Raw genomic sequence first — 110,501 nt, 5'->3', positions numbered from 1 at the left:
CGTCCGCGAGCTCGACCCCGAGGGGGTCAGCGTCGGCGCGGCCGAGGCCCTCGCGCTCACCGAGCAGATCTCCGCGCTCGGCCACGGCACGTTCGTCACGGTGACGGGGCAGCTCAAGCACGACGAGCGCGTGAAGCTCGGCGGCCTCGAGGTGAAGATCGCGACGCTCGACGTCGTCGCGGCGGCCGAGGAGACGCCCATCGCGGCCGACTCGAGCCTCGACAAGCGCATGGACTGGCGCTTCCTCGACCTCCGCCACCCGAAGCAGAACCTCATCTTCCGCATCCAGACGACGCTCCTGCACGCGATGCGCAGCTACTGGGTCGAGCGCGACTGGGTCGAGATCCAGACCCCGAAGCTCATGGCGTCGGCCTCCGAGTCGCGCGCCGAGCTGTTCGAGCTCGGCTACTTCGAGGGCAAGGCCTACCTCGCGCAGAGCCCGCAGTTCTACAAGCAGATGGCCCAGCCGGCGGGCCTCGGTCGCGTGTTCGAGGTCGGCCCGGCGTTCCGCGCCGACCCGTCGTTCACCTCGCGCCACGCGACCGAGTTCACCTCGATCGACGCCGAGATGAGCTGGGTCGACTCGCACGAGGACGTCATGCGCATGCACGAGGAGCTCCTCGTGACCGCGTTCACCGCGGTGAAGGAGAAGCACGGCGCCGAGATCCAGGAGCTGTTCGGCATCGAGCTGGCCGTGCCGTCGACGCCGTTCCCCCGCATCCCGCTCGCGGAGGCCAAGGAGATCGTCGCCTCGCGCGGGTACGTCGTGCCCCGCCAGGACGCCGACATGGACCCGGAGGGCGAGCGCCAGATCTCGGCGTACGTGAAGGAGGAGTTCGGCCACGACTTCGTGTTCCTCACCGACTACGCCTCCAGCATCCGGCCGTTCTACCACATGCGCCACGAGGGCGACGCGGGCCTCACGAACTCGTACGACCTGATCTACAACGGCGTCGAGATCTCCACCGGCGCGCAGCGCGAGCACCGCGTCGACGTCCTCGTCGAGCAGGCGAAGGAGAAGGGCCTCGAGCCCGAGGAGCTGGAGTTCTACCTCGACTTCTTCCGCTACGGCGTGCCCCCGCACGGCGGCTTCGGCATGGGCCTCGCGCGGCTGCTGATGCTCATGCTCGACGAGCACTCGATCCGCGAGACGACCTACCTCTTCCGCGGCCCGACGCGCCTGCAGCCGTAACCGCGGAGGCCGCCACGGCCGCCACTGCCTGCGCCGAGATGACGCGAAACGCTGCCCGGGGCCACCCCGAGCGCGATTCGCGTCACTTCGCCGACGCACGCGACGCCTCGATTCCATCCCAGCCCGCCGCGAGAAGCGCAGCGCGGACCCGGGCGATCCGCTCGACCCGCCGCTGCCCGACGTGCGTGGCGTTGAACCGGATGACGCGCCACCCCGCGTGCGCGAGGTCGTCGAGCCGATCGACGTCGCGCGCGTACTGCGACCGATCCGTCCGATGGTGCTCGCCGTCGTACTCGACCAGGACGCACCAGCGCGCGTAGACGAGGTCTCCGATCGCGATCTGCGATCCGGTCGCATCGTGGATCGGCAGGTTGACGTGGGGCTCTGGAAGGCCGGCGTCGACGAGGTCGAGGCGGATGCCGGTCTCGGCCGGCGAGTCGGCACGTCGCCGATCACCACGAGCTCGCGCTCGGTCAGCTCGGGAGCCAGCTCGCACCATGCGTCGACCGCCGACACCACGGGAAGCCCGCGGACGGCGCCGACACGGACGAGGTCCGCGCGCAGCCGGTGACCGCGGACGCCCCGGGAGCGCGGGAGGCCGTGCGGCGCGGCGGCGGCGACGTCGATCGCGCCATCCGGCCGTCGGCCCGCGACGGGAAGGCCGTGGAGCGCAGCCGCGGTGCGGTGGCTGAACACCTCGCATCCACGCATCCGCTCGCGATAGGCGCGGCAGGTGGCGAGCAGGTCGACGTCGACGGTCGCGGGCAGGCGCACGCCGTGGAACGGGCGGATCAGGTCGGGACTCCGCAGTCGCCCGTCACCGAGGCCGGCCCGTCGCGCCCTCGCGACCGAGAACGCGACGTCGGCGAGTTCGCCGGGCAATCCGATTCGCGCGCCCACTCCGCCACCCTCCACCGCCCGCCGCCCACTCCGCTCGAACTCGCCGGACCTTCGCCCGTGCCGTCCCCGCGCCCGGCTGTCGAGGACGAGTCCCCCCACCGCCACGCCCGAAGTGACGCGGACCGCGGTTCCCGACGGCGGCGACAGCGGTTCCCGTCATCTCGGCTGGCCCCGCGGCGGCGGGGTGGATGACACGAGCCGGGCGGGCCGGGCAGACTCGCGTGTGTGGATGCCCTGCTGCTGTCGTTCGCGCTCGTCCTGCTGGCCGCGATCCTGATCTCCGGGATCGCGCACCGCACGGTGCTCTCGACGACCGTGCTCTTCCTGGTCGCGGGCTTCGTGCTCGGCAGCGGCGTGCTCGACGTGATCGTCCTCGAGCCGACGGACCCGACCGTCACCACGGTCTCGTCGCTCGCCCTGTTCGTCGTGCTCTTCACCGACGGGCAGGAGGTGGCGCTGCAGCAGCTGCGCGCCGCGTGGCGGCTGCCCGGCCGGGCGCTGCTGCTCGGCATGCCGATCACCTTCGTCATCACGACGCTGCTCGGGGTGTGGCTGCTCGGGTTCGACTGGCTCGAGGCGATGCTCGTCGCGGCCGTGCTCGCACCGACGGACCCCGTGTTCGCCTCGGCGATCGTCGGGCGCGCCGAGATCCCGCACCGCGTCCGGCACCTCCTCGGCGTCGAGTCCGGGTTGAACGACGGACTGGCGCTGCCGGTCGTGCTCGTGCTCATCGCGACCGTCGGCGGTCCCGACGTGGAGCCGCTCGTGCTCGCCGAGGAGCTCGGCCTCGGCATCCTGATCGGCATCGCGGTGCCGCTCGTCGTCGCGTGGCTCGTGCGCCGGAAGGTCTTCTCGCAGACGCCGCTGTACGCCTCGCTGACCCCGGTGGCGGTCGCCCTGATCGTGCTCGGCCTGTGCACCGTGACGCATGGCAACCTCTACCTCGCGGCGTACTCGGCGGGCATCACGATCGCCACGGCCTCGCCCGAGATGAAGGAGGCGTTCCGCGAGTTCGGCGGGCAGTTCTCCGAACTGCTGAAGCTGCTCGCCATCCTCATGTTCGGCGCGCTCATCTCGCCGGCGTTCCTCGGCGACGTGCCCTGGACGGGCTACCTGTTCGGCATCCTGCTGATGATCGTCGCCCGGCCCGCCGCGGTCGAGCTCTCGCTCGTCGGCAGCGGGCTGCCGTGGGAGGAGCGGGCGACCGCCGCGTGGTTCGGCCCGAAGGGGTTCGCCTCGGTGCTCTACGGCCTGCTCGTGCTGCAGAGCGGGGCGGCGAACGCCGACTTCATGTTCCACGTGATCGTCGTGGCCATCGTGCTCTCGATCGTCGCGCACTCCTCCACCGACGTGCCGATCGCCGGATGGTTCGCCCGTCGCGAGGCCGCGGAACGGCAGGCGCACGCCACCTGGCTCGACACGCCCGACACCGGCCGGCGCGGCGGCATCCACCGGCCCGGGTCCACCGAGTCGACGGAATGACCCCGTCGCGCGGTCAGTCGAGCGCCCGCAGCGCGGTCTTCAGGCGGACGGGGTCGATGCGCCAGTAGCCGTGCACCTCGCCGTCGATGAGGAGCACCGGGATCTCCTCCGCGTACCGCTCGCGCAGCGCCTCGTCGTCGAGGATCGAGCGCTCCTCGAGCGTGGTCGGCCTGGCGCCGGGCGTCGCCGCGAGCTCCTCGCGGACGCACTCGACCACCTCCCGCGCGTCGTCGCACAGGTGGCACCCGGGCTTGCCGATGAGGGTGAGGCGGATGTCGCGGCGGGTCACCCGCTCAGGATACGTCGGCGCCGACGGGCGCCCTCCGCCGCCCCCGGTCGCACCGGCCGCGCGCCCCGCCCGCCGGAGACAGCGAAAAGCGCCAGGCCGGGTGGCCTGACGCTCATGCCGTGGTCGCGGAGCGACTACTTCTTGTTGCGACGCTGGTGGCGCGTCTTGCGAAGCAGCTTGCGGTGCTTCTTCTTCGCCATGCGCTTGCGACGCTTCTTGATGACGGAACCCACGAATACCTCACAAAGATCCGGGTCGGCCGCGCGTGCCGCAGCCGCGGAGCGGAAACGCCCCGCGATAGTCTATCCCATTCGGCGCGCGAGCGCGGATCGACGTGGTGAGCGGGCGGCCCGGAGCGGCTAGCGTCGAGGGATGACCCGACCCGACCTCGTCATCCGCAGCATCCGCGAGGCCGACTGGCGCGAGGTGCGCGCGCTCCGCCTCGAGATGCTCCGCGACACCCCGATCGCGTTCGGCGACACGTACGAGCGGGCGTCGCGCTTCGGCGAGGCCGAGTGGCGCGCACGCGCGAGGCGCGGGCAGTCGCCGGTGCAGGCCGCGCTCGTCGCGATCGAGGGCGACCGGTGGGTGGGGACGATGGGCTGCTACGTGCCGGACGCCGCCACGGGCCCGATGCTCGTCGGCGTGTACGTCGCGCCCGATCGCCGCGGCGACGCGGCGGGGGTCACGAGCGCCCTGCTCGCCGGCATCGAGCGCTGGGCGGCCGATCGCGCCGGCACGCTCACCCTCGAGGTGCACGAGGACAACGCCCGCGCCCGCCGCTTCTACGAGCGCATGGGCTTCGAGTACACCGGCCACCGTCGCCCCTACGAGCTCGAGCCCGGCGGGCTCGAGCTCGAGATGCGGAAGCACCTGCGCTGACGCTCCGCGTCGGCCAGACTGTCGGTGATGGATCTCATCGTGGTGGGCGCGATCGCCGCGGCCGTGGGCGCGGGACTCGCCGCCGGCGCGTTCTTCGCCTTCTCCGCGTTCGTGATGCCCGCGCTCGACGACCTGCCCGAGGCGGATGCCGCGCGCGCCATGCGCGCGATCAACGTCGCCGCACTGCGCTGGCCGCTCATGGTCGAGCTGTTCGGCACCGCGCTGCTGCTCGCAGTGCTCGCCGTGGCGGACTTCCTCCGGCCGCCGGACGACCTGACGTGGTGGGTCGTCTCCGCCGCGGCGCTCTACCTGCTCACCGTGGTCCTCGTGACCGGTCGCGGCAACGTGCCGCGCAACACGGCGCTCGCCGCCGCGCCGGACGATCGGAGCGCGCTCGAGGACGCCTGGCGATCGTTCCGTCCCGCCTGGGGGCGGTGGAACCACGTCCGGACGGTCGGCGCGAGCGCCACCTGCGTGCTGCTCGTGGTCGGGCTCGTGGTCGCGGCCTGAGCGGCAGCGCGAACGGCAGCGCGAACGGCAATGCGGTGCCGGCCTAGGGTCGGCGTCGCTTCGGCGTCACGACCGCCGTGACCTGGTGCGCCGTCTCGGCGAAGGCCTTCCCGATGGCCGACGCGAGCGCGCGCTGGTCGTCGTTGAGGTCGGTCTCCTCGGCGTCGGCGCCGGCGAGCGTGGCCGCGTCCGCCGCGGCATCCGTCGTGACGAAGGGGATCAGCCAGTCCTCGAGGCGTTCGAGGGGTTCGCGGTCGAGCCGGTAGTACCGGTGCTGCCCCTCCTCGCGCACCGCGACGAGGCCGGCCTCCCGGAGGACCTTGAGGTGCTTCGAGACGGTGGGCTGGCTCACGCCCAGGGCGGTCACGATCTCGCCGACGCTGATCTCGCCGCCGGAGTCCGGCTGCGACGTCTCACGATCGAGGAGCACGCCGAGGATGTCGCGCCGGGTCGGATCCGCCACCACGTCGAAGATGTCCGCCATGGTGCAAGGGTAGTCAGTCGCGCGCGGAGCGGGGAGTACCATGACTCACGCGTCGAGCGGAGGAGGGCGGATGGCCGCGCAATCCGTGGGTCGTCGGGCGTCGTCCCCGCGCTCATGGCTCGCCGGAGTGCGCGACGCGCTCGACGGGCTCGTCCGCAGCTCTCCCGCGCGGTTCGCGATCCTGGTCTTCTTCACGCTCATCCTGATCACGACCCTGCTGCTGTCGGTGCCGCTCGCGCGCGCCGGCGAGGGCCGCGGCACCCCGCTCTACGACGCGCTGTTCACCGCCGTCTCGACGATCTGCGTCACGGGCCTCACGACCGTCGACATGGCCACCCACTGGTCGCCGTTCGGCAACGCGATCATCTTCATCGGCATGAACATCGGCGGCGTCGGCGTGCTCACGCTCGCGTCGATCCTCGGCCTCGTGATCTCGCGCCGCCTCGGCCTCAAGGCCCGCCTGATGGCCGCGAGCGACACGAACCCGTCGCGCGTGCACGCCGGCCCGGTGTCCGAACGGCAGGCGGTGCGCCTGGGCGAGGTCGGCGGGCTCCTCGTGACCGTCGCCGTCAGCACCCTCTCGATCGAGGCCGTGATCATGCTCGGGATGCTGCCGAGCGTGCTCGCGAAGGGCTACGACTTCGGCACGAGCCTCTGGTACTCGGCCTACTACGCGGTGAGCGCGTTCACGAACACCGGGTTCAACCCGAACCCGATGGGTCCGGTCGAGTTCTTCGACGACTACTGGTTCCAGTCGCTCATGATGCTCGCGGTCTTCCTCGGCAGCCTCGGCTTCCCCGTGATCTTCGCGCTGCTGCGCACCTGGCGCTCGCCCCGCCGCTGGAGCGTGCACGTGAAGCTCACGCTCACGACCACCATCATCCTGTGGGTCGCCGGCGCCGTCACCTTCCTCGTCCTGGAGTACAACAACCCGAAGACGTACGGCTCGCTGAGCTTCGTGAAGACGTTCTACGAGGCCTTCTACATGTCGACCATGACGAGGTCGGGCGGCTTCTCGACGATCGACATGGCCGACCTCTACGGTTCGAGCCTGCTCGTGACCGACATGCTCATGTTCGTCGGCGGCGGCTCCGCCTCGACCGCGGGCGGCATCAAGGTCACGACCCTGGCCGTGCTGTTCCTCGCCGCCTACGCCGAGGCGCGCGGGGCCCCCGCCATGGAGGCGTTCGGGCGCCGCATCCCGCGCGACATCCTGCGCCTCGCGGTGAGCGTCGTGCTGTGGGGCGCGACCATCGTGGCCGTCTCGACCGTGGCCATCACCCAGATCACGAAGTCCGCGCTCGACTTCGTGCTCTTCGACGTGATCTCGGCGTTCGCGACCTGCGGGCTCTCGACCGGTCTCACCGAGTCGCTGCCGCCCGAGGGCAAGTACGTCATGGCTGCGACGATGTTCATGGGACGCGTGGGCACGGTCACCCTCGCGGCCGCACTCGCCGCCGCGCAGAAGCGGCAGCTGTTCAGACGACCGGAAGAGAGGCCCATCGTTGGTTGATCGCATCAAGCACGACGCCCCGGTGCTCGTCATCGGGCTCGGACGGTTCGGGGCGGCCACCGCCGGCCAGCTCGACCGCCTCGGCCGCGAGGTCCTTGCGGTCGACGAGGACGAGAACCTCGTGCAGAAGTGGGCCGAGCGCGTCACCCACGCCGTCGTGGCCGACGCCAAGTCGCTCGACGCGCTGAAGCAGATCGGCGCGCAGGAGTTCTCGATCGCGGTGTGCGCGGTCGGGTCGTCGGTCGAGGCGTCGGTGCTCATCACCGCGAACCTCGTCGACCTGAAGATCCCGCAGATCTGGGCGAAGGCGATCTCGACCTCGCACGGCAAGATCCTCGAGCGCATCGGCGCGAACCACGTCATCTACCCGGAGCGCGAGGCGGGAGAGCGCACGGCGCACCTCGTCTCGGGCCGCATGCTCGACTTCATCGAGTTCGACGACGACTTCGCGCTCGTGAAGATGTACCCGCCGAAGCCGATCCGCGGCAAGACGCTCACGGAGTCGGGCGTGCGATCGCGGCACAACGTCACGGTGGTCGGCGTGAAGAGCCCCGGGAAGCCGTTCACCTACGCGACGGAGCGGACCGTGGTGACCACCCACGACCTCATCATCGTGTCGGGCACCGAGACCGACATCGAGAAGTTCGCCGCACTCGAGTAGCGGTCGGTCCCGGGCCGGGCCGAGACCTCCGCGACCGTCGACGTCACCGACGCGGCGACGCCGATGACGAGGAGGATCGCCGCGAGCGTGCCGAGCGCCTTGGGCAGTCTCGGGGTCGCGGTGAAGCGGAGCCGATCGGGAGTGCGCCGGCGGACCCATCCGACCAGTTCTCCCTCCTCGCCGTGCCGTGGGTGCTCGTCGGGGTCGATCTCCCGCTCGTGGAAGTCGCCGTCGGCGAACCAGCGGACGACGGCCCCGTCCTGGCGCTCGACGACCGCCACCTCGGTCGGATCCCACGTGCCGTCCAGCAGGCGCGCGAGTCCCGAGCCGAGCAGGAGCAGGATGCCCGCGACGAACGCGATCCAGCTCACCGTCTCGCCGGTGACCGCGAGCACGTCGAGGCCGGTCATGGCCAGAGCGTACCCGGCTGCGGCGCCCGCGGTCCCTCCGGCGGTGGCGCCGTCGCCTCGCCGCTCGCTAGCATCGCGGCCATGAGCCCCGTCATCGACATCCGCGGCCTCGACAAGCGCTTCGGCAGCACCGTCGCCCTCGACGGCCTCGACCTCGAGGTCGGCGCCGGGGAGGTCCACGGTTTCCTCGGTCCCAACGGCGCCGGCAAGTCGACGACGATCCGGATCCTGCTCGGCCTCGCGCGGCCGAGCGGCGGCGAGGCCCGGCTGTTCGACCGCGACCCGTGGCGCGACTCCGCCGAGCTGCACCGACGCGTCGCGTACGTGCCGGGCGACGTGAGCCTCTGGCCGAACCTCTCCGGCGGAGAGGCGATCGACCTGCTCTCGCGCCTGCGCGGCGGCACGACCGACCGACGGGCATACGAAGAGCGCCGCGATCGGCTCGTCGAGGCGTTCCAGCTCGACCCGCGCAAGAAGGGCCGGGCCTACTCCAAGGGGAACCGGCAGAAGGTGGCGCTCGTCGCGGCGTTCGCGACGCCCGCCGACCTGTACGTGCTCGACGAGCCCACGAGCGGCCTCGATCCGCTCATGGGCGAGGTGTTCAACCGCGAGATCGCCCGCGTGGCGGCGGAGGGGGCCACGGTCCTCCTCTCGAGCCACATCCTCTCGGAGGTCGAGCTGCTGTGCGACCGCGTGAGCATCATCCGCGCGGGCCGGCGGATCGAGTCCGGCACCCTCGCGGACCTCCGCCACCTCACGCGCTCATCGATCGCGTTCGCCCACCAGCCGGGGCGGGAGGCCGAGGTGGAAGCGCTCGACGGCGCGCACGACGTGGTCGTGAACTCCGGTCGCGTGCAGTTCACGGTCGACAGCGACCGGGTCGCGGCGCTCCTGCCCCAGCTCGGCCGCCTCGGCGTGCAGGGGCTGACGGTCGCGCCGCCGTCGCTCGAGGAGCTCTTCCTCAGGCACTACGGCGACGCCGAGGTCGTCGAGGGCGCCGAGGCGACGCGGTGAGCCCGTTGGCGCTGCTCGGCCCGCTGGTCGCGCACCGTGCGCGGCGCGATCGGCTGCAGCTCACGCTCTGGATCCTCGGCACGGCCGCGCTCGCGCTCATGGCCGCGGCGGCCGTCGGCACGACCTTCGGCGACGAGGCCGAGCGCGAGTCCGTGCTCCGGCTGACCCTCCTGGCGCCCGCGATCCTCGTGTTCCGCGGCACGCCGAACGGTGCGGGCGAGGGCGAGTTCGCGATCTTCCTCATCCTGTCCTTCCTCGGCCTGATGGCTGGCCTGATGAACACGTTCCTGGCGGTGCGGCACACCCGCGCCGACGAGGAGCAGGGTCGCGCCGAGCTCGTGGGCTCGACCCCCGCGGGCCGGACCATGCCGACCGCCGCCACGGTCGTGTACGGCCTGCTCGCCGACGTGGTGCTGGCGCTCGCTGTGGCCGCCGCCTTCGTGGCCAGCGGGTTGGACGTCGCCGGCTCGGCCGTCGCCGGAGCCGCGGTCGGCGCCACGGGGCTGGCCTTCCTCGGCGTCGGACTCGTCGCGGCGCAGCTCTTCCGCACCTCTCGCGGGGCGAACGGGCTCTCGGTCGCGCTCGTGCTGGCCGCGTACGTGGTCCGGGGCATCGGCGACGCGCTCGGCGAGGCGTCGGACGACGGCCTGACCCGCACCGCCGCCTGGCCGAGCTGGCTCTCGCCGATCGGCTGGGCGCAGCGCACCGAGCCCTTCGTCGCGAACGACCTCACTCCGCTGCTGCTGTCGCTCGGCCTCGCCGCCGTGCTGGTGGCGCTCGTCTTCCGCTTCCAGTCCGTGCGCGACAGCGGGGCGAGCCTGCTCCCGGGTCGCGCGGGGCGGCCGTCGGCCGGCCCGCTCCTGGCCGGGCCGCTCGGCCTCGCGTGGCGACTGAACGCGGGCGCGGTCGCCTCCTGGGCCGTGGGCGCCGCCGCGGCCGGCGCGCTGGCCGCATCGCTCGCACCCCTGGTCGACGAGATCGGTGCCGACGCGCCCGCGATCGCCGACTCGCTCCGCCAGATCGCGGGGGCCGAGGCGTCGCTCGAGGAGGCGTTCACCGTCGCCTTCTTCACCATGGTCGGGATCCTCGCCGCCGCCGCCGGGCTGCAGGCCGTGATCCGCGCCCGGCAGGAGGAGGCGCACGGCACGGCCGAGCCGGTGCTCGCGACGCCGGTGCCCCGTCGGCGCTGGCTGGCCTCGCACGGCGCGACCGGCCTCATCGCCGTCGCCGTCGTCCTGGTCACGTCCTCGATCGGCGCGCTGCTCGGCGCGCTCGCGTCGGACGACCCGGCCGCGACCTCGGAGGATGCGCTCCGGTCGGCGCTCGCGCAGGCGCCCGCCGCGCTCGTGTACCTCGGCGTCGGGCTGCTCGTGTTCGTCCTCGCACCTCGGTTCACGATCGCCGTCGTGTGGGCGCTGCTCGCGTTCGGCGCCTTCTTCGGGCTCTTCGGCGAGTTCCTCGGCCTGCCCGAGTGGCTGACCGACCTGTCGCCGTTCTCGCACGCCCCGGTGCCGGTGGGCGGCGAGGTCGACTGGACCGGCGGATTCTGGATGCTCGGCATCGGCGTCGCGGCGATCGCCCTGTCGATCGCCGCGATGGGCCGTCGCGAGCTCGCCTCCGAGAGCTGAGCCGCCCCGGACGCCGGCACGCCCGCGCGGGTGGCCGCGGCACGGTCGGAGCGGCCCGCCGCCGGCGTCCGCGTAGCCTTGTCGCGTGGACTGCGCCTACTTCGACGCGGGGCGCTGCCGGTCGTGCGCGCTCATGGGCCGGCCGTACCCGGCGCAGCTCGCCGACAAGCAGCGCCATGCCGAGGAGCTGCTCGCACCCTTCGACGTGCCGACCTGGCTCGCCCCCGTCGCCGGCGGCGAGCGCAACTACCGGAACAAGGCGAAGATGGTCGTCGGCGGCACCGTGGACGCACCGACGATCGGCATCCTCGATGCCGACGGGCACGGCGTCGACCTGCAGGCGTGCGGCATCTGCTCGCCCGGTCACCGAGCCGCGTTCCCCGTCCTCGCGCGGTTCATCACCCTCGCCCGCCTCACGCCCTACGACCTCGGCACGCGACGCGGCGAGCTGAAGCACCTCATCGTCACCGAGTCGCCGGACGGCGAGCTGATCGTGCGCTTCGTACTGCGCTCGAGCGAACCGCTCCCCCGCCTGCGCAAGCACCTGCCGTCGCTGCTCGCCGAGCTGCCGCAGGCGCGCGTGGTCTCGGCGAACCTGCTGCCGGAGCACAAGGCCGTCCTCGAGGGCGACGAGGAGGTCGTGCTGACCGAACGCGACACGCTGCCGATGCGGTTGAACGACGTCACGATGCACCTGCGACCGCAGAGCTTCTTCCAGACGAACACGGCGATCGCCGAGGCGCTCTACGGCGAGGCGCGGGAGTGGATCCGGGGCCTCGCGCCCGAGCAGGCGTGGGACCTGTACTCCGGCGTCGGCGGCTTCGCGCTCCACCTCGCGGGCGGCGAGACCGAGGTGACGGGCATCGAGACGAGCGTCGAGGCGGTCGCGAGCGCGGAGCTGAGCCGCACCGACGCCGCCCTGTCGCGCGTGCGCTTCGCCGCGGGCGATGCGACCGAGTTCGCGCTCTCCGAGGCATCCGCCCCCGACCTCGTGGTGGTGAACCCGCCGCGGCGCGGGATCGGCCGGGAGCTGGCCGACTGGCTCGATCGCTCGGACGCCGCGCACGTGCTGTACTCCAGCTGCAACGTCGCCTCGCTCGCCAAGGACCTCGCGGCGATGCCGTCGCTGCGCCCCGTGAAGGCGCGCGTGTTCGACATGTTCCCCCAGACCACGCACTTCGAGGTGATGGTCCTCCTCGAGCGCCGCTGAGGGCCGGGCGCCGGCGTCAGGCGCCGGCGGCGAGTTCGCGGGCGCGGGCGAGCGCCGCGTCGGTCGCCCTGGTGAACAGGTCGGCCAGGCCCGCCTCCTGCAGCACGGCGACGGCGCGCTCGGTCGTGCCCTTAGGGCTGGTCACGCGGCGGCGCAGCTCGGCCGGGTCGTCATCCGACGACGCCAGCAGCTCGCTCGCGCCCCGGAACGTGCCCTGCACCATCGTCGCCGCCTGCTCGGGCGTGAAGCCCTTCGCGATCGCCGCGCGCTCGAGCTCCTCGATGAGGAGGAACACGTAGGCGGGGCCGGACCCGGAGATCGTTGAGAGCGCATCGAGCTGCGACTCCGGCACGACGAGCACCTCGCCGACGGTCTCGAACAGCGCGACGACGAGGGCCAGGTCGTCGTCGCCCGACCTGCTGCCCGGCGAGACGCCCGTCACGGCCCGACCGACGACGGCCGGGGTGTTGGGCATCGTGCGAACGACCGAGACGTGCTCGGGCAGGTGGGCCTCGAACGTGGCGACCGTGACGCCCGCGGCGACGCTCACCACGACCGTGCCGGGCTCGAGCGCATCGGCGATCTCGTCGAGCAGGTCCGGCACCATGGCGGGCTTGACCGCGACGACCACGAGCTTCGCGCCGGCGACCGCCCGGCGGTTCGCCTCGGCGTCGTGCTCGGTCGCGTACCCGGTCACGCGGGGCTCGTCCGCGAGCTCCGCCAGGCGGGCCGCGCTGCGGTTGGTGGTCCGGATGCCGCCGGCCACCTCCACGTGCGGCGCGAGCAGCCCGGCGAGGATGGCGCGGGCCATCGATCCGGCGCCGAGGAAGGCGATCGCGGGCAGGTCAACGGGTTGCGAGGGGGCCATGGGAGCCATCCTAGGATTGGCGCATGAGCGCATCCGGCGGCAGTAAGGCGATCCTGGCGGCATTCCTCGCGAACCTGGGGATCGCCATCACGAAGTTCATCGCCTGGGCCGTCTCGGGATCGGCCTCGATGCTCGCCGAGGGCGTGCACTCGGTGGCCGACGCAGGCAACCAGCTGCTGCTCATGCTCGGCGGGCGGCAGGCGAAGAAGGCGGCCGACCGGGAGCACCCGTTCGGCTACGGTCGCGAGCGGTACGTGTACGCCTTCGTGGTCTCGATCATCCTGTTCTCGGTCGGCGGCGTGTTCTCGATCTACGAGGGCATCGACAAGCTCACCCACCCGCACGCCCTCGAGAACGCCTGGCTGCCGATCCTCGTGCTCGTCATCGCGATCGTGCTCGAGTCGTTCTCGCTCCGCACCGCGGTCACGGAGTCGAACCAGGTGCGCGGGAAGCTCTCCTGGCCGCAGTTCATCCGGCGCGCGAAGGCCCCGGAGCTGCCGGTGGTCCTGCTCGAGGACGTCGCGGCGCTCACCGGCCTCGCCTTCGCCCTGCTCGGCGTCGGCCTCACGGTCATCACGGGCGACTCGGTGTTCGATGCGATCGGCACGCTCATGATCGGCACGCTGCTGATCATCGTGGCGATCATCCTCGGGGTCGAGACGAAGAGCCTGCTCGTCGGCGAGGGGGCCAACGAGACCGACGTGAAGAAGATCCAGCAGGCGATCCTCGACGGCCCCGAGGCCGAGCGGATCATCCACATGAAGACCCTGTACCTCGGCCCCGACGAGCTGCTCGTCGCAGCGAAGCTCGGGTTCCACGCCGACCAGCGCCTGCAGGAGGTCGCCGCGGCGACGAACGTGATCGAGCGGCGGATCCGCGCCGCCGTGCCCGCGGCCCGGGTCATCTACGTCGAGCCCGACGTCTACGTCGACCCCGAACTCGCCGCGCCGCCCACCGACGCCATCGTCATCAAGGGCCTCGAGTGAGCGCGACCGCGCCGGTCGCGCTGGTCCTGCGTCACGACTCCGCGATCGGGCTCGGCAACCTGGGCCCCACGCTCGAGGCGCACGGCTACGAGGTGCGGGTGTTCGATGCGCCGACCGGCGACGTGACGGCGCTCGACCCGCTCGCCGCCGACGTGGTGGTCGTCCTCGGGGGCGACGAGGGCGTGTACCAGGCGGCGGAATACCCGTACCTCGCGCACGAACTCGACCTGCTCCGCGCCCGCATCGAGGCGGAGGCGCCGGTCTTCGGCGTGTGCCTCGGCGCGCAGATGCTCGCGGCGGCGCTCGGCGCCGACGTGTACCGCGGCCCGCGCAAGGAGGTGGGGTGGCTCGGCGTCGAGCTGACCGACGCGGGCGAGCGCTCGCCGGTGCGGCACGCGCGCGACGCGCGATTCGTCCAGTGGCACGGCGACACGTTCGACCTGCCGGAGGGCGTCGACCTCCTCGCCGGATCGCCGCAGTACGCGAACCAGGCGTTCCGCCGCGGCGACTGGCTGCTCGCCATCCAGTTCCACCCCGAGGTGACCCGCGAGATCCACGACGACTGGCTCGCCGCGTGGGGCGACGAGCTGCCGGAGTACGGCCTCACCGTCGACGGCATGCGCGAGCTGCAGGCGACGTGCGGACCGGCGGCCGCGGAGGCGTCGGCGGCGATCCTCGGCGAGTTCCTCGAGGGCCTCGGCGCCCATCGGGCGCTGCCGAAGGCGAGCTGACCGGGTCGGCCCTGGCTCAGCGCGCGCGGGGGCGGCGCTCGGGCGCCTCGAAGAAGTCCCTGAGCAGGCGCGACGCGTCGTCCGCCTCCACGCCCGCGTAGACCTCGACGCGGTGGTTCAGGCGCCGGTCGCGCAGCACGTCGTAGACCGACCCGGCGGCCCCGGCCTTCTCGTCCCAGGCCCCGTAGACGACGACCGGGAGCCGGGCGGCGAGGATGGCGCCCGCGCACATCACGCACGGCTCGAGCGTGACCACGAGCGTGCAGTCGGTGAGGTGCCGGTCACCGGTCACGCGCGCGGCCTCACGGATGGCGAGGAGCTCGGCGTGCGCGGTCGGGTCCTCCCGCAGCTCGCGCTCATTGCGCCCCGTCGCGACGACCTCGCCGCCGCGCACCACGACCGCGCCGACCGGCACGTCGCCGGTATCGAGGGCCGCGGATGCCTCGGCGAGGGCGAGCCGCATCCACTCGGCGTGCTCAGGGCGCTGCACCGGCATCCGTTCGGCCCCTTCTCGTCGGCGGAACCCCCGCAACTAGACTCGAGCCTATGCGAGTCCACGTCGCCGACCACCCGCTCATCACGCACAAGCTCACCGTCCTGCGCGACCAGACCACGCCGTCGCCGGTCTTCCGCGCACTCGTCGGCGAGCTCATGACGCTCCTGGCCTACGAGGGCACGCGCGACGTGCGGGTCGAGCCGGTCGACATCACGACCCCGGTGTCCCCCACGACGGGCGTGCGGATCGCCGATCCGAAGCCGCTCATCGTGCCGATCCTGCGCGCGGGTCTCGGCATGCTCGAGGGCATGACCACGATGATCCCGTCGGCAGAGGTCGGCTTCCTCGGGATGGCGCGCAACGAGGAGACCCTCGAGCCGACCACGTACGCCGAGCGGCTGCCGGACGACCTCTCGGGGCGGCAGTGCTTCGTGCTCGACCCGATGCTCGCCACCGGCGGCTCCCTGATCGCCGCGATCGAGTTCCTGCTGAAGCGCGGGGCGACGGACGTCACGGCGATCTGCATCCTCGCGGCGCCCGAGGGACTCGAGGCGGTCGAGCAGGCGATGACCGGCCGCAACGTGTCGGTGGTGCTGGGCGCCGTCGACGACCACCTCAACGAGCACGGCTACATCGTGCCCGGGCTCGGCGACGCCGGCGATCGCCTGTACGGCACCGTCTGAGCCACGCCGGGCGCCCGTTCCGGGTCGCTCGGCATCCCGATCGCGCTCCGTCACACGGCCGCAGCGCACGCCTTCCCGTGCTATCCGGCGGATGCGTTCGCAGGATCTTCGCACCGAGACACGCCGTGCGGGATGTGCTCCGGCAAGATTCGATGAAATCCATCTGAGTCGAAGGATCTTCTGCCACGCCTGAGCCATGGCCCGGACCTCCTCCGTCGGCGACGGGCTGGGCGCACCGCGTTCGACGTCACGAGCCGCCACGGCGGGTCACCGTTTGACACATCGGCGACGCTGCCGCTTGACTTCCACCCATGACGAACACCGCACGCCCCCTGATCGCCCTCGAGGCTCAGTGGACCGCCGGCGCGATGATGCCGGCCCGTGCGCCCATGTGTTGTCGAATGTGCCGCTGACCAAGCGAACCCCCCGCCGAGCACCGCGACCGGTCCGATCCCGACCGGCAGGGCTCTCGTCGAACCCGATTCCGTGATCCGGGTTCTCCCGGCCCCTCTGGGCCATCGCTTCCGACCCCCGACGACGGGGGCCGTCGACGCATCTTCAGCACAAGGATCCGCCATGTCGATCGCACTCGCACCCGCACGTCCCGCCCACCCCGCCGCCACCGCACCGGCACCCGCCGCGGCCGCGGCGCCCCGCATCCGCGCCGTCCCCGACGGCACCGAAGCCCGCGGCTTCGTGCTGTACGTGGGCATCGACGAGGCCAAGGCCGCCGCCGACGGCACGAGCCTGCACCGCATCGTCCAGGCCCTGCGCACCCTCACCGGCGATCTCTCGCCGTCGGCCGAGACCTACGCAGCCGTGGCCCTGGCGCCCGAGGGCGCCGGCGGCCGCGACGTCGACGTGGTGCGGCTCGCACTCCAGGACCCCGCCGCGCTCGCCCGGCAGCGCGAGTCCGACGGACTCGACGCGGACGCCGATCGCCACCCGGACGGGGTCGTGATCGACATCTCGCGCAAGCGCGTGCTCCTCGACGGCGAGCCCGCGGGCCTGACGTACAAGGAGTTCGAACTCCTGCAGTTCCTCGTGCTGCGCGAGGGCCGCACGATCGAGCGGCACGAACTGATCGAGGGACTGTGGGCCGACGAGGACGAGGTGCCCAACGAGCGCACCATCGACGTCCACGTGCGCCGGCTCCGCTCGAAGCTCGCCCACTACCAGGACATCGTCCGCACCGTGCGCGGCGTCGGCTACCGATTCGACCGCCACGCCGACGTGTCGATCCGCCAGGCATCGACGCCGAGCCCGGACGTCTTCTGAGCGCGGAGCGGGGCGGGGTGGGGCGAGTCGCCCCACCCCGCCCCGTCGTGTGCGAGACTCGGGGAATCTCGTCCCGCATCCGGGGCACATCCCCCTAGCGCCCGTTACCGATCCGTTATATATTCGTAGCGCACCGGCTGTTTGCTGTGGCGGCCGGTGCGGAATGTGATTGCAGGACACTCTTGGTGCAAGGGCGAGGGCCGGTCGTCAGCCTCTACGACCGGCCCTCAACCGTTCCCACCCCCAATGCGGGGGAAGTCCCCCGGTCCTCGCCGCCATCCACGCCTCGCCGCCGACCACTCGTGCATATGGTGGTCATGACGTCGGCGAACGGGTCGCCGCGATCGGCGAAGGGAGCCCGCGGGTGGCGGATCGGACGACGGCCGTGGCGGCGTGGGAGGCGCTCTTCCGAGCGCAGGTGTCGATCATGCGCGGCCTCGCGGCGGAGTTCCCGACCGGGATCATGTCGCTGAACGAGTACGACGTGCTCTTCAACATCACGCGCGTGCCCGGACGGCGCCTCCGCCTGAAGGACCTGAACCGGCACGTGCTGATCTCCCAGCCGAGCGTCAGCCGCCTGGTCGACCGACTCGCCGCCCGGGGATGGGTCGAGAAGGTCGACGACCCGCTCGACGGCCGCGGCACGATCGTGCAACTCACCGCGGACGGCTACGAGGCCTTCCGGCGCGCCGCGGTCCACCACGTCGAGGCCATCACCGACCGCGTCGGCGGTGCGCTCGACGAGGCGGAGCTGAACGAGCTCATCGACCTCTGCGACCGCCTGCGCCAAGCCCAGGCACCCGTGACCGCCCGGCGACGCGCGGGTGCCGTGCCGTCGGATGCCGACGCTGCGGACGCGGGCGCCTGATCGGAACGCGGACCGCCGCGCACCCGCCGAGGGCGTGACGGTGGGACGGGAACCCTACCTCCCGCCCCACCGCGGCCTCACAGGGAGGCCCTCCCCGCCGAGCGACCCGAACTGAGCTCGGCGAGCCAACCTCCCGATGGATCGTGCTGGGTTGATCCATTCGCCGCGGTGCAACGAAGTCGGGTCGGGCCCCGACTCGGGTTTTGAGGAATCGTAGCCTTTCCGCGGCGGGGGCCGCAGTGCCCCAGAGCGGGGGGTACGGAGCGGAGGCCGGAATCCGGATGCGGCTGCGGGTCCGCTCAGGAGACCGGGCTCGGCTGCGGCCAGTCGATCCACTCCTCGTAGCCCGGGTGCTTGCGCAACCAGGCGGCGATGAACGGACACGTCGGCACGATGCGCTCTCCCCGGGCGATCGCATCTTCGACCACCGTCTTCGCCAGGCGAGTCCCGAGCCCGCGACCCTCGAACGCCGGATCGACGACCGTGTGGAAGAACATGATCCGGTCCGGCTTCGCGCGGAACTCGGCGAAACCCACCTGCTCGCCGGCGAGCCGGAGCCGGTACCGGCGGGCCTCATCGTCGCGGACGACCTCGACCTCGTCGTCATCGGTCACGGTCGACTCCTCTCCTCGCGCCGGGCGCTCCGGCGCGCATCAGGTGGAACGCAGGGCGGGCCCCGGCATTCCCATGGCTCCCGCGAGCACCGGTGCCGTGATGGCGCCGGTCCGCGGGCCGAACTCGATCTCCGCCGCCGGTCCGGCGGCGGCCCGGGTGGCCCCGGCGTCCCCGCGCTCCGGATGCGTCGTCACGACGAGGGTGATCAGCCAGACGAAGACGAGCGCGAACGCGACGACCTCGAACACCGTGAGCGAGGCCCAGCCGAGTCGGTCGTACGCGACCCAGGCCAGGACCTCGACCGCGAGGGCGGCGATCGACGTGGCGATCAGGCGCCGCGGAAGGCCCCGGACCATCCACGGCGTCAGCGTCGCGAGGCCGAAGAAGGCCGCACCCGCGGCGCTCGCGAGGACGTTGTGCACGAGCTCGTTCGCATCGATCGGCACGAGCCCGATGCCGGTCAGGGCGAGCCCGATCACCGCGATCAGGCTGCGGACGACCGCGCCGGCCGCTGGGCGGGCGCGGTACTCGGGCCGGGCGAGCCCGCGCGCGAGCGGCTCGGACATGACGGCCATGGCGGCTCCGGACGCGACGAGGCCGGCGTTGAACCAGGCCGCGGCCAGGTCGTCGGACGTCCCGAGCGTGCTGAAGTTCCTGGCCCACCACTCGCCGGTCTGGGTGAGGCTCATGCTCGCGAGCGCCCCGCCGCGAGCACCATCGCCACGAGGTTGAACGAGCGATAGACGCGCTGCCGGTGGGCGCGGAGGTGCACGGAGCCGGTCGTGAGGCCCATGACCCCGGCGGTGACGACACCGGCTCCGAGATCCCCGCCGGGGAGCGCGCCGAACGCGTCCGCAGCGCTCGCGACGGCCAGCGCCGCGATGACCGACCAGACCGAGGCGTTCGCGAGCGCGCCGAGCCGCGGCGAGGCCCAGGGCACGCGACAGCGCGCGCCGGACGGTCGCACCCCTGCGACCGACGCCATCGTCAGGGCCGCGAGCGAGAGCAGCGCCGCGACGACCGCGACCGAGACCGAGACGAGGTCGACGAGCGCCCCGGCCCCGTCGACCGGTCCGGGGGTGGGCGGACGCACCAGCACGGCGGTCGCGGCGACCGACACGGCGATCGCGATCACGGCCATCGCCGTGATCGTGGCAGCATGACGGAGGGCGGAGAGCTGAGCTCCCTCGACGCGTCGTCCACCGCTCATCGTCGACCCCTCGATCGGCGCACCCGAACGTGACCGAGCCTAATCGGAGGCTTCCGTCCCCGCCGCAACAGTGCGGCCGAGCGCCCGTCGATCCATGGGGGATTCACAGGCTGTGGGCGCCGTCCGCGGCCTCCCCTCCCGGACGGCGGCGAACTGCGGCAGGCTGGTGGACATGGCACGACTGGCCGTCGACGCCGACGTCGACCTGGAGGGGATCCGATCGGACCCCCGCGCATCGCGGGCGCTGGAGGACCCGGTGCTCGCCCGCCGCCTCGAGGCGCACTTCCCGACCCTCCACGGACTGTTCCGCCGCCTGTACGGCGAGCACGACGACGCCGTCGACGCGCTCACGGGCGTCATCGTCGATCTCGCGGATTCATGGGCGCGCCGGCCGGAGGACCTCCGTGCCCTCGACGCCCGCCGCGAGGGCGATTCGACGTGGTACCGGTCGAACCGGATGCTCGGCGGCGTCTGCTACGTCGACCGCTACGCGGGCGACCTCGCCGGCCTCCGCGAGCGGATCCCCGGCTTCGTCGAACTCGGACTCAGCTACCTCCACCTCATGCCGCTGTTCGCGGTCCCCGAGGGGAATTCGGACGGCGGGTACGCCGTGACGAGCTATCGCGAGGTCCAACCCCGTCTCGGGACCATCGACGAACTGCGCGACCTGGCGACCGACCTGCGCGCGAACGGCGTCTCGCTCGTGCTCGACTTCATCTTCAACCACACGGCGTCCGACCACGAGTGGGCCCGTCGCGCACTGGCCGGCGACCCGGAGTACGAGGACTTCTACCTGATCTTCCCCGACCGCACGATGCCCGACGCGTACGAGCGCACGGTGCGGGAGATCTTCCCCGACGACCATCCCGGCTCCTTCGTGCCGCTGCCCGACGGCCGGTGGATCTGGGCGACGTTCCACTCCTTCCAATGGGACCTCAACTACGCGAACCCGGCCGTCTTCCGCGCGATGGCGGGCGAGATGCTGTTCCTCGCGAACCTCGGCGTCGAGGTGCTGCGCATGGACGCGGTCGCCTTCATCTGGAAGCGCCTCGGCACCGCGTGCGAGTCGCTTCCCGAGGCGCACCTGCTGCTCCGCGCGTTCAACGCGGTGCTGCGCATCGCGGCGCCGAGCCTCCTGTTCAAGTCTGAGGCGATCGTGCACCCCGACGAGGTCGTGGAGTACCTCTCGCTCGAGGAGTGCCAGCTCTCGTACAACCCGCTGCAGATGGCCCTGACCTGGGAGGCGCTCGCGACGCGGGACCCGCGGATGCTCCAGCAGGCCCTCGATCGCCGCCACGCGCTGCCCGAGGGCTGCGCCTGGGTGAACTACGTCCGGGGCCACGACGACATCGGGTGGACCTTCGCCGACGAGGATGCCGCGGAGTTCGGCATCGACGGCGGCGACCACCGCCGCTTCCTCAACGCCTTCTACGTCGGACGGTTCCCCGGCAGCTTCGCGCGCGGCGAGCCGTTCCAGGAGAACCCGCGGACCGGCGACGCCCGCGTCGCCGGCACGACGGCCTCGCTCGCGGGCATCGAGGCCGGCGACCCGCACGGCGTCGACCGGGTGCTGCTCGCCCACTCGATCGCGCTCTCGACGGGCGGCATCCCGCTGATCTACCTCGGCGACGAGGTCGCGCAGCTGAACGACCGTTCCTACCTCGACGACGCGGCCCTCGCCGGCGACGCACGGTGGGTGAACCGGCCCCGGTACCCCGAGGCCGCGTACGCCGACCGGCACGACCCGACGACCGCGAGCGGTGCGGTGCACGCCGGGCTCGCGAGGATGGTCGCCGTGCGCCGCAGCACTCCGGAGTTCGCCGGCGGACGGCTCGTCACCTTCGATGCGAGGCACCCGCACGTGCTGGCGTACCAGCGACCGGCGGCCGGCGCCCCGACCGCCGGTGTCGACGCGGATGGCGCGCCCGGCGCGCCCGACGAGTCGGTCGTGCTGTGCCTGGCGAACCTCGGCGACGAACCGGCGTGCATCGCGCCCGCCACGTTCTCCGGGTTCGCCCCCGACGCGCACGAGCTCATCTCGGATCGCCGGGTGACCCTGGAACGCGGTCTCGTGCTCGATCCCTGCCACGTGGCGTGGCTGCGGGTGGGCCCGGCCCCCGCGCCGCCGCGGTTCTGACCGGCGCTCGCTCCCTCCGGCGTCAGGCCGAATGCCCGGGGCGACGCACGACCGGGGCGACGTAGCCCGAGCCGTGGTCGAGCTGGAAGTCCAGGTTCACCGCGGCGTTGATGAGGGCGAGGTGACTGAACGCCTGCGGGAAGTTGCCGAGCTGCTCGCCCGTGAGGCCGATCTCCTCGGCGTACAACCCGAGGTGGTTGGCGTAGGTCAGCATCTTCTCGAACACGAGCCGCGCCTCGTCGAGGCGCCCCGAGCGCGCCAGCGCGTCGACGTACCAGAACGAGCACAGCGTGAACGTGCCCTCGGTGCCCTCGAGGCCGTCCGGCGAGGAGCGCGGGTCGTACCGGTAGACCAGGCTGTCCGAGACGAGCACCTCGTCGATGGCCTCGAGGGTCGACATCCACAGCGGGTCGCGCGGGATCACGAAGCCCATGAGCGGCATCCGCAGCAGTGACGCATCGAGGACGGACCCGCCCTCGAACTGCACGAAGGCGCGACGCTCCGCGTCGTAGCCCGTCGCCATGATCGCCTCGTAGATCCGATCCCGCTCGTGCGTCCAGCGCGTCATCGACGCGGGTCGGCCGTGCGCCTGGGCGAGGCGGATGCCGCGGTCGAGCGCGACCCACGACATGAACCGGCCGTAGGTGAAGTGCTGTGGGCCGCCGCGGGTCTCCCAGATGCCCTCCTCGGCCTCGGACCAGTGGTCGCACAGCCAGTCGAGCACCTCGCGGGTCTTGGTCCAGCCGGCATGGGGCAGGGCGAGCCCGTTCGTGTCGGCGAGGTGGATCGAGTCGAGGGCCTCGCCGTAGATGTCGAGCTGGAGCTGGTCCGCCGCACCGTTGCCGATCCGGACCGGCCGCGACTTCCGGTAGCCCGAGAAGTGGTCGAGGCTCTCCTCCTCGAGGTCGCTCGATCCGTCGACGCGGTACATGACCTTGAGCGGCCCGGACTCCGAGCCGACGCTCTCGTGGATGCGCTGGAGCAGCCACCCGACGAACGCCTCGGCCTCGTCGGTGTACCCGAGGCACAGCAACGCGGACACGGAGAACGACGCGTCGCGGATCCACGTGTACCGGTAGTCCCAGTTCCGCTCGCCGCCGACCTGCTCGGGGAGCGCCGTGGTGGGAGCGGCGACGAGCGCACCCGTCGGCGCGTACGTCATGAGCTTGAGGGTCATGGCGGATCGCGCGACCATCTCGCGCCAGCGACCCCGGTAGGTGGAGCGGTCGTTCCAGCGTCGCCAGTACCGGCGGGTCTCGTCGAACATCCGGTCGAGCTCGTCGACGTCGACCTGACGCGCGTCGACGTCGCCGGTCTCGAGCATGACCCCGGTGCGCTCGCCGGCGCGCAGCGTGATGGTGACCTTAATGCCGTCGCCGACGACCTCGACCCGGCCCGCCTTCCGTCCGCCGTGCAGCACCGGGTCGCCCACACGGTGCAGTGTCATGACGAGGTCGTCCGAGACGAACTTCGCGCCGACGCCCGCCGGCTCGAGCCGGTGCGACGCGCGACCGTAGTCGAAGCGCGGCTGCACCTCGCCCTCGAACGTCATCTCGCCGCGGACGACCCGGATCATGCGGACGATGACGTGGCGGTCGGTGACCGTGCCGTCCGCGACGGGCATGAAGTCGACGACCTCGCCGACGCCGCCGTCGGTCAGGAACCTGGTGACGAGGATGGCGGTGTCGGGGAGGTAGAGCTGCCGTGTCGTGTACTCGGTGCCCACCGGCCGGACCCGGAAGAAGCCGCCGCGCTCGTGGTCGAGCAGCGATCCGAACACGCTCGGCGAGTCGAACCGCGGGGCGCAGAACCAGTCGATCGTGCCATCGGTGGAGACCAGCGCCGCGGTCTGCAGGTCCCCGATGAGGCCGTGGTCGCTGATGTCCGGGTACTTCTTCGCCATGCGCCGCCGCCTTCCCCCACCGGAAGCGTGGCACGCCCGCAACGGGCCCGGCAAGCGATCCCGGGTCGCGCCGTCGCTCGCCGCGGGATCGAACCCGGAGACGACGAAAGCGGCCCGCGATGCGGACCGCTTCCTGCTGCGCGCCCGGAGGGACTCGAACCCCCAACCTTCTGATCCGTAGTCAGATGCTCTATCCATTGAGCTACGGGCGCATGGGATGTCGCCCGCGACCTCTCGGCTCATCAGGCAACCCCGTTACTTTATCCCACCGTGCGCCCGTTCGCCAATCGAGCGCGGAGGCCGGGCGCGTCGGCCGGATCGGTGCGCGCGCGAGCAGCCCCGTCGCCCGCGTGTTCGGGGCCCGCGGTGCGAAAGTACGCCGAAGTGGGAGCGCGCTCCCACTAGAGTTCGACCATGGGCAAGCTCATCTACAACTCCTCGAATCGAGAGATCGAGATCGAGGACCGGACGCTCGCGCACCTGCGCGTCGCGATCATCAACAAGCTCCGTCGCTCGGAGAGCTTCGCCATGACCTGGGAGCACGGCATCGAGCACGGCAGCGGTCGTACGACGCTCTGGCTGCACGAGTCGATCCCGCTCCAGTTCGTCTTCAGCGGCAACCGTCCGCCCAAGCTCAACCGGCTCTGGATCGAGCAGCTCCTGCTCTCCGCGAACAGCACCGGCGGGCTGCAGAACGTGCCCGAGCCCGACGAGAACGAGCCCTTCGACGTCGAGTGACGAGGTCGGTCGCCGCGGCGACCGACCCGCCCCGTTCCTCTCGTCCCGCGCCCGCGGGTAGCGACACCCGGACCGTCCGGCAAGCCCCTGCGCGCGGCCACCGCGCCTGCCTACCGTGACCGTGGCGCCCCGTCCGGTGCGCCGGAACGGAGGAATGCAGATGAGCACGACCCTGACCGCCGACATCGAGGTGGACGTCCCCGTCCGCACGGCGTACGACCAGTGGACGCAGTTCGAGACCTTCCCGGAGTTCATGTCCGGCGTCGACTCGGTGGAGCAGGTGGACCCCACGACGACGCACTGGGTGGTGTCGATCGGCGGCGTCACCCGGGAGTTCGATGCCGACGTCTCGGACCAGGTGCCGGACGAGCGCGTCGCCTGGCACAGCACGACGGCCGGCACGTCGCACCGCGGCCGCGTCGAGTTCCGGCCGATCGGGGCCGACCGCTCGCGGGTCGAGGTGACCATGGAGTGGGAGCCCGAGGGCTTCGTCGAGCGCGCCGGAGCTGCGCTGGGACTCGACGACCGGCAGGTCGAGCACGACCTGCGCAGGTTCAAGGAGTTCGTGGAGTCGCGGCCGGGCGCCACGGGCGCCTGGCGCGGCGAGGTGCACGACCCCGCGGGCGCGGGCACCGGCGCGGCGTCCGACGACGTTCGCGGGGCCGACCCCGACCTGAACGCCTAGACCGTCGACGGAGCGCCCGAGGCTGCGGCCTCGGGCGCTCCCTCGCCCTCGGCGTCCAGCTGCTCCGGGATGAGCTGGATGCCGCCGGTCGAGTTGGCGCTGCGCATCAGGTCCTCGAGGTACGTGCGGCTGAGCTCGGGCGGGTCCGGCTCGTCGAACATGAAGCGCAGGGGGATGTTCGGGTGCAGCCACAGCGTGGTGCGCCCGGGAGGGTCCTCCTCGGCGTGGCTCCACGACACCGTGAACGACTCCCCGCGGCGGAGCTTCGTCACGATCGCGACCTGGAGGTGCGCGAGCGCCCGGTCCTCGATGCCGATCGGGGTCGCGTCGTTCCCGTAGTAGAGGGTGCCCATGCGACCGAGGCTACCCCGCCCCGGCGCAGGGTTCGAGGCCCGCGCGGGCGGGCGGACGCATCCGACCCGCAGATCGTCAACCCCCTCCGGGCCGCCGCCGGGGGAACGTAGCGTGGGCCGTGGACTGACAGGCTCCCCCCCGGGGGGAGCCCCACCGGAACGACGAGGAGGGCTCGAAATGCATGACCCGCTGGTCGATCCGACCACGAAGCACACCACCATCCCGTTCCCGCGCCAGGAGCAGGACCCGCCGGGCCTGACGCCCAGGATGGTGCCGCAACCCGACCACGGCGAGTACAGCTATCGCGGGTCGGGCCGGCTCAGCGGCCGCAGGGCGCTGATCACCGGCGGCGACTCCGGCATCGGCCGCGCGATCGCGATCGCCTTCGCCCGCGAGGGAGCCGACGTGGCCATCGCGCACCTGCCGGACGAACAGGAGGACGCCGAGGAGACGGCCTACTGGGTGCGCGACGCCGAGCGGCGAGCCGAGCTGCTGCCCGGCGACCTGCGCGATGAGGCGCACTGCCAGGCGCTCGTCGAACGCACCTGCGACGCCTTCGGCGGGCTCGACATCCTCGTGCTGAACGCCGCCCGCCAGCGCGACCGCGCCGGCATCGACGAGATGCCGACCGGCGACTTCGACTCGGTGATGCGGGTGAACCTGTACGCGAGCGTCTTCCTGGCGCGCGCGGCCGTGCCGCGGATGGATGCGGGCTCGTCGATCATCACGACCTCGTCCATCCAGGGATTCGCTCCGTCGCCGCGGATCATGGACTACGCCATGACGAAGTCGGCGATCGTCGCGTTCACCCAGGCGCTCGCGGAGGAGCTCGGGCCGCGCGGCATCCGGGTGAACTCGGTCGCCCCGGGTCCGATCTGGACGCCGCTGATCCCCGCCACCGGGTGGCCCGATGCGCTGCCCGACTTCGGCCGCGACACGCCCCTCGGTCGCGCCGGCCAGCCCTCCGAGGTCGCGGGGGCCTACGTCTACCTGGCGTCCGAGGCGGCGTCGTACACGACGGGAGCGGTGCTGCCCGTCACCGGGGGGAAGCCGCTCTGAACCCGGCCCGGCGTCGAGGCCGGGCGGGGTCGTGCGCACGGGGGAAGGAACGCACATGCCGGGGAAGCGGAACAGGCCGTCCTCGCTGAAGGATCCGGAGCTCTACGAGGAGCTCCGCGACGAGGGCGCGTCGAAGGAGAAGGCGGCGCGCATCTCCAACGCCGCGGCGGCGCGCGGACGCGACGCCGTCGGCCGGAAGGGCGGGGAGGCCGGCAGCTACGAGGACTGGACCGTCCCCGAGTTGAAGCGGCGCGCCAAGGAGCTCGGGCTGACGGGCTACAGCGACCTGCGCAAGGGCGAGCTCATCGACGCCCTGCGCTCGCACTGAGGGCCGACGCATGCCGCGGCTGCGGCGGGTCGAGCCGTACGCGTCACCCGGGCTCACCCGGCTCCGCAGCGGCCGGGGCTTCACCTACCGGTTCGCCGACGGGAGCCGCGCTGACCGCGCGGAGCGGAACCGGATCGCCGAGCTGGCGATCCCGCCGGCGTGGAGCGACGTCTGGATCGCCGAGGTGCCGAACGCCCACATCCTCGCCGTCGGGGTGGATGCCGCCGGGAGGCGCCAGTACCTCTACCACCCGGTCTGGCGGGAGCGGCAGGACGAGCGCAAGTTCGACCGGATGACCGAGCTCGCCGGAGTGCTCCCCGCGGCGCGGCGCGGCGTGGGACGCGACCTCGCGCTCGCCGACGTGCTGCGCGAGCGCGTGCTCGCCGCGGCGTTCCGCACGCTCGACCTCGGCGCCATCCGGATCGGCTCGGAGGAGTCGCTGGCCCAGGCGCGCAGCCGCGGCCTGACGACCCTGCTGGTGCGCAACGCCCGGCTGGAGGGTGACGACGCGGTCCGGCTGCGCTTCCGCGCGAAGGGCGGGATCGCCCAGGAGCTCGTGCTCGAGGACGCAGCCCTGGCCGCCTTCGTCGAGGGGATGGCCGGCCGCTCGCCCGCAGCGAGGCTGTACGCGTTCGCGGACGGGCGTCGGATGCGTCCCATCGGCCCGGCCGACGTCAACGACGACATCCGCGAACGCACGGGCGGCGACTTCACGGCCAAGGACTTCCGGACCCTGCGTGGAACGATCGCCGCGGCCGACCGCCTCGCCCGGCTCGGCACGGCGACGACGCAGCGCGCCCGGGCGGCGGCCGTGCGGGAGGCGATCGTGCACGCGAGCGAGATTCTGGGCAACACGCCCGCCATCGCGAAGGCGAGCTACGTCGACCCGCGCGTCGTGGACGCATACGAGCACGGTCGGCTCATCGCCCGCCGCGGCGGGCGCGAGAAGGCGCTCCTCGGCCTGCTCGTCGACGACGCCGCCGACGCCTGAGGCGCCGTGGCGTCAGGCGGCCTCGACGGGCGTGGGTCCGGTCGGGGCGGCGCGGCTGCCCACGTGCTCGAGGTCGAGCATGATGCCGCCGCCGGAGTTCGCGCCCCGCATCAGGTCCTCGATCCACTCGCGGTCGAGCGCGCCCGCCTCGACCTCCTCGAAGGCGAAGCGAAGCGGGATCGCGGGATGGAGCCAGAGCGAGCTGCGCCCGCGGGGCTGTCCGACTCCGTGGCGCCATGAGAGCAGGAAGCTCTCGTTCCGGCGGAGCTTGGTCGTGATGGCGATCTTCAGGTGGGCGAGGGCACGGTCGTCGATCTCGACCGGGGTGCCCGAGTCGCCGTAGTAGAGAATTCCCACGAGAGCACAGTACGGCCAATCGGGACATCGTGGGGCGCTTGGTTCCGAATTCGGATGGTCAATCGTTCCTGGGATCGCTGAACGACCCTCCGGGCTCCGGGTGCACGTCCTCCGGGCGCTTGTCCGGACGGAGTCCTCGCCAGCGCGGATGGCGGGCGACGCCCGTGCGCGTCCAGTCGCCGAACTCGATCTCGCCGACGACCTCCGGGCGCACCCAGGCCGCATCGGCGGCGTCGGCGTCGGGCACCGCGAGGAACGGCGACACGTCCACGGCGAGCCCGTCCAGCCGTTCCTGCAGGCGCTCGGTCTCACGCTCGCGGAGGCCGGAGCCCACCCGGCCCGCGTAGCGCAGGCCCTCGGACGTGGGCACGCCGACGAGCAGCGATCGAATGCGTCCGGTGCGGCTCCCGGCGCCGCGCCGATAGCCGCCGATCACCACCTCCTGCGTCCGCGACAGCGCGATCTTCACCCAGTCGTCGCTGCGCACGCCCGGCCGGTAGGGCGAGCTCCTGCGCTTGGCCACGATCCCCTCGAGCCCGGTGCGCCGTGCCTCCTCGAGGGCGGCACCGGCGTCGAGCCCGACGGTGGGAGGCACCTCGACGGGAGCGTCGGTGCCGGACCTGACGAGGCGCTCGAGTCGTTCGCGTCGCCGTACGTACGGCTCGTCGATCGTCGGCACGCCCGCGACCTCGAGGACGTCGAAGAGGAACAGGCGGACCGGGACGGATGCCGCGGCGGCGGCCACCTCGCGCGGCCGCTCGAGGTGCATCCGAGGCTGGAGCAGGCCGAAGTCGGGGCGGCCCGCCTCGTCGAGCGCGACGATCTCGCCGTCGACCACCGCGTCGGCCCGCAGCGCCGACGCGAGCGCGGCCAGTTCGGGGTAGGCCGCGGTGCGATCGATCCCGTTGCGGCTCACGAGCCGGACCGCGCCGTCCTCCACCCGCGCCAGGATCCGCACGCCGTCCCACTTCCATTCGACGGCCCAGTCGTCGCCGGTGACGAGCCCCGGCGCGCCGGGTGCGGCGAGCATCGGCCTCGGGATCGCGGCCTCCGGCCGGTGCGTCGCGGGGGCGCGGTCCGCCGGCGCCGTCGGCGACGCCGCGCTCGCGCCATCCGTCGCCGGCGCGGCCGCGGCCGCGTGCCCGCGCTGGTCCTTCATCCGGTGCAGCAGCCACTGGCTCTTCTCGCCATCGCCCTGCGTGCGGATGAGCGCGAGGCGCACCCGTCCGAGCGGCCCGCCGGCCCTGCCGTGCAGCGTGACGATCACCTCGTCGTCGCGCCACTTCTCGGTCTCGTAGGTCCCGGTGTCCCACACCGCCATCGACCCGGCGCCGTACTGCCCCTCCGGGATGGTGCCGGCGAACGTCAGGTACTCCATCGGATGGTCCTCGGTCTGCACGGCGAGGTGGTTGGTCCCCGAGCCCTCGGGCACCCCCTTGGGGACCGCCCAGCTGCGCAGCACCCCGTCCCGTTCGAGCCGCAGGTCGTAGTGGAGCCGGCGGGCGTGGTGCTCCTGGATCACGAAGCGCGGCGCCCCGTCGTCCGCGGCGCCCCACGTCGACCCGGGCATGGGCTCCGGAGTGGCCCCCGGAGTCCGCATCGACAGGTAGGTCCGCAGGGGCCCGTCATCGCCGGCCCGCGCGACGGCGAGCATCGGATCGCCACGCTCGGCGACGAGGGCGAGCACCTCGTCGGCCTCGAGCTGGCGCAGCTCCGGGTCGTCGAGCTCGTCCCACGTGCGCGGCGCCGCGACGGTCGGACGGAAGCGTCCGCGCAGCGAGTACGGCGCGATCGTGGTCTTCTTGCCGTTGTTCTGGCTCCAGTCGATGAGCACCCGGCCGCCGCGGAGCGTCTTGCGCATGCTGGAGACGACGAGCTCGGGGTGGTCGGCCTCGAGGGCGCGCGCGAGCTCGTGCGCGACGGCGGACACCTGCTCGGAGGTCTGCGAGCCGTCGAGCGGCGCGTAGAGGTGGATGCCCTTGCTGCCGCTGGTCACCGGTGCCGGATCGAGCCCGATCGGCTCGAGGAGGCCGCGCACGAGCCTGGCGACCTCGGCGCACTCGGCCAGGCCGACCCCGTCGCCCGGATCGAGGTCGAACACCATCCGGTCCGGGTTGGCCGGGGCGCCGGACGCGTCGAAGCGCCACTGCGGCACGTGCAACTCGAGGGCGCCCATCTGCGCGAGCCAGACCAGCGTGGCCCGGCTGTCGGCGACGGGGTACGACTTGTCGCCGTCCGAGTGGTGCTGCACGCCGCGCCGGATCCAGTCGGGCGCGTGCTCCTCGAGGTGCTTCTCGAAGAAGGCCTGCTCGGGATGCCCCGGCGTTCCGACGCCGTTCACCCACCGCTTGCGCGTGATCGGCCGGCCGGCGACGTGCGGGAGCATGACGGGCGCGATCTCCGCGTAGTAGCCGATCATCTCGCCCTTGGTCATGCCGGTCTCCGGGTACATGACCTTCTCGAGGCTCGTGAGCCGCACGCGACGCCCGTCGACGTCGACGACCTGGGCGGGACCCTGCGCCATGTCCCCATCCTGCCCTCCCGCATCATCCGGTGTCGGCCCGCACGCCGCGAACCGGACCACGCGGTGTCGGCACGGCCGCGCAACCGGCTCATCCGGTGGCGGATGGGCCGGGGGTATCGCTCCTGCGCGCGCGGGTGTGTACTGGGGGCATGCGAGCCGTCTGGAAGGGGGCGGTCACGTTCGGCCTCGTGAACGTGCCCGTGAAGCTGTACAGCGCCACCGAGGACCACGACGTGTCGTTGCACCAGGTGCACGACAAGGACGGCGGACGCATCCGCTACCAGCGCGTGTGCGAGATCGACGGCGAGGTCGTGCCGTACCAGAACATCGACAAGGCCTACGACGACGGCGAGCGGACCGTCATCATCACCGACGAGGACCTCAAGTCGCTGCCGTCCGAGCGCAGTCGGGAGATCGAGGTCGTCGAGTTCGTGCCGACGGAGCAGGTCGACCCGATCATGTACGACCGGAGCTACTACCTCGAGCCCGATTCCGCCTCGAACAAGGCGTACGTGCTCCTCCGCGAGGCGCTTGAGTCCACCGACCGGACGGCGATCGTCAGGATGTCGCTGCGCCAGAAGACGCGGCTGGCCGCCCTGCGCGTGCACGGCGACGTGCTGATGGTGCAGACGCTGCTCTGGAGCGACGAGGTCCGCGCGGCCGCGTTCCCGTCCCTCGAGGAACCCGTGAAGATCACGAAGACCGAGCTCGACCTGTCGAAGCAGCTGATCGAGAGCCTCGCGAACGACTTCGAGCCCGAGCAGTTCGTCGACGAGTACCAGCGCGACCTTCGCACGCTCATCGAGGCGAAGCTGGAGCAGGGCGACGCGATCGACACCGCCGCGACCTTCGGCGAACCGCCCGAGGAGGGCGGCGGCGAGGTGATCGACCTGATGGAGGCGCTGCGGCAGTCGATCGCGGCCAAGCGCGGGGACGAGGCGGCCTCGGACGACGCATCGGAGGCCCCGTCCGGGAAGAAGTCGGCCGCGAAGGGCAAGTCGAAGAAGGCGGGCTGAATCCGGCCGGATCAGTCGCCCGACGCGTCCTCGCCCCCGGCGGGGGCGCCGAGCGCGCCGATCGCCCACGCGTAGTGGCCGCCGAGGCACTCGTGGACCGGCTCGGCGAGGGTCGCGTCGCCGAGCCAGGCCCGCGGTTCGACGAAGATCGCCGCGTCGGTCATGGCGTCGAGGCGGGCGAGCGCGGACGCGTGGCTCGCTCGCAGCCGGTCGCGGGCACGGTCGAGGTCGCCGTCGTCCCGGTAGCGGTCGCGCAGGTCGCGGTTCAGCCGGTCGAGGTCGCGCCAGCGGTAGCCGTCGGCCGGGTAGGCCGCCGATCCCCCCGAGGCGGCCGCGGCGAGCCAGCCGAGGAGCAGCACGTGCCAGGCGTGCAGGTGGTTGACGACGTCGGCCGCGTCGCGGTCGCGCGGCGGCGCGGCGGCGGGATCCGCAGGCGTGGCAGGCGTCGGGAACGGGGCGTCGTCGCGGACGTCGAGGGCCCGTTCGAGGTCGGCGAAGCCCTCGGTCGCCCGTCGGACGAGCGTGGCACGGTCGGCGGGAATGGTCACGGGGCCAGCCTACGAGCCGCGCGCGACGGAGAGGACGACGGCCGACGCCGCCGGCAGCTCGATCATCCGGTCGGGCGCCGTCGGCGGGGTCCGCGCGGCATCCGTGGCGAGGAGCACCGTGACCTGGCCGTCCAGTTCCACCGGCCATGGATCCGCGCCGAGGTTCACGAGCACCACGACCCGCTCGGGGGCGTCGGGTGCCCCGCGATCCATCCGGAACCGGCGCGCCGCGTCATCCGCCCACGCCGTCGTGTGTGCGAACGACGGGTCGGTGAGCTCGGGACGCGCCCGCCGGAGCGCGAGCAGGCGACGGTGCAGGTCGAGCAGGCGGGCCGGCACGCCGTCCGGGTCGTCGGCCTCCGACCAGTCGAGCTTGGAGCCCGCGAACGTCGCGGGGTCCTGAGGGTCGGGCACGGCCGACTCGTCCCATCCCATGCGCGCGAACTCCGCGATGCGCCCCTCCGCGGTCGCTCGGCCGAGCTCGGGCTCCGGATGCGACGTGAAGAAGGCCCACGGCGTCGAGGCGCCCCATTCCTCGCCCATGAAGAGCATCGGCGTGAACGGGCTCGTGAGATTCAGCACCGCCGCGACCGCGAGTCGGCGTTCGCCGAGCGCGGGTGAGAGTCGGTCCCCCGCGGCGCGGTTGCCGACCTGGTCGTGGTCCTGCGTGAAGGTCACGAGCCGCCAGGTCGGGACGGCGGGATCGATCGGGCGGCCGTGGTCGCGTCCGCGGAACGACGAGAACGTGCCGTCGTGGAAGAACCCGCGGGCGGTCGTCTTGGCGAGCGCGTCGAGGGGCGCGAAGTCGGCGTAGTAGCCGGCGGTCTCGCCGGTGAGCGCGACGTGCATTGCGTGGTGGTGGTCGTCGCTCCACTGCGCCGTCAGGCCGTACCCGCCGGCCTCGCGGGGCAGGATGAGCGTCGGGTCGTTGAGGTCGGACTCGGCGATGAGCGTGAGCGGCCGGCCGACGTGCGCCGAGAGCGCGTCGGCGTGCTCGGCCAACTCGCGCAGGATGTGCCGGCTCGACCGATCGCGCAGGGCATGCACCGCATCGAGCCGCAGTCCGTCGACGTGGAAGTCGCGCAGCCACATCATCGCGTTCTCGACGATGTAGCGACGCACCTCGGGCTCGTCGAGGTTCACCGAGTCGCCCCAGGTGTTGCGTTCGCCGCTGCGCAGGTACGGCGCGTACCGAGGCAGGTAGTTGCCGCTCGGCCCGAGGTGGTTGTGGACGACGTCCTGGATCACCGCGAGCCCGCGCGCGTGGCACGCGTCGACGAAGCGCTGGTAGGCGGCCGGTCCGCCGTACGCCTCGTGCACGGCGTACCAGAGCACGCCGTCGTATCCCCAGTTGTGGACGCCGTTGAACGCGTTCACCGGCAGGAGCTCGACGAAGTCGATCCCGAGCCCGACGAGGTGGTCGAGCCGGTCGACGGCCGCGTCGAGCGTGCCCTCGGGGGTCCACGTGCCGAGGTGCAGTTCGTACACGACGCCGCCCGCGAGCTGCCGGCCGGTCCAGGCAGCGTCGGCCCAGAGGTGCGCTCCGAGGTCGAACGCGGCGCTGAGGTCGTGCACGCCGCGCGGCTGGCGCAGCGACCGCGGGTCGGGCAGCGCCCGGTCGTCGTCGTCCAGCACGAACCCGTACTCGTCGCCGGGGGCGAGGGCGACGTCGGCATGCCAGCGACCGCGCTCGTCGCGCTCCATCGGCAGGTCCCGCATCCCCGGGCGGCGCAGCGCGACCCGGTGCGGGATCGGGGCCCACAGCTCGACGGTCATGCGGATCCTCCCCCGGCCGCGGGCGTCGCACCGTCGCCGCTCGGGTCGCCGGATGCCTCCGGCACGAGCAGCGCGACCGGATACGTCGCGAGCAGCCCGGACAGCTGCACCGAGCCCCCGCGATCGGCGTCCGGCTCGACGCGGCGTCCGGTGAGCACGTCGCGCATCGTCCCGCCGCGGACCAGGACGGCCGTCTGGCCCCATCCGCCGCGCTGCGAGAGGCCGACGGGCAGGCGGGTCGCGACCGTCACCGCTCCGCCGCGGTCGAACGCGATGGCGTGGGCGGCGGCGTCGCCGACCACCTCGAGCGGCCGGTACCGGGTGAACAGGTCGGGCCGGTCGCGCCGCGCGCGCAGCGCTCGCGAGGTGACGAGCAGCTTCGCGGCCGCCGAGGCGTCGACGCCCGGCAGCTCGCCGCGTGCGGCTGCGGCGTCGAGGTCGGCGAGCATGCGCCGCCGGAGACCGAAGTCGACGGCTCGGCGGTTGTCCGGGTCCACCAGGCTCGTCTCCCACAGTTCCGCGCCCTGGTACACGTCGGGCGCACCGGGCATCGTGAGCTGGAGCAGCTTCGCCGACAGCGCGTTCGCCCACCCGGCCGGCGCGATCGCCTCCACGAGGCCGTCGACGCGCGCGCGGACCGACGCGTCGTCGTACGCGCGGTCGATCACCGCGTGCATGCGCTCCTCGAACGCGGCGTCCGGTGCCGTCCAGCGCGTGGAGACGGACGCCTCGCGCGACGCCTTCTCGGCGTAGGCGTGGGCGCGCTCGCGCTCGATCGGCCAGGCGCCGACGATCGCCTGCCAGAGCAGGGCATCGAACGGCCCGTCGCCCGTGGTCCCCGCGCCGCGGTCGGAACGCAGCCACTCGAGCTCGTCGATCCATCGCTGCGGCAGCTCGCTCAGCACGTCGATGCGCGCCCGCACGTCCTCGCCGCGCTTCGTGTCGTGCGTCGACAGGGTGGTCATGGAATGCGGCCACGCGGACTGACGTCGCAGCTGGCGCTCGTGGAAGCGGTCGACGTCGATCGCGAACTCGGACGGGTCGCCGCCCACCTCGGTGAGCGAGGTCAGTCGCGTGAACCGGTAGAACGCCGTGTCCTCGACGCCCTTCGCCATGACCATCCCGCTGGTCTGCTGGAAGCGGACCGCGACCGGGGATGACGGGTCGGCGAGCACCGGGAGGAGCGCGTCGATCGTCGCGGACAGGTCGGGGCGGTGCGCACGGGCGAGCCGAGCCGCGGTATCGAGGTGCTCGCGACCCGCAGGCAGGTACGAACGGTAGACGGGGAAGCATGCCAGCAGTTCGGCGAGCGCGTCGGCGGCGTCCGGCGGCGTCGGCTCCGGCAGCATCCGCTCGAGCCGCAGCACTTCGCTGCGCAGGATCCCGTCGGCGATCCCGCGCTTGGTGCCGTGGATGAGCTCGGGCCACTCGACGGTGCCGCCGATGCCGGTCTCGCCTCGCAGCCGGGCGTCGAGGGCGTCGAGCACCGCCTCGCCTGCGGGGTCGACGAGCACGCGATCCACGTCGGCGAGCGCGTCGTAGCCGGTCGTGCCGTCCGTCCGCCAGTGCGGCGGCAGCGGCTCGTCGCCCTCGAGGATCTTCTCGACGAGCACGTACGCGCCGCCGGTGGCGGCCGCGAGCCGGTCGAGGTACTCCCCCGGTCGGGCCAGGCCGTCGGGGTGGTCGACGCGGAGGCCGTCGGCGAGTCCCTCGCGCACCCAGCGCACGATCTCGACGTGCGTCGCGTCGAAGACCTCGGGCAGCTCCACCCGCACGCCGGCGAGCTCGTTCACCGCGAAGAAGCGACGGTAGTTCAGTTCGGCGTCGGCGCGCTGCCATCCCACCAGCTCGTAGTGCTGGCGGCCGTGCACCTCGACGACGTCGGCGCCGTCGTCGGCCGACCCCGGCGCCAGCGGGAACCGGTGCTCGAAGTAGCGCAGCTCGCCGTGCTCGACGCGCAGGTCGCCCGCGGCGGCCGCCTCCTCGAGCGTGCCGCCGAGCACGGGAAGGCGCACGCGGCCGGCGGTGAAGGCCCAGTCGACGTCGAACGCGTCGGCGTGCGGGGAGCCGGCGCCGAGTTCCAGCAGGCTCCACCACCACGGGTTCTGCGCGGCGTCGGCGACGCCGACGTGGTTCGGCACGATGTCGACGAGCACGCCGAGCCCCGCCCGGTGGGCGGCGTCCGCCAGCGCCTCCAGCCCTGACGCGCCACCGCGCGAATCGTCGACGCGGTCGTGTCCGACCACGTCGTATCCGTGGTCGGACCCCGCTCGCGACGGCAGGATCGGCGAGGCGTAGACCCAGTCGACGCCGAGTGCCGACAGGTAGTCGACGAGGGCGGCTGCGTCGTGCAGGTCGAACGAGGGCCGGACCTGGAGGCGGTACGTGGAACGCGGCTCGCGCGCCGCCGGACCGGCGTTGCGGCCGGTCACTTCCCCGCCTCGATCCTCGGGGCGGCGGGGGCCTCCTCGCTCGTCGCGGCCACCATCGCCGAGAGCGAGGCCGCAACCGAGTGGTCCACCTCGTCGGGCGTCGGATCGTGCTGCCGCAGCACCACGAGCGAGCGCTGCTCGAGCGGGATGGCCGCGCCCGGCCGGATCGGGTCGCTGTCGGCGCGACGGCCCGCGGTGTCGATCAGCACCTCCCATTCCGGCGAGAGCTCGTGCTCGGGGATCGTGAACTCGACCGTGTCGTCGTGGGCGTTGAAGAGCACGATGAAGTGGCGGTCGACGATCCGCTCGCCGCGACGGTCCCGCTCGCGGATGCCCTGTCCGTTCAGGAACACGCCGATGGCCTTGCCGAACCCGGCATCCCAGTCCTCGGGCGTCATCACGGACCCGTCGGGACGGAGCCAGACGATGTCCGGGACCGGCCCGCCCTCGGCCTGCCTGACGGGACGGCCGTCGAAGAACCGGCTGCGCCGGAACGTGGGGTGCTCGGCGCGGAGCTTCGCGACCGCCGCCGTGAACTCGATGAGCGGCTGGTCGGCGTGCTCCCAGTCGATCCAGCTGAGCTCGCTGTCCTGCGCGTAGACGTTGTTGTTGCCCAGCTGGGTGCGCCCGAGCTCGTCGCCGTGCGAGAGCATGGGCACGCCCTGCGAGAGCAGCAGGGTCGCGAGGAAGTTGCGCTGCTGCCGGGCCCGGAGCGTGAGCACGTCCGGGTCGTCGGTCGGGCCCTCGATGCCGAGGTTGGACGAGCGGTTGTGCGATTCGCCGTCGCGGTTGCCTTCGCCGTTGGCCTCGTTGTGCTTCTCGTTGTACGACACGAGGTCGCGCAGCGTGAATCCGTCGTGCGCGGTGACGAAGTTGATGGAGGCCACCGGCCGGCGGCCGGAGTGCTCGTACAGGTCCGCCGAGCCGGTGAACCGCGAGGCGAACTCGCCCAACGTGGCCGGCTCGCCGCGCCAGAAGTCGCGCACCGTGTCGCGGTACTTGCCGTTCCACTCCGTCCACTGCGGTGGGAAATTGCCGACCTGGTACCCGCCCGGGCCGACGTCCCATGGTTCGGCGATGAGCTTGACCTGCGACACCACCGGATCCTGCTGCACGAGCTCGAAGAACGTCGACAGCTTGTCGACCTCGTAGAACTCACGCGCGAGCGTCGAGGCGAGGTCGAACCGGAACCCGTCGACGTGCATCTCGAGCACCCAGTAGCGCAGCGAGTCCATGATCAGCTGCAGCGCATGCGGGTGACCGACGTTGAGCGAGTTGCCCGTGCCCGTGTAGTCCATGTAGAACCGCTTGTCGTCCTCGACGAGGCGGTAGTACGCGGCGTTGTCGATGCCGCGCATCGACAGGGTCGGACCGAGGTGGTTGCCCTCGGCGGTGTGGTTGTAGACCACGTCGAGGATCACCTCGATGCCGGCGGCGTGGAGGGACTTCACCATCGCCTTGAACTCCTGCACCTGCTCACCGCGCTGCCCGGTCGAGGCGTAGGTGTTCTGGGGCGCGAAGAACGCGATGGTGTTGTAGCCCCAGTAGTTCGACAGGCCCTGCTCCTGCAGGGTGCCGTCGTCCACGAACTGGTGGACGGGCATGAGCTCGATCGCGGTGACGCCGAGCTTGATCAGGTGCTCGATCACGACCGGATGCCCGACGGCGGCGTACGTTCCGCGGATCTCCTCAGGGACGCCGGGCAGCGTCTGCGTGAGCCCCTTCACGTGCGCCTCGTAGATGAACGACGCGGCGTACGGCGTGCGCGGGTGGCGATCGCCCGACCAGTCGAAGAAGGGGTTGGTGACCACGCCGAGCATCATGCTCTTCGCGGAGTTCTGGTTGTTGCGGCCGTCGGGGTTGCCGAACGGGTAGCCGAAGAGCGACTGGTTCCAGTTCAGCGCCCCCTCGACCGCCTTCGCGTACGGGTCGAGCAGCAGCTTGTTCGGATTGCAGCGCAGCCCCTTCGCGGGATCGTTCGGCCCGTGCACGCGGTAGCCGTAGCGCTGCCCGGGCTGCACCTGCGGCAGGTACGCGTGCCAGATGTACGCGTCGACGTCGACGAGTTCCACGCGCTGCTCGCGGCGTCGGGCGTCGAACAGGCACAACTCGACCTTCTGCGCGACCTCGCTGAAGAGCGCGAAGTTCGTGCCGTTCCCGTCGAACGTCGCGCCGAGCGGGTAGGTGGAGCCGGGCCAGGTGTGCATTCGTCCCCCGATGGTGTGCCTCCGGCCCATCGTAGGGGGCGGATGTTTCGGGGTCGCGTCGCCCGGTCGCCCCGGCGCTCGCGCACGCACCGACGACCGTTCCGCACTACGGCGGGACGGTCGTCGGATCGGAGCGGACCGGCCTACGAGGTCGAGCAGGAGGCCGAGACCTCGCTCGAGGCCTCCTGGACCGCGGACTGCTGCGACGCGAGCTCGTCGGGGTCCTGCTCGATGACGTTCACCGAGGGATCCTCCTCGTCGGGCTCCTCGGCAAGGCCGTCGGCGTACACCGAGACCTCGTTCAGCGCCGTCTCGAACGAACCGAGCGAGTCGATGAGCGCCGTGTCGTCCCCGGCATCCTCCATGAGCCCCTCGACGCGGTCGGACGCCTCACCGAGGTAGTCCTGCAGGCCCTCGAGCGTCTGGGGTGCGGCCAGGTTGTTCTGCACCCCGTTGGAGATGTCGCGCACCTGGCCCGCGATGGCGCTGCAGTCGGTGGCGCCCGACGCGCTCCCGTCATCGCCGCCGTCGCCGCCCCCGCTCGCGCAGCCGGCCAGGGCCAGGGCGCCGGCGAAGGCCAGCGCGACGGGCATGATCGATCGTCGCATGATGCAACTCCCCCCAGAGTGATGTGACCCTTGGAGCATAGTCCTGCGCGCCGACGAAACGGAGGATCGGTCCGCACGCGGGAGCGGGTGCAGGACCCGGGGCGTCGCCCCGCCGGGCGCGCGATCACCCGCGCGAACGGAAATCCCCCTCGCGCCGAACGGCGGGAGGGGGATCGATCTGATCTGCGGAGACGGCGGGATTTGAACCCGCGGTCCCCTTACGGGGACTCCACCTTAGCAGGGTGGTGCACTCGACCGGACTATGCGACGTCTCCTCGCGATCACCCGGAGGCGAACGCGACTGCCATCATAACGGGCATCCAGCCGAAACACGATTCGGCCGGTCGGGCGTCCCCCCAGGCCGATGGATCGGGGCCCGGAGGCTACTGGTCGGCGAGCGTCCGGCCCGCCGAGCAGCGCGTCTCGGCGGCGGTCTGGCCCGTGACGTCGCTCGGGAGCGCCTGCTCCGTCGGCGCCGGCGCCTCGGCGCCGCCGTCGGTCGCCGGCTCCTCGGTCGTGGGCTCCTCGGCAGCGGGCTCCTCCGCCGTGTCGACGGGCTCGGCCGGCGGCTGCGCGTTCGGGTCCGACGACGATGCGAACGTCACGTCCTGGGAGGCGTTCGGGTCGAACGAGACCGGGGTGTCGTTCTGGAGCGCGAGGTTCACGAGCTCGGCCGACTCGGCCGGGATCACCCCTCCGTCGACGTAGCCGGTCGGGTACTGCACGAACGCGATCTTCGACAGGTCGACGTCCTTCAGCGTCTTCGCGATCGAGATCATCATCGTCGGGTCGGCGAGCTTGTCGGAGAGCTGCATGTTGGCCAATGCGGCCTTCGCGATGCCGTAGAGCTTGACCGGGTCGGTGTACGTGCCGTCGCTCTGCAGCTTGCGGGCGAGCGCCGAGAGGAACACCTGCTGGTTCGAGATGCGGCCGAGGTCGGATCCGTCGCCGACGCCGTGGCGCGTGCGCAGGAACTGCAGCGCGTCGATGCCGGCCAGGGTGTGCGTGCCCGCGTCGAGGAACGTGCCCGTGTACTCGTCCTCGATCGGATCGGCGACGCAGACGTCGACGCCGCCGACGGCCTCGGAGAGGCCGGCGACGCCGAGGAACTGGACGCTGCCGGCGAACAGGATCTGCACGCCCGTCAGTTCCTCGACGGTCTTCACGACGCACGGCATCCCGCCGTACGCGAGCACGGAGTTGATCTTCACGTCGTACTGCTCCCAGAGCTCCTCGCCCGTCTCGGGGTCGGTGCAGCCGGCGGGGACGTCGACGAACATGTCGCGCGGGAAGCTGATGACCTCGACGTGCGAGTGGTCCTCGGAGACGTGCATGAGCATCGTCACGTCGTTGAGGACGGCGGTCTCCTCGTCGGGGTCGCCGAAGCCGGTGCCCTGGCCGGCGCGGCTGTCGCTGCCGATGACCAGGAGGTTGAGGCCGCCCTCGATCGCCCCGACGTCGGGGATGCCCGCGAGCGCATCCTCGTTGCCCAGCGTCACGGTGGGCTGCGCGGTGGCGGCGAGGTCGAACCCGGCGTACGCGGCGACCGCGGCGCCCGAGGTGAGCGCGACGGCGACCACCGATGCGGTGAGCTTCGCGATCGTGGACCAGACGCCCCTGGTGCGGAGTCGCCCGTGTCGGGCGGTGGCCGAAGGGGCGTCGCGGCGCGTGGGTGGCGTCGACGGGCTCACTCGGTCTCCTCTCGGTCTGACGCTGCGCGGAGGGCGTGGGATTCGAACCCACGAGGCATTGCTGCCCACTGGTTTTCAAGACCAGCTCCATCGGCCGCTCGGACAGCCCTCCTCGTCCGGCACGACGAGGAACCGCGTTTCCACGGCTCGCCTTCGGGCTGGACAGGCCCCGATTCTAGCCGAAGCGCAGTTCGACGAGCCTCGCACGCGTCGGCTGTGAGGGCCCTGAGCCGACTCGCACGATGTGGGGAGGAGCGCTATCCGGCGTTGGCGCTCGCACAGCGGACCTCGGCTGCGGTCTGCCCGGTGACGTCGTCGGGGAGTTCCTCCACGACGGCCGCGTCCGTCTCCTCCGGGGCCGCGGTCGCGGGGTCGCCGGTCGCGGCCGGCGCGTCGGACGGCTCCGGCGCGGCCGGATCCGCCTCGGACCCGACCGAGCCGAACGTCGCGTTCGACGTCGCATCCGGGTCGAACTGCACGGCCACGTCCTGCTGCAGCGCGGTGGCCACGACCTCGCCCGACGGCGAGGGGACCACGGCCGTCTCATCGTCGTTGTAGGCCGTCGGGTACTGGATGAAGGCGATGCGGCCGAGGTCGATCGCCTGCATCGCCCGTGCGATCGAGACGAGTCGCCCGAGGTCCTGCAGCCCCTGGGAGAGCGTCATGTTCGTCACCACCGCTCGCGCGATGCCGTACAGCCTCACCGGGTCGCCGAGCGTCCCGGCGTCCTGCACCGTCCGCGCGAGCGAGGCGAGGAACGTCTGCTGGCTCGAGATCCGGCCGAGGTCGCTGCCGTCGCCCACGCCGTGCCGGGTCCGCAGGAACGCGAGCGCGTCGTATCCGGCCAGGGTGTGGCTGCCGGGCTCGAGGAACAGCCCGGAGTAGGGGTCGGCGATCTCATCGACGACGCAGACCTCGACGCCCCCGACCGCCTCCGACAGCGCGGCGACGCCGTCGAACTCGACGACCCCGCCGACCGGGATCGTGATCCCGAGCAGTTCCTCGAGCGTCGCGGCGATGCACCCGAGTCCGCCGTCGTTCAGGATCGTGTTCATCTTCACGCCGTACCGGGCGGAGAACCCCGGGCCGGACGGATCCTCGGGGTCGGGGCACGCCGGGACGTCGATCAGCATGTCCCGCGGGAAGCTCACGACCTCGACGTGCGAGTGGTCCTGCGAGATGTGCAGGAGCATCGTGACGTCGTTGAGGACGCCCGAGTCGATCTCGGGGTCGCCGAAGGCACCGCTCTGCGGTCGCTTGTCGCTGCCGACGAGGAGGAAGTTGAGGCCGCCCTCCATCGCCCCGATGTCGGGAACGGACTCGAGGACCTGTTCGCTGCCGATCTTCACGCTCGGCTTCGCGGCGACCGGCCGGACGAGCTCGCCCACCGCGTACGCGCCGACCACGCCGGCGGAGACCAGCAGGACCGCCAGCGCCGTCCCGACCGCGGCGAGCACCGCGCGGCCGGTGGATCGTCGACGGAGCCGACCGTGATGCGCCGGCGGCACCGGCGCATCGGTCAGGACCGGCGGCAGGCTCGGCGCCGGCGGCACGGGCGGCGGCAGCTCGATCGGCGCGGTGCCGACCGGCGCATCGGGCGCAGGAGCGTCGGCGCCGTCGTCGTCCGACGGCGCGCCCTGTGGTGCGTCGACCCGTTCGCTCACGTGTGCCCCCGTGCGCGATCCTACCCACGGAGCCCGCGGATCCGGCCGCGGCGACACACGGCGCCGGTCAGGGCAGCGAGTCGAGCACCGGGGCGAGCCCGGCGTCCTCGATGCGCGCGGTGCGCTCCCCCGCCGCCGCGGCGACCTCCTCGGGCGCCTGGCCCATCGCGACGGAACGGCCGACCGCGCCGGCCCAGTGCAGCATCTCGATGTCGTTCCGGCCGTCCCCGACGGCGATCACCCGGCGCAGCGGGACCCCGAGCCATCCGCGCACCCGCTCCAGCGCGGTCGCCTTGTTCACGCCGTCGGGTGCGATGTCGAGCCACGCGGTCCAGCCGATCGCGTAGCTGACGTGGTGCAGGCCCATCCGCTCGACGAGCTGGAAGAACTCGTCGAGCTCGTGGTCGACGCTGGTCGCCACGACCCGCGTGGCCCGCTGGCCGAGGAGCTCGTCGAACTCGACCTCACGGGCCCGCTCGAGGTTCCAGTCGGACATGCCGCGCGTGAAGAGCCGGTACCCGTCGGCGAGCTCGACGAGGAACCTGCCGCTCGGCAGTTCGTCGCGGATGCGCCGCAGCACGTCGCTCGGGTCGAACGTCTCGACGTGCGCCTGCGACCAGCCGTCGGGCGAGGACGGGTCGCGGCGCATCGTGATCGCGCCGTTCGCCGTCACGACGTAGTCGGGCTCGAGGCCCAGCCGCTCGAGCACCGGCCGCGTCGTCGACCACGACCGGCCGGTGGCCAGCGTGACCGTGTGGCCGCGCTCGACGGCTCCGGCGACCGCGTCGGCGACGGCCGGGTCGATCGTCTCGTCCTCGTGCATGATCGTGCCGTCGACGTCGAGCGCGACGAACCACCGGTCGTCGGTTGCGGCGCGGGGGGTCATGCGGAGACTGGGCGGAGCACCTCGAGGCCGCCGAGGAACCCCCGCAGGGCCTCGGGCACGACCACCGATCCGTCCTCCTGCTGGTGGGTCTCGAGCAGCGCGACGAGCCATCGGGTCGTCGCGAGCGTGCCGTTGAGGGTCGCGACGGGCGCGGTCCTCCCGCTCTCGGTGCGGTGCCGGATGTCGAGGCGGCGGGCCTGGAACGTCGTGCAGTTCGAGGTGGACGTGAGCTCGCGGTACGCCTGCTGGGTCGGGACCCAGGCCTCGACGTCGAACTTGCGCGCCGCACTGGAGCCGAGGTCGCCCGCAGCCACGTCGATCACGCGGTACGCGAGGCCGAGCGCCTGCAGCATCTCCTCCTGCCAGGCGAGGAGCCGCTCGTGCTCGTCCTCGGCGTCGGCGGGATCGACGTAGCTGAACATCTCGAGCTTGTCGAACTGGTGCACGCGGATGATCCCGCGCGTGTCCTTGCCGTGGCTGCCCGCCTCGCGGCGGTAGCAGGTCGACCAGCCGGCGTACCGGATGGGCCCGTCGGAGAGGTCGATGATCTCGTCGGCGTGGTACCCGGCGAGCGCGACCTCGCTCGTACCGGTCAGGTAGAGGTCGTCGGCGGGCAGGTGGTAGACCTCCTCGGCGTGCGCACCGAGGAAGCCCGTGCCCTGCATGACCTCGGGCCGCACGAGCGTGGGCGTGATCAGCGGGGTGAACCCGTTGCCGATCGCCTTGTCGAGGCCCATGTTCATGATCGCGAGCTGCAGGCGCGCGCCGACGCCCTTGAGGAAGTGGAACCGGGCGCCGGAGACCTTCGCGCCTCGCGGCATGTCGATGGCGTCGAGGAGCTCGCCGAGTTCGAGGTGGTCGCGCGGCTCGAAGCCGAACGCGGGGATCTCGCCGACCTCGCGGAGGACGTCGAAGTCCTCCTCGCCGCCCGCGGGGACCCCCTCGATGACGACGTTGCCGATGCGGCGGACGGCGTCGGCGAACGCCTCCTCGGCGGCCGTGGCATCGGCGTTGGCCTGCTTGACCCTGGCGGCGAGCTCCTGCGCCTGGGCGACCAGCGCGGCCTTCTCGTCCTTCGGGGCCCTGGCGACCTGCTTTCCGAACGCGTTCTGCTCGGCGCGCAGCGACTCGAACGCGGTGATCGCCGCGCGTCGGGCGGCGTCGGCGGCGACCGCGTCGTCGACGGACGCGGTCGACTCGCCGCGCGCCTCCTGCGAGCGCTTGACCAGGTCGGGATTCTCGCGGAGCAGCACGGGGTCGATCACCCGAGCAAGTGTAGTCGGGGCGTCCGCGCGAGCCAGCGGGCGGACTCGATGGCGGGCCGGGGGTCCCCCGCGCGGGCCGATGCCCTAGATTCGTCGCATGAGTGCGGGCGAACAGCAGTCGGGGGCGGGCGGACGCCGCGCCGCGGTGATCTTCAACCCGGTCAAGCAGGGCGTGAAGCAGGTGGCCTCGGCACTCGAGCGGCTCGAGCCGGAGCACGGGTACGCGGACACGCTGTGGATCGAGACGACCGAGGACGACCCGGGGACCGGGCAGGCGCGCGAGGCGATCGACGCCGGCGTCGACCTCGTCATCGCCGCGGGCGGCGACGGCACGGTGCGGGCGATCGCCGAGGGCCTCGAGGACGAGGACGTGCCGGTGGGCATCATCCCCCTCGGCACCGGCAACCTGTTCGCGCGCAACCTCGGGATCCCGGTCAACGACATCCCCGGGGCGGTGAAGCTCGCACTCACGGGCCGGGACCGCGCGGTCGACGTGCTGCGTGCGAAGGTGCGACGCGAGGACGGCTCGACCGAGACCGAGGTGTCGCTTGTGATGAGCGGGATCGGCATCGACGCCGCGATGATCGCGAACACCGACCCCGACCTGAAGAAGCGCGTCGGCTGGCTGGCGTACGTCGACGCGGGGCTGCGCGCCCTGCCGAACTCGGAGCCGTTCCGCGTCGCGCACCGCACGGACGACGGCCGTGCGCACCGTTCGCGCGTCTCGAGCATCCTCGTCGCGAACCTCGGCTACCTGCCCGGCAACATCGAGCTCATCCCCGACGCCGAGATCGACGACGGCCGCCTCGACGTCGTGCGACTCCAGCCGCGCAACTTCTTCGAATGGCTCCTGGTGTGGCGGAAGGTGGCGTGGGAGAACCGCGTGCTCCGCAAGTCCGCGCTCGGTCGGCAGCTCATCGACCTCACGGGCGGCAACAAGCGTCGCGAGCTCGTGTACTCCAGCGGCGCGAAGATCGACATCGTCATCGACGGCGAACCGCAGGAGTTCGAGATCGACGGCGAGGACATGGGCATGATCACCGCCGCCCGGTTCGTGATCGATCCGAAGGCGCTCGTCGTCCGCGTCTCCGCGCAGGGCGGCGGTCGGCGGCCGGCCGGGGCGAGGCAGCCGGCCGGGGCCGCACCGTCGACCCCGGAGCGAGCCTCGGGTCGGGAACCGCGCGACGAGCTCGCGACGGCGGAGCTCGACGCGGCCGAGCTCGAGGCGAGGAAGGCGATGGCGGCCGGGCCCGACGCGGACGAGGATGCGGATGCGGATGCGCCGACGACCGCGGAGGACGCCGGAGCCGACGGCGACGGCGACTCGGGCTCCGGGTCCGCCGACCGGTAGTCACCGGCCGGCGCGAGCCGGGTCGTCGCGTCGACGACCCGGTCAGTCCTCCTCGGGCTCGCCGCTGAGGATCCCGCGCAGCCAGTCGCGCGCCTCGATGAAGATCCCGTCGTCGTACTTCGAGTGGTACTCGACCTCGCGCCGGTCGGCCCGCGGGTACGAGCCCAGGAAGAGCACCTTCGGGCTGAAGCGGCGCAGGCCGAGCATCGCGTCGTACACGCGCTCGTCCTCGACGTGCCCGTCGAGGTCGATGACGAACCGGTAGCGGCCCATCTCGTCGCCGATCGGGCGCGACTGCAGCAGCGACATGTTCACGCCGCGGGTGGAGAACTGCTCGAGCATCGCCAGCAGCGAGCCGGGCTCGTCGTCCGGCAGCTCGACGATCACGCTCGTCTTGTCGGCGCCGGTGCGCGGCGGGATGCGACGGGACCGGCTCACGAGCACGAACCGGGTCATCGCGTTCGGGTTGTCGCCGATCGACTCGGCGAGCACGTCGACGTCGAGGTGGTCGACGATGCCGGGCGGGGCGACCGCGGCGTCGGCGAGCCCGTCGTCGAAGAGGGATGCCGCGGCCTGCACGTTGCTCGTCGCCGGGAGGTGGGCGTGGTCGGGCAGCTCGCGCTCGAGCCATCCGCGGGACTGCGCGTACGCGACCGGGTGGGCGTTGACCACGCGCACCTCGTCGAGCCGGGTGCCGGGACGGGCGACGAGCACGAAGTTGACGGGCACGAGGTACTCGCCCACGATGCGCAGGCCCGACACCGTCGCGAGCGCATCCTGCGTGGCCGAGACGCCGCCGTCGACCGAGTTCTCGATCGCGATCATGGCGGCCGTCGAACGCCCCTCGACGACGTCGGCGAGCGCCTCGCCGACGTTGTTCACGCTGCGCCAGTGCCTGCCGGTCGCCTCGGGCACCTGCTTGAGCGCGGCCTCGGTGAACGTGCCGGCGGGCCCGAGGTACGAGTACGTCTCGTCGGGGTGCGGCTCCGCGGCATCCGTCATGCCCTTCAGCCTATGGCGCGGAGCCGCCGTGTTTCGGGAGCGGTCGCACCCGGGCGGGGCAGAATCGCTTCGAGGGGGTGGGCGATGACGACGACGGATGCCGCGGCCGCACGCCGGGCCGTGCCGACCGACGAGGAGCGCCGCATCGCGCTGCGGCGCATGAAGCGGATCGCGCTCGCCCTGCTGCTCGGCGCGGCGGTGGTCTTCGCGGTCGCGTTCCCGCTGCAGGACACCGTGCCGTGGATGGGCTTCGTCCGCGCCGCCGCCGAGGGCGCCATGGTGGGGGCGATCGCCGACTGGTTCGCGGTCACGGCGCTGTTCCGGCATCCGCTCGGGCTCCCGATCCCGCACACGGCGATCATCCCGCGCCGCAAGGACGAGATCGGCGCCACGCTCGGCGCCTTCGTCGAGGAGGAGTTCCTCTCCGAGGCGGTCGTCACGGGCAAGCTGCGGTCGATGGGCGTCGCGCACCGGCTCGGCGAGTGGCTGCGCGAGCCGGGCAACGCCGAGCGGGTGACGGCCGAGGCCTCCGTCGCCGGGCGCGGCGTGCTGGCCCTGCTGGGCGACGACGACGTGGCCGACGTCATCGAGCAACTCGCCCGGCGCCACCTGCTCGAGCCGGAGTGGGGGCCGCCCATCGGCCGGGTGGGCGCTCGGCTCGTCGCCGCCGACCAGCAGCGCGCGGCGGTCGACGCCGTGCTCGAGCGCGTCGAGACCTGGCTGACGACGCATCCCGAGGCGTTCGGCACCATGGTCTCCAGCCGCCTGCCGAAGTGGGTGCCCGGCTTCGTCGGCGGCCTCGTCGACGACCGGGCGTACCGGGAGGTGCTGGCGTTCGCCCGCTCGGTGCGCGACGAGCCGCGGCATCCGCTGCGCCTCGCGATCGACGGCTGGCTCGCCGACGTCGCCGACGACCTCCAGCACGACCCCGCGATGATCGAGCGCGTCGAGCGGCTGAAGATCGACCTCGTCGAGAGCCCGCGCCTGCGCGAGTTCGCGGGCGAGGTGTGGAGCTCGGTCAAGGTCTCGCTGACCGCCTCGCTCGAGGACCCGGGCAGCGAGCTGCGCGCAGGGCTGCGCTCGGCCCTCGTCGAGGTCGGCACGCGCCTCGCGACCGACGACGAGCTGGCGTCGAAGGTGGACGCCTGGGTGACGGATGCCGCGGCCTACGTCGTCGGCAGGTACCGCCACGAGATCGCGAGCGTCATCACCGAGACCGTCGAACGGTGGGACCCGACCGAGACGACGGAGAAGATCGAGCTGCAGGTGGGCCGCGACCTGCAGTTCATCCGCATCAACGGCACCGTCGTCGGCGCGCTCGCGGGGCTCGCCATCCACTCGATCGCCACCGCGATCGGCGCCCTCGCCTGACAGGGCGTGCTGCGGTTCTCAGGAGTCACGCGGCGTGTCGCGGCATCCGTCGGCGTGTCCTCCTGAGAAACGCGAGCGCACGGCGCCGGGCTCCTGAGAAACGCGTCAGCGCCTCTGGGAGGGGGTGTCGCGCGACAGGCCCGCGCGGCAGACTGGGCACATGCACGAGCGAGCGGGAACCCCGGCGACCGAGTCCGACCTGATCGACGTGGAGGCCCTGCTCAGGGCCTACTACGACCTGCATCCGGATGTCTCGATCCCGGAGCAGCGCGTGGTCTTCGGGACCTCGGGGCACCGCGGCTCCAGCCTCGACACGGCGTTCAACGAGGACCACATCCTGGCCGTCACGCAGGCGATCGTCGACTACCGCACCGAACAGGGCATCACCGGGCCCCTGTTCATCGGCGCCGACACGCACGCCCTCAGCGGCCCCGCGCAGACCACGGCGCTCGACGTGCTCGTCGCGAACGGCGTGCGCGTGCTCGCCGACGAGTACGACGACTACGTGCCGACGCCGGCGCTCAGCCACGCCATCCTGAAGTGGAACAACGACCCGGCCAAGGCGGCCGAGGGGCAGGCCGACGGCATCGTCGTGACGCCGAGCCACAACCCGCCGCAGGACGGCGGCTTCAAGTACAACCCGCCGCACGGCGGCCCCGCGGACTCCGACGCGACGAGCTGGATCGCGAACCGCGCGAACGAGCTCATCGCGGGCGGGCTGCGCGAGGTCAATCAGGCCGAGCCGAGCGCGGTCGAGACCTACGACTTCCGCGGCTCGTACGTCGACGACCTGGCGCAGATCATCGACTTCGACGCGATCAGGGCCAGCGGCATCCGGATCGGCGCCGACCCGCTCGGCGGCGCGTCCGTCGGCTACTGGGCCGCCATCCGCGACCGCTACGACCTCGACCTCACGGTCGTGAACGAGAAGGTCGACACGCGCTGGTCGTTCATGACGCTCGACTGGGACGGCAAGATCCGGATGGACCCGTCGAGCCCGAACGCGATGGCGTCGGTGCTGGCGAACCGCGAGGGGTACGACATCCTGACCGGCAACGACGCCGACGCCGACCGCCACGGCATCGTCACGCCGGACGGCGGGCTGATGAACCCCAACCACTTCCTCGCGGTCGCGATCGAGTACCTGTACACGCACCGTCCCGAGTGGCCCGCGGACGCGGCGATCGGCAAGACGCTCGTCTCGAGCTCGATGATCGACCGCGTGGCCGAGTCGCTCGGTCGCACGCTCTGGGAGGTGCCGGTCGGCTTCAAGTGGTTCGTGCCGGGGCTGATCGACGGATCCGTCGCGTTCGGCGGCGAGGAGAGCGCGGGCGCGTCGTTCCTGCGGAAGGACGGCACGGTCTGGACGACCGACAAGGACGGCATCCTGCTGTGCCTGCTCGCCTCGGAGATCCGTGCGGTCACCGGGAAGTCGCCCAGCGAGCTGTACGGCGAGCTCGTCGAGCGCTTCGGCGAGCCGGCGTACCAGCGGACCGACGCGAAGGCGAACGCGTCGCAGAAGGCGGCACTGTCGAAGCTCGACGGCGACGCGATCGCGGCGACCGAGCTCGCGGGCGAACCGATCGTCGCCAAGCTCTCCTCGGCACCGGGCAACGGCGCGAAGGTAGGGGGCGTGAAGGTCGCGACCGAGCACGCGTGGTTCGCGGCGCGTCCGAGCGGCACCGAGGACGTCTACAAGATCTACGCCGAGTCCTTCCGCGGTCCGGACCACCTCGCCGAGGTCCAGGCGGAGGCCAAGCGCATCGTCGACGGAGCGCTCGAGACGGCCTGACGGCTGACCGGCTGACGGCCTGACGGGCGCGTCGCCCGGTCCTCGGCGTCGTGAGCCGCTCAGGCCCCGGCGGCGTACCCGAGGTCCCCGTCGAGCGCCGCCCGGGCGAGTTCGGGCCCCGGCGCGGCCTCCTGCGCCGCCGCGGCGGCCGACAGCCGGCGCCGCACGTGCTCGGGGAGGTCGAGGACCTGCCGGACCGCGTCGGCGAGCTCGCCGGGCGACGCCGCATTCGGGTCCAGCGCGACGCCGAACCCGCTCCGCTCGACGGATGCCGCGGCGGCGAACTGGTCGGTCGAGAACGGGAGCACCACGAGCGGGACACCCGACCCGATCGCCTCGGAGACCGAGTTGTTGCCGCCGTGGGTGACCGACGCGGCAGCGTCCCGGAGCAGTCGCACCTGCGGCAGGTACTCGCGCACGAGCCAGTCGCCCGGCACGTCGCCGAGCGCGTCCGGGTCCGCCCGCCCGGTCGCGATGGCGGCGCGCACGCCGAGCGATCGGAGCGCGTCGGCGACCCGGCGCAGCACGTCGCCGCGCACCGACAGGAAGCTGCCGAAGCTGACGTGGACGAAGCCCCCGCGCGCATCGTCGAGCCATCGCGCGACGTCATCGGGGACGTCCTCCTCGCGTCTCGTCGAGCCGAGGAAGCGGTGCGGCGGCAACGGCCCACGACCGGGATCGGCGAGCTCCGCCGGGTGGTTGTAGAGCACGAGCGGCCCGTGGCCGGCGAAGGCGTCGTGCCGTTCGCGCGCTCCCGGGTCGAGCGCTCGGGCCGCGCGGTTCCACTCCAGAGCGAACCGATCGGAGACCCTCGCGCACAGCTCTTCGAGCTCGGCGAGCTCGTCCGCGTCGGGATGGATGGCGCGCGGCCAGGCCGGGGGCAGGCCGTACACCTCGTCGCCGACCGGCAGGGCCGTGGGGTGCCCGAGCACCACGTCCCCGTAGTCGACCCCCGCGGTCTCGAGGCCGAGCCGGGCGCTGAAGGCGAGGTGGTCGACGATCACGCGGTCGGCTCGGACGCGGTCGACGATCTCGAGCGTCGCGCGAGCGGACTCGACGGGCCGCCACATCAGGTCGGTGAGCCGTTCGGCCGCCTGGTAGCGCAGGGTCGCGACCGCGCCCTCGCGCGTCGCACGGAAGAAGCCGCGCAGCGAGTCGCCCTCGTCGGCCGGCTGCGCCTCCGTGGACACCACGCCCGGGTTGGAGCCGCGCCCGAGCCTCAGGTCCGTCCGCTCCAGCCCGAAGGCCTCGACGATCGGAGCGGTCGCCGGTCCCGTGGCCACGACGACGCGCTCGCCCCGGTCACGCCACGCGGTCGCGAGCGTCGCGAGCGGGAGCAGGTGCGACGCGTAGTCGGGACTGATCACGAGCAGCGTCATCCGACGCGCTCCGCCGGTTCGAGCAGGGCGGCCTCCTCGCGCGCGACGTCCCGGTACACGTCGCCGAGCCGGCCGGACATGGCCTGGATCGCGAACCGTTCGCGGACCGTCGCCCGCGCCGCCTCGGCCCGTTCGTCGCCGCGATCCCCGCCGGCCGCGTCGAGGGCCCCGCTGAGGGCGTCGGCGAGCCGCTGGACGTCGGACGTGGCGACGAGCGAACCGGTCACCCCGTGCTCGACGTAGGTCGGCGGGCCACCGGAGTCGGGCGCCACGACGTACAGGCCGACGGCCATGGCCTCGAGCAGGGCGAGCCCGAACTCCTCCTTCACGCTGGCGCACGCGTACACGCCGCGCGGGGCGGCCAGGTCGGGCACGCCCGCGCGGACGGCCGCCAGCCACCGCAGCGCGACGCCGTTCGGCCGATGCCCGGCCATCAGCAGCCCGGCGCGCTCGCGCTCGGGGACGAGGGCGTCGATCCGGTCGAGCTGGTCGCGCTCGTCGCGCGAGGGGGCGGCGAGGTCCCCGCCGACGACGAGCAGGTTGACGCGGTCGGCGAGCCCGCCGGCGATCCAGGCCTCGACGAGCGTCGCCATGCCCTTGACCGGGTGCAGGCGGCCGAGCGAGACCACGAGGGGTCGCCCGCGCCGTTCGGCGGGGAGCGTCTCGAGCAGCGAGCGCAGGTCGCGGAGCTCCGGGCCCGGCTCGGCCCCCGCGGCGTGCGCCTCGGCGTCGGCGACGGCCCGATCGACGGTGCCGAGGTCGACCCCCTCGGGCACGATCGTGTGCCGTTCCGGCTGCCGGTCCAGGTCCACGCGCACCAGCCGGCGGAGGTCCTCACGCAGGTCGGGCCGGGGGAAGAGCACGGTGTGGGCCGCGGTCGCGGCGAGGCGCTCGACGAGGCGGGCACGGAACCAGAAGTGCTCGGCGAGGTCGGCCCGCCCGAACCCGGCCCGTGTCAGGCGACCCGAGCGCTCGAGCGACTCGATGACGCCGTGCGGATCCGGTGCGAGGGTGAACACGACCGGCACGCCCGATTCCCTCGCGACCTCGGCCGCCGCCAGCGTGCCCACGTCGGCCATCCGCAGGTGGAGCACGTCGACGCCGCCGGCGGCCCGCATCAGCCGCCGGATGCCGCGACGAGCGGCGACGCGCATCGGCCATGCGGACGACGCGGGGACGGGGTCGGCGAGCAGCGGCACCCGGCCGTAGTCGTGTCCCGGACCCGCGCCGGTGGCGAGCGCGAGGAGGTCGGCGGTCGCCTCGCCGACCGAGCCGCGCGACAGGGTCAGGACGCGCCCGATGGCGGGTTCCGCCGCGAGCGCATCGCCGAGCCGGACCAGCAGCGTCGCGATGCCGCCGGTGTCGCCGGCGCCCGCCGACTGCAGCGACGGGTCGATGTCGGCGTGCAGGAACAGCTGCGCGACGGTGAGCCCGTCGCCGTGCGGGGGCGTCGGGCCCGCGAGGGCGTCGAGGTCGAATGCCGCGAGACGGGCCGCCTCCGCGAGCGGCCCGTCGCCGCGCGCGAGCTGCTCGAGCAGCGCCGGCACGCGCCCGTCTCCGGTGCGGTGGCCGAGCGCTGCGACCGCCGCCACCCGGGCGCCCTCGGGCTCGTCGGCGTCGCGTGCGACGCGGAGCAGGGGTCCGGTGGCGAGCGGCGCGCCGACGAGCCCGAGCGTCTCGACGAGGCGCGTCCGGGCGGATGGATCGTCGACGCCGAGCAGCGCCCCTTCGATGCCGGTGGCGATGGCCTCCGGGGCGACCGAGGACCACTCCTCGAGCGTCCGCTGCGCGATCATGCCGCCGAAGCCTCCGGCGACGACCATCCCGAGCAGTCGTCCGACGGCGTCGAGCCTGGGCAGCCCGGACCCCAGCACCCAGGCCGCGTGCTCGCGCAGGACGGCCCGCTCGTCCGAGAGCAGGCCCGACAGCAGGCGTCCGGCGTCCTCGTCGAGGGCTCCTGCGAGGGCGTGCGCGGCCGCGATCGCGGTGAGGTCGTCCGCACCGCGGGTGGTGCGCTCGAGCAGTCGGATCAGGCGCGTGCCGGGGTCTCGCCTGGCCTCGGCGGCCAGGTCGTCCGCCGCGTGCATCGCCTCGACGATGCCCGGCGCGCGCTCGACCGCCTGCAGTGCGGTGTGTACTCCCACGTCCGGCCCCCATCCCCCCGGGAGCGCCGCGACCGCCGCCTCGGCGGCGCGGCGCGTCCCCGGATGATACCCATGCCGGGTGAAGGTTCCGTCAGCGGCTTGACAGCCGGCGTTCGAGCGCTCCCGGGTCAGGCCCGGGTCGCGGCCCGACGCGACCCGCTCGACGGTCGGCGATTGCCGCGTCGGTCGACGCGATGGCGCGGTGCGCGACGCCCGAGCGGCAGGTCGACGCTCGGGGCGCTGCCCGGATCGGTGCCGCCGTTCGGCTCGGCCGGATAGGGTTCGGCCGAGTCGCGGCGGCTCGGGGTGAACGTCGACCTGGAGACGCTCGGCTCGGCGTCCTCGACGGCGGGGGCGGCCGTCGCGGGAGCCGGGTCGACGGCTTCGCCGGGGTCGCCGGGGTCGCCGGGGTCGCCGGGGGCGAGCGTCAGGTCGAATCGCCTCGCGGCCTCCGCATCGGGGGCGCGGAAGGTCGCCCGACGCCGGCTCGGCGCGAGGGACATCTTGGGCACGGCTGACGGGCTTTCGCTCGACGATTCAGGGGAACGGGCCCCATTCCAGCACGCGCCGATGTGAGGAAGCCTCGCGCGGGCTGGGTGGAGCATGAGAGCGCGTTCATGACGCGCCGAGCGGCGCCGCTCAGGCGGTGGCCCGGCCGCGAGCGGCGCGCATCACGGCGATGCCGGCGAGGACGAGCGGCACCAGCACCAGCATCGCCATGACGTTCACGCCGGGGAACCCGGCGAGGCCGAGCACGACGCCCGAGAGCGCCGCCGCGACCGCCGCCGCGACGTTCATCGCCGCATCCGTGGCCCCCTGCAGCGCGACGCGCGCCGAGGGCTCGACCGACGTGGTGAGCAGCGCGGAGCCGCCGATGAGCGCGGCCGACCAGCCCAACCCCAGCAGGCCGAGCGCGACGGGCAGGATCAGCACCGCGTCGCCCGGCGCGAGCGTGCCGATGACGGTCGCGGCGAGCAGGATGCCGCCGCCGAGCGCGATGACCCAGACGGGGCCGAGGCGGTCGGAGAGCCAGCCCATGATCGGGCTGGCGCCGTACATCCCGAGGATGTGGATGCTGAGCACGATGCCGACGAGCGGGAGGGGAACGCCATGACCCGTCATGTGGACGGGCGTCATGACCATGACCCCGACCATGACGGTGTGCGCGCAGACGATCGCCAGGATCGCGAGCCGCGCCCGAGGGCGTCGGAACGCCGCGGCGAAGGCGGCGCGCGAGCTCACGCGCTCGGTCGATCCGGCGCCGCCCGTGTCGGTGGCGAGTCGGCCGGCCCGCGGAAGGCGGAGGAGCGCGGCCGCGACGATCGTCGCGACCACGAACACGGCGCCCGCCCCCAGGAACGGGCCGACGAACGCCGGCATGCCCGCCGACCGCCCGATCTCGTCGCCGGTCGTGGCCAGCAGCGGACCCGCCACCGAGCCGATCGTCGTCGCCCACAGCACGAGGGACATCGCCCGCGCCTCGAATCCCGGGGCAGCCACCTCGGTCGCGGCGAAGCGCGCCTGCAGCCCCGCGGCGATCGCCGCGCCGAACGCCAGGAACCCGAGGAACACGAGCGGGACCAGTCCGGTCATGGCCGCGACGACGATGAGGGCGGCGCCGATGGCCGAGGACCCGTAGCCGACGGCGAGCGCCACATGCCGTCCCGCGCGCACGGCGATCCGCGCGAGCGGGATCGCCACGATCGCGGCGCCGAGCACGTTGGCCGACTGCGACATCCCGCCGAGCGCCGCCGACCCCGTGAGATCGGTCACCAGGATGGCGGCGAGTGCGAGCCCGGTCGCCACGCCGATACCCGCGAGCAGCTGGTTGACGATGAGGAGCGTGAGCTGGAGTCCGCGTCGTGGCGGCGCCGCCGCGGCGGCCTCGGCGTCGGTGCCGCGGGGCTCTGGGTCGGGTGCGTGCTCAGCCATACTCCGGCGCGGGTGCCAGTCCGAAGAACTCCTCGAGCGTGGTGACGCCGGTGTCGTGCATCTCCTGCGCGAGGTCCGTTCCGACGTAGCGGAAGTGCCACGGCTCGAACTGGTACCCGGTGACGCCCACCTTATCGGCCGGGTAGCGGAGGATGAACCCGAACCGGTACGCGTTGTCGCGCAGCCACACGCCCTCCGGCGTGTCGGCGAGGCAGACGTCGAGCGAGCAGTTGCCGCTCTCGGGGCCGATGTCCATAGTGAGCCCCGTCTGGTGCTCGCTGTACCCGGGGCGAGCCGTGAGCGTGTCGTCGCCGTCGTAGATGGACTGCTGGGTGGAGTACGAGCGGTAGGCGCTGTTCGAGGCGAGCGCCAGGCCCGCCTCCTCCGACGCCGCGCGGAACATGCGGACGATGGCGTCGGACGCCTCGGCGCGCAGGAGCGGCTCCCAGGTGTGGGCGACCGGCACGCTCACGAGGTCGGCGGGCTCGTAGTCGAGAGGATCCAGCGGCCGCAGCTTGTCGACGACGACCCAGATGCTGGCCGGGTCGTCGATCGATCGGGCGTCCCGATCGAACGTGTCGACGGCCACGGGGGGCGTGCTCGCCACCGGGGCCGGGCGCGAGGGGGTGGGGGTGGGCGTCGGCGTCGCGGAGGCGACCGGCGTCGGCGTGGGCTGGTCGCCGCCGCCGGTGAGCGCGATCGCGGCGCCCGCGGCGACGGCACCGATGACGGCGACGCCGGCGACGACGACGATCAGGCGGTTGCGGCGGACTCGGGGCGACGGTGGGGTTGCTGCTCCCATCAGTCGGCGAGCCGCCAGTAGTGGACGTCGGCTCCGGGGTGCTCGACCGTGATCGCCCGGTCGACGTCGCGGTAGGCGCTGTCCTTGGTGTGGCCGGCGAACGCGATGCGCACCTCGCCGTCGTCGCCGCGCTCGATCCGGGTCACGACGCCGGTGTGGTCGCGATCGCCGGAGTCGTCCCAGTCGAACTGCACGATGTCGCCGAGACGCACCTCGTCGCGCTCGTCGTCGTCGAGCTCGGTGGCCAGTTCGGGGTGCCCGGCGAGCCAGGTGCGGAACGCCGTCGAACTCCGCCACGACGGGCTCGACTCGTAGGGGTCGCCGTGGTGGTACCAGTCGGCGCCTTCCGCCCACCCGCGGGCCACCAGGGACTGGCTGGCGAAGTTCACGCAGTCGTTGCCCTCGAGCACGCCCCACTCCTCGTCGTTGTACTCCGACCAGTATGCGAGGACGTAGTCCAGTTGCGCCAGCACGTCCGGATCGCTCGTGCGGTCGGCCGTCAGGTCGGGGTCGGGGTCGGCGTTCGCGGCGGACCCCGCTGCGCCGTCGGACAGGTCGGACGAGGCGTCGTCGGACCCGACGGTGGGCGAGGACATGTCCGCCGCGGCCACCTGCGGGGGAACCGGCGGGATGCCGGCGCAGCCGGTCAGGCCGAGGATGCACACGGAAGCGGCGCCGGCGACGAGGGCGACGGCGCCGCGGCGGACTGCGAGAGCACGGGGCACCCGCTCACGCTAACCGCGGCGGCTCCGAGGACGCCGGGAGCAGCCTGCACGCCGCCGGTGGGTTCGCCCGGCACGGGCTCCACCTGCCGGGTCCCCGCATGCCCGGGATCACGCGGCGGATCGCCGTCCGCCCCCGGCCGACGGTTCTGCCGAGAAGGGTCACGGTGCGGTCACGTTCGAGCCCGGATGAGAGCGCTCTCTTGACAGCACCACTGGGATATGCCTAGCATCGGGAACCGCATCGTGAGAGCGCTCTCACCCCTTCGGGCGTCAGGCTCTCGCGAAGCCCCTGCAACCCCGATTTCCACGCACACAAGGGAGTGACCGTGATGCTTTCACGACGCACCAAGGCGATCGCCGCCATCGCAGGCGCCGCATCGTTCGCACTCATCGCCACCGGCTGCGCCGCGGGCGACGATTCCGGTTCGGAGGCGGCCGACGGCCCCGTCGAGCTGACCATCTCCACGTTCAACAACTTCGGCTACACCGACGAGCTCCTCCAGGAGTACATGGACGAGCACCCGAACGTGACCGTCGTCCACAACATCGCCGCCGAGTCCGGCGACGCCCGCGCCAACTACTTCCAGAAGCTCGGCAAGGGCGGCCTGGCCGACGTCGAGGCGGTCGAGATCGACTGGTTCGCCGAGGCCATGCAGTACTCCGACCTGCTCGCCGAGGCGCCCGACAGCGTCAAGGGCCGCTGGCTCGACTGGAAGGAGGCCGCCGCGACCGATGGCGAGGGCCGCCTGATCGGCTTCGGCACCGACATCGGCCCGCAGGGCATCTGCTACCGCGCCGACCTGTTCGAGGCCGCCGGCCTCCCGAGCGACCGCGAGGGCGTCGCCGAGCTCTTCGACGGCGACTGGGAGAACTACCTCGACGTGGCGGACCAGTACCGCGAGGCCACCGGCAAGCCGATGATCGACTCGGCGAACTCGGTGCTCCAGGGCATCGTGAACCAGATCGAGTACACCTACACCGAGCCGGACGGCACCGTCATCGCGACGGAGAACCCCGAGATCGCCGACGCCTACGAGCTCGTCACCGAGCGCGCCGTCCCGAACTCGGCCTACTCGGGCCAGTGGTCGGACGACTGGTTCGCCTCGATGGCGAACGGCGAGTTCGCCACGATGCTCTGCCCGGGCTGGATGCTCGGCGTCATCTCCGGCAGCGCGCCGGACGTCGAGGGCTGGGACATCGCCGATGTCTTCCCGAACGGCGGCGGCAACTGGGGCGGCTCGTACCTGACCGTCCCGGCCGACGGCGAGAACGTCGAGGCCGCCCTCGAGCTCGCGGACTGGCTGACCAGCCCCGAGACGCAGATGAAGGCCTTCGCCAACGCGGGCACCTTCCCGAGCCAGCTCGAGGCCCTCGAGGGCGACGAGCTCGCCGGCGCCACCAACGAGTACTTCGACGACGCGCCGACCGGTGAGATCCTCTCGAGCCGCGCCGCCGCCGTCACGGTCGCGCCCTACAAGGACGCCGACTACTTCAAGTACCACGACGCGCTCCAGAACGCCGTGAACCGCGTGTTCGACGGCTCCGAGGACGCCACGTCGTCCTGGAACACCTGGGTCGCCGAGGTCGAGGCCTTCTAGGCCGACCGGGGGTGCGGGCCGCGCACGGTCGCGGCCCGCACCCTCCCCGACTCATCCATCCACCTGATCTCGGAGCCATCGTGACCACGACGCAAACGCGCCCTCCGGCGTCGGCGCCCAAGCCCGACGTCGCCGAGAACGCCGACCGGCCGGTCCGCGTGCTCGGATTCCGCCAGAACCTCAGCCGGTGGGACCTCAAGCTCTCGCCGTACCTCTACATCTCGCCGTTCTTCATCATGTTCGCGATCGTGGGACTCTTCCCCATCGCCTACACGGCGGTCATCTCGCTCATGGACTGGGACCTCGTGCGCAACGAGGGCGAGTTCATCGGCTTCGAGCAGTACGTCTGGATCCTGCAGAACCCGCAGTTCTGGACGGCCCTGCGCAACACCTTCAGCATCTTCCTGCTCTCGAGCGTGCCGCAGCTGATCGCGGCGATCGCCATCGCCGCGATGCTCGACCGCAACATCCGGGCCAAGACCTTCTGGCGCATGAGCGTGCTCGTGCCCTTCGTCATGGCGCCCGTCGCGGTCGCCCTCATCTTCGCCAACATGTTCGGCGACAACCACGGCCTCGTGAACGGCATCCTCACCGACCTCGGACTGCCGGCCGTCCCGTGGCACAAGGACCCGTTCTGGAGCCACGTCGCGATCGCGACGATGGTCAACTTCCGCTGGACGGGCTACAACACGCTGATCCTCCTCGCTGCGATGCAGGCCATCCCGCGCGACTACTACGAGGCGGCCACCGTCGACGGCGCCGGGGCGTTCCGCCAGTTCACCCACATCACGCTGCCCTCGCTCAAGGCGACGCTCATCTTCGTGATCATCACCTCGACCATCGGCGGCCTGCAGATCTTCGACGAGCCCCGGATGTTCGACAACACCGGCGAGGGCGGTCCCGCCCAGCAGTGGCTCACGATCACGCTGTTCCTCTACAAGATCGGCTGGGGCGAGTGGAACTTCGGCCGGGCGGCGGCGCTCGCCTGGATCCTGTTCCTCATCATCCTCGTGATCGGCCTGATCAACCTCGCGGTCACCCGCGCCCTGGTCCGGGACGAGGGCACCCGCGCCCCGAAGGCCGGCAAGAAGCAGAAGAAGGGAGTGCGCGCATGAGCTCCCTGAACTCCCCCGCCGCACTGTCCATCGTCGAGTCCAGCATCCCCGAGACGCCCCAGCGCAAGCGCAACCGCACGACGCGCATCAAGGGCCAGCGGGCCGGCATCTGGGTCTACGCGGGCCTCGGGGTCGTGCTGCTCGCCTCGCTGTTCCCGTTCTACTGGTCGTTCCTGATCGGGTCGGGCGACTCCTCCACGATCAACGACCCGAACTTCTCGTGGCTGCCCGGCGGCAACTTCCTCGCGAACGCGCAGACGGTCGTGAACGACCCGGCCGTGAACTTCTGGCCGGCGCTGTGGAACTCGATCTACAGCTCCGCCCTCATCGCGGCGGCCGTCGTGTTCACCTCGACGCTCGCCGGATGGGCGTTCGCGAAGCTGCGCTTCCCCGGGTCGAAGCCCCTGCTCGTGTTCGTGGTCGCGACCATGGCCGTGCCCATGCAGCTCGGCGTCGTGCCGCTGTACATCCTCTTCTCCGACCTCGGCTGGACGGGCGAGATCGGCGCGATCATCATCCCCGCGGTCACCAGCGCCTTCGGCGTGTTCTGGATGACGCAGTACCTCCGCCAGGCGGTGCCCGACGAGCTGATCGAGGCCGCCCGCGTCGACGGCGCATCGATGATCCGCACGTTCTGGACCATCGGCGTCGTGGCCGCCCGCCCGGCCGCCGCGATGCTCGGCCTGTTCACCTTCGTCACGGCGTGGAACAACTTCTTCTGGCCGTTCATCGTGCTCGACCGCAGCGACCCGACCCTGCCCGTCGCACTGTCGCTCCTGCAGTCCAACCACTTCGTGGACTACTCGATCGTCCTCGCCGGCGTGCTGCTGTCGACCATCCCCCTCCTCGTGCTGTTCGTCGTCGCCGGCAAGCAGCTCGTCTCCGGAATCATGCAAGGAGCTGTCAAGGGATGACCACCATCCAGCCCACCACCGGCGCCGCGGCCGCCCCCGCCGCCGCACCGTCGGCCCTCCGCCGCTTCCCCGACGACTTCCTCCTCGGTGCGGCCGCCGCCGCCTACCAGATCGAGGGCGCCGCCCACGAGGACGGCCGGACCGACTCGATCTGGGACGCGTTCAGCCGCGTGCCCGGCGCGGTGATCAACGCCGACAACGGGGATGTCGCCTGCGACCACTACCACCGCTACCGCGACGACGTCGCGCTCATGCGCGAGCTCGGCCTGAACGCGTACCGCTTCTCGACCTCGTGGTCGCGGGTGCGGCCCGACGGCGGACCCGTGAACCCGAAGGGCGCGGACTTCTACTCCCGCCTCGTCGACGAACTGCTCGAGCAGGGCATCACGCCCTGGCTCACGCTCTACCACTGGGACCTCCCGCAGGCCCTCGAGGAGCAGGGCGGCTGGGCGAACCGCGACACCGCGTACCGGTTCCGCGACTACGCGCTCACCATGCACGACGTGCTCGGCGACCGCGTGAAGATCTGGACCACGCTCAACGAGCCGTGGTGCTCGTCGTTCCTCAGCTACACCGCGGGCGCCCACGCGCCGGGCCGCCAGGACGTCGCCGCCGGTCTGCAGGCCGCGCACCACCTGCTGCTCGGCCACGGACTCGCCGTGCAGGCGCTGCGCGAGCGGGACGAGTCGCTCGAGCTCGGGATCACGCTGAACCTGACGGTCGCGAAGCCAGTCGACCCGACGCACGCGGGCGACCTCGACGCCGCGCGCCGCATCGACGGCCAGTTCAACCGCGTGTTCCTCGATCCGATCTTCCGCGGCCACTACGCGGGCGACCTGCTCGCCGACGTCGGCCACCTCGGCCTGCGCGACGCGATCCGGCCCGGCGACCTCGACATCATCGCCGCGCCCATCGACGCACTCGGCGTGAACTACTACCACGGCGAATACGTCAGCGACCGGCCGGCGGCCGACCCCATCGAGGGGAACGCGCCCACCGACCGGCCGATCCGCTCGCCGTTCCCGGCGGCCGACGACGTGCACTTCCACTCGCAGGGCCTGCCGCGCACCGGCATGGGGTGGGAGGTGCAGCCCGACGGGCTGCGCGAGCTGCTCGGCCGCGTGCATCGCGAGTACACCGGCCCGGCCGACGTGCAGCTCTTCGTCACCGAGAACGGCGCGGCCTACGACGACGAGGTCGCCGAGGACGGCGCGGTGCACGACGTCGAGCGCACCGGCTTCCTGCTCTCGCACCTCGACGCCATCCTCGACGCGATCGACGAGGGCACCCCGGTGCAGGGCTACTTCTACTGGTCGATCCTCGACAACTACGAATGGGCCTGGGGCTACGACAAGCGGTTCGGCATCGTCCGGGTCGACTACGAGACCCAGGAGCGCACGATCAAGGACAGCGGGCTCGCGTACCAGCGCGTCATCCGGGAGCGCGGGCTGCCGCCGGCATCCTCCCGCTGAGCGCCGGCGACCGACCCGACCCGACCCGACCCGAACCTCCCACCGAAATAGACTGGCTGACATGACGAGCACGATCGGATCCGGAGGGCGGGCATCGGCGCCGACCCTGGAGATGGTCGCGCGCGAGGCGAACGTGTCGCGGGCGACCGTGAGTCGCGTCGTCAACGGCTCGCCCAAGGTCTCCGCCGAAGTGGTCCGCACGGTCAACGCGGCGATCGACAAGCTCAACTACGTGCCCAACCGGGCGGCGCGCTCCCTCGCGAGCCGCACGTCCGGGGCGATCGCGCTCGTCGTGCCCGAGGACACCCGGATGTTCTTCGGCGACCCGTACTTCGCCGCGATCGTGCAGGGCATCACCCGCCGGCTCGACGACAGCGAGTACCTGCTGAACCTGCTGCTGTCGACGAGCGATCCCAATCGCAAGACCGTGCGCTACCTGCGGTCCGGGGTGGTCGACGGCGCCCTCGTCGTCTCGCACCACGAGGGCGACCACCAGCTCCACGAGGCCGCGCACGAGATGCCCATCGTGTTCGGCGGCAGGCCGCCGAACATCACCGACACCGACATCTTCGTCGACGTCGACAACCTCGAGGGCGGGATGACCGCGACCGAACGGCTCATCGCCGTCGGCCGCAAGCGCATCGGCACGATCACCGGCCCGCTGGACATGCCCGCCGCGGTCGACCGCCTCGAGGGCTTCCGGCGCTCGATGGCCACCGCCGGCCTCCCGGCCGACGCGGTCGAGTCCGCGGACTTCACCGTCGCCGGCGCGGTCGCCGCGACCCGTCGCCTGCTCGACCGGGCGCCCGACCTGGACGCGATCTTCGTCGCGAGCGACCTCATGGCCACCGGTGCGCTCGCGGTGCTGCGTGAGCGCGGCCGGCGGGTGCCCGAGGACGTCGCGGTCGTCGGGTACGACGACAGCCCCGCCGCGACCTCGTCGGCCATCCCCCTCACGACCGTGCACCAGCCGTCCGAGGAGATGGGCTACAAGATGGCCGACCTGCTCCTGCGCCTGCTCGCCGGCGAGGACGTCCCCCACCGCAACATCATGCCCACGCGGCTCGTGCGCCGGATCTCGGCGTAGGCCGGCACCGCCTCCGCCTCACCTCAGGCCTCGAATCGCACGTCCGCGGCGTCCGCGAACCGACGCCGCATGACCTCGATCGCCTCGGGGTGCTCGTCCACGAGCACGAAGCGGCGTCCCAGCGCCCGAGCCACGGCACCGGTCGTCCCGGACCCGGCGAAGGCGTCGAGCACCCAGTCGCCGGGTCGGCTCGAGGCCTGCACGATGCGGCGCAGCACGCCCTCCGGCTTCTGCGTCGGGTACCCCGTCTTCTCGCGCCCCGTCGGTGAGACGATCGTGTGCCACCAGACGTCGGTCGGGAGCTTGCCGCGCGCGGCCTTGTCGGGCGTCACGAGCCCGGGCGCCATGTACGGCTCGCGATCCACCGCGGCCGAATCGAACCAGTAGGCGGCCGGGTCCTTCACGTACACGAGGATCGTGTCGTGCTTCGTCGGCCATCGCCGCTTCGACTTCGCCCCGTAGTCGTACGCCCAGATCAGCTCGTTGAGGAAGCACTCCCTGCCGAAGAGCGCGTCGAGCAGGACCTTCGCGTAGTGCACCTCGCGGTAGTCGAGGTGCAGGTAGAGCGTGCCGTCGGGTGCGAGCAGCCGCCACGCCTCGGCCAGTCGCGGCTCGAGGAACGCCCAGTAGTCCTCGAACCGGTCGTCGTAGCGCATGAGGTCGCCCCGGATGCGCTCGTACCGGGTGCCGGCGAAGCCGGTGACGGTCCGCCGGGCCGCGGGCAGGTCGGCGTCGGTCGTCGCGTCGTCGGCGCCATCCGTCGCACCGGAGCGCACGTGTCGCAGCGACTGCCGCGTCTGCGCCCGCCCGGTGTTGAACGGCGGGTCGAGGTAGACGAGGGTGAACCGGCCGTCGGGGAACGTCGACAGCACGTCGAGGTTGTCGGCGAGGATGACGCGGTCGGGCTCGTCGTCGGACACCGCTCAAGTCTGCCAGCGCACCGTCAGCCCTAGGTCCCGGGCCGGGGCGCGCCGTCGTCCTATCCTGTGGTCGACGAGCCGCCCGCCCGGCGGGCGCTCGGGCCGTCGCTCCCCGCTGCGATCGGAGGTCGGGTCATGCGCGCCTTGGTCGTCTCCGAGAGCACCTCGGGCGATGCCGGCCGCCTCGCCGAGGCGATCGCGGCCGGCCTGCGCGGAAGCGAGGGGGTCGAACGCGTGGACCTCGTGTCGGCCGCGGAGGCGCCCGTCGCGCTCGATGCGGAGATCGACCTCGTCGTGGTCGGCGGATCGTCGTCGGGCCCCGCAGCGTCGGCCCCGCCGGGGCCCGTGACGCACGAGTCGACCGCACCCGGCGAGGCCGCGGCGCTCGCGGCACGCGGGATCCGGGACTGGATCCGATCGGTGCGGATGACCGCGGCACCGGTCGCGGCGGCCACGTTCGACACGCGGACGCCGGGCCCGCGGTGGCACGGCTCGACGGCGAGGCGGGCCATGCGCGCCCTCATCGCCAAGGGATTCCGGTCGGTCGAGGCGCCGACCTCGTTCACGCTCGCGGGCGTCTCCGGCTCGCTCGCCGACGGCGAACTCGAGCGCGCACGAGCCTGGGGTGCGACGCTCACCGACGACGGGTGAGCCGGGGCTCAGCGACCGACGTCGAGCCGGATGCTGCCGCGGAAGCGGTCGGGGTCGTCGTCATCGGCCGCGGGCGCGGCGAACGCGATGCCCTTGTCGCCGTCGCCGGGCAGCGGGGCCGGGACGGGGAGCCGGGCCTGGCGGTCGGCCTCGACCTGCGCCTCGTACTTGCGCGGCGCGAAGACCTCGTCGCCGATCATCAGCACGGCGGCGCCGCTCGGCCGGCCCTTCTTGGTCTTGTCGGACAGGTCGATCCATCCCAGGCGCACGGCCAGCATCACGAGCGCGATCGCCGCGCCCGCGATGAGCAGGATCATCCACCAGTCCACCCGGCGATCATAGACGGCCCGACGCTCCCCCACGTTCAGCGGTTCCACAGGCGCCCACCCACCCGCGTTCTTCAGGAGTCATCCGGCGGGTCGTCGCGATGCGGCGCGTCCTCCTGAGAAACGGGCGGATACCGCGGCCGGCTCCTGAGAAAGGCGCGGGTTCCGCGCCCAGCTCCTCGGGACCGCCCGGTTCTGCGGCCGGCCCCTGCGACGCGCGGGGGTCAGGGCACGCGCTGCAGCCAGTCCTCGGTGGCGAACTTCGCGGCGACGAGGGCCTCCGCCTCGGCGAGCTCGTCGGCCGAGACCGTGCCGGGCGTCGCGCCGTAGAGGCCTGCGAAGGTCTCCTTGAGGCGGTCGATGACCTCGGCGCGGGCCAGTCCGGTCTGCGAGCGCAGCGGGTCGACGCGCTTGGCCGCCGACGCGATGCCCTTGTCGCTGATCTTCTCGCGGCCGATGCGCAGCACCTCCAGCATCTTGGCGTTGTCGAGGTCGTATGCCATGGTCACGTGGTGCAGCACGCCTCCCGAGCCGAGGCGCTTCTGCGCGGCGCCCCCGATCTTGCCGGCCGGGCTCGCGATGTCGTTGAGCGGCTGGTAGGTCGCATCGATGCCCAGCGAGCGCAGGCCCTGCAGCACCCAGTCGTCGAGGAACGCGTACGAGTCGGCGAAGCTCATGCCCTGCACGAGTTCGGCCGGCACGTACAGCGAGTAGGTGACGACGTTGCCCTTCTCCATCATCATCGCGCCGCCGCCGGAGATGCGACGCACGACGTCGAAGCCGTAGCGGGCCGCGCCCTCCGGGTCGACCTCGTTGCGCACCGACTGGAACGAGCCGATCACGACGGCCGACTCCTCCCACTCCCAGAACCGCAGGGTCGGCGTGCGCCGCCCCTCGCCGACGCGCGTCGCGAGCACCTCGTCGAGCGCGAGGTGCAGGCGCGGCGGCACGGCCGCATCGTGCACGATCTCCCACTCGTAGTCCGACCAGGTCGTGGCATCCGTGATGGCGCGGCGCACCGCCACCGCGATCGCCTCGGCCGAGAACCCGAGCATGACCGCATCGGGTCGCAGTCCCTTGGCGATCGCGGCCGCGATCTGCTTGGCGTCGGATGCCGCGGGCAGGCCCTCGAGCGACCGGTTCAGGTCGTCCAGCGCCTCGTCCGGTTCCAGGAAGAAGTCGCCCGCCACGCGAGCGTTGCGGATCGCGCCGTCGACGACGTCGAAGTCGACCACCACGAGCTTGCCGCCGGGCACCTTGTACTCACCGTGCATGGCTCCAGCCTACGGATGCCTCGGGCCCGGGGGCGCGCCCGGCAGCGGGAGCCGGCGCGGCCGCGGGGGGGGCGCACCGGTTCCCGCCCCGATGCGCCGGCTACGGCGAGACCGGGGGTTCGGCGTTCGCGATGAGCTCGTCCGCCATCTCGACGAACCACCGTCCTGCCGCCGGGTCGACCATGCCGCGTTCGGGATCCTCGGGCCCGGCGGTGCCGCGCAGGCACTCCCCGTCGGACTCGCCGGGGACCTTCACCCAGAGGTAGGCGTCGATGAGCGGATCGCCCGTGTCGGTCGTGGGGCGGAGGCCCAGCCCGCGGTCCGGCGGGTTGCACCAGACCTGGGGGTCGGGGTACGTCGCGGTCGGCGTCCACGGCCCGACGCCGTTGCGGCTCGTGTCGACGACGAAGTGCGCCTGCGCACTCGGATCGCGCTCGAGCCCGGTGTCCGCATACGCCTGGTCGTATGCGGCGTCGGTCAGCTCCCACGTCGAGAAGTCGGCGGGGTTCGCGGGATAGTACTGGCTGCCGCACCAGGCGCGCTGCCACCACGAGTTCAGGTCGAGCTGGATGCACTCGGAGATCCAGGTGCCGTACTTCTGCTGCCGCTCGGTGGTCTCGTAGTTCGACACGTTGAGGAAGAACCCGTCGGCGCGCTCGACGCCGGCCCTGATGAGGCGGTCGGCGATGTCGCCGACCCCGAGCCAGGCCGAGTGCGTGCCGTCGAGGTACACGGCGGTGTTCGGCAGCGACGCGAACGCGTCGACCGCGTGGTTCAGCATCGCGAACCGCTCGTCGGCGGCGGTCGCCGCATCCGCCTCCGCGGGCCGGCACCACTCGAGCTGCCCGTTGATGGTGGTGTACCAGGGGATGATGCCGAGCCCGTCGGGCTCGAGGATCACGACGGCGTCCTTGTTGCCGATGCCCTTCGCGAAGCCGTCGATCCACGCGGTGTACTCGGCGACGGTCGTCGCCCCACCGGCGGAGTACTGCGCGCAGTCGCGGAACGGGATGTTGTACGCGACCAGCACCGGGACCTCGTGGGCCGCATGGGCCGCCGCGACGACGCGCTTGACGTCCTGCTTGGCCTCGATGGGCGTGCCGCCGTTGATCCAGGTCGCACTCGGGAACGATCCGAGGAGCAGGGCGTCCGCGCGGGCATCCCCCTCGAGCGAGGCTGCGGCCTCGATCGTCGTGCTCGCCGGGTTCGTCCAGAGGTCGGTGCCCGGCGCGAGCACGTCGTTCGCCGCGTGGGCGGGCGACGCCGCGAGCGCCGCGGCGAGGGCGGCCGCGGTGACGATCGGGACGATGGCGCGTATCGGAAACATCATCGGTTCCTCCGTGCTGATGGCTGGACATCGTGGCCGGGGTTGTGAGAGCGCTCTCACACGCTCAGGATGGCCCGCCGGGACGCATGCTGTCAAGGGTCCGGCCGTGCCCGGGCGTAGGCTCGGCCACGACGCATCCGTCCCGACGGCGAGGGGGAAGCCGCCATGACCACGCTCTACCTGGCCCGCCACGGCGAGACCGTCTGGCACGGCGAGCACCGCTACGCGGGCTCCTCCGACGTCGCGCTCACCTCGCACGGCCTCGCGCAGGCCGACGAACTCGGCGAGTGGGCGCGACGGGCGCGCCTCTCGGCGGTCGTCTCGTCGACGCTCAGCCGCGCCCGCCTCTCGGCGGAACCGTCCGCCGCGGCCGCGGGCCTCGAGCTGCGCACCGACGCCCGGCTGGTCGAGATCGACTTCGGGTCCGGCGAGGGACGCGGGCCGGGAGAGCTCGCCGACCGGATGCCCGCCGAGTGGGCGGCGTTCGAGCGGCATCCCGCGCGGCAGCCGCTGCCCGGCGGGGAGGCCGGGATGGAGGGCATCGCGCGGGCGAAGCCCGCGCTGCACGAGCTCGTGGAGGAGTTCGGCGTCGGCGCGGCGACCGTCGGCGGGTCGGCGGAGTCGCGGCGCGGCGACCGCGTGCTCGTCGTGATGCACGGCACGCTCATGCGCCTGCTGCTGTGCGACTGGCTCGGGATCGATCCCGACCGCTATCGCGACCTCTTCCCCGAGGTCGAGAACTGCGCCCTGACGCCGGTCCGGTTCGAGACCGTCGAGGGCAGGATGCAGCCGCGGCTGATCGGCTTCAACGTCGCGACGGCGCGCTGACGCGCCATCCCGGCCCGCGGGCGCGGCCCGTCAGTCGACGGCGAAGCGCTCGTCGAGCCAGCGCACGAGGTCGCCGCGGACCTCCTCCTGGTTGGTCTCGTTGAAGATCTCGTGCCGGGCGCCGTCGTAGACGACGAGCGTGACGTCGGCGAGGCCGGACCGGGAGGCGTACGCGTTCGCGAGCTTCAGCGCACTCCGCTCACCGCCGAGCGTGTCCTCCGAGCCGACCATGATGAGCAGCGGCAGCTCGGCCGGCAGGTTCCGCCGCGGGCGGCCGAGCAGGCGTGCCGCCTCCACCAGCCCGAAGAGCTGCTGCAGCGGCACCGCGGTGGTGTACGGGTCGGCGACGAACGCCTCGGCGACGGCCGGGTCGCGCGAGAGCCACTCGAGGCCGGTGGTCCCGAGGTGCCGGTGACGGCGGTTGAGGTCGCCCGAGTTCATGTGGATCGGCGTGCGGTACGCCGTACCGGTGAGCACGACCGCGTCCCAGTCGTGGGGATGCCGCTCGAGCAGGATCTGCGCGATCAGCGACCCCCACGAGTGGCCGAGGAGCACGAGCGGCACCTCGTCGCCCTCGGTCTCGCGGATGAGGCCGGTGAAGAGGTGCACGTCGTGGATCGCGGCGCGCAGCCCGCCGGGCCCGAGGCGGCCCATCTTGTCGAGGTCGCCGCCGTGCTGCTCGAAGCCGGTCTGCCCGTGGCCCCGGTGGTCGTCGGCCCACACCGTGTACCCCGCCGCGTTCAGGGCCTCGACGAGGGCGCCGTAGCGGCCGATGTGCTCGCCCACGCCGTGCACGAGCTGGACGATCGCGACCGGGTCGGGCACGCGCCAGGACCGGTAGTGGATGTGCACGCCCTGCGGGTCGGTGAACGTCGGCATGCGCTCATCCTGCCAGCCGATGCGCCCGTCGCGGGCGCCGCACGGCGGTTCCGGGGGGCGGTCCTCACGCCTCGCGCGTCACCTCGACCGACACGAACAGCTCCGACGAGCCGGGCCCGGCGTAGACCCCGCGCAGCGGCGCCACGTCCTCGTAGTCGCGGCCCCGTCCGACCAGCACGTGCAGCTCGCCGGCCTCGGCGAGGTTCGTCGGGTCGTAGCCGCGCCACGAGCCCGCGAACCACTCGACCCACGCGTGCGACTCGCCGGTCACGGTCTGCCCGAGCGCGGCATCCCGATCGGGGTGGAGGTACCCCGACACGTACCGCGCCGGGATCCCGACCGAGCGCAGTGCGCCCACCGCGAGGTGGGCGATGTCCTGGCACACCCCCTTGCCCTGGTCCCAGGCCTCGCGCGCGGTCGAGTTCACGCCCGTCACGCCGGTGACGTACTCCACGGCCGAGCCGATCGCGCGCGAGATCTCGAGCGCCGTCTCGCCGACCGGCATGCGCTCGGCGGCGATGTCGGCCGCGAGCGCGGCGACCTCGGGCGGCGGCTCGGTGGCATCCGTCTGGGTCGTGAACTCCACGAAGGGCACGCTCGAGTCGCGGATGACCGAGAGCTCCTCCCAGGTCGGCTCCGGCCCGCGACCGGGGGCCGGACGCACCTCGACGACGCTCGTCGCGGTCACCGAGAGCTCGCGGTGCGGGGTCAGCACCTCGAACGTCGAGACGCGGGTGCCCCAGTAGTCGAGGTAGGCGTGCTGGGTCGCGCCCGGGCGGATGTCGAGGCTCGCGTGCAGCACGAACTGCTCGCCGACCGAGTTCGGCAGCATCCGGGCCTCGTTGTACGACGCCGTCGCGGGCTGCTCGTAGGCGAACCCCGTTCGGTGGACGATGCGCAACCGGCTCATGTGACCTCTCCGATCCAGACCGGCACGACGCTGGCCGGGAAGTAGCGCTGGCGGATCGCGTCGCTGGCCGACGAGACGACCTCCTGGACGCGTTCCATGTTCCCGGCGAGGTCGTCGAGGATGTCGCCGATCGGCCGGTACTCGAGCTCGGACCGGATCTGCCCGAGCAGCCGCTGCGCCTGGTCGGTCACGCCGACCCGACCGGCGCGCGGGTCGATCTCGCGCAGCGACTCCTCGGCCCGGATGACGCTCGAGATGATCGAGCGCGGGAACAGGCGGTCGAGCAGCAGGAACTCGGCCGCCGACAGCGACGACGGCACGCCGCGGTAGCTGCGCAGGTACGCCTCGTACCCGCCGCAGCTGCGGAGGATGGTCGTCCAGCTCGGACCGCTCGCGAGGGTCAGCGACCGGGTCGCGAGCAGGCGCGCCGTCATGTCGGCGCGTTCGATCGAGCGGCCGAGGTTGAAGAAGTGCCACGCCTCGTCGCGGCTGGCCGCGGAGTCGACGATGCCGACGGCGAGCGCGGAGCGGTCCTGCACCCAGCGGAAGAACTCGTGCGTCTTGTCGGAGGCGACGTGCCGTGGCATCCGGGAGTTCGTGTGGTTCAACGCCTCCCACAGCTCGGTGGAGACGATCTCGCGCGCGCGTCGCGCGTTCTCGCGCGCCGCCGTGATCGAGTGCGCGATGGAGGCCGGCTGCCGGCGGTCGACCGCGAGGAGCGCGATCACGTCCGGCGGCCCCAGCTGCCCCTCGCCGGCGGCGTCGCTGCCCATGACGGCGAGCAGACCCCGGCAGGCCTGGTCCTCGTCGATCCACGGATCCTCGAGCAGGAGCTGCAGGTGCACCTCGAGGATGCGGGCGGTGCCGTCGCTGCGCTCGACGTAGCGCCCGATCCAGAACAGGCTCTCCGCGATGCGGCTCAGCATGGCGCCTCCTCGTCGGACCCGTCCGGCCGGCGATCCGGCGGCGGGCGCCATCCGTGTCGTTGCTGCTGTTGCTGTTGTTGCTGCTGGCGCATCGACGCGTCCTCGTCCTGGGGGGACGACTCCGGCCGGTGCCGGTGGTGCGGGCTCGCGGCGGGGGGCTCGCCGCCGATGACCGGGATCGACGAGGTCGGCGGGGCGGTCGCCTGGTCGGCCACGATCGAGCCGATGTCGGCGACGTGGGCGTCGGCGTGACGGCTCGGGACGATCCCGGCGATGGGGCCGGTGGTGACGGCGTCGTCGAGCACCCAGGTGTCCTTCGATCCGCCGCCCTGGCTGGAGTTGACGACGAGCTGCCCCTCGGGCAGCGCGACCCGGGTGAGGCCCCCGGGCAGCACCCACACGTCGTCGCCGTCGTTGACCGCGAACGGCCGCAGGTCGGAGTGGCGCGGCCGCATGCCGTCCTCGACGAGCGTCGGCAGCGTCGAGAGCTGCACCACGGGCTGGGCGATCCAGCCGCGCGGATCGGCGAGCAGCCGCGAGCGCAGCGCCGAGAGCTCGGACCGCGATGCGTCGGGACCGACGACGAGCCCCTTCCCTCCCGAGCCGTCGACGGGCTTCACGACGAGCTCGTCGAGGCGGTCCAGCACCTCGGCGAGCGCGTCGGGCTCCTCGAGGCGCCAGGTGTCGACGTTCGGGAGGATCGGTTCCTCGCCCAGGTAGTAGCGGATGAGGTCGGGGACGTAGGTGTAGACGAGCTTGTCGTCGGCGACGCCGTTGCCGACCGCGTTCGCGATGGTGACGTGGCCGAGGCGGGCGGCGAGCATGAGCCCCGGCGCGCCGAGCACCGAGTCGGGGCGGAACTGCTGCGGATCGAGGAACTCGTCGTCGACGCGGCGGTAGATGACGTCGACGCGCGTCGGTCCGGCGGTCGTGCGCATCCAGACGCGGCCGCCCGAGCAGAACAGGTCGCGGCCCTCGACGAGCTCGACGCCCATGAGCCGCGCGAGCAGCGTGTGCTCGAAGTACGCCGAGTTGTAGACGCCGGGGGTGAGCACCACCACGGTCGGGTCGTCGATGCCCTCGGGCGCGCTCGCGCGCAGGGCCTGCAGGAGGCGGTTGGGGTAGTCGCCGACCGGGCGGACGCGCATCGACGTGAACAGCTCGGGCAGGGTCTGCGCCATCACCCGCCGGTTCGAGATCACGTAGCTGACCCCGCTCGGCACGCGGACGTTGTCCTCGAGCACGCGCCAGTCGCCGCGTTCGTCGCGGATGACGTCGATGCCCGAGACGTGGATGCGCACGCCGTTGGAGCTCACGATGCCGGCCGCCTGCCGGTGGAAGTGCGTGGACGAGCTGAGCAGCCGTGCCGGGATGACGCCGTCGCGGACGGCGTCCTGCGGCCCGTACACGTCGCCGAGGAAGCGCTCCAGCGCACGCACGCGCTGCGCGACGCCGGCCTCGACCCGGCTCCAGTCCGCCGCCGAGACGACCCGCGGCACCGCGTCGAGCGGGAACGGGCGCTCCTCGCCCGCGAAGTCGAACGTGACGCCCTGGGCGAGGTAGCTGCTGGCCAGCGCCTCGGTCCTGCCGCGCAGCTCGTCCTGCGTCATCCGGGCCAGCGCGGGGTAGAGCTCGCGGTACGACTCGCGCACGGTCACGGCGTCGGCCGGGAACATCTCGTCCCAGGGCGTCGCCCGGCCCCGTTTGCGCGGCCGCGTCGCCGCGTATCCGTCGAAGAGGCTTCCCATCCCCCGAGGCTTCCAGCCGAGTGTTTCAGGACGGTTACCGACACGCGTCGTCGCGGAATCCGACCGGAGCGAGGTGGAATCATTAGCCACGCTAATTTGTTACGCTAATGATGTGACCGCTTCCCCCACCCAGGCCCCCGCACGTGCGCGTCGCGGCACGCTCGCCGAGCAGAGCACCGAGCTCCGGCTCTCCGTGATGCGGCTCGCCAGGCGCATCCGCCAGGAGCGGGCCGACGCCGAGCTCAGCGCGACGCAGTACGCGGCGCTCGCCTGGACGGCCACCGAGGGGCCGCTGACGCCCGGACGGCTCGCCGAGCTCGAGCGCGTCACGCCCCCGTCCATGAACCGCACGGTGAACTGCCTCGTCGACGCCGGGCTCCTCGCACGCGAGGGCTCGCCGGACGACGGGCGGAAGGTGCTCCTGCAGGCGACCGAAGCCGGCCAGGAGATCGTCCGAGAGACCCGCCGCCGTCGCGACGCCTGGCTCGCGAAGCGGTTCGCCGCCCTCTCCCCCGACGAGCGCGAGACGCTCGCATCCGCCACCGAGATCCTCAGGAGGCTCTCCGACCAGTGAGATCCATGTTCCGCTCCCTCGCTTCCGTCGACTACCGCATCTGGTTCGTCGGCGCGCTCGTGTCGAACATCGGCGCCTGGATGCAGGCGACCGCCCAGAGCTGGGTCGTGCTCACCGAGCTCACCGACAACGACGCGTTCGCGGTCGGCATCACGATGGCCCTGCAGTTCGCCCCCCAGCTGCTGCTCGTGCCCGTGACCGGCCTCATCGCCGACCGCTTCGAGCGCCGGAAGGTGCTGATGTTCACCCAGTCGGCGCTCATGCTGCTCGGGCTCGCGCTCGGGCTCCTGCTCGTCTTCGGGCACGCGGAACTCTGGCACCTCTACGTCTTCGCCGGCCTCCTCGGCATCGTCAACGCCGTCGACATCCCGGCACGGCAGACCTTCGTCGCCGACCTGGTCTCCTCGTCGAACATGTCGAACGCGGTCGCGCTGAACTCGGCGTCGTTCAACGCCGCCCGCATGATCGGACCGGCGCTGGCGGGCGTGCTCATCGTGCTCGTCGGCACGGGCTGGGTCTTCATCATCAACGCGGCGACCTTCGTCGCGGTGCTCGTCGCCCTGGCGAAGCTGCGCGGATCGAGGCTGCGACGCACCGCTCGAGCACCGCGCGAGCGCGGCGCGTTCGTCGCGGGCTTCCGGTACGTGGCCCGACGACCCGACCTGGTCGTGGTGTTCGCGGTCGTGTTCCTCGTGGGCGCGTTCGGCATGAACTTCCCGATCTTCTCCTCGACCATGGCGGTCGAGTTCGGCCGCGGGGCCGGCGAGTACGGCGTGCTCAACTCGATCCTCGCGATCGGATCGCTCACCGGCGCCCTGCTCGCCGCCCGTCGCGACCGCGCCCGCATGCGCGTCATCATCATCGCCGCGGGCCTGTTCGGCGCCGCGGCGGCGGTGTCGGCGGTCATGCCGAGCTACTGGCTGTTCGCCGCCTCGACGGTGTTCATCGGGTTCGCGGCCGTCACCATGCTCACGACGGCGAACGGCTACGTGCAGACCACCACCGATCCGCTGCTGCGCGGCCGGGTCATGGCGCTCTACATGGCGATCCTCTCCGGCGGAACGCCGATCGGCGCCCCGCTCGTCGGCGCGGTCGCGAACGCCTGGGGTCCGCGCTGGGCGCTCGGGGTCGCCGCCGCAGCGGCGGCGATCGCGGCGCTCATCGGGCTCGCCTGGCTCATCGTCGCCCGCGGCCTGCGCGTGGTCCGGCATCCGCTCGGCCGGCGGATGCCGCGCTTCGCGTTCGCGTACGCCGAGGCCCCGACCGCCGCGATCGCCGTGCCGATCACGCGGCCCGTCGAACTCCCGACGACGAGCACCGCTCCCATCGAGCTCGTCGCGTCGACGATCCCGGTCGACCTGCCGGACGACGCCCCGACGGAGATGCCGCACCGCGTGACGCGGCACACCGCAGCGCGGACCGCCTCGCCGTCGGCCGGCGGCGCGCAGGGTTCGCGGCGACCCGCCTCCGCGACCCGGCCGGGCTGACCCGCGGACGCGCGACGCCGGGGCAGGTCGGGGAAGACCCTTGACTGCGCGGCCTTCCCGTGTTCGGGTTGGTTCCCATCCGGGCCGCGCGCCCCCGGCGCCGCCCGGACGACCCGGACGGCACCCTGCCCCCGGTTCTGACGAGTCCCATGGGAGAGACCGTGAACAGAAGAACCAGGAATGCCGCGATGACGACGGTGGCCGCCACCGCCGTCATCGCCCTCGGCGCCACCGGCGCCCAGGCCGCAGTACCGATCAACACCACCGCCCTCCGGGACGCCGTGACCTCCGACGGGATCATGGCGCACCTCGAGCAGCTGCAGGCCGTCGCCGACGCCAACGGCGGGACCAGGGCGAGCGGCACGCCCGGCTTCGGCGCCTCGATCGACTACATCGAGGGCCAGCTGCAGGCCGCCGGCTACGACACCATGCGGCAGGACTTCACGTTCAACTCGTTCACCGAGCTCTCGGACGCCGAGATGGACCGCGTCTCCCCCGACCCCGTGAGCTACACGGTGTTCGAGGACTTCGTGACGGCCGAGTACTCCGGCAGCGGCGACGTCACCGCTCCGCTGGAGGCGGTCGACCTCGTCCTCCCGCCGGGATCGTCGGCGAACACCTCGACGAGCGGCTGCGAGGCGTCCGACTTCGACGGGTTCACGGCCGGCAGCATCGCCCTCGTCCAGCGCGGTTCGTGCAACTTCTCGCTGAAGGCCGAGAACGCCTACGACGCGGGCGCGAGCGGCGTGATCATCTTCAACGAGGGCCAGGACGGCCGCCAGGAGACGCTGAACGCGACGCTCGGCGACGCGTTCTCCGACCCGATCCCGGTCGTCGGCACGTCGTACGAGGTCGGCGCCGAGCTCGCCGCGCTCCTCGACGGCGGCGAGGTCGTGATGCACCTCAAGACCGACACGCTCATCGAGCTCGACGTGCCCACGCAGAACCTGATCGCGCAGACGCCCACCGGGCGCACCGACCGCGTGATCATGGCCGGCGCGCACCTCGACTCGGTGTCGGGCGGCGCCGGCATCAACGACAACGGCTCCGGCTCGGGCGCGATCCTCGAGACCGCGCTGCAGATGGCCGAGCTCGGCATCCAGCCGCGCAACGCCGTGCGCTTCGCCTGGTGGGGCGCCGAGGAGGCGGGCCTGCTCGGCTCGCAGCACTACGTCGACTCCCTGACCAACCAGCAGTCGAAGAAGATCGAGCTCTACCTCAACTTCGACATGGTCGGCTCGCCGAACTACGCCAACTTCGTGTACGACGGCGACGGCGACGCGTTCGGCATCAAGGGCCCGAGCGGCAGCGACGACATCGAGCACCTGTTCTCGGACTTCTTCGAGTCGATCGGCGTCGAGTCCGAGCCGACCGCGTTCGACGGCCGGTCCGACTACGACGCCTTCATCAGCGCCGGCATCCCGGCGGGCGGCCTGTTCACGGGCGCCGAGGGCGCGAAGACGGCGGAGCAGGTCGGCATGTACGGCGGCCTCGCCGAGTTCGAGGGTGAGCCGGTGTCGTACGACCCCTGCTACCACCAGGCGTGCGACAGCCTCGACCCGGTCGGGGACGGTGCGGACGCCGACCTCTACGAGGCGCTGAACGCGGCGTACGGCGGGGCCCTGGAGTGGGACGGCACGATCAGCAACGTCAACCAGCAGGGCCTGGACGACATGGCCGACGCGATCGCGCACGCCGTGCTCACCTACGCGATGACGACGTCGTCCGTGAACGGCACGGCGAAGGCGTCGGCGAAGGCGCAGAAGGCCGGGGACTACCTCGGCTCGCACCTGTTCCGCTGATCCGACGGATCGGAACGGTCGGCCCCTCGCGCTCGTCGCGAGGGGCCGACCTCGTTCACGGGCGCCGCCGGCTCAGTGGCCGTGCGCGAGCTGCTGGAGGCCGAGGACCGCGAGCCCGAGCAGCACGAGCATGCCGAGGGCGATGACCTGCTCCCACCACGCGACGTGCGTGCGGCGAACGGCGATGTACCCGATCACGGCGAGGGTCAGGATGTAGACGACCGCCGCCGCCGTCAGCGCGACCTCGAGGTCCAGGACGCCGAGGATCGCCAGCACGAGCAGGACGAGCGGGATGCTCGCCGACCCGAGCGCCGAGGCGGCCACCCGGGCCATCCGCAGGAGGTGCGCGCCGCGCGGGAAGTCGGCGTGCACGGCGAGGTGCGACACCACGTCGGCGACGAAGCCCGCCGCGGTGATCGCGACGATGCCGACGAGGAGCGTCAGCGTCGCCCGCTCGGCACTGACGTGGTCGGCGTTCTCGTGCAGCACGAGGACGATCGCGAGTCCGGTGAAGGTCGCATAGACGCGTTCCTTCAGCGCCTCGCCCCGTTCCTCGAGCGGCAGCGCATCACGTCGGCGCCGACGCGCCGAACGGTGCGGTTGCGAGGCGGAGGCGGCGGTCGGCTCGTCCATGCGCGTCACGGTAGCAGCCGTGCCGGCGACCGGCGACGCCCGCGACCGAGGGGCCCCGCGCGACCGCGGGTCCTGCGAGGATCGAGGCATGAGCGACGACCGCCTCCTCGTGACCGTCCCGGGCGAGACCCTCCGCCGCGCACTCGGCGCCGTCCCGGGCGGGGTGCCCGACGGGGTCGACGTCGTCGTCTGGAACCTCGCGGATCCGCTTCCGGCCGAGGCGACCGGTCGCCGGATCGACATCGTGGTGCCCCCGTACATGGGCGCAGCCGACCGGCTGGGGGCACTCGCTGGCCTGGAGGTCGGCCTCGTGCAGTCCCAGTCGATCGGGTACGACGACGTGCCCGGCGCGCTCCCGGGCGGCCACGTCTTCGCCAACGCGGCGTCGGTGCACGAGGCCTCGACGGCCGAGCTCGCCGTCGGCCTCGCCGTCGCCGCCCAGCGCGGCATCCCCGACTTCGTGCGCGCCGCGACCGACGGCCGGTGGGCGCCCGCCCGCCACGCGAGCCTGGCCGACCGCCGGGTGCTCCTGCTCGGACACGGCGGCGTCGGCCGCGCCATCGAGTCGCGCCTGGCCGGCTTCGAGGTCGAGCTGACGCGCGTTGCACGCCACGCGCGCGACGACGAGCGCGGCCGCATCCACGGTGCGGACGAGCTACCGCGCCTCCTGCCCGACGCCGAGGTCGTCTTCGTCGCCGTGCCCCTCGGGGACGCCACCACCGGGCTCGTCGACGCCGGCTTCCTCGCCGCGCTCCCCGACGGCGCGCTGCTCGTGAACGTGGCGCGAGGCCCGGTCGCCGACACCGACGCGATCCTCGCCGAGGCGGAGAGCGGACGGCTGCGCTTCGCGCTCGACGTCACCGACCCCGAGCCGCTGCCCGAGGGGCATCCGCTGTTCGGCCTGCCGAACGTGCTGGTCTCGCCGCACGTCGGGGGTGCCACGAGTGCGATGATGCCGCGCATGGCGCGGCTGCTGCGCGACCAGATCGAGCGGATGGCCCGGGGCGACGAGCCCCGCAACGTCGTGCTGCGCAGCTGACGCGGGGCCGGCGAGCGGCCGGCCGCCGCGGGGTCGGGGGCCGCCCTCAGGCGGAGATCAGGGCCCGCACGCTGGTCGTGCCGGCCCTTCGGGCGGAGGATCCGCACATGGACGCCGTACTCGAGTTGGAGATCGGGCCCGGCCCGGAACCGGGCTCCTACGTGGTCGAGGTGCTCCGGTCGGTCGGCGGCGGCGAGCCGTCCGAGACCTTCACCCTCGACCTCGATGCGCTCGTCGATCGTCGTGACGACATCGAATCGAGCGTCCTCGCCTCGGCCGTCGCGGCGCGGCGCGTGGTGACGGCGTCGGAGGCCGCGATCCAGCAGGTCGGCCGGACGCTCTTCGAGTCCGCCTTCACGGGCGAGGTGCGCACGGCGTACCGGACGAGCGTGGCCGTGGCCGCCGAGCGCGGCACGGGCGTGCAGGTCGCACTGCGGCTGAAGGCGCCCGGGCTGGCGGCGCTGCCGTGGGAGGCCCTGTTCGATCCGGTCGAGGGTTCGTACCTCTGCCGCAAGGATCCGCTCGTGCGGCACGTGCCCGCCGCGTTCTCGCCTCCCGCGCTCGCCATCGATCCGCCCTTGCGGATCCTCGCGATGGTGTCCTCGCCGCGCGGCCTTCCGCCGCTCGACGTCGAGCGCGAACGCGACCTGCTCGACGACGCCCTGCGCACGCACATCGAGGCGGGCCGCGTCGAGATCGAGTGGCTGACGAACGTGACCTGGGCGGCCGTGCACGATCGGTTGCTCGACGGCGAGTGGCACGTCCTGCACTTCATCGGCCACGGCGGCTACGACACGCAGACCGACGAGGGCGTGCTCGCGTTCGTCGACGAGCGCGGCCGTGCCGACTACGTCCCGGCCTCGAGCCTCGCCGACCTCCTCGACGAGGCCGAGCCGACGCCCCGGCTCGTGCTGCTGAACTCGTGCGAGTCCGGCGCCGGGGGCACGACCGACCTGTTCTCGGGGACCGCTGCGGCGCTCGCGCGGAGCGGCATCCACGCCGTCGCGGCGATGCAGTTCTCGATCAGCGATTCCGCGGCGATCCAGTTCTCGCGCGGCTTCTACTCGGCGCTGGCGCACGGCCGTGGGATCGACGAGGCGGTGCGCAGCGGACGGATCGGGATCCTCGGCACCGGGCGCGGCACCCTGGAGTGGGTCACGCCCGTGCTGTACCTGCGCGGCGAGGATGCGCACCTGTTCGACATCCGCTCCGAGCCGCGACCGCCCGAGAAGGCTCCCGCGGCGGTCGCCGCGGAGGAGTCCCCCGACGCGGCGCCCGCCGCCCACGGGACGCCCGCGGAGGCGGAGCCGCCCGAGCCGGAACGGGGCCGTCCGGCCACGGCGAAGCCGGCGACCGTTTCCGGCCCGATCCTGGTCGGCGCCGCGTCCGCCCCGGCCGCCTGGTGGACCGCGGCGGCGGCGACGCGGCCGGCTCCGACGCCACCTCCCCCCGCTGGACGCGCGACCGTGCCGGCGCCGACGCGCACCGGCTCGCCTCCGCGTCCCCCGCGCACGGCCCCGTCCCGCACGGCCGGTCCACCGCGGGCTCCGGCATCGCGCACCGCCGCCACGCCGCCGCACCGTCGCCGACGGACCCCGGCATGGATCCCGTGGCTGCTGGTCGCGCTCGTGGGCGCGATCGCGATCGTCGTCGCGGCACTCGTCTTCGGGCGCATCGCCGGCGAACCGGGCGGATCGGACGGCGCCGACCGCTCGACCGGCGACCAGCCGGTGGCCGAGGTCGACGATCGCGGGTCCGGGTCCACGGACACCGAGGTCGACGCCGGCGGCCAGGGGACGACCGACGGCACCCGCGAGGCGGACACCGTCGCGGAGGTCACGCTCACCGACTCGGACGACTGGCTCGACACCGGCATCGCCTGCCGGCAGGGCGACGAGTTCGAGGTGACGGGGTCCGGGACGATGCGCTGGGACGGAACCGACAGCACGGCCGTCGGAATCGAGGGGGACGCCACCCAGGACTTCCCGCGCCCGGCCCCCGACCTCCCGTTCGCCGCCCTGATCGGCGGGCTGAGGATGACCGCGAACGAGCGGTTCGCGGTCGCCGAGACCTCGACCTACGTCTGCCCCAACGCGGGCACCCTGTGGATCGGGGTCAACGACGGCGTGACCGACGACAACCGCGGGAGCTTCACCGCCGAGATCCGGTTCCGCGCGGCCGAGTGACCTGCGGCGGCCGCGCCACGGGCCTACGATCGAGGCGAACCCCCGACGGAAGGCCCACATGCCCGCTTCGGCAGAACCGCGCGTCGCGCTCTACTTCGACTTCGACAACATCGTCATCTCGCGGTACGACCAGCTCCACGGCGACGGCGCCTATCGCAAGGACACCAGTCGCACGAAGACCGTCTCCCCCGGCACGCAGGCGGGCAAGCGGCTCGCCGAGGCGACGGTCGACGTGGATGCGGTCCTCGACTTCGCCGCCACCTACGGCACGATCGCGATCGCGCGCGCGTACGCCGACTGGTCGACCCCGGTCAACGCCAGCTACCGTACGCAGCTGATCGACCGGGCCGTCGACCTCGTGCAGCTGTTCCCGCTGTCGGCCACCAAGAACGGCGCCGACATCCGCCTCTCGGTCGACGCGATCGAGGACCTCTTCCTCATCGAGAACCTCTCCCACATCGTCATCGTGGCGGGCGACTCCGACTACGTCGCCCTCGCCCAGAAGGCGAAGAAGCTCGGGCGCTACGTCGTCGGCATCGGCGTCGCTGGCGGCACGAGCCGCGCGCTGACCGCGGCGTGCGACGAGTACGCCGACTACGACGCACTGCTGGCGACGGATGCCGCGGTGCGCGACGACGAGGCGGCGGAGGCGTCCCGCGGAGGCGACGCCGCCGAGACGGCGGAAGCCGCGACGAAGTCCGGTGGCCGGTCCGGCTCGTCGTCGAAGTCCGAACCGCGGCGCGCGAAGTCGTCGTCGAAGGCGTCGGGCGAGGGCGACCGGGGCTCCGCCAAGGACGAGGCGAAGAACGACGGGAGGAACGGGTCGGGCGACGAGGCGCAGCCCGGTCCCCGCAACCCGGGTCGGCTCCTGCTGAAGGCGCTCGAGTTGATGCGCGCCAAGAACGACGAGGAGTGGCAGATGTCGGGGTCGGTGAAGAACCAGATGCTGCGCATGGATCCGAGCTTCCAGGAGCGCAAGCTCGGATTCGCGTCCTTCACCGACTTCCTGAAGTCGCGCGGGGGCGTCGTCGAGCTCGACGAGGACTCGGGGCAGAATCGGGTGCGGATCCGGCCCAAGAAGGGCTGACGCTCCCCTTCGCGCGGCCGTTCTGGGATGATTCGGGTGAACGGCCCGTTCGCGGTGCACGCCGGGTCCGAGGCCGTGCGGGAGCCCGATGGACGCGGTGCTGGAACTCGAGATCGGGCCGACCCCCGAGGCCGGCACGTACGTCGTCCGCGTCCTCCGGTCCGACGGCGGGGGTGAACCGTTCGCCTCCGTGCGGCTCGACGTCGATGCGCTGACCGCGCGGCGATCCCTGCTCGAGGCGAGCGTGCTGTCGTCGGCGGTCCCGGCGCGGCGGGTGGTGCCGGCGACCGAGGAGGCGGTGCGCGAGGTGGGCCGGACCCTTTTCGAGGCGACGTTCCAGGGCGAGGTCGGCGCGGCGTACCGGGCGAGTGCCGCCGTCGCGGCCGAGCGCGATGCGCAGCTGCAGCTCGTGCTCCGGCTGACGTCGGCCGAGCTGGCGGCCCTCCCCTGGGAGGCCCTGTTCGACCCGGTCGACGGAACCTACCTCTGCCGTCGCGATCCGCTCGTGCGCCACGTCCCGTCGCCGCATGCGACCGCCCCGCTCGCGATCCAGCCGCCCCTGCGCATCCTCGCGATGGTCGCGTCGCCGCGCGGCATGCCGCAGCTCGATGCCGAGGCCGAGCGCGAACGACTCAGCCAGGCGCTCGGGTCGCAGATCGACGCGGGCCTCGTCGAGCTCGCCTGGCTCGAGAATGCGTCCTGGGCCGCCGTCCACGCCAGGCTGCTCGAGGGCGGATGGCACGTGCTCCACTTCATCGGGCACGGCGACTACGACGAGGCGGCCGATGAGGGGGTCCTCGCGTTCGTCGACGCCGACGGCCGAGCCGACCTGGTCCCGGCCCACGCGCTGGCCGACCTGCTCGACGAGGCGGACCCGACCCCGCCGCTCGTCGTGCTGAACTCATGCGATTCCGGCGCGGCGAGTCCCTCCGACCTGTTCTCCGGCACGGCCGCGGCGCTCGCGCACAGCGGCATCCGATCGGTCGTCGCGATGCAGTACTCGATCAGCGACGCGGCGGCCCTGGCGTTCGCGCGCGGCTTCTACACGGCGCTCGCGCAGGGCCGGCCGGTCGACGAAGCGGTGCGCAGCGGTCGCATCGGCATCCTCGGGACGGGTCGCGGCACCCTGGAGTGGGTGACCCCGGTGCTCTACCTGCGAGGCGAGGAGGCGCACCTGTTCGCCCGGCCGTTCGCCGGCTCGACGACCACGGCCGGGACGCCGGCCGGTCCGGCGCGGGACGGGAGCGACGCGGAGCCCGCCGGGCGAACCCGCACCCCGCCGCGCTGGGCGGTGTGGACGGGGATCGCGGCCGCCGCCGCGGTCGTCATCGGCGCCGTGCTGTTCGCGGTTCGACCGTGGGAGTCCGGGGACGACGGATCGGGCGGTCCGGTCGCCGTGGAGGGGATCGGCGGGACCTCGCGCACGGTGTGGCAGGTCGACGCCGACGCGGACTCCGTCTGGACCGACGTCTGGTGCGAGGAGGACGACCGGCTCGACATCACCGCGACCGGCGAGGCACGCCCGGATCCCGCAGGCACCCCGTTCGGCCCCGACGGGATGGCGGAGGACGTGCAGGTCGAGGACCGCATCGTCGCCGGCATCCCGACGGGGGCGCTCATCGGCCAGCTCGAGGACACCGACGATCCGGTCTTCGCCATCGGGTCCGGCGCGGACTACGTGTGCCCCGTCAGCGGGACGCTCGTCCTCGGGCTGAACGACACCACGCGCGCGGACAACACCGGCGCCTTCGAGGTGACGGTCACGGTCGTTCCCGCGCAGTGAGCGCGCGGAACGGAAGGAGGGAACGGATGCAGCGGCTGGCGATCTACACGACGGCGGACGGCGCCGAGGTCGCGGTGCAGGTGGCGGACGACGTGCTCGCGCCGGGCGTCACGCTGCGCGGTGGCGGAGGCGGCGGCGCACTCGTGGAGCGGACGCAGCAGAACCTCGACGACGTGCTCGCGAACACGCGGCCCGCGGTCCGCTCGCTCCTGCGACAGCTTCGGGAGCACGAGGACGCCCCCGACGAGCTCGAGGTCGAGTTCGGGATCCAGGTGAGCCTGGAGGTCGGGGCGTTCATCGCGAGCGCGGATTCGTCGGCGAACTTCAAGGTCACGATGCGGTGGCACCGGCCACCCTCGTGACCCTGCTCCGACGGCGAGTCGGCGCGGCGAGTCAGCGCGGCGCTTCGGTGCGCCCGCCGCCGTAGACGATCACGCCCACGATGGGGATCAGGAAGAAGAACAGCCACGACCAGGTGAAGCCGCCAGGGGTCCAGAAGCCGAAGCCGAAGAAGAGCAGCAGCGCCACGAACGGCGAGAGCGCCATCACCGTCTCCCCCGCCCGGCCACCGAGCGCGCGGGACCGGCGCGCCGGGCGCCCGGCCTCCGACGCGAGCGGAGCGAACGTCGGTGTCGGTTCCGGGAGCGTCGGGTCGGGCGCGGCCGGCGACGGCGAGGCCGAGGGCAGGTCGGCGAAGAGCGGCGCGAGGTCGCCCCGCGTGATCGCGGCGCGGGCCGAGGCCGACCGCTCGTCGAGCTCGGCGGGGGTCAGTCGGCCCTCGGTCCGGGCGGTGGCGAGGGCCGCGACGGCCTCCTCGCGCTCGGTGTCGCTCAGGCGCTCCTGCGGACGGTCGGGGTCGGCGTATCCGGTCATGCGGGCATGCTGCCGCATCGCACCGGCGGTCCACTAGAGACGAAAGGCCCCGCCGGTAGGGTGAGGCGCGTGAGCACCGAGACCACGACGCGGCGGTTCCTGCTCGGCTCGTACACGCCGGACGGCCCCGCGCCCGGCGTGCACCTCGCCGAGCGCTCGGCGGACGGCCGGTGGCGCATCGTGGCCTCGGCGACCGCGACCAACCCGTCGTTCGTCGCTCGGTCGGGCGACCTCGCCTTCGCCGTCGAGGAGCACGCGTCCGGCTCGGTCGTGAGCTTCCGCCTCGACGGCGACGCGATCGAGCGGGTCTCGGCGGTCGAGCACGGCGAGGCCGATCCGTGCCACGTCGCGGTCGCGTCGCAGCAGGGCGTCGTGCTCGTGGCCAACTACACGGCCGGGTCGATCACCGCGGTTCCGGTGAGCGCGGCCGGCGAGCTCGGGACGCCGGTCACGCTGGTGCTGCCGCCCGGCAGCGGCCCGGTCGCCGACCGGCAGGAGGCGCCGCACGCGCACGAGATCGTCGCGACGCCATGGGGCACGCACGTCGTCAGCGACCTCGGCACCGACGCCGTCCACGAGTTCGCGGTCGAGCGGGACGGCGAGCAGGTCGCGCTGCGGATCACCCGCACGCTCGACGTGCCGCCGGCCACCGGCCCGCGCCACATGGTCGTCCGCGGCGGCCTCCTGCATGTCGTCGGCGAACTCGACGGCCGGCTGCACACGTTCGAGATCGACGCGAAGGAATTCCGTCAGGGACGCGTCGAATCGGTCGTGGGGCAACCGCCGGCCGGCGACGACGACGTCGTGCAGCCCTCCCACCTCGACCTCGCTCCGGCGGGCCGCCTGCTGACCGCGCTCGTGCGCGGCCGCGACAGCGTGAGCGTCTTCGACGCGACGGATCCGGAGCGCCCGCGCCTGGCATCCGAGCACCCGATCGGCGCCGCATGGCCGCGGCACCACGCGCACCTGGACGACCGCACCGTCGTCGTGGCGGCGCAGCTTGGCGACGCCCTCGTGGAGGTCGACCTCGTCACGGGCGAGGCCCGGCGCGTGCTCGAGCTCCGCGCACCCAGCTGCGTGCTTCCGCTCTGACGCCGGACGCCGACGCCGAACTCACCAGCTCGTCACGAGCAGGTGCTGCACCACCAGCGCGAACCCCAGCTGACCCGCGAAGCCCGCGCGCCGCCACCGCTCCGTGAGCAGCGCGCTGCCGACCAGCAGCCACGGCACGAACGGCAGCCAGATGCGCTCGACCTCGGCCTTGCTCATCTGGGAGAGGTCGGCGGCGACGATCGTCGCCGCCGCGGCGAGCGCGAGGACGATGACGATGCGCTCGGGCCGCGCCTCGGAGCGCCACCGGATGGCGCGCGCGCCGGCCGTTGCGACCGCTGCGCCGACCATCGGTCCCGCGCTGACGGCGAGTGCGGCGAGGTTGCCCCAGACCCAGTAGGTGAACTGCCGCCGGCTGGCCACTCCGTCCCAGTACCGCTCGACGAGGACGGGGAACGCCTCCCACCACGCGAATCCGAACGCCCAGAATGCGAGGACGACGGCGAGCGCCGAGGCGGCGGCGATCGGCAGCGGGCGCCAGTCCCGTCCGAGCACGAGCACCGCGAGCGCGAGGATGCCGAGGATGGGCAGCCCGTACGAGAGCATCACGCAGTACCCGAGGAGGAGTCCGGCGAGCACGCTCCACGCGACCTTCGGGCCGGCCCGGCGCGCGGTCGCGGCGAACCCGAGCGTGCACAGCCCCCAGGCGGCGACGGAGGCGAACATGCCGTCGGCCGACACCGCGACCCAGATGGCGGCGGGCCCCATGGCGAGGAACGGCGCGGCGCGGCGCGCGGCGTCCTCGGCTCCGAGTCGGCGGAGCAGCGCGAGCACCGCCACCGGAGCGGTGGCCCCCACGAGGAGCACCACGGTCCCCGCAGCGAGGCCGCTGCCGAGGCCGAGGCGCACGAGCACGACGAAGAACAGCAGGGCGCCCGGCGGGTGGCCCGCGATGTGCACGGGCCAGTTGTCGACCGAGTCGAGCGGGATGTGGGCGATGTAGTCCCGCAGGGTGGCGGGGAAGTCCGTGACCTCGCGTGCGGTGCCGAGGTACTCGTACTTGTGCTCGAGGATCCCTCCGATGCCCTCCCACCCGTCGACGGTCGCGAGGCTCACCATCCACGCCACGCCGGCCGCGAAGGCACCGACGAGCAGCGCCCACCATCGCGCCCGGCGCGCCAGGCCGACGCCCCAGACGGATGCCGCGACCGCGAGCAGGACGGCAGGCACCGTGCCCGGCCCGATCCGCGGCATCCACTCGGCGTGCAGCGGCGGGAAGGAGCGGATGTGCACGCTCTGCCCGAGCAGCGGCGGCACGATCATCGCCAGCGCGATGAGGGCGAGCGCGATGCCGACGCCGATCCACGGGGCGGCGGTCACCAGGATGCGGTGGCCCCGTCCGGTCGGCGACGTCTCCGGGAGCGGGGCGGATGCGGCATCCGGCGCCGCGCGATCGGCGCTCCCGGGTTCGACCTGCACCCTCCGAGACTACGGAGCGCACGCGCGAGCCGGGAGGGGTGGACTTCTTACGGAAGTCGGACGCCGCGTCCGGATTCCGTAAGATCCGGCGGTCGCGGCGGGGCGGCATCGGTGCTCGACTGGGGGCATGGCCGGCTTCACCGAACGCGCCTCGGACCGGATCGCCGAGCGACTCGAGCCGCTGATGGGCGTCGCTCGCGAGGCGAGTTCCGACGCGCCCGTGAAGTCCGCGCGCACGACCGTGGTGATCGGGCGGCTCCTGGGCGTCGCGTTCCTCGTCTGCTTCGCGACCGGTCTCTACAGCCACCTGCTGCAGGACCCGCTGCCCTGGCTGCCGATGCCGACGCGCCCCGTCGAGCTGTACCGGTGGACGCAGGGCGTGCACGTCATCGCGGGGACGGCGGCGGTGCCGCTGCTGCTGGCGAAGCTCTGGAGCGTCTACCCGCGGCTGTTCGAATGGCCGCCGGTCCGCTCGGTCGCGCACCTGCTCGAACGCGCCTCCATCGCCGTGCTCGTGGGCGTCTCACTCGTCGAGGTGACGATCGGGCTGCTGAACCTGGTGCAGTGGTACGTGTTCCCGTTCTCGTTCCGGTCGACGCACTTCGCGCTCGCGTGGCTGCTCATCGGGGCGCTCGCGGTCCACCTCGGGGTGAAGCTGCCCGTCATCGTGCGGGTGTGGAGGCGTCATTCGGACGACCCAGCGGATGCCGCGGGCCGGACCCTCACGCGCCGGGGCTTCGTGGCGGCGGTGGGCACCGCCTCCGCGTCCGCCGTGCTCCTCACGGCGGGGCAGACCGTACCCGCGCTCGCGCCCTTCAACGCGCTCGCACCGCGGCGCATGGGGGTCGGGCCGCAGGGCCTGCCCGTCAACCGCACCGCGGCGCAGGCCGGCGTCACCGAGTCCGCGGTCGCGCCCGACTGGGTGCTCACCGTCGCGACGCCGAGCGGATCGCAGGACTTCTCGCTCGACGACCTGCGCGCGCTGCCGCAGGCCGAGGAGGTGCTGCCGATCGCCTGCGTCGAAGGCTGGAGCCAGTCGGCGACCTGGCGCGGCGTGCGCCTGGTCGACCTCCTCGAGGCGGCCGGCGCCGGCGAGCCGACGGCCGCGCTCCGGATCGAGAGCCTGCAGGAGCGCGGCGCCTTCGCGCGCACCGAGATGCCGCCGCAGTACGCGCGCGACCCGCTCACGCTCATCGCGCTGGAACTGAACGGCGGGACGCTGGACGTCGACCACGGCTTCCCGGCCCGCGTGATCGCCCCCGGGCGCCCGGGTGTGATGCAGACGAAGTGGCTGCGGCGCATCGAGGTGACCGCATGAGGGCCGCACGCGGCATCCTGATGGCGACGGGTGTCGCGCTGCTCGGCGTCGGCGGGTTCGTGCTGCTGACCGAGGTGCGGCCGACGCAGTGGCTCGGCATCGCGGTGTGGGTCGGCGCCGCCATCCTGATCCACGACGGCGTGGTCGCGCCGCTCGCCGTGGCGGTCGGGCTCGGCGCCGAGCGCGTCCGGCGTCCGTTCGGCCGGCGCGGGGTCGCGATCGCCCAGGGCGCGCTCGTGGTGGGGGGGATGCTCACCGCGCTCACGCTGCCGGCGCTGCTCGCCTCGCTTCGCGGCACCCCGAACCCGACGCTGCTGGTCGGCTCCTACGGCCTCGCGCTCGGCGTCATCTGGCTCGTGCTCGCGGCGGTCGCCGCGATCGCGTTGCGCGTCTCGCGCACGGCGGTGCGGCGGGCGGAGGGCACGACGCAGACGAAGTGACGCCCCGCCGCGTCCCAGTGCTCGGCGACGGCGAGGCCGGCGGCCGCGGCGAGGCCGTGGATGGCCGACCAGCCCACGCGCGCCCACGGGAACGGAGCGCTCTCCCGGCCGTCGTCGTCGTGCACCGTGCACTCGCCGAGCACGACGAGGTCGGGCTCGGCGTCGACCTCGACGAGAATCGCCCCGTCGGCGGCGAGCAGCTCGGCGCAGCGGCGCAGCAGCGCCGTCGGGTCGCCGCCGATGCCGATGTTGCCGTCGAGCAGCAGGACGCAGCGCCAGCGTCCCTCGAGCGGGAGCCGGTCGAAGACCGAGCGGTGCAGCGCGAGCCCGCCGAGCACGCGCGCCCGGGCGACGGCGCCGAGGGCGATGTCGATCCCGAGCGCCGGCAGCGACCGGAGCGCCGCGGCGTGCAGCATCCGGCCGGGCCCGCAGCCCACGTCGAGGACCGGTCCGCTGGCCCGATCGAGCACCGCGAGGTCGGCTTCGCCGGCCGGGCCGATCCAGCTGCCCGCGTCGAGCCGGTGCGAGGTGCCGTCGGCACCGCGCAGCCACAGGCCCGGCATCAGGTCCTGGCCGGTGAGCAGTCGCACGTAGGGCTCGCCGCTTCCGGCGCCGAACGCGGCGTCGGGAGCGCAGCCGCGCACCGTCGCCGGGCGGTCCTGCGCCGCTCGCGTGCGGGTCGCGGTCGTGGACGCCGACGGCGCGGTCGCCTCGGGCGGCGTGCGGAGCGGCGGCGCGCTCACGGGGCACCTCCGGGCGACAGGCGGCCGAGCAGCTGCGCGAACCGCGTGCCCGGTGCCTCGCGGGCGACGGATGCCGCCGAGCCGGCGGTGTCGACGTCGGTGAGCTCGCCGAGCATCCCGACGCGCAGGCCCGCCGCCCGGAGGCGCTCGAGCTGCCGCCGTCCGGTGTCCTCGCGCGACATGGGCACCCCGCGGATCGGCGCGCCGTCGGGCTCGCGCATGGCGAGTGCCCAGAACCCGCCGTCGGTCGCCGGCCCGAGCCAGGCGTCGGCGTCCGCCCCCGCGTCCAGGGCCGGCGCCACGTGCGCGGGCACGAGCTGGGGCGTGTCCATGCCCACCAGCAGCAGGGGCTCGGCCACCGCGTCGAACAGGTGTGCGAGCCGTTCGTCGAGCCCGCCGCCCGGCTGCGCGAGCACGTCGAACCCGCGAGCGGCCTCGGGCACGGTGTCGCCGTCGAAGTAGAGCACGCGCCGGTCGACCGGGAGGGCGGCGACCGCCTCGAGCGTGTCGACCAGCGCGGCCTCGGCGAGCGCCGCGGCCTGTTCGGGCGTGTACGGGGGCGTCAGCCGGGTCTTCACGCGACCCGGCCTGCACTCCTTGGCGATGACGGCGACCGTGGTCACGGATGCACCTCGCCGAAGATGCGGGACATGTCGGAGATCGCGGTCAAGGTCCCCCGCACGGTGCCCGTGACCTTCGAACGGCCCTCGCGCGGCCGGTAGGCCACGTCGAGCTCGCGGATGCGCCATCCGTCGGCGGCAGCGCGCAGCACCATCTCGAGCGGGAAGCCGCTGCGTCGGTCGCGGATGCCGAGCGCCTGCAGCCGACGCGTCTCGGCGACGCGCAGCGGACCGAGGTCGTGCAGGTGCGTGCCGGTCCGACGCGTCATGAGCGTGGACAGCACGCGGTTGGCGAGGCGAGCGTGCACGGGCCAGGCCGAGCCGGTGGTCGGCCGGCGCCGACCGAGCACGAGGTCGGCCTCGCCCCGCTCGACGGGTGCGAGCAGGCGTGGCAGGTCGGCCGGGTCGAGCGAGGCGTCGGCGTCGCAGAACGCGGTGAACGGCGCGCTCGCCGCCTCGAGTCCGGCGTTCGCGGCCGCACCGAACCCGCGGCGGGACTCCGTGACGACGGTCGCGCCGTGCTCGCGGGCGATCTCGGCGGACCGGTCGGTGGAGCCGTTGTCCACGACGATCGCCCGCACGCCGGACGGCAGGCGGCCGAGCACCCACGGCAGCGCCTGCTCCTCGTCGAGGCACGGCAGCACGAGGTCGACGAGGACGGGCGTCGCGTCGGCCGGCCCGGCCTGGGCACGGACTCCGGGTGCGGCATCGCCGTTCATCGAGCGGCCCTCCCGGTGCCGGCGGCCGCGAACTCGGCGAGCCCGTCGGCGAGCGCGACCCGCGGCGCCCAGCCGAGCTCGGCGCGGGCGCGTGCGGACGACGCGGTGATGTGCCGCACGTCGCCCAGCCGGTACTCGCCCGTGACGACCGGGGCCGGGCCGCCCATCGCGCGGGCGAGGCCCTCCGCGAGCTCGCCGACCGTGGTCACGACCCCCGATCCGACGTTGTACGCGCGCGACGAGCCCGGCGCGAGGTCTCCCAGCCGGTCGGCTGCGGCCAGGTTCGCCGCGGCCACGTCGCCGACGTGCACGAAGTCCCGACGCTGCGCGCCGTCCTCGAACACGCGCGGCGCCTCGTCGCGCGCGAGCGAGGACCGGAAGATCGCGGCGACACCGGCATAGGGGGTGTCGCGCGGCATCCCCGGGCCGTAGACGTTGTGGTAGCGCAGCAGCGACGCCCGGCCGCCGGTCGAGCGCGCCCACGCGGTGACGAGGTGCTCCTGCGAGAGCTTGGTCAGGGCGTACACGTTCCGGGGATCGAGCACGTCGTCCTCGCCGACGAGATCCGGCGCGAGCGGGTCCCCCGTCTCGGGGTCGCGCGGTTCGAACCGGCCCGCGTCGAGGTCGGCCGCCGACCTCGGTGCCGGCCGTCGCCGCCAGCCCTCCGCGTCGACGTACGCGCCCTCGCCGTAGACCACCATCGACGACGCGAGCACGAGGCGGTCGACCCCGGCGCGGGCCATCGCAGCGACCAGTTCGGCGGTGCCGAGCACGTTCGAGCCCGCGTAGTCCGGCGCATCCTGCAGGTCGACGCCGAGCCCGACCTTCGCGGCCTGGTGGCACACGGCCTCCACGCCCGCGAGCGCCGCATCCAGGACGCTCCGATCGCGCACGTCGCCGCGCACGAACTCCACGCCGTCCGGCACCCCACCGGTCGCGGTGTGGACGTCCGGACGGAGCGAATCGAGCACGCGCACGCGTTCGCCGCGATCGAGCGCGACCCGCACGATCTCGCCGCCGATGAATCCGGCACCGCCGGTCACGAGCAGCGTCATCGCGCCACCGGACGTGAGAGCACGTGGGCGACGGCCTCGTCGTCGATGAGCGGCGGCGGCGCGTAGCCGACCGGGATCGCCGCGACGATGCGCTCGAGCGCCGCGAGCACGCGCGGGCGCGCCTCGGCGAGCCGGCGGAAGACGAGTTCCGCGGTCACCGCGTCGGGATCCTCCTCGACGTGCCCCGTGTCGGTGTCGGTCACCAGGCACAGCGTCACCGTGCCCATGCCGAGCTCGGCCGCGAGGGCGACCTCGGGGCACAGGGTCATGTTCACCAGGTCGATGCCGGTCGCGCGGAGCACGGCCGACTCGGCCCGGGTGGAGAACCTCGGACCCTGGATGACCGCGACGGTCGCCCGCGGCGCGGCATCCGGGACCGCATCGAGCGCGATGCGGCGGAGTTCCGGGCAGAACGGGTCGGCGAACGGCAGGTGGCGGACGAGGTCGCCGTCGTAGTAGGTGTCGGCGCGCCCCCACGTGCGGTCGAGCAGCTGGTCGGGGATCGCCCAGGACTCGGGCGGCAGCTCGCGCCGCAGGGACCCGACCGCGGCCGTCGACACCACCGCGCGGACCCCGAGCGAGGCGAGCGCCCACATGTTCGCCCGCGCGTTGATGCGGTGCGGCGGGATCGTGTGGCCCGCCCCGTGCCGGGCGAGGAACGCGACCGGCCGGCCGCCGAGCGCGCCGGTCGTCACGGTCGCCGGGCCGAACGGCGTCGGCCGATCGGTCGTCTCGCCGTCGACCAGCGCCGCGAGCCCCGACCCGCCGATCAGTCCCACCGTCTCCATGCGGTCAACCCTGCCGGTCCGCGCCTCGCACCCGTCGAGGCGGATCCTTACGATCCGGTGACGCGCACCGGACGGGAGCGTGAACGGTCCGCCCGCTCACCCGCGCCGTTCCATGCGACGCAGGCGTTCCTTCGCGGTCTTGCGCGCCCGCTGCTGGTCGGTCGGCGTCGTGAGGGCCGTGAACAACGTGCGGAATCCGCTCACGATCGCCATGTTCGAGGGCCGCTTCACCTGCTTGCGCTGGCGCTCGATCGACTTGGCCGCGCTCCCGCGCCGGGAGGCGTCCGCCGACGAGGCGCGCCCGCCGGCGCTGCCGTACCGGACCGAGACGCGCTCGATCCTGGCCGACGACCGCCCGGCGGCGCGGCGCACCGCGTACGGCATCCGGTCGACCTCGCGGCGCAGCCCGGCGATCCGCCGCCGTTCCGCGGTCGCCGCCCGCCCGAGCCTGCTCTGCGCCGGCTCGGGCAGCGACTTCGCGAGCTTCTGCGCCTCCTTCTGCGCGCGCTCGGCGCGCTTGACCGCCTTCTTCGCGGCTCGTCGGGCGTCACGATCCATCCCGGTCTTCGGCATGCGTCCCCCTCGCGTGTCGACGGGCGGCCGCGCGAACGACCACCCTTCCGGCGAGCGTACGCCGCGCGCCATCCGTCCCCAACCCCTTGACCGCTGCGAGCGGGCCGGGCAATGCTCCGCGCACCGACCGGTCGCGTCCGACCGGTGACGACCGTTCCCTAGGATCGTGGTCATGGCACGACGTGGCGCATATGCGAAGGGCGTCGCCAAGCGGGAGGAGATCCTGTCGGCGGCGCTCGAGGTGATCGCGCGCGACGGCTACGGCCGGGCGTCGATCCGGCAGCTCGCCGAGGCGGTCGGGCTCAGCCAGGCCGGGCTCCTGCACTACTTCAGCTCGAAGGAGGAGCTCTTCGCCGAGGTGCTGCGCAAGCGCGACGAGCAGGACCGGCAGCGCTACGAGGACCGCGGCGTCGGCGTATCGATGTTCGAGGGCTTCCGGCGCACCATCGCCCGGAACGCGGACGTGCCGGGGCTGGTGCAGCTGTACACGCACCTCTCCGCCGAGGCGACCGACCCCGAGCACCCGGCGCACGCGTTCTTCCGCGAGCGGACCGAGACCCTCTGCGCACTCGTGGCGGGCGAGATCCGGGGCGGTCAGGCGGACGGCTCGGTGCGGCCCGAGCTCGACCCCGATCGCACGGCGCTGCTCCTGATGTCGGCGGCCGACGGGCTGCAGACCCAGTGGCTGATGGACCCGACGATCGACATGGCGGAGCACATCGGCCTGCTCCTGCAGCTGATCGCCGTGCGGGACGAGACCTGACCCGCGACACGCCCACCCGAGGAGGCCCCGTGGCAGAGCCCGCACGCACCGTCGACGTCGACACGCGAGCCGGCACGGTGCGCGGCGTCTGGCGGGGCGAGCCCGGCACGTCGACCGGCTCGGCGGCGTTCCTCGGCATCCCGTTCGCCGAGGCGCCGGTGGGCGAGCGTCGGTTCGCCGCGCCGGTGCCCGTGGCGTCGTGGGACGGGGTGCGCGACGCGACCGCGCACGGGCCGACCCCGCAGCGCGGGGACCCCGGCGCCACGCTCATCCCCGAGCCCTCGGTACCGGGCGACGCGACGCTCAACGTCGACGTCTTCACGCCCTCGCCCATGCCCGTCGCACCCGGCACGGGCCGTCCGGTGCTCGTGTGGATCCACGGGGGCGGCTACGTCGCCGGCTCCCCGGCGAGCCCCTGGTACGACGGCCGGGCGTTCAATCGTGCGGGCATCGTCACGGTGAACGTCTCGTACCGGCTCGGGATCGACGGCTTCGGCTGGATCGCCGACGCGCCGTCGAACCGCGGGGTGCGGGACTGGCTCCTCGCGCTGGAGTGGGTGCGCGAGAACGTGTCGTCCTTCGGCGGCGACCCGGCCCGCGTGACCATCGCGGGGCAGTCCGCGGGCGGCGGCGCCGTGCTCACGCTGCTCGGGATGCCGCGGGCGCAGGGCCTGTTCCACCGCGCCTGGGCGGCCTCCCCCGCACTCGCCGACGTGCCCCGGGACCGCGCCGAGGCCTTCTCGCGCCGGGTCGCCGAGCTCGGCTACATCCGCCCGGACCTCGACGGATTCCGCTCGCTCCCCGAGGAGCACCTGCTCGAGTTGCAGCGCACGGCGATGCGCCCGCCGCGCGGCGCGCCCGGGGGCGGCGCGCAGCTGATCGAGCACGGCATGCCGCTCGGCCCGATGGTCGACGGCGACCTCGTGCCGCACGCGACCCCGCAGTCGCTCGCCACCGGGGTCGGCGCCGACGTGCCGCTCGTCCTCGGCGCGACGGACGACGAGTTCGCGAACGCGTTCCGAGACGCCGCGGGCGGGCTGGCCTGGATCTCGAAGAAGCGCGCGCTGAAGCGACTCGGCCTCGCCGGGCCGCTCCGCTCGGTCTGGCTGGACGAGAACCGCGAGGTGCGGCGGCGCGGCACCGCCGCGACGCTCGGCCGGTACGTCAGCGACCGGATCTTCCGGGCGCCGCTCGTGCGGGTCGTCGCCGCGCGAGAACTCGGCGCGGCGGTGGCCGCGACCGGTGGCGCGACCCCGGCGGGGACGTGGGCGTACCGCTTCTCGTGGCGTTCACCCGCGTTCGGCGCGGCGGTGCACTGCCTCGACGTGCCGTTCCTGTTCGACGCGCTGGGCGCGGACCGCGTGTCGGCCCTGGCGGGTGCGAACCCGCCGCAGGCCCTCGCCGACCGGGTGCACGGCGACCTCGTCGCGCTCGTCCGCGGCCGGGAACCCGACTGGCCGTCCGCGAGCGGCGAGGCGTTCCCCGCCCGCGCGTACGACGCGGACGTCACGGTCGTTCCCGACGCGTACGCGTCGGCGCGTCCGCTCGCCGGGGTGTGAGCGATCCGGCCGACGCATCACCCCGCGTCGGCGGGCGGGCCCTTCGGGGCCATGATCTGGATGAGGTTCCCGCAGGTGTCGTCGAAGACGGCGAGGACCGCGGGCCCGATGTCGGTCGGCGGCTGCGTGAACACCACGCCGGCGGCGGTGAGCCGCTCGTGCTCGGCGAACGCGTCGTCGACGGCGAACTGGGCGAGGGGGATCCCCTGCTCCATCATCGCGGCACGGTAGGGCCCGACGGCGGGGTGGCCGGCGGGCTCGAGCAGCAACTCGGTGCCGTCCGGGTCGTCGGGTGACACGACGGTGAGCCACGAGTCCTCGCCCAGCGGCACGTCGTGGCGGACGGTGAAGCCGAGCACCTCCGTGTAGAAGCGGCGTGCCGCCGCCTGGTCGTCGACGAACACGCTGGTGAGGGTGATCCTCATCGGTCGTTCCCTTCTCGTTGCGGCCACCGCCGCGGGATCTCCGCGAGCGGCGATGGATCGAAGTAGTGCAGCTTGGTGCGCCCCCGGCGTTCGGTGCGGACCAGTCCGGCATCCTCCAGGACCGCGAGGTGCTGCGAGACCGCCTGCCGCGTGATGCCGAGCCCGTGCCGCGTGAGGAGCGTGCCGCAGATCTCGAACAGGGTCTGCCCATCGCGCGCCGCGAGCTCGTCGAGCACCAGCCGGCGGGTCTCGTCGGCCAGCGCCCGGTAGACGTCGCCCATGGGGGGAAGTATAGGCAAGTCATTGCTTGCATGTAAAGGGCAAGTGAGAACTTGCCCTTCCGGGTCAGGGACTGCGGAGGATCGAGGTCATCCGCTTGCCGCGGGCGACCTCGTCGACGAGCTTGTCGAGGTACCGGATCTTCTGCATCAGCGGATCCTCGATCTCCTCCACCCGGATGCCGCAGATCACCCCGGTGATGAGCCCGGCGTTCGGGTTCAGCTCGGGTGCGCCGTCGAAGAACGCGGCCATGTCGCGACCGTCGGCCACCGCCTCCTCGAGCCCGTCCTGGTCGTAGCCGGTGAGCCAGCGGATGACGGTGTCGAGGTCGTCGCGACTGCGCTGCTTCCGCTCGACCTTCTGCACGTAGAGGGGGTAGATGCTGCCGAAGCTCATCCCGAAGATGCGGTGGCCGGCCATGTCATCCGCTCCCATCGTCGCCGTGGTCCCCGACCCAGCCTACGCGCGCCACCCGACGCCCCGGGCAGGGCCGACGTGGGCTCGTCAGCCGTGCAGGACCTCCGGGTCGACGCTGAGCGCGAGGAGCGCGGCACGGGCTCGCGCCGGATCAACCCCGGTGCCCACCGCCTGCACCGCCGCGCGCCACGCGGCGGCGAGGAGGACGCCGAGCTCGCCCGGAGCCGGTGAGAGGTGCGCCGCGATCGCTTCAGCGAGCAGGTCGGACCCTGCACCCGGCGGCGGCGCGTCGAGCAGGTGCACGACACCCTCGCGCACGGCGAAGTCGAAGCCGACCGCGAGCGCACCCATCACGTCGCGCCGCTGGGCGCTCGTGGCGAGCGCGCCCTCGATCCGATCGAGCAGCCGACGCTCGACGTCCTCGCGGACGAAGGAGAAGAGGCCGAGCTTGCTGCCGAAGTGGTGGTAGAGCGCGCCGGTCGTCACCCCGGCATCGGCGGCGAGGTCGGCGACCGCGACCTCGCCGTACGGCCGGCCGCCGAAGCCGGCGACCGCGACGAGCGCGAGCCGCCCCTTCGGCGAGGTCGAGATGGGAAGCCACTGGTGCACATGGGCATTATCGCATTACGCTATGCATAATCACGTTACGCGTGCGGGGGGATGACACATCATGCAGATCGAGATGCTGTACGTACCGACGTCCGACCTGGCGGCGTCCCTGGCGTTCTACCGCGACCGCCTCGGTTGGACCGAGCTCTGGCGCGAGGGCGCGACGACCGCGGCCGTCGTGGCCCCAGACGGCGGGATACAGGTCATGCTCGACCAGGACCCGGACGCCGCCCCGGGGCCGATGTTCGTCGTGGACCGCGTGCTCGAGTTCCACCGCTCGCGTCCGGACGGGGTCGAGGTGCTCGCCGGGCCAGCGGAGATCCCGGGCGGCTACCTCGCCACCTACCGCGAGCCGGGCGGGTCGGTGCTCTACGTCATCGACCAGTCGAGCGACGCCGAGATCGAGTGACGGATCCGGTCCGGATCGCCGGCACATCCGTCGTCGTCTAGGGGGGTCCGGCACCAGGGTGCCCCCCGAACGGGGCACTTCTCGCACACGGGGCCGACAGGGAATGCTGGGCGACATGACGCAGCCCGGCGCCACCGCCGCACATGCACCCGCCGAGGCCGTCGCGAGCCCGGCCGGGCGCCTCGATCACATCGCCGAGCTCATCGACCACCTGCTGGCACACGGCAGCGCGACCCGGGCCGAACTGGCCGGCGCCACCGGCCTCGGCCGAACGGCGGTCGGCGGGCTCGTGACCCGGATGCTCGAGGCCGGCGTGCTCGTCGACGCCGACGCCGACGCGGCGGGCCGGCACGGCCGCCTCCGACTCGCGATCGGAGACCACCTGCTGCTCACGGCGGGCGTCGCCGGCGACGACGCGTTCGCCACCATCGCCGACCTGGACGGCACGGAGGTGGCGCGCTACGACGAGCCGGTCGCGTTCGTCGACGACGATCCCCGCCCGCGCTCGGCGGCGCCGCTCGACGCACTCGCCCTCGTCGTCGACCGGGCGCTCGCGCAGGCCGAGCGCGACGGCCGCACGATCGCCGAGGTGACGCTGCTCACCCAGGGCGCCGTCGTCGGCACCCCCGAGCTCGCCCTCGGCGATGCGACACTCGGCCTCGAACCGCTCGACGTCGTGGCGGCGCTGCGCACCCGTTCGGAACGTCTCGCGGGCATCGAGGGCGACCTGTCGGCGCCGCCGTGCCTGCGCGCCGCCGCGTCGTCCCGCGCCGCGGTCGAGACGTCAGCGCATCCCGACGAGATCGTGCTGCACGTGTCCGGCGACGCGCAGGTCTCCGCGGCCGTCGTCGTGCGCGGCACGCCGTACCACGGTGCGCACGGCCTGGCCGCGACGTTCGGGCACCTGCCGATCGTGCCGAACGGGGTGCGCTGCGACTGCGGCCAGACCGGCTGCCTCGCGACCGTGGCCGCGCCCGAGGTGGTGCTGGCCAAGGCCGAGCTCGACGGCGTGGCGAGCGCCTACGGTCGCCGCGAGGCGATCGACGAGCTCACCACCCGGCTGGCGGAATCGGAGGACCGCGCCCGCTGGGCCTGGCTCGATGCCGCGCTCTGGGTCGGCCGCGCCCTGCAGGTCGTCGTGCCCACGATCGATCCCGACGTGGTCGTGGTGGGCGGGTGGTGGGCTCCGCTCGCCGCCGACATCGAGGCGTCGTTCCGCGACAACCGTCCGAAGATCGGCGGCGGCGCGCTCGATGCGATCCCGCGCCTCATCGCCGGCGATCGGGCGAACGACGGCGTCGACGGCGCACGCCGTCAGGCGCGCGAACGCCTGCGCTCGGTGCTCGCCGCCGCCGCCGTCGCCTGAGTCGCGGGCCGGAAGCGGCGAGCGATCCCCCAGCCCGTCACGCGCAGCATCGCCTCGACGACGATGCCCGCGCTCATCTTGGAGCGACCGCGCTCGCGCTCGACGAACGTCACCGGCGCCTCGACGACCTGCAGGCCGGCCATGACCGCGTGCCAGGCCATGTCGACCTGGAAGCCGTAGCCGCGCGTGTGCACGTCCTCGAGGTGCAGGTCGCGGAGCGCGTCGGCCCGGAACACCCGGTAGCCCGCGGTCGCATCGCGCACCGGGATGCCGAGCAGCAGACGGGAGTACGCGCTCCCGACCTTCGACAGCCAGACGCGGCGACGCGGCCAGTTCACGACCGACCCGCCCGCCACCCAGCGCGAGCCGATCACGACGTCGGGCGTGCGCCCCGCGCCATCCCTCGCCTCCAGCGCCTCGAGCAGCGAGGGCAGCTCCTCGGGCAGGTGCGAGCCATCGGCGTCGAGCTGCACGATCGGGTCGTAGCCGCGGCCGAGGGCCCAGTCGAACGCCGCGAGGTAGGCGGCGCCGAGCCCGTCCTTGCCGTGACGGTGCAGGACGTGGACGGCCGGGTCGGATGCCGCGAGCTGGTCGGCGACCTCGCCCGTGCCGTCGGGCGAACCGTCGTCGACGACGAGCACCGAGCACGCGGGCACCGCGGCTCGCACCCGCCTGACGATGGGACCGAGGTTCTCGCGTTCGTCGTACGTGGGGATGACCACGAGCGCACCGCCCAACGGCTCCTCCTCCACGTGCCGACGCCGACCTGTCAGGGCATCGTACCGGCCGCAGCCGACGGGGCGTCGGCCGGCGAGCATCCGCCCGCCGACGTCAGCACGCCGACGTCAGCGTCCGAGCGCCTCGAGCAGCTGCGGCTTGGTCATGCGCGAGTAGCCGGTGATGCCGCGCTCCTTCGCGATCGCGCGCAGCTCGGGCACCGTGCGGGAGGCGAGCTCGCCGGCCGCGGCCTTCGCAGTCGGCTTCGCCGCTGCAGCGGGCTTGGCGCCCGGCGCCGCCGCGGGCTTCGCGTTCGGCGCGGCGGCCGGCTTCCTGGTCGGCGCGGCCGCAGGCGGCGCTGCCGCGGCGGGTGCCGGGGCGACGGGGTCGACGCGGGCCGCCGCGGGAGCGGGGGCCGCCGCGGGATCGGGAGCCGCCGCGGGGGCCGCCTTCGCAGGAGCCTTCTGCGCCGACGGTGTCGCGGCGGGGGCCGGCGCGCCGGCGCCGGCGTCCGTGCGACGCAGGCGGCGCAGCTGCGCGCCCGCGCGCTTGGCGAGCTTCGTCGCACCGGCGACGGCCGCCTTTACGGCGCCGGCGGGCTTCTCGGCGCCGGGCTCGGGTGCCTCGGCGGACTGCGGGTCGGTGTTCGTGGGTGCCATCGTCGATCCCTCGGGGGTGGGTCGTGCGCGGGGGTGGTCCCCGGAATCGTAGCCGACGCCGACGAGCGGTGCAGCGCCGGGGGCGGATGACGCGGGCACCCGCCCGCGTCATCCGCCCCTCGTGTCAGTCGCCGGTCAGGTTCAGGCGCGCCCGGCTCAGCGGCGCAGTTCGAGCGTGCAGCACTTGACGCCGCCGCCGCCGAGCAGCAGTTCGGAGAGGTCGAGGCCGATCGGGTGGTACCCGGCCTCGCGGAGCTGCTGCTCGAAGCCGGTCGCGCGGGCCGCGATCACGACGTTGCGGCCGTCGCTGAAGGAGTTGAGGCCGAGCACGGCGGCATCCTCCTCGCCGACCAGGATCGCGTCGGGGAAGCGCTCGCGCAGCACCTCGAGCGACCGCGCGTCGAACGCGCTCGGCAGGTACGCGATGTGCTCCCGGCCCGGGCGGGAGTCGAGCACCGCGATGGCCGTGTCGAGGTGGTAGAACGACGGGTTCACGAGCGTGAGGCTCACGACCTCGCGACCCGTGATGCGCGCGAGCTCGTCGTGGCTGGCCGCGTCGCTGCGGAATCCGGTGCCGGCCAGGATCACGTCGCCGACGAGCAGGAAGTCGCCCTCGCCCTCGTTCACGTGCTCGGGCTCGCGCACGTCGAAGCCGTTCTCGCGGAACCAGTCCATGTACGCGGGGCCCTCGGGCTGCCGCTGCTCGTGCGTGAACTTCGCGCCGTACGCGATGCCGTCGATCACGGTGCCGCCGTTGGCGGCGTAGACCATGTCGGGCAGACCCTCGACCGGGTCGATCAGGTGCACGTCGAAGCCGAGGCCGACGTAGGTGTCGTGCAGCGCCTGCCACTGCGCCACCGCGAGCGCGGTGTCGGTGGGCTTGGCGGGGTCCATCCACGGGTTGATCCGGTAGACGACGGTGAAGTGCTCGGGTCGGCACATCAGCACGGTCTTCATCGTGGCGGTCCGCTCGGTCGCGGCGGGCGTCGCCTCGGTCTCGATCACGGTCGACATCTCACTCCTCTGGCGTGGTCGTGTTCCGAGCGCGGCGGCATGACCGCCGGCTCGGCGGTGGGTGTCGGCGGACCAGGTCGCTCTCTCGAGCCCCGGCAGCGGTGTTCGGATGCCACCGCCGCCGGGACGCCACCTCCAGTGTGTTCCTGGCGGGCCGGGAGTTCTCCGCGTTGCGCACACGATTCCTGCGCCTTCTGGGGTCTCGTGCAACGATCCCGCGACTGAGGATGATTCACCGCCCGATTCCCGCGCGCGGGCACGCACGCCGCGCGCACGATTCCGTCGCGACCGGAGCGCTCGCCGCAGGCCCGCAACCCGTTGCCGGGCAGCTCGCGGATGCGGCATCCTGAGCCGAGCCCGGGCGCCCTCCCTCCCCCGGCCGGGCGAGGAGGATCGGATGACCGACGCGGAGCGCATCGCCGAACTGCAGCGACTGGCCTACGGGGCCGGCAGCGACGTCGCCGATCGCGCGCGGGCCGAGCGGGAGCTCGCCGCGCTCCGCGAACCGAGCGGTCGAGCGGTCGCGGTGGCCGTGGCCCCCTCCGGCGGCCGGCCGTCGGTCCCCGCATCCGACAGCGAGACGCCACCCGACGAGCGAGGCGGCGCCTGGCCGGACGGCATCGACCCCGCGGACGATCGGGTTCCCGCGCCCGCACCCTCGGCCCCGGTCGTGCGGGTCGCCGGACTCGCCGCGGCGATCGCGCTGGCGATCGGCTTCGCCGGCGGGCTGGCGACCGGGCTGAACCTGGCCGGCGCCGTCTCCGAGCCCGACGTCCCCGACTCGGAACTCGTGTTCCCACTCGCCGACCCCGCCGAGCAGGGCCTTCCGCTCGAGGGTTCCCTCGCCGCCGAGGTGTTCGAGCGCGCCCAGTCGCCGTCGGACCTGCCGGAGTCCGGCTCATTCGTGGAGAGCATGGGCTTCGACGCCGCGAGCATCCGGAAGCTGGCGTCGCTGCCGGACGGCACGTCGGTGCACGTCGCGCGCGCGAGCGACGGCGACGGCATCTGCCTGTTCACCGAGCTGCCCGAGGTCGGCGGTGGGTCGTCGTGCACGCCCGAGCCGGTATTCCCTGCCGGCGGGGTCCGGGTCGCCTACGAACAGCAGGGCGGGGACTGGCTGACGGTCATCTGGGGGGCCGACGGAGCGCTCACGGTGCTCGACTGATCACAGCGCGGTCGGTTCCCGATCGCAGCGCCACCGCGACGATCTCCACCCCACACCCCACGCGATCGGCGCATGATGGGAGGGCCGGCACGATCGTCGGCCCGGGAGATGCGCATGACCTCGCAGCACGATGAGCGGATCGCCCGCCTGCAGCGCCTCGCGTACGGCGCCGGAGGCGATGATCAGGGACGGCGGGCCGCCCTCGCCGAACTCGCCTCGCTCCGAGGCGACGACGCGGAGTCCGATGCGGGCGCCACGGCCGACCCGGAGCGCGGCGCCGAGTCCGACGAGGCCCCACGTTCGGACGACGAGCCTGCTGCGGCGCCGATCGCGAACGCCGCCCCGCGGCGCGGCCGGGCCGCCGTCCTCACCGCCGCCGGCGCCGGGCTGGTCGCCGGCATCGTCCTCGGCTGGGTCGCGGGCGGGGTGTCCTCCGACGTCCGGCCCGACGTCCGGGCCGACGAGACCACCGCGTGGGAGGTGTTCGACCGGCCGGCGAGCTCGACCGACGACGTGGGCCATCCCCCGCTCCCGGAGGCTCCCGCGCTCGACGAGTCCAGTCGGCGGCTGCTGGCGACCCGGCCGGACGGCGTCTGGGTGGTCGGCGTGCGCACGGCGGACGGCGCGGATGCGTGCCTGCTGCTCGTCCTGGCGTTCGGGGCCGCCGAGGTCTCCTGCACCAGCGGCGGCCGCTTCCCGGCCGACGGGCTCGTCACGTCGCGGACGATTCCCGCGGTGGGCGACTTCAGTGCGCGGTGGAGCGTCGACGGGGACGTGACCCTGAACGCACCCGCTCGCCCGCTGGGCTGAACGCACCCGCGCGCGGCTGCCGCCCGGTGAGAGGGATGCGAGCTCGGGCCGCGTCGGCGCCGGCCTCCTCGTTGCGGCGGTCGCGCCAGGCGAGCCAGTGCCGAACGGCGGTGTCGTCGTACGCGGGCCCCGAGATGCCGAGCGTGAACAGCCGCACGCCGGCGTTGTGCAGCGCGTCGGCGTGCTCGTCGTCGAGGCCGCGCCGCGAGAGCTCGTTCGAGATCGTGATCTCGGAGACGTCTCGCCCGACCTTCTCGCCCCAGCGCTTCAGCACCTCGACCTTGTGGCCGATCTCGTGGGGCCGGACGAACGAGTGCCAGATGTCGGCGTGCTCGGCGACCAGGCGAAGGGTCTTCTGCTCGCCCTTGCCGCCGATCATGATCGGGATCTCACGGGTCGGCGCGGGGTTGAGCTCCGCCCAGCGCGCCTTCACGCGCGGCAGCGCCTCGGCGAGGTCGTCGAGGCGCGAGCCGACGGTGCCGAACTCGTACCCGTACTCGTCGTAGTCGCGCTCGAACCACCCCGAGCCCGTGCCGAAGATGAAGCGCCCGACGTCGCCGCCCTTGGCGCTCACGTGGTCGAGCGTGCGGGCCATGTCGGCCTGCAGGTCGGCGTTGCGGTACGAGTTGCAGTTGACGAGCGTGCCGAACTCGACGCGCTCCGTCTGCTCGGCCCACGCCCCGAGCATCGTCCAGGCCTCGAAGTGCAGGCCGTCGGGGTCGCCGGAGAGCGGGAAGAAGTGGTCCCAGTTCATGATCACGTCGACGCCGAGGTCCTCCATGCGGAGCACCGCGTCGCGGATCTGCGGGTAGGTCGCATGCTGGGGCTGCAGCTGCACGGCGAGGCGGACTGGCTCGTTCCGGGTCATGGCCTCACGATACGTCCGGACGGGCGGTCGCGACATCCGGTGCGCCACGAGCGAACGGATGCCGCGGCGGCGCGGCGCAGGCCCACGGCCGCCGCCCGCGACGAACGCCCCGATCCGGCTCCGCGCCACCCCGGACGATCACGAACGTGCAACGCCGCGCACGAAACCGGCGTCCGACCCTGTTCGCACGCAACGGACCGCCGTAGAATCGCCCCATGGACAACCTCGACCGGGCCATCCTCGACCTCCTGCGGCAGAACTCGCGGGCGGGTTACGGCGACATCGGCTCCGCGGTCGGGCTCTCCGCGTCGGCCGTCAAGCGGCGGGTCGACAAGCTCGTCGCCGACGGCGCGATCAAGGCGTTCACGATCCAGGTCGACCCCGCGGTCGACGGCATGAGCACCGAGGCCTACGTCGAGCTGTTCTGCCGCGGAACGGTGGCGCCCGACGAGCTGCAGCGGATCCTGCAGAACGTGCCCGAGATCGTCTACGCGGGCACGGTGACCGGGAGCGCCGACGCGATCGTGCACATGCGCGCCCGCGACATCACCTCGCTCGAGGATGCGCTCGAGCGGGTGCGCATCGCCCCGAACGTCGACCACACGCGCAGCGCGATCGTGCTCTCGAGGCTGGTCAACCGCAACCGCGACTGAGCCGGGAGGCTCCCCATGCGCTTCACCGTCGACGCCGAGTCGGGCACGCCCCCCTTCGAGCAGATTCGGATGCAGGTGGTCGACGCGGTGCGCGACGGCCGGCTCGCCGCCGGCGCGAAGCTGCCGACCGTGCGCGCCCTCGCCGAGGAGCTCGGCCTCGCCGCGAACACCGTGGCCCGTGCGTACAAGGAGCTCGAGGCCGACGACGTCGTCGAGGGACGCGGGCGCGCCGGCACGTTCGTCCGCACGGCGGGCGACCCGGTGGCGCAGGCGCTGCAGGCCGCGGCATCCGAGTTCGCCGACGTGGCCGACCGACTCGGCGTGGGGGCGGACGCCGCGCTCGACGCGGTCGATCGCGCGCTGCGGTCGCGGTCCTAGCGTCGGCGCCGTGCGCGTCGGGCCGTGACCGGGCCGCGGCCGGGTCAGCCCGCCGCGGTCTCCGGCGCCGGGATCGGCTGCTTGGGCAGCTTCCGCACCTTGGTGCGACGGCGACGGCGCTCGGGGATCATCGAGCGCATCTCCTCGAGCTTGCCGAAGCACAGCAGCCGGTCCCCGGATTCGAGCACGACGCTGCGGCGCGGGTTCGGGATGACGTTCGTGCCTCGGTGCAGGGTGAGCACCGTGATGTCGCGCTCGCCCAGGCCCGATTCGCCCAGCGGCTTGCCGACGACGTCGGCCGCGCCGTGCACGAGCAGCTCGGCCACGCCGTACCCGGTCGACACGGTGAGCCGCTGGCGGACGTCGATCTCGGGGAACGCGACCTGGTTGTCGATGTAGTCGATGATGGCGCCCGCGACATCCAGCTTCGTCGCCGTCTCGATGCCCTGCAGTCCGGGCGAGGAGTTGACCTCCATGACGAGCGGGCCCTCGTTGCCCTCGAGCATGTCGACGCCGGCGACCTTGAGACCCATGATCTGGGCCGAGCGCACGGCGGCCTGCTGGTACTCCGGCGTGAGCTCGACCGGCTCGACGCTGCCGCCGCGGTGCACGTTCGAGCGGAACTCGTCGCCGCTCGCGACCCGGCGCATGGCCGCGACCACGCGGTCGCCCACGACGAGAGCACGGATGTCGCGTCCGCGGCTCTCGGCGATGAACTTCTGGATCAGGACGTTCTGCTGCGTCGAGTGCAGGGTCTCGATGATCGCCTCGGCGACCTTGACCGTCGGCGCGAGGATGACCCCGATGCCCTGGGTGCCCTCGAGGAGCTTGATCACGATCGGCGCCCCGCCGACCGACTCGATCGCCGGGCGGAGGTCGGCGCGGTTGCGCACGAACGTGGTCGCGGGCAGTGCGATGTTGTGGCGCGAGAGGATCTGGTTGGCGCGGAGCTTGTCGCGCGAATTCGTGATGCCGTTCGCGGTGTTGGGCGTGTAGACGTCCATCTGCTCGAACTGGCGCACGACCGCGGTGCCGAAGTAGGTGATCGAGTTGCCGATGCGCGGCAGGATCGCGTCGTAGTCCGACAGCGGACGGCCGCGGTACTGCAGGTCGGGTTCGGCGCCGGAGAGGTCGATGCCGAAGCGGAGGGTGTTCAGGACCTTGACGTCGTGGCCGCGCTGCTGCGCTGCAGCACGGAGACGCTGGGTCGAGTAGGCCTGGGGGGCGCGCGACAGGATCGCGAGTTTCATGGAGGACTACCTGCCAAGATTGATCGGGTGACGGACGTGTCGACCCATTCAAACACCATCGCGGGATGGCGCGAATGGGTGCGCCTTCCTCAGGCCGACGTCGAGTGGATCAAGGCCAAGCTCGACACGGGGGCGCGCTCGTCGGCGCTGCACGCCTTCGAGCTCGAGGAGTTCCGGCGCGACGACGTCGACTGGGTGCGGTTCGGCATCCATCCCTGGCAGGACGTCGACGCCGACGCGACCGTCGTCGAACTGCCGGTGCACGACCGCCGGATCGTGAAGAGCTCGACCGGGCACGCACAGGAACGCCTGGTTGTGCTCATGGACCTCGTGCTGCTCGGTCGCGAGGTGCGCGCCGAGGTCACGCTCACCAACCGCGACGAGATGGGCTTCCGGATGCTCGTGGGACGCGAGGCGCTGCGGAACGGGTTCCTCGTCGACGCCGGCCGGTCGTTCCTGGGCGGGCGGGCGCCGCGCGCCATCCGTCGCCGCAACCGCGGGCGCGACTGACGCGCTCCGTGTGCGACTCGTGTCGCACACGAGCCCCGCTCACCGGGCAGTTCAGCGGGCGGGTCATCCGCGACACCGAAGGCCTTCGGCGGTTTGCGGCCCGTCGACTCGATGCGCCTTGCCGGCTCGAGCACCGGGGCGGACGCTGCCGACATGAACGCATTGCTCATCGGGTACGCCCGCGTCTCGACGCACGAACAGGACCTCACCGCGCAACGGGAGGCGCTCATCCGACTCGGGGTCACGCCCGAGCGGATCTACACCGATCAGGGGCTGACCGGTAGGAATCGGGAACGACCGGGCCTGAGGCAGGCCCTGGCCGCGTGCCGCGACGGAGATACCTTCGTCGTCACGAAGCTCGACCGCCTCGCCCGATCGCTCCGCGACGCCCGCGACATCGTCGACGAACTGACGTCGAAGAACGTCCGCCTCAACCTGGGCGGGTCGCTCCACGATCCGAACGACCCGGTCGGAAGATTGCTGTTCAACGTCCTGGCGATGGTCGCCGAATTCGAGTCCGATCTCATCCGTGCTCGCACCCGGGAGGGCATGGCCGTCGCGCGGGCCAAGGGTCGCCTCCGCGGCAGGGCGCCCAAACTCTCGGCGGCGCAGCAGTCGCTGCTGATCCAGGTCCACGACGCGGGGAACCACACGTCGGCAGAGCTCGCCGAGATCTTCGGGGTTTCACGGGCGACCGTGTACCGGACACTCCAGCGCCGGACCCCATGAGGGAGGTGCCGCGCGTCACGGGTCGATTGCGCGCGGGTGGGGTTCCTTCGGCGTCCGGGTGCGCTGTGAGGGACCGGCTGCGCGCCGGTTCTGGATCCCAGCCAGACTGTGCAACATTTGTTGAACACGCGTTAGCATGAAGACATGGGTTCGACAATCGGATTCCGTCCCACGCAGGACGACGAGCGCATTCTTCGCGATGCCGCGCAGCCTGGCGAGAGCACGTCCGACACGCTCCGCCGCGCACTCCGGTTGCTGGATCACGAGCGTTGGCTGGAACAGTTCCGCGCGGACGCTGACGCGTTGAAGGACGAGAACCTCAACGCGGAGCCTGAGGCCTGGTGATCCGCGGCGCCGTTTACCGGATCGACCTGGGTCGCCCCCGCGGACACGAGCAGGGCGGAAGACGGCTCGGACTCGTCGTATCACCGTCAGACTCGCCATTGTCCGTTGTCACCGTCGTGCCCACCTCGACCTCGGCCGGGAGCTCCATTCACAGGCCCGAGCTGGAGATCGACGGCCGCCAAACGAAGCTCCTCGTCGACCAGATCCGCTCGATCGACGTCGACTACGTCGTCGGAGACCCCGTCGACTACCTCACACGAGACCAACTTGCCGAAGTCGATTCGGCACTGGCTCACTACCTCGGCGTCCAAGACGTAATGCCACCACGGGCGCCATAGAGCGTCCGGAGAAGGACCGACTATCGGGTCGATGTCTGGGTGGCCGGTTGAGACGAGATGCCATGCTTCTGAGGTGGGTACGCGTGGGACGGGGCGATTTGTTGCGACAGCAGGTGTAGCTGTCGCTTGTCTCGTGCTCGCAGGGTGCACAGCGGCCGAGCGCGGGCGCGTGGGCATCAGTGTCGATCCGGACGGCGAGCCGGTGGCGGTGTTCGAGCCCTGCGAGAACCGCGTGGCCGGGGTTGCCGTGGTCGAAGTCGATTCTGATGGCAGGGCCGTGAATCGGCTATCGCGAGTAGAGCTCGACGCCTCCGAGGATGTCCGCGAGTACGCATTCTTGGGCGGCGATGTCGAGATTGCAGCAGGTCAGCGCTATGAACTTACCGCTTGGGCGGAGGGAACAGCGGCGTGGCCGTTTAGCTCCGGCGCCAACCTCATCTCCGTTTGGTTCGAGGCGTCTGATCTCGCCCGACTCGAACCCGGCAAAGTCATGTACCGGGATCCCGACCGGTTCACTGGTTTCCTCATAGGAGATCTCGAAGAATTCGGGGCCGACGCCTGTCCCTGACAACGATCGTGAGTGGTCGGCCCGGCCGGAGGTGCCGTGAGAGGCTCAGGTCACTCCATAACCGAGAAGGGCGCGCGTTGAAGTCTGAAGTTGTACGGATGGTCGTGGGCGCCGTCCTGGCGCTCGTCGGGTCCGGCGTCATCTTCGCAGCGCTGTTCTCTCACTCGAGCCGCATATTCGCGGTGGACCACCTCGCCGGCACCGAGCATCACGACCTGATGATCGAGCTCAGTGCTGCCACCGCAGGCGAACGCTGGCTACTCGCCCTCGGAGCGTTGACGCTCGCCTGTGGGCTATTGGTCCTCCTGCTCGGTTGGATCCGTGGCCTGTTCTTGAAGCGCAAGACGGCTGCTCCAAGCTCGGGTTCTCGCTGAGGGATCGCTTCCGCGCGCGGTATCGCCTCAACCAAGGTGGCCGGCCCAGAAGGGGTTCTCGGCCCAGTGCTCGGGAACGCCCATTCCGGCACGGTTCATCGATGGGCGAGTGATGAGCAGTTCGTGGAGTCGGCGGGCCCAGCTGCTGCGCGGCGAGATAGCGTCCAGCACGGCCTGCAACGACACCAGCACCGGGTACAGTCGCCGCCGCGAGCGCTCTGGGAGCGCCCCCGGGCCGGCCAGCCAGGAGATCCCAGTTGAGTTCGGGATGGCCGGGTATACGCCAAGGCCCACGTTCCAGAGCCGGCCGTGGTGCGCGCAGATGTTCCGTACTCGGACGTATGTCTGCATCCAGGACTCGAGCACTGGCGCGGTCAATCCGATGTCCGCGGCGACTGATTCGGCCTGGGTATCGTTCCGTCCTCTAATTCAGGATGGATGACGATGCCGAAGAAGTTTGACCCCGAGATGCGCGAGCGAGCGCTGCGGATGCTC

113 protein-coding genes and 3 tRNA genes (1 of these 116 running past the window's edge) are annotated in these 110,501 nt (G+C 72.7%); 56 read left to right on the top strand and 60 right to left on the bottom strand.

From position 1 onward, the window contains the following. A protein-coding gene (gene aspS / locus ABME01_RS11380; RefSeq protein ID WP_353828526.1) for an aspartate--tRNA(Asn) ligase crosses the window boundary here: on the top strand, positions 1–1,192 show its 3' portion. Its footprint begins 152 nt before the window's first position; only the last 1,192 of its 1,344 coding nucleotides appear in the window; its start codon lies beyond the left edge, outside the window; it ends in the stop codon at positions 1,190–1,192. Positions 1,193–1,274: 82 nt separating this feature from the next. On the opposite strand, the gene ABME01_RS11375 is transcribed toward aspS, so the two are convergent. After that, positions 1,275–1,691: a DUF559 domain-containing protein gene (locus tag ABME01_RS11375; protein ID WP_353828525.1), complete on the bottom strand. Its 417-nt coding sequence runs from the start codon at positions 1,689–1,691 to the stop codon at positions 1,275–1,277. A 626-nt stretch (positions 1,692–2,317) separates the two neighbouring features. On the opposite strand from ABME01_RS11375, the gene ABME01_RS11370 reads away from it, so the two are divergent. Continuing rightward, positions 2,318–3,574: a cation:proton antiporter gene (locus tag ABME01_RS11370; RefSeq protein ID WP_353828524.1), complete on the top strand. Its 1,257-nt coding sequence runs from the start codon at positions 2,318–2,320 to the stop codon at positions 3,572–3,574. Positions 3,575–3,587: 13 nt separating this feature from the next. On the opposite strand, the gene ABME01_RS11365 is transcribed toward ABME01_RS11370, so the two are convergent. After that, positions 3,588–3,863: a glutaredoxin family protein gene (locus tag ABME01_RS11365; protein ID WP_353828523.1), complete on the bottom strand. Its 276-nt coding sequence runs from the start codon at positions 3,861–3,863 to the stop codon at positions 3,588–3,590. A gap of 134 nt (positions 3,864–3,997) precedes the next feature. Then, positions 3,998–4,096, bottom strand: coding sequence for a 30S ribosomal protein bS22 (locus ABME01_RS11360; protein ID WP_003792170.1), 99 nt, complete (start codon positions 4,094–4,096; stop codon positions 3,998–4,000). A gap of 139 nt (positions 4,097–4,235) precedes the next feature. On the opposite strand from ABME01_RS11360, the gene ABME01_RS11355 reads away from it, so the two are divergent. Beyond that, positions 4,236–4,745, top strand: coding sequence for a GNAT family N-acetyltransferase (locus ABME01_RS11355; protein ID WP_353828522.1), 510 nt, complete (start codon positions 4,236–4,238; stop codon positions 4,743–4,745). Between the two features lie 27 nt (positions 4,746–4,772). Next, positions 4,773–5,255, top strand: a complete 483-nt coding sequence (locus ABME01_RS11350; protein ID WP_353828521.1) for an anthrone oxygenase family protein — start codon at positions 4,773–4,775, stop codon at positions 5,253–5,255. A gap of 43 nt (positions 5,256–5,298) precedes the next feature. Here ABME01_RS11350 and ABME01_RS11345 read toward each other — a convergent pair whose 3' ends face one another. After that, on the bottom strand, positions 5,299–5,739 hold the full coding sequence (locus ABME01_RS11345) for an ArsR/SmtB family transcription factor (protein WP_353828520.1): 441 nt from the start codon (positions 5,737–5,739) through the stop codon (positions 5,299–5,301). Between the two features lie 70 nt (positions 5,740–5,809). Between ABME01_RS11345 and ABME01_RS11340 the strand changes: the two genes are divergently transcribed. Then, positions 5,810–7,252, top strand: a complete 1,443-nt coding sequence (locus ABME01_RS11340; RefSeq protein ID WP_353828519.1) for a TrkH family potassium uptake protein — start codon at positions 5,810–5,812, stop codon at positions 7,250–7,252. Beyond that, positions 7,245–7,913, top strand: coding sequence for a potassium channel family protein (locus ABME01_RS11335; protein ID WP_353828517.1), 669 nt, complete (start codon positions 7,245–7,247; stop codon positions 7,911–7,913). Before ABME01_RS11340 ends, ABME01_RS11335 begins: the two co-directional genes overlap by 8 nt. On the opposite strand, the gene ABME01_RS11330 is transcribed toward ABME01_RS11335, so the two are convergent. Next, positions 7,820–8,323 carry a hypothetical protein gene (locus ABME01_RS11330; RefSeq protein ID WP_353828516.1) on the bottom strand — a complete coding sequence of 168 codons (504 nt, stop codon included), beginning with the start codon at positions 8,321–8,323 and terminating at the stop codon, positions 7,820–7,822. The two genes, ABME01_RS11335 and ABME01_RS11330, sit on opposite strands and share 94 nt — an antisense overlap. 81 nt (positions 8,324–8,404) lie before the next feature. On the opposite strand from ABME01_RS11330, the gene ABME01_RS11325 reads away from it, so the two are divergent. From ABME01_RS11325 to rlmC, 3 genes are all read left to right on the top strand, one after another. Continuing rightward, positions 8,405–9,337: an ABC transporter ATP-binding protein gene (locus tag ABME01_RS11325; protein WP_353828515.1), complete on the top strand. Its 933-nt coding sequence runs from the start codon at positions 8,405–8,407 to the stop codon at positions 9,335–9,337. Next, complete coding sequence (locus ABME01_RS11320) at positions 9,334–10,965, top strand: ABC transporter permease (RefSeq protein ID WP_353828514.1); 1,632 nt, start codon at positions 9,334–9,336, stop codon at positions 10,963–10,965. The genes ABME01_RS11325 and ABME01_RS11320 overlap by 4 nt, the downstream gene beginning before the upstream one ends. A gap of 85 nt (positions 10,966–11,050) precedes the next feature. After that, positions 11,051–12,175, top strand: a complete 1,125-nt coding sequence (gene rlmC, locus ABME01_RS11315; RefSeq protein WP_353828513.1) for a 23S rRNA (uracil(747)-C(5))-methyltransferase RlmC — start codon at positions 11,051–11,053, stop codon at positions 12,173–12,175. A 16-nt stretch (positions 12,176–12,191) separates the two neighbouring features. Here the strand turns inward: rlmC and proC are convergent, their stop codons facing one another. After that, the gene (gene proC, locus ABME01_RS11310) at positions 12,192–13,043 is read right to left on the bottom strand and encodes a pyrroline-5-carboxylate reductase (protein ID WP_353828512.1); all 852 of its coding nucleotides are present in this window, start codon (positions 13,041–13,043) and stop codon (positions 12,192–12,194) included. A gap of 23 nt (positions 13,044–13,066) precedes the next feature. Here proC and ABME01_RS11305 point away from each other — a divergent pair, with 23 nt between their 5' ends. Then, positions 13,067–14,029 (top strand): cation diffusion facilitator family transporter, encoded by a 963-nt coding sequence (locus tag ABME01_RS11305; protein WP_353828511.1) that lies wholly within the window; start codon positions 13,067–13,069, stop codon positions 14,027–14,029. Further along, positions 14,026–14,760 (top strand): glutamine amidotransferase-related protein, encoded by a 735-nt coding sequence (locus tag ABME01_RS11300; protein ID WP_353828510.1) that lies wholly within the window; start codon positions 14,026–14,028, stop codon positions 14,758–14,760. Before ABME01_RS11305 ends, ABME01_RS11300 begins: the two co-directional genes overlap by 4 nt. Before the next feature lie 16 nt (positions 14,761–14,776). Here ABME01_RS11300 and tadA read toward each other — a convergent pair whose 3' ends face one another. Continuing rightward, the gene (gene tadA / locus ABME01_RS11295; RefSeq protein WP_353828509.1) at positions 14,777–15,256 is read right to left on the bottom strand and encodes a tRNA adenosine(34) deaminase TadA; all 480 of its coding nucleotides are present in this window, start codon (positions 15,254–15,256) and stop codon (positions 14,777–14,779) included. A gap of 50 nt (positions 15,257–15,306) precedes the next feature. On the opposite strand from tadA, the gene upp reads away from it, so the two are divergent. From upp to ABME01_RS11280, 3 genes are all read left to right on the top strand, one after another. Further along, on the top strand, positions 15,307–15,939 hold the full coding sequence (upp, locus tag ABME01_RS11290) for a uracil phosphoribosyltransferase (protein ID WP_353828508.1): 633 nt from the start codon (positions 15,307–15,309) through the stop codon (positions 15,937–15,939). A gap of 576 nt (positions 15,940–16,515) precedes the next feature. After that, positions 16,516–17,217, top strand: a complete 702-nt coding sequence (locus ABME01_RS11285; protein ID WP_353828507.1) for a winged helix-turn-helix domain-containing protein — start codon at positions 16,516–16,518, stop codon at positions 17,215–17,217. Between the two features lie 364 nt (positions 17,218–17,581). After that, positions 17,582–18,085: a MarR family winged helix-turn-helix transcriptional regulator gene (locus tag ABME01_RS11280; protein ID WP_353828506.1), complete on the top strand. Its 504-nt coding sequence runs from the start codon at positions 17,582–17,584 to the stop codon at positions 18,083–18,085. A 299-nt stretch (positions 18,086–18,384) separates the two neighbouring features. Here the strand turns inward: ABME01_RS11280 and ABME01_RS11275 are convergent, their stop codons facing one another. The 3 genes from ABME01_RS11275 to ABME01_RS11265 are packed head-to-tail and all read right to left on the bottom strand — an operon-like array spanning position 18,385 to position 19,910. After that, positions 18,385–18,699 carry a GNAT family N-acetyltransferase gene (locus ABME01_RS11275; RefSeq protein WP_353828505.1) on the bottom strand — a complete coding sequence of 105 codons (315 nt, stop codon included), beginning with the start codon at positions 18,697–18,699 and terminating at the stop codon, positions 18,385–18,387. Between the two features lie 39 nt (positions 18,700–18,738). Beyond that, complete coding sequence (locus tag ABME01_RS11270) at positions 18,739–19,389, bottom strand: DUF998 domain-containing protein (protein WP_353828504.1); 651 nt, start codon at positions 19,387–19,389, stop codon at positions 18,739–18,741. Beyond that, positions 19,386–19,910 (bottom strand): hypothetical protein, encoded by a 525-nt coding sequence (locus ABME01_RS11265; protein ID WP_353828503.1) that lies wholly within the window; start codon positions 19,908–19,910, stop codon positions 19,386–19,388. Before ABME01_RS11265 ends, ABME01_RS11270 begins: the two co-directional genes overlap by 4 nt. Before the next feature lie 172 nt (positions 19,911–20,082). Here ABME01_RS11265 and ABME01_RS11260 point away from each other — a divergent pair, with 172 nt between their 5' ends. Next, positions 20,083–22,047: an alpha-amylase family protein gene (locus ABME01_RS11260; RefSeq protein ID WP_353828502.1), complete on the top strand. Its 1,965-nt coding sequence runs from the start codon at positions 20,083–20,085 to the stop codon at positions 22,045–22,047. 22 nt (positions 22,048–22,069) lie between these two features. Here ABME01_RS11260 and ABME01_RS11255 read toward each other — a convergent pair whose 3' ends face one another. Then, positions 22,070–23,950 carry a glycoside hydrolase family 15 protein gene (locus tag ABME01_RS11255; protein ID WP_353828501.1) on the bottom strand — a complete coding sequence of 627 codons (1,881 nt, stop codon included), beginning with the start codon at positions 23,948–23,950 and terminating at the stop codon, positions 22,070–22,072. Between the two features lie 139 nt (positions 23,951–24,089). Beyond that, positions 24,090–24,162, bottom strand: a tRNA-Arg gene (locus tag ABME01_RS11250). Between the two features lie 202 nt (positions 24,163–24,364). On the opposite strand from ABME01_RS11250, the gene ABME01_RS11245 reads away from it, so the two are divergent. Continuing rightward, the gene (locus tag ABME01_RS11245; RefSeq protein WP_353828500.1) at positions 24,365–24,688 is read left to right on the top strand and encodes a DUF7882 family protein; all 324 of its coding nucleotides are present in this window, start codon (positions 24,365–24,367) and stop codon (positions 24,686–24,688) included. Positions 24,689–24,848: 160 nt separating this feature from the next. Next, a complete protein-coding gene (locus ABME01_RS11240) occupies positions 24,849–25,373 on the top strand; it encodes an SRPBCC family protein (protein ID WP_353828499.1) in 525 nt (174 codons plus the stop codon). Here ABME01_RS11240 and ABME01_RS11235 read toward each other — a convergent pair. Then, positions 25,370–25,726, bottom strand: a complete 357-nt coding sequence (locus tag ABME01_RS11235; protein WP_353828498.1) for a DUF7882 family protein — start codon at positions 25,724–25,726, stop codon at positions 25,370–25,372. The genes ABME01_RS11240 and ABME01_RS11235 overlap by 4 nt on opposite strands. Before the next feature lie 178 nt (positions 25,727–25,904). On the opposite strand from ABME01_RS11235, the gene ABME01_RS11230 reads away from it, so the two are divergent. Genes ABME01_RS11230 through ABME01_RS11220 form a run of 3 tightly spaced genes read left to right on the top strand, consistent with a single transcriptional unit; the run spans position 25,905 to position 28,105 of the window. After that, positions 25,905–26,786: an SDR family oxidoreductase gene (locus tag ABME01_RS11230; protein WP_353828497.1), complete on the top strand. Its 882-nt coding sequence runs from the start codon at positions 25,905–25,907 to the stop codon at positions 26,784–26,786. A 55-nt stretch (positions 26,787–26,841) separates the two neighbouring features. Further along, positions 26,842–27,114, top strand: coding sequence for a DUF7218 family protein (locus tag ABME01_RS11225; protein ID WP_353828496.1), 273 nt, complete (start codon positions 26,842–26,844; stop codon positions 27,112–27,114). Between the two features lie 10 nt (positions 27,115–27,124). After that, positions 27,125–28,105: a DNA topoisomerase IB gene (locus ABME01_RS11220; RefSeq protein WP_353828495.1), complete on the top strand. Its 981-nt coding sequence runs from the start codon at positions 27,125–27,127 to the stop codon at positions 28,103–28,105. 12 nt (positions 28,106–28,117) lie between these two features. On the opposite strand, the gene ABME01_RS11215 is transcribed toward ABME01_RS11220, so the two are convergent. Together ABME01_RS11215 and ABME01_RS11210 are read right to left on the bottom strand one after the other, a co-directional pair. Continuing rightward, a complete protein-coding gene (locus ABME01_RS11215; protein ID WP_353828494.1) occupies positions 28,118–28,462 on the bottom strand; it encodes a DUF7882 family protein in 345 nt (114 codons plus the stop codon). 58 nt (positions 28,463–28,520) lie between these two features. Next, on the bottom strand, positions 28,521–30,986 hold the full coding sequence (locus ABME01_RS11210; RefSeq protein ID WP_353828493.1) for an ATP-dependent DNA ligase: 2,466 nt from the start codon (positions 30,984–30,986) through the stop codon (positions 28,521–28,523). Positions 30,987–31,135: 149 nt separating this feature from the next. Here ABME01_RS11210 and ku point away from each other — a divergent pair, with 149 nt between their 5' ends. Beyond that, positions 31,136–32,002 (top strand): non-homologous end joining protein Ku, encoded by an 867-nt coding sequence (gene ku / locus ABME01_RS11205; protein WP_353828491.1) that lies wholly within the window; start codon positions 31,136–31,138, stop codon positions 32,000–32,002. Positions 32,003–32,013: 11 nt separating this feature from the next. Here ku and ABME01_RS11200 read toward each other — a convergent pair whose 3' ends face one another. The 11 genes from ABME01_RS11200 to serS form a co-directional block, all read right to left on the bottom strand. Then, the gene (locus ABME01_RS11200) at positions 32,014–32,550 is read right to left on the bottom strand and encodes a ClbS/DfsB family four-helix bundle protein (protein WP_353828490.1); all 537 of its coding nucleotides are present in this window, start codon (positions 32,548–32,550) and stop codon (positions 32,014–32,016) included. Positions 32,551–32,559: 9 nt separating this feature from the next. Then, positions 32,560–34,326: a malto-oligosyltrehalose trehalohydrolase gene (gene treZ, locus ABME01_RS11195; protein WP_353828489.1), complete on the bottom strand. Its 1,767-nt coding sequence runs from the start codon at positions 34,324–34,326 to the stop codon at positions 32,560–32,562. After that, positions 34,323–36,758, bottom strand: coding sequence for a malto-oligosyltrehalose synthase (treY, locus tag ABME01_RS11190; protein WP_353828488.1), 2,436 nt, complete (start codon positions 36,756–36,758; stop codon positions 34,323–34,325). The genes treZ and treY overlap by 4 nt, the downstream gene beginning before the upstream one ends. Beyond that, entirely contained in the window at positions 36,755–38,965 is a 2,211-nt protein-coding gene (glgX, locus tag ABME01_RS11185) for a glycogen debranching protein GlgX (protein ID WP_353828487.1), read from the bottom strand. The genes treY and glgX overlap by 4 nt, the downstream gene beginning before the upstream one ends. Before the next feature lie 143 nt (positions 38,966–39,108). After that, positions 39,109–39,573: a hypothetical protein gene (locus ABME01_RS11180; RefSeq protein ID WP_353828486.1), complete on the bottom strand. Its 465-nt coding sequence runs from the start codon at positions 39,571–39,573 to the stop codon at positions 39,109–39,111. Positions 39,574–39,759: 186 nt separating this feature from the next. Then, a tRNA-Ser gene (locus tag ABME01_RS11175) sits at positions 39,760–39,848 on the bottom strand. Positions 39,849–39,956: 108 nt separating this feature from the next. Continuing rightward, on the bottom strand, positions 39,957–41,264 hold the full coding sequence (locus ABME01_RS11170; protein ID WP_353828485.1) for an LCP family protein: 1,308 nt from the start codon (positions 41,262–41,264) through the stop codon (positions 39,957–39,959). A 27-nt stretch (positions 41,265–41,291) separates the two neighbouring features. After that, positions 41,292–41,376 (bottom strand) — tRNA-Ser (locus ABME01_RS11165). 145 nt (positions 41,377–41,521) lie between these two features. Continuing rightward, positions 41,522–42,928, bottom strand: coding sequence for an LCP family protein (locus ABME01_RS11160; RefSeq protein WP_353828484.1), 1,407 nt, complete (start codon positions 42,926–42,928; stop codon positions 41,522–41,524). 67 nt (positions 42,929–42,995) lie between these two features. Beyond that, on the bottom strand, positions 42,996–43,814 hold the full coding sequence (locus tag ABME01_RS11155) for an HAD family hydrolase (protein WP_353828483.1): 819 nt from the start codon (positions 43,812–43,814) through the stop codon (positions 42,996–42,998). Further along, positions 43,811–45,079 (bottom strand): serine--tRNA ligase, encoded by a 1,269-nt coding sequence (serS, locus tag ABME01_RS11150; RefSeq protein ID WP_353828482.1) that lies wholly within the window; start codon positions 45,077–45,079, stop codon positions 43,811–43,813. Before serS ends, ABME01_RS11155 begins: the two co-directional genes overlap by 4 nt. Positions 45,080–45,176: 97 nt before the next feature. On the opposite strand from serS, the gene ABME01_RS11145 reads away from it, so the two are divergent. After that, positions 45,177–46,430 carry a diacylglycerol/lipid kinase family protein gene (locus ABME01_RS11145; RefSeq protein WP_353828481.1) on the top strand — a complete coding sequence of 418 codons (1,254 nt, stop codon included), beginning with the start codon at positions 45,177–45,179 and terminating at the stop codon, positions 46,428–46,430. A 42-nt stretch (positions 46,431–46,472) separates the two neighbouring features. Here the strand turns inward: ABME01_RS11145 and pheA are convergent, their stop codons facing one another. Further along, complete coding sequence (gene pheA, locus ABME01_RS11140) at positions 46,473–47,432, bottom strand: prephenate dehydratase (RefSeq protein ID WP_353828480.1); 960 nt, start codon at positions 47,430–47,432, stop codon at positions 46,473–46,475. Positions 47,433–47,516: 84 nt separating this feature from the next. On the opposite strand from pheA, the gene ABME01_RS11135 reads away from it, so the two are divergent. Further along, positions 47,517–48,803 (top strand): DUF445 domain-containing protein, encoded by a 1,287-nt coding sequence (locus ABME01_RS11135; RefSeq protein ID WP_353828478.1) that lies wholly within the window; start codon positions 47,517–47,519, stop codon positions 48,801–48,803. A 160-nt stretch (positions 48,804–48,963) separates the two neighbouring features. Continuing rightward, positions 48,964–50,595 (top strand): phosphoglucomutase (alpha-D-glucose-1,6-bisphosphate-dependent), encoded by a 1,632-nt coding sequence (pgm, locus tag ABME01_RS11130; protein ID WP_353828477.1) that lies wholly within the window; start codon positions 48,964–48,966, stop codon positions 50,593–50,595. 59 nt (positions 50,596–50,654) lie between these two features. Here the strand turns inward: pgm and ABME01_RS11125 are convergent, their stop codons facing one another. From ABME01_RS11125 to ABME01_RS11100, 6 genes are all read right to left on the bottom strand, one after another. Continuing rightward, the gene (locus ABME01_RS11125) at positions 50,655–51,974 is read right to left on the bottom strand and encodes a nucleotide disphospho-sugar-binding domain-containing protein (RefSeq protein ID WP_353828476.1); all 1,320 of its coding nucleotides are present in this window, start codon (positions 51,972–51,974) and stop codon (positions 50,655–50,657) included. Then, entirely contained in the window at positions 51,971–54,118 is a 2,148-nt protein-coding gene (locus tag ABME01_RS11120) for a glycosyltransferase (protein WP_353828474.1), read from the bottom strand. The genes ABME01_RS11125 and ABME01_RS11120 overlap by 4 nt, the downstream gene beginning before the upstream one ends. Positions 54,119–54,246: 128 nt before the next feature. Beyond that, on the bottom strand, positions 54,247–54,630 hold the full coding sequence (locus ABME01_RS11115; protein WP_353828473.1) for a hypothetical protein: 384 nt from the start codon (positions 54,628–54,630) through the stop codon (positions 54,247–54,249). Between the two features lie 127 nt (positions 54,631–54,757). Further along, the gene (locus ABME01_RS11110; RefSeq protein WP_353828472.1) at positions 54,758–56,050 is read right to left on the bottom strand and encodes an MFS transporter; all 1,293 of its coding nucleotides are present in this window, start codon (positions 56,048–56,050) and stop codon (positions 54,758–54,760) included. Next, positions 56,043–56,852, bottom strand: coding sequence for a M15 family metallopeptidase (locus ABME01_RS11105; RefSeq protein WP_353828471.1), 810 nt, complete (start codon positions 56,850–56,852; stop codon positions 56,043–56,045). Before ABME01_RS11105 ends, ABME01_RS11110 begins: the two co-directional genes overlap by 8 nt. Further along, positions 56,852–57,577: an amidase domain-containing protein gene (locus ABME01_RS11100; protein WP_353828470.1), complete on the bottom strand. Its 726-nt coding sequence runs from the start codon at positions 57,575–57,577 to the stop codon at positions 56,852–56,854. The genes ABME01_RS11105 and ABME01_RS11100 overlap by 1 nt, the downstream gene beginning before the upstream one ends. A 329-nt stretch (positions 57,578–57,906) precedes the next feature. Between ABME01_RS11100 and ABME01_RS11095 the strand changes: the two genes are divergently transcribed. The 5 genes from ABME01_RS11095 to ABME01_RS11075 all read left to right on the top strand — a co-directional run bounded on the left by ABME01_RS11095 (position 57,907) and on the right by ABME01_RS11075 (position 63,763). Next, on the top strand, positions 57,907–59,175 hold the full coding sequence (locus ABME01_RS11095) for an ABC transporter substrate-binding protein (protein ID WP_353828534.1): 1,269 nt from the start codon (positions 57,907–57,909) through the stop codon (positions 59,173–59,175). A gap of 80 nt (positions 59,176–59,255) precedes the next feature. After that, entirely contained in the window at positions 59,256–60,290 is a 1,035-nt protein-coding gene (locus tag ABME01_RS11090) for a carbohydrate ABC transporter permease (protein WP_436407428.1), read from the top strand. Beyond that, complete coding sequence (locus tag ABME01_RS11085; RefSeq protein ID WP_353828469.1) at positions 60,287–61,204, top strand: carbohydrate ABC transporter permease; 918 nt, start codon at positions 60,287–60,289, stop codon at positions 61,202–61,204. Before ABME01_RS11090 ends, ABME01_RS11085 begins: the two co-directional genes overlap by 4 nt. Next, positions 61,201–62,676, top strand: coding sequence for a GH1 family beta-glucosidase (locus ABME01_RS11080; RefSeq protein ID WP_353828468.1), 1,476 nt, complete (start codon positions 61,201–61,203; stop codon positions 62,674–62,676). The genes ABME01_RS11085 and ABME01_RS11080 overlap by 4 nt, the downstream gene beginning before the upstream one ends. A gap of 61 nt (positions 62,677–62,737) precedes the next feature. Then, the gene (locus ABME01_RS11075) at positions 62,738–63,763 is read left to right on the top strand and encodes a LacI family DNA-binding transcriptional regulator (protein ID WP_353828467.1); all 1,026 of its coding nucleotides are present in this window, start codon (positions 62,738–62,740) and stop codon (positions 63,761–63,763) included. Between the two features lie 23 nt (positions 63,764–63,786). Here the strand turns inward: ABME01_RS11075 and ABME01_RS11070 are convergent, their stop codons facing one another. Further along, positions 63,787–64,683, bottom strand: coding sequence for a DNA-methyltransferase (locus ABME01_RS11070; RefSeq protein ID WP_353828466.1), 897 nt, complete (start codon positions 64,681–64,683; stop codon positions 63,787–63,789). 135 nt (positions 64,684–64,818) lie between these two features. On the opposite strand from ABME01_RS11070, the gene ABME01_RS11065 reads away from it, so the two are divergent. Further along, positions 64,819–65,334: a hypothetical protein gene (locus tag ABME01_RS11065; protein WP_353828465.1), complete on the top strand. Its 516-nt coding sequence runs from the start codon at positions 64,819–64,821 to the stop codon at positions 65,332–65,334. Between the two features lie 8 nt (positions 65,335–65,342). Here the strand turns inward: ABME01_RS11065 and ABME01_RS11060 are convergent, their stop codons facing one another. The 3 genes from ABME01_RS11060 to ABME01_RS11050 form a co-directional block, all read right to left on the bottom strand. Further along, the gene (locus ABME01_RS11060) at positions 65,343–65,663 is read right to left on the bottom strand and encodes a hypothetical protein (RefSeq protein ID WP_353828464.1); all 321 of its coding nucleotides are present in this window, start codon (positions 65,661–65,663) and stop codon (positions 65,343–65,345) included. Between the two features lie 221 nt (positions 65,664–65,884). Then, the gene (gene lplAB / locus ABME01_RS11055; protein ID WP_353828463.1) at positions 65,885–66,934 is read right to left on the bottom strand and encodes a lipoate-protein ligase LplAB; all 1,050 of its coding nucleotides are present in this window, start codon (positions 66,932–66,934) and stop codon (positions 65,885–65,887) included. Positions 66,935–67,034: 100 nt separating this feature from the next. Further along, the gene (locus ABME01_RS11050; protein ID WP_353828462.1) at positions 67,035–68,264 is read right to left on the bottom strand and encodes a glycoside hydrolase family 6 protein; all 1,230 of its coding nucleotides are present in this window, start codon (positions 68,262–68,264) and stop codon (positions 67,035–67,037) included. 162 nt (positions 68,265–68,426) lie between these two features. On the opposite strand from ABME01_RS11050, the gene ABME01_RS11045 reads away from it, so the two are divergent. After that, the gene (locus ABME01_RS11045; RefSeq protein WP_353828461.1) at positions 68,427–69,089 is read left to right on the top strand and encodes a histidine phosphatase family protein; all 663 of its coding nucleotides are present in this window, start codon (positions 68,427–68,429) and stop codon (positions 69,087–69,089) included. 30 nt (positions 69,090–69,119) lie between these two features. Here ABME01_RS11045 and ABME01_RS11040 read toward each other — a convergent pair whose 3' ends face one another. The 4 genes from ABME01_RS11040 to ABME01_RS11025 form a co-directional block, all read right to left on the bottom strand. After that, positions 69,120–69,968, bottom strand: coding sequence for an alpha/beta fold hydrolase (locus ABME01_RS11040; protein WP_353828460.1), 849 nt, complete (start codon positions 69,966–69,968; stop codon positions 69,120–69,122). Between the two features lie 64 nt (positions 69,969–70,032). Further along, positions 70,033–70,878, bottom strand: a complete 846-nt coding sequence (locus tag ABME01_RS11035; RefSeq protein ID WP_353828459.1) for a transglutaminase family protein — start codon at positions 70,876–70,878, stop codon at positions 70,033–70,035. Then, positions 70,875–71,804: an alpha-E domain-containing protein gene (locus tag ABME01_RS11030; RefSeq protein WP_353828458.1), complete on the bottom strand. Its 930-nt coding sequence runs from the start codon at positions 71,802–71,804 to the stop codon at positions 70,875–70,877. The genes ABME01_RS11035 and ABME01_RS11030 overlap by 4 nt, the downstream gene beginning before the upstream one ends. Then, positions 71,798–73,552, bottom strand: a complete 1,755-nt coding sequence (locus ABME01_RS11025; RefSeq protein ID WP_353828457.1) for a circularly permuted type 2 ATP-grasp protein — start codon at positions 73,550–73,552, stop codon at positions 71,798–71,800. The genes ABME01_RS11030 and ABME01_RS11025 overlap by 7 nt, the downstream gene beginning before the upstream one ends. A gap of 112 nt (positions 73,553–73,664) precedes the next feature. Between ABME01_RS11025 and ABME01_RS11020 the strand changes: the two genes are divergently transcribed. The 3 genes from ABME01_RS11020 to ABME01_RS11010 all read left to right on the top strand — a co-directional run bounded on the left by ABME01_RS11020 (position 73,665) and on the right by ABME01_RS11010 (position 77,415). Continuing rightward, positions 73,665–74,126: a MarR family winged helix-turn-helix transcriptional regulator gene (locus ABME01_RS11020; protein ID WP_353828456.1), complete on the top strand. Its 462-nt coding sequence runs from the start codon at positions 73,665–73,667 to the stop codon at positions 74,124–74,126. A 5-nt stretch (positions 74,127–74,131) separates the two neighbouring features. Further along, a complete protein-coding gene (locus ABME01_RS11015; protein ID WP_353828532.1) occupies positions 74,132–75,613 on the top strand; it encodes an MFS transporter in 1,482 nt (493 codons plus the stop codon). Positions 75,614–75,762: 149 nt separating this feature from the next. Beyond that, complete coding sequence (locus ABME01_RS11010; protein ID WP_353828455.1) at positions 75,763–77,415, top strand: M28 family peptidase; 1,653 nt, start codon at positions 75,763–75,765, stop codon at positions 77,413–77,415. Positions 77,416–77,487: 72 nt separating this feature from the next. On the opposite strand, the gene ABME01_RS11005 is transcribed toward ABME01_RS11010, so the two are convergent. Continuing rightward, complete coding sequence (locus ABME01_RS11005; RefSeq protein ID WP_353828454.1) at positions 77,488–78,048, bottom strand: hypothetical protein; 561 nt, start codon at positions 78,046–78,048, stop codon at positions 77,488–77,490. An 88-nt stretch (positions 78,049–78,136) separates the two neighbouring features. Here ABME01_RS11005 and ABME01_RS11000 point away from each other — a divergent pair, with 88 nt between their 5' ends. From ABME01_RS11000 to ABME01_RS10980, 5 genes are all read left to right on the top strand, one after another. Next, positions 78,137–79,087 (top strand): 2-hydroxyacid dehydrogenase, encoded by a 951-nt coding sequence (locus ABME01_RS11000; protein ID WP_353828453.1) that lies wholly within the window; start codon positions 78,137–78,139, stop codon positions 79,085–79,087. Between the two features lie 107 nt (positions 79,088–79,194). Continuing rightward, complete coding sequence (locus ABME01_RS10995) at positions 79,195–81,273, top strand: CHAT domain-containing protein (protein ID WP_353828452.1); 2,079 nt, start codon at positions 79,195–79,197, stop codon at positions 81,271–81,273. Between the two features lie 58 nt (positions 81,274–81,331). Continuing rightward, positions 81,332–82,360 (top strand): NYN domain-containing protein, encoded by a 1,029-nt coding sequence (locus ABME01_RS10990; protein ID WP_353828451.1) that lies wholly within the window; start codon positions 81,332–81,334, stop codon positions 82,358–82,360. A gap of 88 nt (positions 82,361–82,448) precedes the next feature. After that, positions 82,449–84,143 (top strand): CHAT domain-containing protein, encoded by a 1,695-nt coding sequence (locus ABME01_RS10985; protein ID WP_353828450.1) that lies wholly within the window; start codon positions 82,449–82,451, stop codon positions 84,141–84,143. A gap of 26 nt (positions 84,144–84,169) precedes the next feature. Further along, the gene (locus ABME01_RS10980) at positions 84,170–84,505 is read left to right on the top strand and encodes a CU044_2847 family protein (protein ID WP_353828449.1); all 336 of its coding nucleotides are present in this window, start codon (positions 84,170–84,172) and stop codon (positions 84,503–84,505) included. Between the two features lie 31 nt (positions 84,506–84,536). On the opposite strand, the gene ABME01_RS10975 is transcribed toward ABME01_RS10980, so the two are convergent. Then, positions 84,537–85,016, bottom strand: coding sequence for a DUF1707 SHOCT-like domain-containing protein (locus tag ABME01_RS10975; protein ID WP_353828448.1), 480 nt, complete (start codon positions 85,014–85,016; stop codon positions 84,537–84,539). Between the two features lie 69 nt (positions 85,017–85,085). Between ABME01_RS10975 and ABME01_RS10970 the strand changes: the two genes are divergently transcribed. After that, a complete protein-coding gene (locus tag ABME01_RS10970; protein WP_353828447.1) occupies positions 85,086–86,108 on the top strand; it encodes a lactonase family protein in 1,023 nt (340 codons plus the stop codon). A 21-nt stretch (positions 86,109–86,129) separates the two neighbouring features. Here ABME01_RS10970 and ABME01_RS10965 read toward each other — a convergent pair whose 3' ends face one another. After that, the gene (locus ABME01_RS10965; RefSeq protein WP_353828446.1) at positions 86,130–87,545 is read right to left on the bottom strand and encodes a hypothetical protein; all 1,416 of its coding nucleotides are present in this window, start codon (positions 87,543–87,545) and stop codon (positions 86,130–86,132) included. Between the two features lie 127 nt (positions 87,546–87,672). On the opposite strand from ABME01_RS10965, the gene ABME01_RS10960 reads away from it, so the two are divergent. Continuing rightward, positions 87,673–88,863, top strand: coding sequence for a molybdopterin-dependent oxidoreductase (locus ABME01_RS10960; RefSeq protein ID WP_353828445.1), 1,191 nt, complete (start codon positions 87,673–87,675; stop codon positions 88,861–88,863). Continuing rightward, positions 88,860–89,303 carry a hypothetical protein gene (locus ABME01_RS10955; RefSeq protein WP_353828444.1) on the top strand — a complete coding sequence of 148 codons (444 nt, stop codon included), beginning with the start codon at positions 88,860–88,862 and terminating at the stop codon, positions 89,301–89,303. Before ABME01_RS10960 ends, ABME01_RS10955 begins: the two co-directional genes overlap by 4 nt. On the opposite strand, the gene ABME01_RS10950 is transcribed toward ABME01_RS10955, so the two are convergent. The 6 genes from ABME01_RS10950 to ABME01_RS10925 form a co-directional block, all read right to left on the bottom strand. Next, positions 89,189–90,046, bottom strand: a complete 858-nt coding sequence (locus ABME01_RS10950) for a class I SAM-dependent methyltransferase (protein WP_353828443.1) — start codon at positions 90,044–90,046, stop codon at positions 89,189–89,191. The two genes, ABME01_RS10955 and ABME01_RS10950, sit on opposite strands and share 115 nt — an antisense overlap. Further along, positions 90,043–90,669 carry a TIGR04282 family arsenosugar biosynthesis glycosyltransferase gene (locus ABME01_RS10945; RefSeq protein ID WP_353828442.1) on the bottom strand — a complete coding sequence of 209 codons (627 nt, stop codon included), beginning with the start codon at positions 90,667–90,669 and terminating at the stop codon, positions 90,043–90,045. The genes ABME01_RS10950 and ABME01_RS10945 overlap by 4 nt, the downstream gene beginning before the upstream one ends. After that, positions 90,666–91,385, bottom strand: coding sequence for a glycosyltransferase family 2 protein (locus ABME01_RS10940; protein ID WP_353828441.1), 720 nt, complete (start codon positions 91,383–91,385; stop codon positions 90,666–90,668). The genes ABME01_RS10945 and ABME01_RS10940 overlap by 4 nt, the downstream gene beginning before the upstream one ends. Next, the gene (locus ABME01_RS10935; protein WP_353828440.1) at positions 91,382–92,440 is read right to left on the bottom strand and encodes an NAD-dependent epimerase/dehydratase family protein; all 1,059 of its coding nucleotides are present in this window, start codon (positions 92,438–92,440) and stop codon (positions 91,382–91,384) included. The genes ABME01_RS10940 and ABME01_RS10935 overlap by 4 nt, the downstream gene beginning before the upstream one ends. Continuing rightward, the gene (locus ABME01_RS10930; protein WP_353828439.1) at positions 92,437–93,228 is read right to left on the bottom strand and encodes an MTAP family purine nucleoside phosphorylase; all 792 of its coding nucleotides are present in this window, start codon (positions 93,226–93,228) and stop codon (positions 92,437–92,439) included. Before ABME01_RS10930 ends, ABME01_RS10935 begins: the two co-directional genes overlap by 4 nt. A gap of 96 nt (positions 93,229–93,324) precedes the next feature. After that, on the bottom strand, positions 93,325–93,801 hold the full coding sequence (locus ABME01_RS10925; RefSeq protein ID WP_353828438.1) for a hypothetical protein: 477 nt from the start codon (positions 93,799–93,801) through the stop codon (positions 93,325–93,327). Between the two features lie 172 nt (positions 93,802–93,973). On the opposite strand from ABME01_RS10925, the gene ABME01_RS10920 reads away from it, so the two are divergent. Both ABME01_RS10920 and ABME01_RS10915 read left to right on the top strand, forming a co-directional pair. Continuing rightward, positions 93,974–94,564 (top strand): TetR/AcrR family transcriptional regulator, encoded by a 591-nt coding sequence (locus ABME01_RS10920; RefSeq protein WP_353828437.1) that lies wholly within the window; start codon positions 93,974–93,976, stop codon positions 94,562–94,564. Between the two features lie 29 nt (positions 94,565–94,593). Then, positions 94,594–96,123 (top strand): carboxylesterase/lipase family protein, encoded by a 1,530-nt coding sequence (locus ABME01_RS10915; protein WP_353828436.1) that lies wholly within the window; start codon positions 94,594–94,596, stop codon positions 96,121–96,123. 17 nt (positions 96,124–96,140) lie between these two features. Here ABME01_RS10915 and ABME01_RS10910 read toward each other — a convergent pair whose 3' ends face one another. The 4 genes from ABME01_RS10910 to ABME01_RS10895 all read right to left on the bottom strand — a co-directional run bounded on the left by ABME01_RS10910 (position 96,141) and on the right by ABME01_RS10895 (position 97,853). Continuing rightward, complete coding sequence (locus ABME01_RS10910) at positions 96,141–96,548, bottom strand: VOC family protein (protein WP_353828435.1); 408 nt, start codon at positions 96,546–96,548, stop codon at positions 96,141–96,143. Beyond that, positions 96,545–96,829, bottom strand: a complete 285-nt coding sequence (locus tag ABME01_RS10905) for an ArsR/SmtB family transcription factor (RefSeq protein WP_353828434.1) — start codon at positions 96,827–96,829, stop codon at positions 96,545–96,547. Before ABME01_RS10905 ends, ABME01_RS10910 begins: the two co-directional genes overlap by 4 nt. Positions 96,830–96,893: 64 nt before the next feature. Further along, a complete protein-coding gene (locus tag ABME01_RS10900; RefSeq protein ID WP_353828433.1) occupies positions 96,894–97,247 on the bottom strand; it encodes a DUF2200 domain-containing protein in 354 nt (117 codons plus the stop codon). Positions 97,248–97,331: 84 nt separating this feature from the next. Beyond that, positions 97,332–97,853 (bottom strand): TetR/AcrR family transcriptional regulator, encoded by a 522-nt coding sequence (locus ABME01_RS10895; protein WP_353828432.1) that lies wholly within the window; start codon positions 97,851–97,853, stop codon positions 97,332–97,334. Positions 97,854–97,914: 61 nt separating this feature from the next. Between ABME01_RS10895 and ABME01_RS10890 the strand changes: the two genes are divergently transcribed. Together ABME01_RS10890 and ABME01_RS10885 are read left to right on the top strand one after the other, a co-directional pair. Next, positions 97,915–98,262 carry a VOC family protein gene (locus ABME01_RS10890; protein WP_353828431.1) on the top strand — a complete coding sequence of 116 codons (348 nt, stop codon included), beginning with the start codon at positions 97,915–97,917 and terminating at the stop codon, positions 98,260–98,262. A 115-nt stretch (positions 98,263–98,377) separates the two neighbouring features. Then, complete coding sequence (locus ABME01_RS10885) at positions 98,378–99,628, top strand: ROK family protein (RefSeq protein ID WP_353828430.1); 1,251 nt, start codon at positions 98,378–98,380, stop codon at positions 99,626–99,628. On the opposite strand, the gene ABME01_RS10880 is transcribed toward ABME01_RS10885, so the two are convergent. From ABME01_RS10880 to ddaH, 3 genes are all read right to left on the bottom strand, one after another. After that, positions 99,577–100,365, bottom strand: coding sequence for a polyprenol monophosphomannose synthase (locus ABME01_RS10880; protein WP_353828429.1), 789 nt, complete (start codon positions 100,363–100,365; stop codon positions 99,577–99,579). The genes ABME01_RS10885 and ABME01_RS10880 overlap by 52 nt on opposite strands. A 108-nt stretch (positions 100,366–100,473) precedes the next feature. Then, positions 100,474–101,004, bottom strand: coding sequence for a Rho termination factor N-terminal domain-containing protein (locus ABME01_RS10875; protein WP_353828428.1), 531 nt, complete (start codon positions 101,002–101,004; stop codon positions 100,474–100,476). A gap of 156 nt (positions 101,005–101,160) precedes the next feature. Beyond that, positions 101,161–102,018: a dimethylargininase gene (ddaH, locus tag ABME01_RS10870; protein WP_353828427.1), complete on the bottom strand. Its 858-nt coding sequence runs from the start codon at positions 102,016–102,018 to the stop codon at positions 101,161–101,163. Between the two features lie 397 nt (positions 102,019–102,415). Here ddaH and ABME01_RS10865 point away from each other — a divergent pair, with 397 nt between their 5' ends. Then, positions 102,416–103,183 (top strand): hypothetical protein, encoded by a 768-nt coding sequence (locus ABME01_RS10865; protein ID WP_353828426.1) that lies wholly within the window; start codon positions 102,416–102,418, stop codon positions 103,181–103,183. Between the two features lie 114 nt (positions 103,184–103,297). Further along, positions 103,298–103,993, top strand: coding sequence for a hypothetical protein (locus ABME01_RS10860; protein WP_353828425.1), 696 nt, complete (start codon positions 103,298–103,300; stop codon positions 103,991–103,993). On the opposite strand, the gene ABME01_RS10855 is transcribed toward ABME01_RS10860, so the two are convergent. Further along, positions 103,929–104,861 carry an LLM class F420-dependent oxidoreductase gene (locus tag ABME01_RS10855; RefSeq protein ID WP_353828424.1) on the bottom strand — a complete coding sequence of 311 codons (933 nt, stop codon included), beginning with the start codon at positions 104,859–104,861 and terminating at the stop codon, positions 103,929–103,931. The two genes, ABME01_RS10860 and ABME01_RS10855, sit on opposite strands and share 65 nt — an antisense overlap. A gap of 215 nt (positions 104,862–105,076) precedes the next feature. On the opposite strand from ABME01_RS10855, the gene ABME01_RS10850 reads away from it, so the two are divergent. Both ABME01_RS10850 and ABME01_RS10845 read left to right on the top strand, forming a co-directional pair. Continuing rightward, the gene (locus tag ABME01_RS10850; RefSeq protein WP_353828423.1) at positions 105,077–105,514 is read left to right on the top strand and encodes an Lrp/AsnC family transcriptional regulator; all 438 of its coding nucleotides are present in this window, start codon (positions 105,077–105,079) and stop codon (positions 105,512–105,514) included. Between the two features lie 15 nt (positions 105,515–105,529). Next, positions 105,530–105,892: a GntR family transcriptional regulator gene (locus tag ABME01_RS10845; protein ID WP_353828422.1), complete on the top strand. Its 363-nt coding sequence runs from the start codon at positions 105,530–105,532 to the stop codon at positions 105,890–105,892. Positions 105,893–105,936: 44 nt separating this feature from the next. Here the strand turns inward: ABME01_RS10845 and rimK are convergent, their stop codons facing one another. Next, entirely contained in the window at positions 105,937–107,142 is a 1,206-nt protein-coding gene (rimK, locus tag ABME01_RS10840; protein ID WP_353828421.1) for a 30S ribosomal protein S6--L-glutamate ligase, read from the bottom strand. Between the two features lie 27 nt (positions 107,143–107,169). On the opposite strand from rimK, the gene ABME01_RS10835 reads away from it, so the two are divergent. From ABME01_RS10835 to ABME01_RS10810, 6 genes are all read left to right on the top strand, one after another. Next, complete coding sequence (locus tag ABME01_RS10835) at positions 107,170–107,652, top strand: ATP-dependent zinc protease family protein (RefSeq protein WP_436407427.1); 483 nt, start codon at positions 107,170–107,172, stop codon at positions 107,650–107,652. Between the two features lie 153 nt (positions 107,653–107,805). After that, a complete protein-coding gene (locus tag ABME01_RS10830; RefSeq protein ID WP_353828419.1) occupies positions 107,806–108,381 on the top strand; it encodes a recombinase family protein in 576 nt (191 codons plus the stop codon). A 144-nt stretch (positions 108,382–108,525) separates the two neighbouring features. Next, the gene (locus ABME01_RS10825) at positions 108,526–108,726 is read left to right on the top strand and encodes a hypothetical protein (protein WP_353828418.1); all 201 of its coding nucleotides are present in this window, start codon (positions 108,526–108,528) and stop codon (positions 108,724–108,726) included. After that, positions 108,723–109,064: a type II toxin-antitoxin system PemK/MazF family toxin gene (locus ABME01_RS10820; protein ID WP_353828417.1), complete on the top strand. Its 342-nt coding sequence runs from the start codon at positions 108,723–108,725 to the stop codon at positions 109,062–109,064. The genes ABME01_RS10825 and ABME01_RS10820 overlap by 4 nt, the downstream gene beginning before the upstream one ends. A 169-nt stretch (positions 109,065–109,233) precedes the next feature. Then, positions 109,234–109,632, top strand: coding sequence for a hypothetical protein (locus ABME01_RS10815; RefSeq protein WP_353828416.1), 399 nt, complete (start codon positions 109,234–109,236; stop codon positions 109,630–109,632). A gap of 104 nt (positions 109,633–109,736) precedes the next feature. Then, entirely contained in the window at positions 109,737–110,006 is a 270-nt protein-coding gene (locus ABME01_RS10810; protein ID WP_353828415.1) for a hypothetical protein, read from the top strand. A 27-nt stretch (positions 110,007–110,033) separates the two neighbouring features. Here ABME01_RS10810 and ABME01_RS10805 read toward each other — a convergent pair whose 3' ends face one another. After that, positions 110,034–110,435, bottom strand: a complete 402-nt coding sequence (locus ABME01_RS10805) for an Abi family protein (RefSeq protein ID WP_353828531.1) — start codon at positions 110,433–110,435, stop codon at positions 110,034–110,036. Positions 110,436–110,501 lie beyond the last annotated feature (66 nt).

Origin of the sequence: Agromyces litoreus (assembly GCF_040496015.1) — a bacterium.
In the GTDB taxonomy this organism is placed as follows: Bacteria; Actinomycetota; Actinomycetes; order Actinomycetales; family Microbacteriaceae; genus Agromyces; species Agromyces litoreus.
The sequence above is the reverse complement of the archived record's forward strand: the minus strand, read 5'-3'. Positions and strand labels throughout refer to the sequence as shown.

Bases quoted from the DNA above. Each gene is read 5' to 3' on its own strand.
- ABME01_RS11375 (WP_353828525.1), bottom strand. From the start codon at position 1,691: ATGGTGCGAGCTGGCTCCCGAGCTGACCGAGCGCGAGCTCGTGGTGAT.
- ABME01_RS11355 (WP_353828522.1), top strand. From the start codon at position 4,236: ATGACCCGACCCGACCTCGTCATCCGCAGCATCCGCGAGGCCGACTGG.
- ABME01_RS11350 (WP_353828521.1), top strand. From the start codon at position 4,773: ATGGATCTCATCGTGGTGGGCGCGATCGCCGCGGCCGTGGGCGCGGGA.
- ABME01_RS11345 (WP_353828520.1), bottom strand. From the start codon at position 5,739: ATGGCGGACATCTTCGACGTGGTGGCGGATCCGACCCGGCGCGACATC.
- ABME01_RS11340 (WP_353828519.1), top strand. From the start codon at position 5,810: ATGGCCGCGCAATCCGTGGGTCGTCGGGCGTCGTCCCCGCGCTCATGG.
- ABME01_RS11330 (WP_353828516.1), bottom strand. From the start codon at position 8,323: ATGACCGGCCTCGACGTGCTCGCGGTCACCGGCGAGACGGTGAGCTGG.
- ABME01_RS11325 (WP_353828515.1), top strand. From the start codon at position 8,405: ATGAGCCCCGTCATCGACATCCGCGGCCTCGACAAGCGCTTCGGCAGC.
- proC (WP_353828512.1), bottom strand. From the start codon at position 13,043: ATGGCCCCCTCGCAACCCGTTGACCTGCCCGCGATCGCCTTCCTCGGC.
- ABME01_RS11305 (WP_353828511.1), top strand. From the start codon at position 13,067: ATGAGCGCATCCGGCGGCAGTAAGGCGATCCTGGCGGCATTCCTCGCG.
- tadA (WP_353828509.1), bottom strand. From the start codon at position 15,256: ATGCCGGTGCAGCGCCCTGAGCACGCCGAGTGGATGCGGCTCGCCCTC.
- upp (WP_353828508.1), top strand. From the start codon at position 15,307: ATGCGAGTCCACGTCGCCGACCACCCGCTCATCACGCACAAGCTCACC.
- ABME01_RS11285 (WP_353828507.1), top strand. From the start codon at position 16,516: ATGTCGATCGCACTCGCACCCGCACGTCCCGCCCACCCCGCCGCCACC.
- ABME01_RS11270 (WP_353828504.1), bottom strand. From the start codon at position 19,389: ATGAGCCTCACCCAGACCGGCGAGTGGTGGGCCAGGAACTTCAGCACG.
- ABME01_RS11265 (WP_353828503.1), bottom strand. From the start codon at position 19,910: ATGAGCGGTGGACGACGCGTCGAGGGAGCTCAGCTCTCCGCCCTCCGT.
- ABME01_RS11260 (WP_353828502.1), top strand. From the start codon at position 20,083: ATGGCACGACTGGCCGTCGACGCCGACGTCGACCTGGAGGGGATCCGA.
- ABME01_RS11255 (WP_353828501.1), bottom strand. From the start codon at position 23,950: ATGGCGAAGAAGTACCCGGACATCAGCGACCACGGCCTCATCGGGGAC.
- ABME01_RS11245 (WP_353828500.1), top strand. From the start codon at position 24,365: ATGGGCAAGCTCATCTACAACTCCTCGAATCGAGAGATCGAGATCGAG.
- ABME01_RS11240 (WP_353828499.1), top strand. From the start codon at position 24,849: ATGAGCACGACCCTGACCGCCGACATCGAGGTGGACGTCCCCGTCCGC.
- ABME01_RS11235 (WP_353828498.1), bottom strand. From the start codon at position 25,726: ATGGGCACCCTCTACTACGGGAACGACGCGACCCCGATCGGCATCGAG.
- ABME01_RS11230 (WP_353828497.1), top strand. From the start codon at position 25,905: ATGCATGACCCGCTGGTCGATCCGACCACGAAGCACACCACCATCCCG.
- ABME01_RS11225 (WP_353828496.1), top strand. From the start codon at position 26,842: ATGCCGGGGAAGCGGAACAGGCCGTCCTCGCTGAAGGATCCGGAGCTC.
- ABME01_RS11220 (WP_353828495.1), top strand. From the start codon at position 27,125: ATGCCGCGGCTGCGGCGGGTCGAGCCGTACGCGTCACCCGGGCTCACC.
- ABME01_RS11210 (WP_353828493.1), bottom strand. From the start codon at position 30,986: ATGGCGCAGGGTCCCGCCCAGGTCGTCGACGTCGACGGGCGTCGCGTG.
- ku (WP_353828491.1), top strand. From the start codon at position 31,136: ATGCGAGCCGTCTGGAAGGGGGCGGTCACGTTCGGCCTCGTGAACGTG.
- treZ (WP_353828489.1), bottom strand. From the start codon at position 34,326: ATGACCGTCGAGCTGTGGGCCCCGATCCCGCACCGGGTCGCGCTGCGC.
- glgX (WP_353828487.1), bottom strand. From the start codon at position 38,965: ATGCACACCTGGCCCGGCTCCACCTACCCGCTCGGCGCGACGTTCGAC.
- ABME01_RS11180 (WP_353828486.1), bottom strand. From the start codon at position 39,573: ATGCGACGATCGATCATGCCCGTCGCGCTGGCCTTCGCCGGCGCCCTG.
- ABME01_RS11155 (WP_353828483.1), bottom strand. From the start codon at position 43,814: ATGACCCCCCGCGCCGCAACCGACGACCGGTGGTTCGTCGCGCTCGAC.
- ABME01_RS11145 (WP_353828481.1), top strand. From the start codon at position 45,177: ATGAGTGCGGGCGAACAGCAGTCGGGGGCGGGCGGACGCCGCGCCGCG.
- pheA (WP_353828480.1), bottom strand. From the start codon at position 47,432: ATGACGGATGCCGCGGAGCCGCACCCCGACGAGACGTACTCGTACCTC.
- ABME01_RS11135 (WP_353828478.1), top strand. From the start codon at position 47,517: ATGACGACGACGGATGCCGCGGCCGCACGCCGGGCCGTGCCGACCGAC.
- pgm (WP_353828477.1), top strand. From the start codon at position 48,964: ATGCACGAGCGAGCGGGAACCCCGGCGACCGAGTCCGACCTGATCGAC.
- ABME01_RS11125 (WP_353828476.1), bottom strand. From the start codon at position 51,974: ATGACGCTGCTCGTGATCAGTCCCGACTACGCGTCGCACCTGCTCCCG.
- ABME01_RS11110 (WP_353828472.1), bottom strand. From the start codon at position 56,050: ATGGCTGAGCACGCACCCGACCCAGAGCCCCGCGGCACCGACGCCGAG.
- ABME01_RS11105 (WP_353828471.1), bottom strand. From the start codon at position 56,852: ATGGGAGCAGCAACCCCACCGTCGCCCCGAGTCCGCCGCAACCGCCTG.
- ABME01_RS11095 (WP_353828534.1), top strand. From the start codon at position 57,907: ATGCTTTCACGACGCACCAAGGCGATCGCCGCCATCGCAGGCGCCGCA.
- ABME01_RS11085 (WP_353828469.1), top strand. From the start codon at position 60,287: ATGAGCTCCCTGAACTCCCCCGCCGCACTGTCCATCGTCGAGTCCAGC.
- ABME01_RS11080 (WP_353828468.1), top strand. From the start codon at position 61,201: ATGACCACCATCCAGCCCACCACCGGCGCCGCGGCCGCCCCCGCCGCC.
- ABME01_RS11075 (WP_353828467.1), top strand. From the start codon at position 62,738: ATGACGAGCACGATCGGATCCGGAGGGCGGGCATCGGCGCCGACCCTG.
- ABME01_RS11065 (WP_353828465.1), top strand. From the start codon at position 64,819: ATGCGCGCCTTGGTCGTCTCCGAGAGCACCTCGGGCGATGCCGGCCGC.
- lplAB (WP_353828463.1), bottom strand. From the start codon at position 66,934: ATGCACGGTGAGTACAAGGTGCCCGGCGGCAAGCTCGTGGTGGTCGAC.
- ABME01_RS11050 (WP_353828462.1), bottom strand. From the start codon at position 68,264: ATGATGTTTCCGATACGCGCCATCGTCCCGATCGTCACCGCGGCCGCC.
- ABME01_RS11045 (WP_353828461.1), top strand. From the start codon at position 68,427: ATGACCACGCTCTACCTGGCCCGCCACGGCGAGACCGTCTGGCACGGC.
- ABME01_RS11040 (WP_353828460.1), bottom strand. From the start codon at position 69,968: ATGCCGACGTTCACCGACCCGCAGGGCGTGCACATCCACTACCGGTCC.
- ABME01_RS11035 (WP_353828459.1), bottom strand. From the start codon at position 70,878: ATGAGCCGGTTGCGCATCGTCCACCGAACGGGGTTCGCCTACGAGCAG.
- ABME01_RS11030 (WP_353828458.1), bottom strand. From the start codon at position 71,804: ATGCTGAGCCGCATCGCGGAGAGCCTGTTCTGGATCGGGCGCTACGTC.
- ABME01_RS11025 (WP_353828457.1), bottom strand. From the start codon at position 73,552: ATGGGAAGCCTCTTCGACGGATACGCGGCGACGCGGCCGCGCAAACGG.
- ABME01_RS11015 (WP_353828532.1), top strand. From the start codon at position 74,132: ATGTTCCGCTCCCTCGCTTCCGTCGACTACCGCATCTGGTTCGTCGGC.
- ABME01_RS11010 (WP_353828455.1), top strand. From the start codon at position 75,763: ATGGGAGAGACCGTGAACAGAAGAACCAGGAATGCCGCGATGACGACG.
- ABME01_RS11005 (WP_353828454.1), bottom strand. From the start codon at position 78,048: ATGGACGAGCCGACCGCCGCCTCCGCCTCGCAACCGCACCGTTCGGCG.
- ABME01_RS11000 (WP_353828453.1), top strand. From the start codon at position 78,137: ATGAGCGACGACCGCCTCCTCGTGACCGTCCCGGGCGAGACCCTCCGC.
- ABME01_RS10995 (WP_353828452.1), top strand. From the start codon at position 79,195: ATGGACGCCGTACTCGAGTTGGAGATCGGGCCCGGCCCGGAACCGGGC.
- ABME01_RS10990 (WP_353828451.1), top strand. From the start codon at position 81,332: ATGCCCGCTTCGGCAGAACCGCGCGTCGCGCTCTACTTCGACTTCGAC.
- ABME01_RS10985 (WP_353828450.1), top strand. From the start codon at position 82,449: ATGGACGCGGTGCTGGAACTCGAGATCGGGCCGACCCCCGAGGCCGGC.
- ABME01_RS10980 (WP_353828449.1), top strand. From the start codon at position 84,170: ATGCAGCGGCTGGCGATCTACACGACGGCGGACGGCGCCGAGGTCGCG.
- ABME01_RS10975 (WP_353828448.1), bottom strand. From the start codon at position 85,016: ATGACCGGATACGCCGACCCCGACCGTCCGCAGGAGCGCCTGAGCGAC.
- ABME01_RS10960 (WP_353828445.1), top strand. From the start codon at position 87,673: ATGGCCGGCTTCACCGAACGCGCCTCGGACCGGATCGCCGAGCGACTC.
- ABME01_RS10955 (WP_353828444.1), top strand. From the start codon at position 88,860: ATGAGGGCCGCACGCGGCATCCTGATGGCGACGGGTGTCGCGCTGCTC.
- ABME01_RS10940 (WP_353828441.1), bottom strand. From the start codon at position 91,385: ATGAACGGCGATGCCGCACCCGGAGTCCGTGCCCAGGCCGGGCCGGCC.
- ABME01_RS10935 (WP_353828440.1), bottom strand. From the start codon at position 92,440: ATGACGCTGCTCGTGACCGGCGGTGCCGGATTCATCGGCGGCGAGATC.
- ABME01_RS10930 (WP_353828439.1), bottom strand. From the start codon at position 93,228: ATGGAGACGGTGGGACTGATCGGCGGGTCGGGGCTCGCGGCGCTGGTC.
- ABME01_RS10925 (WP_353828438.1), bottom strand. From the start codon at position 93,801: ATGCCGAAGACCGGGATGGATCGTGACGCCCGACGAGCCGCGAAGAAG.
- ABME01_RS10920 (WP_353828437.1), top strand. From the start codon at position 93,974: ATGGCACGACGTGGCGCATATGCGAAGGGCGTCGCCAAGCGGGAGGAG.
- ABME01_RS10910 (WP_353828435.1), bottom strand. From the start codon at position 96,548: ATGAGGATCACCCTCACCAGCGTGTTCGTCGACGACCAGGCGGCGGCA.
- ABME01_RS10905 (WP_353828434.1), bottom strand. From the start codon at position 96,829: ATGGGCGACGTCTACCGGGCGCTGGCCGACGAGACCCGCCGGCTGGTG.
- ABME01_RS10900 (WP_353828433.1), bottom strand. From the start codon at position 97,247: ATGGCCGGCCACCGCATCTTCGGGATGAGCTTCGGCAGCATCTACCCC.
- ABME01_RS10890 (WP_353828431.1), top strand. From the start codon at position 97,915: ATGCAGATCGAGATGCTGTACGTACCGACGTCCGACCTGGCGGCGTCC.
- ABME01_RS10885 (WP_353828430.1), top strand. From the start codon at position 98,378: ATGACGCAGCCCGGCGCCACCGCCGCACATGCACCCGCCGAGGCCGTC.
- ABME01_RS10875 (WP_353828428.1), bottom strand. From the start codon at position 101,004: ATGGCACCCACGAACACCGACCCGCAGTCCGCCGAGGCACCCGAGCCC.
- ddaH (WP_353828427.1), bottom strand. From the start codon at position 102,018: ATGTCGACCGTGATCGAGACCGAGGCGACGCCCGCCGCGACCGAGCGG.
- ABME01_RS10865 (WP_353828426.1), top strand. From the start codon at position 102,416: ATGACCGACGCGGAGCGCATCGCCGAACTGCAGCGACTGGCCTACGGG.
- ABME01_RS10860 (WP_353828425.1), top strand. From the start codon at position 103,298: ATGACCTCGCAGCACGATGAGCGGATCGCCCGCCTGCAGCGCCTCGCG.
- ABME01_RS10855 (WP_353828424.1), bottom strand. From the start codon at position 104,861: ATGACCCGGAACGAGCCAGTCCGCCTCGCCGTGCAGCTGCAGCCCCAG.
- ABME01_RS10850 (WP_353828423.1), top strand. From the start codon at position 105,077: ATGGACAACCTCGACCGGGCCATCCTCGACCTCCTGCGGCAGAACTCG.
- ABME01_RS10845 (WP_353828422.1), top strand. From the start codon at position 105,530: ATGCGCTTCACCGTCGACGCCGAGTCGGGCACGCCCCCCTTCGAGCAG.
- rimK (WP_353828421.1), bottom strand. From the start codon at position 107,142: ATGAAACTCGCGATCCTGTCGCGCGCCCCCCAGGCCTACTCGACCCAG.
- ABME01_RS10830 (WP_353828419.1), top strand. From the start codon at position 107,806: ATGAACGCATTGCTCATCGGGTACGCCCGCGTCTCGACGCACGAACAG.
- ABME01_RS10825 (WP_353828418.1), top strand. From the start codon at position 108,526: ATGGGTTCGACAATCGGATTCCGTCCCACGCAGGACGACGAGCGCATT.